Source organism: Methanococcoides sp. LMO-2, from assembly GCF_038432375.1.
Classification (GTDB): domain Archaea; phylum Halobacteriota; class Methanosarcinia; order Methanosarcinales; family Methanosarcinaceae; genus Methanococcoides; species Methanococcoides cohabitans.
This window is the reverse complement of sequence record NZ_JBCAUS010000002.1, coordinates 519043-634385: the sequence shown is the minus strand read 5'-3', so window position 1 is coordinate 634385 and position 115343 is coordinate 519043. Positions and strand designations below refer to the sequence as shown.

At 43.8% G+C, this 115343-nt stretch carries 94 protein-coding genes, 2 tRNA genes and 1 pseudogene (1 of these 97 running past the window's edge); 52 read left to right on the top strand and 45 right to left on the bottom strand.

The window, feature by feature from the left end; all coding sequences use genetic code 11:
• The first annotated feature begins 123 nt into the window (after positions 1-123).
• The 3 genes from WOA13_RS03170 to WOA13_RS03160 are packed head-to-tail and all read left to right on the top strand — an operon-like array spanning position 124 to position 4351.
• The gene (locus tag WOA13_RS03170) at positions 124-2088 is read left to right on the top strand and encodes a type II/IV secretion system ATPase subunit (RefSeq protein WP_342126542.1); all 1965 of its coding nucleotides are present in this window, start codon (positions 124-126) and stop codon (positions 2086-2088) included.
• Positions 2081-3004, top strand: a complete 924-nt coding sequence (locus WOA13_RS03165; protein ID WP_342126541.1) for a type II secretion system F family protein — start codon at positions 2081-2083, stop codon at positions 3002-3004. Before WOA13_RS03170 ends, WOA13_RS03165 begins: the two co-directional genes overlap by 8 nt.
• Before the next feature lie 3 nt (positions 3005-3007).
• Positions 3008-4351, top strand: coding sequence for a type II secretion system F family protein (locus tag WOA13_RS03160; protein ID WP_342126540.1), 1344 nt, complete (start codon positions 3008-3010; stop codon positions 4349-4351).
• 79 nt (positions 4352-4430) lie between these two features.
• Here WOA13_RS03160 and WOA13_RS03155 read toward each other — a convergent pair whose 3' ends face one another.
• The 3 genes from WOA13_RS03155 to WOA13_RS03145 all read right to left on the bottom strand — a co-directional run bounded on the left by WOA13_RS03155 (position 4431) and on the right by WOA13_RS03145 (position 5959).
• Positions 4431-5018 (bottom strand): FumA C-terminus/TtdB family hydratase beta subunit, encoded by a 588-nt coding sequence (locus WOA13_RS03155; RefSeq protein ID WP_342126539.1) that lies wholly within the window; start codon positions 5016-5018, stop codon positions 4431-4433.
• Positions 5018-5857, bottom strand: a complete 840-nt coding sequence (locus WOA13_RS03150) for a fumarate hydratase (protein WP_342126538.1) — start codon at positions 5855-5857, stop codon at positions 5018-5020. Before WOA13_RS03150 ends, WOA13_RS03155 begins: the two co-directional genes overlap by 1 nt.
• A gap of 16 nt (positions 5858-5873) precedes the next feature.
• Positions 5874-5959 (bottom strand) — tRNA-Leu (locus tag WOA13_RS03145).
• A 158-nt stretch (positions 5960-6117) separates the two neighbouring features.
• On the opposite strand from WOA13_RS03145, the gene WOA13_RS03140 reads away from it, so the two are divergent.
• The 7 genes from WOA13_RS03140 to WOA13_RS03110 all read left to right on the top strand — a co-directional run bounded on the left by WOA13_RS03140 (position 6118) and on the right by WOA13_RS03110 (position 12236).
• Positions 6118-6576, top strand: a complete 459-nt coding sequence (locus WOA13_RS03140) for an ester cyclase (protein ID WP_342126537.1) — start codon at positions 6118-6120, stop codon at positions 6574-6576.
• Positions 6577-6684: 108 nt separating this feature from the next.
• Positions 6685-8427 carry a site-2 protease family protein gene (locus tag WOA13_RS03135; RefSeq protein WP_342126536.1) on the top strand — a complete coding sequence of 581 codons (1743 nt, stop codon included), beginning with the start codon at positions 6685-6687 and terminating at the stop codon, positions 8425-8427.
• A 68-nt stretch (positions 8428-8495) separates the two neighbouring features.
• Positions 8496-9500 carry a potassium channel family protein gene (locus WOA13_RS03130; RefSeq protein ID WP_342126535.1) on the top strand — a complete coding sequence of 335 codons (1005 nt, stop codon included), beginning with the start codon at positions 8496-8498 and terminating at the stop codon, positions 9498-9500.
• Positions 9501-9512: 12 nt separating this feature from the next.
• The gene (locus WOA13_RS03125; RefSeq protein ID WP_342126534.1) at positions 9513-10199 is read left to right on the top strand and encodes a potassium channel family protein; all 687 of its coding nucleotides are present in this window, start codon (positions 9513-9515) and stop codon (positions 10197-10199) included.
• A gap of 72 nt (positions 10200-10271) precedes the next feature.
• Positions 10272-11048, top strand: a complete 777-nt coding sequence (locus WOA13_RS03120; protein ID WP_342126533.1) for a sulfite exporter TauE/SafE family protein — start codon at positions 10272-10274, stop codon at positions 11046-11048.
• A gap of 135 nt (positions 11049-11183) precedes the next feature.
• Positions 11184-11280, top strand: a tRNA-Arg gene (locus tag WOA13_RS03115).
• Positions 11281-11378: 98 nt separating this feature from the next.
• Positions 11379-12236 (top strand): rhomboid family intramembrane serine protease, encoded by an 858-nt coding sequence (locus WOA13_RS03110; RefSeq protein ID WP_342126532.1) that lies wholly within the window; start codon positions 11379-11381, stop codon positions 12234-12236.
• A gap of 58 nt (positions 12237-12294) precedes the next feature.
• On the opposite strand, the gene pheT is transcribed toward WOA13_RS03110, so the two are convergent.
• The gene (gene pheT, locus WOA13_RS03105; protein WP_342126531.1) at positions 12295-13917 is read right to left on the bottom strand and encodes a phenylalanine--tRNA ligase subunit beta; all 1623 of its coding nucleotides are present in this window, start codon (positions 13915-13917) and stop codon (positions 12295-12297) included.
• A 219-nt stretch (positions 13918-14136) separates the two neighbouring features.
• On the opposite strand from pheT, the gene WOA13_RS03100 reads away from it, so the two are divergent.
• Genes WOA13_RS03100 through rnhB form a run of 3 tightly spaced genes read left to right on the top strand, consistent with a single transcriptional unit; the run spans position 14137 to position 19303 of the window.
• On the top strand, positions 14137-16299 hold the full coding sequence (locus tag WOA13_RS03100; protein WP_342126530.1) for a type II/IV secretion system ATPase subunit: 2163 nt from the start codon (positions 14137-14139) through the stop codon (positions 16297-16299).
• A gap of 19 nt (positions 16300-16318) precedes the next feature.
• Positions 16319-18613: a type II secretion system F family protein gene (locus WOA13_RS03095; protein WP_342126528.1), complete on the top strand. Its 2295-nt coding sequence runs from the start codon at positions 16319-16321 to the stop codon at positions 18611-18613.
• Positions 18614-18658: 45 nt separating this feature from the next.
• Complete coding sequence (gene rnhB / locus WOA13_RS03090) at positions 18659-19303, top strand: ribonuclease HII (protein ID WP_342126527.1); 645 nt, start codon at positions 18659-18661, stop codon at positions 19301-19303.
• A gap of 116 nt (positions 19304-19419) precedes the next feature.
• On the opposite strand, the gene purQ is transcribed toward rnhB, so the two are convergent.
• The 5 genes from purQ to WOA13_RS03065 all read right to left on the bottom strand — a co-directional run bounded on the left by purQ (position 19420) and on the right by WOA13_RS03065 (position 24177).
• Positions 19420-20115 (bottom strand): phosphoribosylformylglycinamidine synthase subunit PurQ, encoded by a 696-nt coding sequence (gene purQ / locus WOA13_RS03085; RefSeq protein ID WP_342126526.1) that lies wholly within the window; start codon positions 20113-20115, stop codon positions 19420-19422.
• A complete protein-coding gene (gene purS / locus WOA13_RS03080; protein WP_342126525.1) occupies positions 20116-20364 on the bottom strand; it encodes a phosphoribosylformylglycinamidine synthase subunit PurS in 249 nt (82 codons plus the stop codon).
• 89 nt (positions 20365-20453) lie between these two features.
• Positions 20454-20999: a CDP-alcohol phosphatidyltransferase family protein gene (locus WOA13_RS03075; protein ID WP_342126524.1), complete on the bottom strand. Its 546-nt coding sequence runs from the start codon at positions 20997-20999 to the stop codon at positions 20454-20456.
• Positions 21000-21114: 115 nt separating this feature from the next.
• Complete coding sequence (locus WOA13_RS03070) at positions 21115-21753, bottom strand: tetratricopeptide repeat protein (protein WP_342126523.1); 639 nt, start codon at positions 21751-21753, stop codon at positions 21115-21117.
• A 132-nt stretch (positions 21754-21885) separates the two neighbouring features.
• Entirely contained in the window at positions 21886-24177 is a 2292-nt protein-coding gene (locus tag WOA13_RS03065; protein ID WP_419095405.1) for a hydrophobe/amphiphile efflux-3 (HAE3) family transporter, read from the bottom strand.
• 289 nt (positions 24178-24466) lie between these two features.
• On the opposite strand from WOA13_RS03065, the gene WOA13_RS03060 reads away from it, so the two are divergent.
• Positions 24467-25969: an asparagine synthetase B family protein gene (locus WOA13_RS03060; protein ID WP_342126520.1), complete on the top strand. Its 1503-nt coding sequence runs from the start codon at positions 24467-24469 to the stop codon at positions 25967-25969.
• A 4-nt stretch (positions 25970-25973) separates the two neighbouring features.
• Complete coding sequence (locus WOA13_RS03055; RefSeq protein WP_342126519.1) at positions 25974-26663, top strand: diphthine--ammonia ligase; 690 nt, start codon at positions 25974-25976, stop codon at positions 26661-26663.
• Positions 26664-26764: 101 nt separating this feature from the next.
• Here the strand turns inward: WOA13_RS03055 and WOA13_RS03050 are convergent, their stop codons facing one another.
• A complete protein-coding gene (locus WOA13_RS03050) occupies positions 26765-27466 on the bottom strand; it encodes an RAD55 family ATPase (RefSeq protein WP_342126518.1) in 702 nt (233 codons plus the stop codon).
• Positions 27467-27881: 415 nt separating this feature from the next.
• Here WOA13_RS03050 and WOA13_RS03045 point away from each other — a divergent pair, with 415 nt between their 5' ends.
• A complete protein-coding gene (locus WOA13_RS03045) occupies positions 27882-30005 on the top strand; it encodes an ATP-binding protein (protein WP_342126517.1) in 2124 nt (707 codons plus the stop codon).
• A 39-nt stretch (positions 30006-30044) separates the two neighbouring features.
• On the opposite strand, the gene WOA13_RS03040 is transcribed toward WOA13_RS03045, so the two are convergent.
• From WOA13_RS03040 to WOA13_RS03030, 3 genes are all read right to left on the bottom strand, one after another.
• Complete coding sequence (locus WOA13_RS03040; RefSeq protein WP_342126516.1) at positions 30045-30737, bottom strand: RAD55 family ATPase; 693 nt, start codon at positions 30735-30737, stop codon at positions 30045-30047.
• A gap of 80 nt (positions 30738-30817) precedes the next feature.
• Complete coding sequence (locus tag WOA13_RS03035) at positions 30818-31954, bottom strand: hypothetical protein (RefSeq protein WP_342126515.1); 1137 nt, start codon at positions 31952-31954, stop codon at positions 30818-30820.
• 21 nt (positions 31955-31975) lie between these two features.
• Positions 31976-33622 carry a DUF835 domain-containing protein gene (locus tag WOA13_RS03030; RefSeq protein WP_342126514.1) on the bottom strand — a complete coding sequence of 549 codons (1647 nt, stop codon included), beginning with the start codon at positions 33620-33622 and terminating at the stop codon, positions 31976-31978.
• Positions 33623-33912: 290 nt separating this feature from the next.
• Between WOA13_RS03030 and WOA13_RS03025 the strand changes: the two genes are divergently transcribed.
• On the top strand, positions 33913-34170 hold the full coding sequence (locus tag WOA13_RS03025; RefSeq protein ID WP_342126513.1) for a hypothetical protein: 258 nt from the start codon (positions 33913-33915) through the stop codon (positions 34168-34170).
• A gap of 97 nt (positions 34171-34267) precedes the next feature.
• Positions 34268-35692 carry a pyruvate kinase gene (pyk, locus tag WOA13_RS03020; protein WP_342126886.1) on the top strand — a complete coding sequence of 475 codons (1425 nt, stop codon included), beginning with the start codon at positions 34268-34270 and terminating at the stop codon, positions 35690-35692.
• A 122-nt stretch (positions 35693-35814) separates the two neighbouring features.
• On the opposite strand, the gene WOA13_RS03015 is transcribed toward pyk, so the two are convergent.
• Positions 35815-36900, bottom strand: a complete 1086-nt coding sequence (locus tag WOA13_RS03015) for a (Fe-S)-binding protein (RefSeq protein ID WP_342126512.1) — start codon at positions 36898-36900, stop codon at positions 35815-35817.
• A gap of 59 nt (positions 36901-36959) precedes the next feature.
• Here WOA13_RS03015 and WOA13_RS03010 point away from each other — a divergent pair, with 59 nt between their 5' ends.
• Together WOA13_RS03010 and WOA13_RS03005 are read left to right on the top strand one after the other, a co-directional pair.
• Positions 36960-38219 (top strand): GntP family permease, encoded by a 1260-nt coding sequence (locus WOA13_RS03010; RefSeq protein ID WP_342126511.1) that lies wholly within the window; start codon positions 36960-36962, stop codon positions 38217-38219.
• Positions 38220-38279: 60 nt separating this feature from the next.
• Positions 38280-38816 carry an O-acetyl-ADP-ribose deacetylase gene (locus tag WOA13_RS03005; protein WP_342126510.1) on the top strand — a complete coding sequence of 179 codons (537 nt, stop codon included), beginning with the start codon at positions 38280-38282 and terminating at the stop codon, positions 38814-38816.
• Between the two features lie 147 nt (positions 38817-38963).
• On the opposite strand, the gene WOA13_RS03000 is transcribed toward WOA13_RS03005, so the two are convergent.
• Positions 38964-39155, bottom strand: a complete 192-nt coding sequence (locus WOA13_RS03000; protein ID WP_342126509.1) for a hypothetical protein — start codon at positions 39153-39155, stop codon at positions 38964-38966.
• Positions 39156-39555: 400 nt separating this feature from the next.
• Here WOA13_RS03000 and WOA13_RS02995 point away from each other — a divergent pair, with 400 nt between their 5' ends.
• The 4 genes from WOA13_RS02995 to WOA13_RS02980 all read left to right on the top strand — a co-directional run bounded on the left by WOA13_RS02995 (position 39556) and on the right by WOA13_RS02980 (position 42788).
• Positions 39556-39675 carry a symporter small accessory protein gene (locus WOA13_RS02995; RefSeq protein ID WP_330217372.1) on the top strand — a complete coding sequence of 40 codons (120 nt, stop codon included), beginning with the start codon at positions 39556-39558 and terminating at the stop codon, positions 39673-39675.
• Position 39676: 1 nt separating this feature from the next.
• Positions 39677-41269 (top strand): sodium:solute symporter family protein, encoded by a 1593-nt coding sequence (locus WOA13_RS02990; RefSeq protein ID WP_342126508.1) that lies wholly within the window; start codon positions 39677-39679, stop codon positions 41267-41269.
• A 153-nt stretch (positions 41270-41422) separates the two neighbouring features.
• On the top strand, positions 41423-42220 hold the full coding sequence (locus WOA13_RS02985) for a DUF1638 domain-containing protein (RefSeq protein WP_342126507.1): 798 nt from the start codon (positions 41423-41425) through the stop codon (positions 42218-42220).
• A 136-nt stretch (positions 42221-42356) separates the two neighbouring features.
• Positions 42357-42788: an FAD synthase family protein gene (locus WOA13_RS02980; protein ID WP_342126506.1), complete on the top strand. Its 432-nt coding sequence runs from the start codon at positions 42357-42359 to the stop codon at positions 42786-42788.
• 61 nt (positions 42789-42849) lie between these two features.
• Here WOA13_RS02980 and WOA13_RS02975 read toward each other — a convergent pair whose 3' ends face one another.
• Positions 42850-43992, bottom strand: a complete 1143-nt coding sequence (locus WOA13_RS02975; protein WP_342126505.1) for a pyridoxal phosphate-dependent aminotransferase — start codon at positions 43990-43992, stop codon at positions 42850-42852.
• Between the two features lie 62 nt (positions 43993-44054).
• Positions 44055-44474, bottom strand: a complete 420-nt coding sequence (ribH, locus tag WOA13_RS02970) for a 6,7-dimethyl-8-ribityllumazine synthase (protein ID WP_342126504.1) — start codon at positions 44472-44474, stop codon at positions 44055-44057.
• Between the two features lie 159 nt (positions 44475-44633).
• On the opposite strand from ribH, the gene WOA13_RS02965 reads away from it, so the two are divergent.
• From WOA13_RS02965 to WOA13_RS02930, 8 genes are all read left to right on the top strand, one after another.
• On the top strand, positions 44634-45710 hold the full coding sequence (locus WOA13_RS02965) for a calcium/sodium antiporter (protein ID WP_342126503.1): 1077 nt from the start codon (positions 44634-44636) through the stop codon (positions 45708-45710).
• A 207-nt stretch (positions 45711-45917) separates the two neighbouring features.
• Positions 45918-47732, top strand: coding sequence for a glycosyltransferase family protein (locus WOA13_RS02960; RefSeq protein WP_342126502.1), 1815 nt, complete (start codon positions 45918-45920; stop codon positions 47730-47732).
• Positions 47733-47877: 145 nt separating this feature from the next.
• Positions 47878-48858: a galactose-1-phosphate uridylyltransferase gene (locus tag WOA13_RS02955; protein WP_342126501.1), complete on the top strand. Its 981-nt coding sequence runs from the start codon at positions 47878-47880 to the stop codon at positions 48856-48858.
• A gap of 127 nt (positions 48859-48985) precedes the next feature.
• Positions 48986-50155, top strand: coding sequence for a glycosyltransferase family 4 protein (locus WOA13_RS02950; RefSeq protein WP_342126500.1), 1170 nt, complete (start codon positions 48986-48988; stop codon positions 50153-50155).
• 73 nt (positions 50156-50228) lie between these two features.
• A complete protein-coding gene (locus tag WOA13_RS02945) occupies positions 50229-51359 on the top strand; it encodes a glycoside hydrolase family 57 protein (RefSeq protein ID WP_342126499.1) in 1131 nt (376 codons plus the stop codon).
• Positions 51356-52555, top strand: a complete 1200-nt coding sequence (locus tag WOA13_RS02940; RefSeq protein ID WP_342126498.1) for a glycoside hydrolase family 57 protein — start codon at positions 51356-51358, stop codon at positions 52553-52555. Before WOA13_RS02945 ends, WOA13_RS02940 begins: the two co-directional genes overlap by 4 nt.
• 157 nt (positions 52556-52712) lie before the next feature.
• Entirely contained in the window at positions 52713-54689 is a 1977-nt protein-coding gene (locus tag WOA13_RS02935) for a glycoside hydrolase family 15 protein (RefSeq protein ID WP_342126497.1), read from the top strand.
• A gap of 54 nt (positions 54690-54743) precedes the next feature.
• Positions 54744-56756, top strand: coding sequence for an amylo-alpha-1,6-glucosidase (locus WOA13_RS02930; protein WP_342126496.1), 2013 nt, complete (start codon positions 54744-54746; stop codon positions 56754-56756).
• A gap of 63 nt (positions 56757-56819) precedes the next feature.
• On the opposite strand, the gene ribC is transcribed toward WOA13_RS02930, so the two are convergent.
• Both ribC and WOA13_RS02920 read right to left on the bottom strand, forming a co-directional pair.
• Positions 56820-57284 carry a riboflavin synthase gene (gene ribC / locus WOA13_RS02925; protein WP_048205117.1) on the bottom strand — a complete coding sequence of 155 codons (465 nt, stop codon included), beginning with the start codon at positions 57282-57284 and terminating at the stop codon, positions 56820-56822.
• 5 nt (positions 57285-57289) lie between these two features.
• A complete protein-coding gene (locus WOA13_RS02920; protein WP_342126495.1) occupies positions 57290-58432 on the bottom strand; it encodes a pyridoxal-phosphate-dependent aminotransferase family protein in 1143 nt (380 codons plus the stop codon).
• Between the two features lie 387 nt (positions 58433-58819).
• On the opposite strand from WOA13_RS02920, the gene WOA13_RS02915 reads away from it, so the two are divergent.
• On the top strand, positions 58820-59371 hold the full coding sequence (locus WOA13_RS02915) for a hypothetical protein (RefSeq protein WP_342126494.1): 552 nt from the start codon (positions 58820-58822) through the stop codon (positions 59369-59371).
• A gap of 124 nt (positions 59372-59495) precedes the next feature.
• Here WOA13_RS02915 and WOA13_RS02910 read toward each other — a convergent pair whose 3' ends face one another.
• Positions 59496-60053 carry a CBS domain-containing protein gene (locus WOA13_RS02910; protein WP_342126493.1) on the bottom strand — a complete coding sequence of 186 codons (558 nt, stop codon included), beginning with the start codon at positions 60051-60053 and terminating at the stop codon, positions 59496-59498.
• Between the two features lie 199 nt (positions 60054-60252).
• Between WOA13_RS02910 and WOA13_RS02905 the strand changes: the two genes are divergently transcribed.
• The 5 genes from WOA13_RS02905 to WOA13_RS02885 all read left to right on the top strand — a co-directional run bounded on the left by WOA13_RS02905 (position 60253) and on the right by WOA13_RS02885 (position 65762).
• A complete protein-coding gene (locus tag WOA13_RS02905) occupies positions 60253-62184 on the top strand; it encodes an ATP-binding protein (RefSeq protein ID WP_342126492.1) in 1932 nt (643 codons plus the stop codon).
• A gap of 450 nt (positions 62185-62634) precedes the next feature.
• The gene (locus WOA13_RS02900; RefSeq protein ID WP_342126491.1) at positions 62635-62895 is read left to right on the top strand and encodes a hypothetical protein; all 261 of its coding nucleotides are present in this window, start codon (positions 62635-62637) and stop codon (positions 62893-62895) included.
• 205 nt (positions 62896-63100) lie between these two features.
• The gene (modA, locus tag WOA13_RS02895; protein ID WP_342126490.1) at positions 63101-63904 is read left to right on the top strand and encodes a molybdate ABC transporter substrate-binding protein; all 804 of its coding nucleotides are present in this window, start codon (positions 63101-63103) and stop codon (positions 63902-63904) included.
• A gap of 40 nt (positions 63905-63944) precedes the next feature.
• On the top strand, positions 63945-64613 hold the full coding sequence (gene modB, locus WOA13_RS02890; RefSeq protein ID WP_342126489.1) for a molybdate ABC transporter permease subunit: 669 nt from the start codon (positions 63945-63947) through the stop codon (positions 64611-64613).
• Between the two features lie 9 nt (positions 64614-64622).
• On the top strand, positions 64623-65762 hold the full coding sequence (locus WOA13_RS02885; RefSeq protein WP_342126488.1) for an ABC transporter ATP-binding protein: 1140 nt from the start codon (positions 64623-64625) through the stop codon (positions 65760-65762).
• Between the two features lie 589 nt (positions 65763-66351).
• Here WOA13_RS02885 and WOA13_RS02880 read toward each other — a convergent pair.
• Positions 66352-67467, bottom strand: a complete 1116-nt coding sequence (locus tag WOA13_RS02880; protein WP_342126487.1) for a DUF8173 domain-containing protein — start codon at positions 67465-67467, stop codon at positions 66352-66354.
• A gap of 649 nt (positions 67468-68116) precedes the next feature.
• Here WOA13_RS02880 and pscS point away from each other — a divergent pair.
• Genes pscS through metX form a run of 3 tightly spaced genes read left to right on the top strand, consistent with a single transcriptional unit; the run spans position 68117 to position 72267 of the window.
• Complete coding sequence (gene pscS, locus WOA13_RS02875; RefSeq protein WP_342126486.1) at positions 68117-69496, top strand: O-phospho-L-seryl-tRNA:Cys-tRNA synthase; 1380 nt, start codon at positions 68117-68119, stop codon at positions 69494-69496.
• 9 nt (positions 69497-69505) lie between these two features.
• Positions 69506-70804: an O-acetylhomoserine aminocarboxypropyltransferase/cysteine synthase family protein gene (locus tag WOA13_RS02870; RefSeq protein ID WP_342126485.1), complete on the top strand. Its 1299-nt coding sequence runs from the start codon at positions 69506-69508 to the stop codon at positions 70802-70804.
• A complete protein-coding gene (gene metX / locus WOA13_RS02865) occupies positions 70801-72267 on the top strand; it encodes a homoserine O-acetyltransferase MetX (protein WP_342126484.1) in 1467 nt (488 codons plus the stop codon). Before WOA13_RS02870 ends, metX begins: the two co-directional genes overlap by 4 nt.
• 115 nt (positions 72268-72382) lie before the next feature.
• Here the strand turns inward: metX and ppsA are convergent, their stop codons facing one another.
• From ppsA to WOA13_RS02820, 9 genes are all read right to left on the bottom strand, one after another.
• On the bottom strand, positions 72383-74788 hold the full coding sequence (gene ppsA, locus WOA13_RS02860; RefSeq protein ID WP_342126483.1) for a phosphoenolpyruvate synthase: 2406 nt from the start codon (positions 74786-74788) through the stop codon (positions 72383-72385).
• Positions 74789-74989: 201 nt separating this feature from the next.
• Positions 74990-75751, bottom strand: a complete 762-nt coding sequence (locus tag WOA13_RS02855; RefSeq protein WP_342126482.1) for a hypothetical protein — start codon at positions 75749-75751, stop codon at positions 74990-74992.
• A 128-nt stretch (positions 75752-75879) separates the two neighbouring features.
• Positions 75880-78324, bottom strand: a complete 2445-nt coding sequence (locus WOA13_RS02850; protein ID WP_342126481.1) for a vWA domain-containing protein — start codon at positions 78322-78324, stop codon at positions 75880-75882.
• Positions 78324-80195 carry a VWA domain-containing protein gene (locus WOA13_RS02845; RefSeq protein ID WP_342126479.1) on the bottom strand — a complete coding sequence of 624 codons (1872 nt, stop codon included), beginning with the start codon at positions 80193-80195 and terminating at the stop codon, positions 78324-78326. The genes WOA13_RS02850 and WOA13_RS02845 overlap by 1 nt, the downstream gene beginning before the upstream one ends.
• A complete protein-coding gene (locus tag WOA13_RS02840) occupies positions 80195-81076 on the bottom strand; it encodes a DUF58 domain-containing protein (protein WP_342126478.1) in 882 nt (293 codons plus the stop codon). Before WOA13_RS02840 ends, WOA13_RS02845 begins: the two co-directional genes overlap by 1 nt.
• Before the next feature lie 74 nt (positions 81077-81150).
• A complete protein-coding gene (locus WOA13_RS02835) occupies positions 81151-82125 on the bottom strand; it encodes an AAA family ATPase (RefSeq protein ID WP_342126477.1) in 975 nt (324 codons plus the stop codon).
• Positions 82126-82221: 96 nt separating this feature from the next.
• Positions 82222-83112 carry a DUF7502 family protein gene (locus WOA13_RS02830; protein ID WP_342126476.1) on the bottom strand — a complete coding sequence of 297 codons (891 nt, stop codon included), beginning with the start codon at positions 83110-83112 and terminating at the stop codon, positions 82222-82224.
• Between the two features lie 74 nt (positions 83113-83186).
• Positions 83187-84041: a prephenate dehydratase gene (gene pheA / locus WOA13_RS02825; RefSeq protein WP_342126475.1), complete on the bottom strand. Its 855-nt coding sequence runs from the start codon at positions 84039-84041 to the stop codon at positions 83187-83189.
• A gap of 48 nt (positions 84042-84089) precedes the next feature.
• Positions 84090-85553: a sulfatase-like hydrolase/transferase gene (locus WOA13_RS02820; RefSeq protein WP_342126474.1), complete on the bottom strand. Its 1464-nt coding sequence runs from the start codon at positions 85551-85553 to the stop codon at positions 84090-84092.
• Between the two features lie 577 nt (positions 85554-86130).
• Between WOA13_RS02820 and mtaA the strand changes: the two genes are divergently transcribed.
• From mtaA to WOA13_RS02770, 10 genes are all read left to right on the top strand, one after another.
• Entirely contained in the window at positions 86131-87150 is a 1020-nt protein-coding gene (gene mtaA / locus WOA13_RS02815) for a methylcobamide:CoM methyltransferase MtaA (RefSeq protein ID WP_342126473.1), read from the top strand.
• Between the two features lie 115 nt (positions 87151-87265).
• The gene (locus tag WOA13_RS02810) at positions 87266-88876 is read left to right on the top strand and encodes a methylamine methyltransferase corrinoid protein reductive activase (protein ID WP_342126472.1); all 1611 of its coding nucleotides are present in this window, start codon (positions 87266-87268) and stop codon (positions 88874-88876) included.
• 425 nt (positions 88877-89301) lie between these two features.
• Positions 89302-92880 (top strand): PAS domain S-box protein, encoded by a 3579-nt coding sequence (locus WOA13_RS02805; protein ID WP_342126471.1) that lies wholly within the window; start codon positions 89302-89304, stop codon positions 92878-92880.
• A 138-nt stretch (positions 92881-93018) separates the two neighbouring features.
• Positions 93019-93783: a methanol--corrinoid protein MtaC gene (gene mtaC, locus WOA13_RS02800; protein ID WP_342126470.1), complete on the top strand. Its 765-nt coding sequence runs from the start codon at positions 93019-93021 to the stop codon at positions 93781-93783.
• A gap of 13 nt (positions 93784-93796) precedes the next feature.
• On the top strand, positions 93797-95182 hold the full coding sequence (mtaB, locus tag WOA13_RS02795; RefSeq protein ID WP_342126469.1) for a methanol--corrinoid protein co-methyltransferase MtaB: 1386 nt from the start codon (positions 93797-93799) through the stop codon (positions 95180-95182).
• 802 nt (positions 95183-95984) lie between these two features.
• Entirely contained in the window at positions 95985-96755 is a 771-nt protein-coding gene (gene mtaC, locus WOA13_RS02790; protein ID WP_342126468.1) for a methanol--corrinoid protein MtaC, read from the top strand.
• Between the two features lie 14 nt (positions 96756-96769).
• A complete protein-coding gene (gene mtaB / locus WOA13_RS02785) occupies positions 96770-98155 on the top strand; it encodes a methanol--corrinoid protein co-methyltransferase MtaB (protein WP_342126467.1) in 1386 nt (461 codons plus the stop codon).
• 329 nt (positions 98156-98484) lie between these two features.
• Positions 98485-99102, top strand: coding sequence for an acetate uptake transporter (locus WOA13_RS02780; protein ID WP_342126466.1), 618 nt, complete (start codon positions 98485-98487; stop codon positions 99100-99102).
• An 87-nt stretch (positions 99103-99189) separates the two neighbouring features.
• Positions 99190-100035, top strand: a complete 846-nt coding sequence (locus tag WOA13_RS02775) for a cation diffusion facilitator family transporter (protein ID WP_342126465.1) — start codon at positions 99190-99192, stop codon at positions 100033-100035.
• Between the two features lie 83 nt (positions 100036-100118).
• Complete coding sequence (locus WOA13_RS02770) at positions 100119-102035, top strand: hydantoinase/oxoprolinase family protein (RefSeq protein ID WP_342126464.1); 1917 nt, start codon at positions 100119-100121, stop codon at positions 102033-102035.
• A 152-nt stretch (positions 102036-102187) separates the two neighbouring features.
• Here the strand turns inward: WOA13_RS02770 and WOA13_RS02765 are convergent, their stop codons facing one another.
• The 3 genes from WOA13_RS02765 to WOA13_RS02755 all read right to left on the bottom strand — a co-directional run bounded on the left by WOA13_RS02765 (position 102188) and on the right by WOA13_RS02755 (position 105007).
• A complete protein-coding gene (locus WOA13_RS02765; RefSeq protein ID WP_342126463.1) occupies positions 102188-103351 on the bottom strand; it encodes a GTP-binding protein in 1164 nt (387 codons plus the stop codon).
• A gap of 143 nt (positions 103352-103494) precedes the next feature.
• Positions 103495-104619, bottom strand: a complete 1125-nt coding sequence (locus tag WOA13_RS02760) for an MFS transporter (protein WP_342126462.1) — start codon at positions 104617-104619, stop codon at positions 103495-103497.
• A gap of 163 nt (positions 104620-104782) precedes the next feature.
• A complete protein-coding gene (locus WOA13_RS02755; RefSeq protein ID WP_342126461.1) occupies positions 104783-105007 on the bottom strand; it encodes a hypothetical protein in 225 nt (74 codons plus the stop codon).
• Between the two features lie 143 nt (positions 105008-105150).
• Between WOA13_RS02755 and WOA13_RS02750 the strand changes: the two genes are divergently transcribed.
• Positions 105151-105660, top strand: a complete 510-nt coding sequence (locus tag WOA13_RS02750; RefSeq protein ID WP_342126460.1) for a shikimate kinase — start codon at positions 105151-105153, stop codon at positions 105658-105660.
• An 88-nt stretch (positions 105661-105748) separates the two neighbouring features.
• On the opposite strand, the gene WOA13_RS02745 is transcribed toward WOA13_RS02750, so the two are convergent.
• The 12 genes and pseudogenes from WOA13_RS02745 to WOA13_RS02690 form a co-directional block, all read right to left on the bottom strand.
• Positions 105749-107110 carry a PFL family protein gene (locus WOA13_RS02745; protein WP_342126459.1) on the bottom strand — a complete coding sequence of 454 codons (1362 nt, stop codon included), beginning with the start codon at positions 107108-107110 and terminating at the stop codon, positions 105749-105751.
• Between the two features lie 13 nt (positions 107111-107123).
• Positions 107124-107402, bottom strand: coding sequence for an ACT domain-containing protein (locus tag WOA13_RS02740; protein WP_048205152.1), 279 nt, complete (start codon positions 107400-107402; stop codon positions 107124-107126).
• Positions 107403-107583: 181 nt separating this feature from the next.
• Positions 107584-108015: a hypothetical protein gene (locus WOA13_RS02735; protein ID WP_342126458.1), complete on the bottom strand. Its 432-nt coding sequence runs from the start codon at positions 108013-108015 to the stop codon at positions 107584-107586.
• Between the two features lie 120 nt (positions 108016-108135).
• Entirely contained in the window at positions 108136-109083 is a 948-nt protein-coding gene (locus WOA13_RS02730) for a calcium/sodium antiporter (RefSeq protein WP_342126457.1), read from the bottom strand.
• Between the two features lie 41 nt (positions 109084-109124).
• On the bottom strand, positions 109125-109565 hold the full coding sequence (locus tag WOA13_RS02725) for a universal stress protein (protein ID WP_342126456.1): 441 nt from the start codon (positions 109563-109565) through the stop codon (positions 109125-109127).
• Between the two features lie 53 nt (positions 109566-109618).
• Positions 109619-110143 carry a VIT1/CCC1 transporter family protein gene (locus WOA13_RS02720; protein ID WP_342126455.1) on the bottom strand — a complete coding sequence of 175 codons (525 nt, stop codon included), beginning with the start codon at positions 110141-110143 and terminating at the stop codon, positions 109619-109621.
• A 652-nt stretch (positions 110144-110795) separates the two neighbouring features.
• A complete protein-coding gene (locus WOA13_RS02715) occupies positions 110796-111209 on the bottom strand; it encodes a response regulator (protein WP_048205158.1) in 414 nt (137 codons plus the stop codon).
• 104 nt (positions 111210-111313) lie between these two features.
• The gene (locus tag WOA13_RS02710; RefSeq protein WP_342126454.1) at positions 111314-111787 is read right to left on the bottom strand and encodes a class II SORL domain-containing protein; all 474 of its coding nucleotides are present in this window, start codon (positions 111785-111787) and stop codon (positions 111314-111316) included.
• Positions 111788-111866: 79 nt separating this feature from the next.
• Positions 111867-112112 (bottom strand): efflux RND transporter permease subunit, encoded by a 246-nt coding sequence (locus WOA13_RS02705; protein WP_048205160.1) that lies wholly within the window; start codon positions 112110-112112, stop codon positions 111867-111869.
• A 12-nt stretch (positions 112113-112124) separates the two neighbouring features.
• The gene (locus WOA13_RS02700) at positions 112125-112388 is read right to left on the bottom strand and encodes a monomethylamine transporter (protein ID WP_342126453.1); all 264 of its coding nucleotides are present in this window, start codon (positions 112386-112388) and stop codon (positions 112125-112127) included.
• A 15-nt stretch (positions 112389-112403) separates the two neighbouring features.
• Positions 112404-113780 carry an APC family permease gene (locus tag WOA13_RS02695; RefSeq protein ID WP_048205162.1) on the bottom strand — a complete coding sequence of 459 codons (1377 nt, stop codon included), beginning with the start codon at positions 113778-113780 and terminating at the stop codon, positions 112404-112406.
• Positions 113781-114034: 254 nt separating this feature from the next.
• Positions 114035-115343: pseudogene (locus WOA13_RS02690) on the bottom strand (monomethylamine:corrinoid methyltransferase); it runs 68 nt beyond the window's last position.

The following is a 115343-nucleotide window of genomic DNA, read 5'->3' as shown; positions in this document are numbered from 1 at the left end:
GCGGTAACTATATAAGCCGTAGGAGCATACTCTTTTTGACAACAATAGAGGACAGGCATGGGGGCCTAATAGGTTCTTATTGTTGTTATCAGTAAGGAATGGCATTACCAAAGGCGTGGTATAATGGTTGAAAATTTGAATCCTCAAAGTGCCGAGAAGAAAGACGAACTAGAGTCTGTGGAAGAAGGCATAATTGACATAGTAGATATAGTTGAAGATGATCCGCTTTCGGAAGAACTTCTCGCAGATGATCCTGACGTTCTGGATGAGGTTCTGGAAGTCACATCCACCGATGAAAACAATGGTGAGACGGACAATGTTGGGGATCTTGAGGTTCCTTCACCTGAGGGAGATGATGAAAGTGAGGAAGAGGGTCAATTGCCAGAGGAGATCGAATCCCTGTGGGAAAAGACATTAAAAGAGATCTCAGAAGAAGTGGTGGAAGAGGATGAGGATATCGATGAGTATGAAGAGACTCCTATGTTCATCTTCAAGAAAGAACCTTTCCATAAAAGGGTAATTAATGCTTTTAAGCCAAATGAATATGAGGTGGAAGAATACGATCTGTCTATCCATGGTCCTCTTGTAGATACTACGCTTGACGAGGAGTCTGGCTATAATGAGATCGAGTTCTTTGAGCCCAATCCTCCTTATTGCTATGTCCGTGTTTCCTACAACCCTGATCTCCATGAGTATCAATACCAGGTAATTGAACCTGAGTTCGAAGAAGAAGAGCTCAAACTTTTCAGGATGATCAAGGAACGCATAGCTGAAGTTCTTCATGCGCACCTGAAAAGTATGACACGAGATGTGGCAGAAGAATACTTGCGTGAGAACGTCAACAAATTCCTCGTTGATTACAGGATAAGGCTCACTACGCTTACTCGTGAAAAGATCATGTACTTCATCGTTCGTGATTATCTCGGATATGGTCCGATCGATGCCATGATGCGTGATCCTCTGATCGAGGATATCTCATGTGATGGTCCTGATACGCCGGTTTACATATACCACAAGACATTCGAATCCATTCCTTCGAATGTGATATTCCCAACGGATGATGATCTGGACCCACTGTCCATCAGGCTCGCCCAGATATGTGGAAAACATATCTCCATAGCGAACCCATTGCTTGATGCGACATTGCCGGATGGTTCCCGTATCCAGCTGACGCTTGGAAGGGAGATCACTACAAGGGGTAGTACTTTTACCATACGAAGGTTCAACGAGGATCCGATTACACCTACGGACCTTATCAATTATCATACGTTCTCTACCGCAATGCTGGCATACATGTGGCTTGCAGTTGATTCCAGCAAGAGTGTTATTTTCTCAGGAGGTACTGCTTCAGGAAAGACCTCTGCTATGAACGCAATTTCTATATTCATCCAGCCGGAAATGAAGATCGTTTCCATTGAAGATACAAGGGAATTGAACCTTGATCACCCCAACTGGATCCCTGGTGTGACCCGTGAATCATTTAGCGGGGAGTCCAAAGGTTCCATTGAGATGTACGAATTGTTGAGGGCATCACTCAGGCAGCGTCCTGAATATATCCTTGTGGGTGAAGTAAGAGGTGCTGAAGCCTATGTACTTTTCCAGGCAATGTCAACAGGACACACAACGTTCTCCACATTGCATGCTGACTCCGTGCAGTCTCTTGTACACAGGCTTGAGAACCCACCTATCAATATTCCAAGGATCATGATACAGGCACTTGACATTGTATCCCTGCAGACCCAGGTAAAGATCGGGGAAGATAGGGTAAGGCGGTGCAAAGCGCTTACAGAGATCGTTGGTGTTGATCCAAGGACCGGTGAGTTGCTGACCAACGAGGTATTCTCGTGGAATGCTTCAAAGGACCTGTTCCAGTACTCTGGTCGTTCCTATGTCATTGAGGGCGTAATGGAAGCGAGAGGCTGGAGTGAAGCTCAGGTAAGAGAGGAGTTACAACAGCGCCAGGATGTCATTGAGTGGGCACGCTCAAAGAACATCACGAACTACAAGGACTTCTCCAAGATCGTGGTTGCGTACAAACGTGAACCGGAAACATTACTGAAAGTTATAAGGCAGGATCTGAATGGATAATTCATACTTTAGCATTGCATTTGCCATTTTTGGCAAATACTATGTGAACAAAAGGTCTAAGTATTTTTCACTCAGGCAGAACCTGATGAAGGCCAGGATCAACGTCGGATATGACATGTATCTCTCAGGTGTCCTTTTAACGGCTATCCTGACTACGTTACTATTGTCTATCCTGGTCAATGTCCTTCTGGCAATTATTCCGATCCCTGATATTTCTGGAATTGCACTTGGTTTCCCTGTGTGGACCGCAAAATATGCTGCTTACAAACTTCTTGCTATCCGCCTGATCGGTGGTATTGGATTTGCAGTTCTCTGTTTTAGCAGTGTATATTATTTTGGGATGTTCTATCCCAATATTGTGGCAGGTGACAGGAAACGTAAGATCGAACAGATCCTTCCATATGGTATCAACTACATGTCTGCCCTTTCAGGAGCAGGTGTCCTTCCGGTAGATCTGTTCCGTTCTCTTGCAGCCAATGAGATATATGGTGAGGTTGCTGTGGAGGCAAGATATCTAGTACGTGATCTTGAGGTATTGGGTGATAATCTCGTGACTGCAATGAAAAATCTTGCAACACATACACCTTCTCCAATGATGCAGGAATTCCTGCAGGGTGCGATCACTGTTGTAACATCCGGTGGTGACCTGGAACCTTATTTCAAGATCAAGGCCGATCAGTATCTTATCGATAACAGGCAGAAGCAAAAGGAATTCCTTGAAACACTTGGCCTGATGGGTGAGACCTATGTTACTGCATTTGTCGCAGGTCCTCTTTTCCTGATTGTTGTAATATCCATCGTAGCACTGATGGGTGGAGCAGATATGATGTTCCTTTATCTGATGGTATATGGTCTGATCCCAATTGGAACTCTTATGTTCCTGGTTCTTATCAGTTCAATGACGCCGGAGGAGTGAGATATGAAGGATAGAGAGAATACTGGAACTGATGAGGTTGATGAGAATATTGAGATGACCACATCAGATGAAGTTATTGAATCTGTTGGCACTGCTGATTCCGATGACATTGTTGAATCTGTTGATACTGCTGATTCCGATGACATTGTTGAATCTGTTGATACTGCTGATACTGCTGATACTGCTGATTCTGCTGATTCTGGTGACATTGTTGAATCTGTTGATACTGCTGATTCCGATGAATTTACTGAATCTAATGATATTGCTGATCCTGATAACCTTGAAGGCAGCATTGAAGTTTCTGAATCCAACGAGTTTGCTGAAGTCGGTGAAAGTCAAATTGCTGAGACCATTGCATTGGATGCGAACGGCGATCCGATTTTGATCCATGAGGCTGAGATACCTCGAATGAGTGAGGAGGAACTTGAGAAGATCGAGCAGTATGTCATCAATATTAGGCTTGGGGAATCGAGGAAGAATGTTCGTGTGAAGGAATTCCTGAGTGACCCCAAAGGTGCACTTTACAGGTATCCTTATTATGCTATGTTCTTCAGTGGCCCTCTTGCCCTGTTGTTCCTGGCACTGGGTCTGTCGATGACATGGGGAACACCTGCTATTGATCATGTAATCCTATTTTCCGTCTGGCTGTTTATCATACCGCCGGCAATAACCTATCATAGGAAGCACAAATTCATCGGCAAGGTCGAAGAGTACATGCCAAACTTCCTGCGTGATATTGCAGAGATGAGCAGGGCAGGTCTTACTCTCCCGGCAGCACTGGGTACTGTGGCAAAAGGTGAATATGGTGCAATGACGGGTGAGATCAAGAAAATGGATGGTTCGGTTTCCTGGGGTATCTCCTTTGAAGAGACCATCGAATACTTCGCAAAGAGAATGAACACTCCGCTCATATCACGTTCAGTAGCTCTTATTACACAGGCAAGCCGCGCAGGAGGTCGTGTGTCTTTCGTGCTCGAAGCCGCTGCAAGGGATGCAAGTGAACTAAAGGTACTTGAGAAGGAACGCCGTGGTAACATGGCAGTTTATGTAGTTATCAGCTACATTGCTTTCTTTGTGTTCATCTTTGTAATATTGATGCTATCCACACGGTTTGTTCCGGTAATGTTCGAAGCAAGTCAGGCAGTAGCAGGATCTTCTGCAGGAGGTAGCTTTATTGGCTCTTTCGATCCTGATAACTTTATTCGTGTACTTTACCATGCATCTGTAATACAGGGATTCATGAGTGGTCTTGTTGCAGGGCAATTGGGAGAGAGTCGAATATCTGCAGGTCTGAAACACTCGTTCATACTGACATTCATCGCCTGGGTAAGTTTCCTTATACTTTGATGGGAAGATGCCTCTGGCTGAGCGATCAATAACGAACGAAAAGAAAACAGATCAATTTAAAAAGTAGGATGAAGAGATGTCACTTCTTTGAGAAGGACTCTCTTGCTTTTTCTTTTATAGAAGTGAACAGGTCATTTGCCTTAGTATCAATGCCAACAATGAGCGGACCGAATTCATCGACCTCAAGTTCCCATACAGCTTCCGGCATTCCAAGGTCAAACCAGTGAACTTTTGGGACCCTTTTTATGGAACCTGCTGCAAGAGCTGCGCAACCGCCCGTATATGCAAGGTAAATGCATTTCCCTTTCAGGCTTTCAGCCACATTGTTCATTCCGCCTTTTCCGATAAGAGCGCGGACATTGTAGTGCTTGAGCAGCTCGGGCGTCATTTTTGACATCCTGTCACTTGTAGTGGGTCCGGCTGCAACGACGGTCCATTCTTCGCCTCCGTCCTCTGCTTCTTTCTTCTGCATCAGGGGTCCGCAGTGGTAGATGGCTGCTCCTTCAAGATCGAATGGCAGCTCATGGCCTTCCTCGTGCATTTCAAGTATACGTGCATGTGCTTCATCACGTGCTGTCAGGACAATGCCGCTGATGTAAACGATATCTCCGGCATTGAGCTGTTCGACGTCTTCTTCCTTAAGAGGTGTCTCCAGATGATATTCCATTATTCCTCACCTCCAAGGATCACTGAAGCATGCCGGTTTGCCCAGCATTGGATATTGATGGCCACAGGCAGGGATGCTGTATGGCAGTAGGATTTTCCAACGTGAACTGCAAGGGCAGTGGTATCTCCGCCAAGCCCCATTGGTCCGATGCCAAGCGAATTGATCCTGGCAAGGATCTTCTTCTCGTCATCGTTCATGTCATCCACATCTCGTAAAAGTGAGGATTTTGCAAGCCTTGCTGCTTTGTCGAAAGAACCTCCTATTCCAACACCTACGATAACAGGTGGGCATGGTCTTCCTCCGGCGTTGAGCACGGTCTCGACGATGAGATCTTCAATGCTCCCAAGTTCAGTCGGGTTCATCATTTTCAATGTGCTCATGTTCTCTGAACCTGCACCCTTTGGAGCCACAGTTATCTTCAGCTGGTTGCCTACCACGAAGTCGTATTTGATATCCGGAAGTCCCTCGCCTGTATTATCGCTGCTGTTGCTTCGGGTGATCGGGTCAACGGCATTTGGCCGCAAAGGCACCTGTTGGGTTGCTGTTCTTGTGGCTTCCAGTATAGCTCCCTTAATATCAAAGTCGATGTTAAGTTCCCTGCCGATCTCTACGTAGAATATGAGGATGCCTGTATCCTGACAAAGTGGTATGGTATTGTTCCCTGCGATCTCAATGTTCTTAAGGATCGCTTCTATCTGCGATCTTGCAACATCGCTCGATTCGTTCTCTTTTGCTGTTTCAAGAGCCTTTACTACATCTTCAGGAAGGATGGTCTCAGCTTCCTTTATTATGTTAAAAGTGGCTTCAACTACAGCATCATAAGTTATATTGCCGGTCAAAAAAGATCACCTTAAATGGTGCGGGAGAAGGGATTCGAACCCCCGAACGTCTACACGAGCAGATCTTGAGTCTGCCACCGTTGGCCACTTGGTTACTCCCGCATTCGAGAAATATGTTACCAAAAATAGCCGTATTTGTTATAAACTTATCTGTCGCTCGATTATTTTTTATCTTCTGAGTGGGTTTCAATAGTATATTTTACGCAAAATGATGCTTTTCTTTGAAATATATTTATTAAAGAGTAGGTAATTCTGTTTTAATGATGACGGCAACTATACCTGAGAACGATCCATCCTTCGATCCTCGCAGTATTGAAGAAAGGAACAAAGAACTGGTTTTGGGAATTTCAGATCAGGGTTGGCATCCAAAACAACTGACTGATAAATGCAGCCCGGACTACCAGATACATTTTGGTGGCGAAGACCTGGACCTTGATTCTCTTATGGAATTTATGGAATCAATTCATAAAGCGCTTCCTGATCTGCAGTTTATTATCAATGACGTAATTGCTGAAGGTGACCGGGTTGTGACCAGATGGACTGCCAGCGGTACACATCTTGCTGACTTCCAGGGGGTACCCCCCACACGCAAGCCGGTGCGGTTTACCGGTATTACCATTACGCGTATAGAGGATGGCCTGATCGCTGAGGACTGGGAAGAGGTGGACCAGTTGAACTTTGCCCAGCAATTCGGTGCTTTCTCATCTGATATGTTCTGACAATAACGCTTGAATTTTGCTGTTAATAGCATATCTTTTATACGAACAGATACCAGATTAGTTGAAAATGCATCGTCTTATACTTACATATAATTCCGGAGAATTCATTTGATAGAAACCAGAATTTTAATGGCATTCTTCCTTTTGTACTGGGTCATCGTATCGATCCTCGACAAAAAGGGCATACTTGAGCGATACAACATCTCTACCTATGGCCCTGTTCTTATGATAAGGACTGTCAGGGGGCAGAAACTCCTGGACTTCCTTGCAAAGCCTAAAAGTGCATGGAAATTATTTGCAAACGTCGGGATAGTGTTGATGTTCATTGGAATGTTTGCCATGTTCCTTGTCATAGTGGTATCGGATGTCGCCATGCTTTCATCCATAGGGGACAATACGCTACCTGAGCCCGGGAAGTTCAATGAGGCAAGGAACATTTTCCTGATCCCTGGTGTTAATGAGTTCATACCTCTTTCCTGGGGTGTGATAGCTCTTCTTGTCACGCTTGTGGTACATGAGTTCTCACACGCCATATTGTGTAAAGTAGAAGGCATCAGGGTAAAATCCATGGGTATCCTGCTGGCAATTGTTCCGATCGGCGGCTTCGCTGAACCGGATGAGGAAGAACTTTTCGGAGTAAAGGCGGATAACAAGGATCAGGAGGTAGGCTCCACTGAAGGACCTATTGAAAGGAAGATCCTTGGCCTGGAAAAGGAACCCGATAAAAGTAAGATGGCTACAAGGGAGCAGAGGGCAAGGATCCTGGCCGCAGGCGTCATGTCCAATTTCGTGGTCGCAGCCATTGCTTTAATACTGCTGTTCGGTCCTGTGCTTGGTGCGATAGCACCTCTTAGTGATGCCATGGTAGTCAATGTTACTTCTGACTCTCCGGCAGATTTCGCGGGAATTCAGGACAATATGGTCATTACGCAGATCGATGATACTCCAATTGAAAAAGCAAACGATATCCTGTTATACGTTAGTAGTGTTGAACCGGGTACTGTTGTACAGGTATATGCAGCCAAAGATAGTGTTGTATCGGTCTATGATGTTCAGGTCGGGGAAGATACTGTTGAAGACGTTAAAGGTATCTATGTGAATGATGTTGTTCCTGATTCACCTGCTGAAGCAGTGGGAATTGAACAGGGAATGATGATCATCAAAATTGATGGTACCCAAATAAATTCATCAGATGACTTTGTACTTTTCATGAACTCGACCAAAGTGGGTCAGACCATACTTGTGGAAACAGTTATGGTCGATGGTCCGAAAGGAAATGGATCGTCTGCTTTCTATGAAGTAGAACTGGTTTCCCATCCTGACGGTGCCACCGAAAAAGGTTTCCTTGGCGTTTATTATGGTTCCAACGGACTTAATATCACACCTCTTGGTATTACCGTAGGTGAGTTCCCCGCAAAGGCATACCTTGAAGCCCTGCGTTCAATACCTTCAATGATGACCGGTTTTGTCGGCTGGATTATTCTTCTGGGACTTCCGATCGTTGGATTTGCAGGAGAAGGTTTCCCTGGATTTAGTGGCACACTTGCGCAGTTCTACCATCCTGTAGGATGGGGTGAGCCACTTGGTATAGGTGTTTTCTGGATCGCAAATGCTCTGCTATGGATAGGTTGGCTCAACTTCTATGTAGGCCTGTTCAATTGTCTCCCGGCAGTACCACTTGACGGAGGACACGTATTCAAGGACTATCTGCGTTCGTTTGTCGGCAGGATCGTACCGGATGAGGAAAGGGCAGCAAATATCTCAGCAGCTATTGCAGCAACTTTCACATTTGTGATCCTTATATCCTTCCTGTTCATGATATTCGGTCCATACATTGTGCATGGCTTCTGATGGTCTACGGCATGGGACAAGGTTATGATACATTAAGAATGGCATAAAAAGATCAGAGGGGAAATGAGATGAGATATCCAAAATTCCTGACTTCATCAATTGCAGCTTATATTGGCATGTCAATTGCTGTTGTTGTGGTCTATATGCTGATCTTCATGCATCTTATGGTGTACGAGGGGCAGTATGAGTATGCCACTCTGATAAATGCGCTTTACTGGGTTATTGCTTCCGTAACTACGGTTGGTTATGGGGATATAGTCTTCATGTCAGAGATCGGGAAGATCTTTTCCATAATTGTTCAGGTATCAGGAATTCCATTGTTCTTTGGAATACTGATCACGCTGGTCATTACCCCATGGTTCGAGAAGACCATGAAGCTCCCTCTGGCTGTCAAGGTGCCAAAGAAGTTCTCGGATCATATCATTGTATGCGGTTATAATCCTCTTGTGGAGACCCTTGTGGAGGAGTTCAGAGAACAGAACACAAGCTTTGTCATTGTGTCGGAAGATGAAGAAGCTCTTCGAAAACTGACCAAAGAGAATATCTCCTGTATCTATGGTGACCCTGCTGATGAGATCACACTTGAAAATGCTAACGTAAATTCCGCACGTTTTCTCATTGCGAACCAGTCGGACAATGAGAATGCGAACATAGTCCTTACTGCAAGAAAAGTAAGTCAGGTCAGGATAATTGCCGTAGCAGAGGATGCTTCCAAGATAAAGTACCTGAAGTATGCGGGTGCTGATCGTGTAATTTCGCCTAAACTGGTCCTGGGCCGCTTTTTTGCAAAGAAGGCAGTTGATCCTTATCTTGGTGTGCTTTTCGGGACCACTGAGTTCTTTGACGGCTGCAGGATCATAGAGTTCCCTATTTACTCAAAAAGCGAATTGATCGGAAAGACGCTTGCACAGGCAAATGTGCAGGAAAAGACCGGAGCTACCATTGTAGGATTAAGAAAAGGCGGTCAGCTCACTTTTAACATCAACCCTGCTGATATCATTAAAGAGAACACTGTAATTATTGCAGTAGGTACCATGGAACAGCTTCAGAGACTGGGTAAACTGACCGATTAAAGGAGTAACATCATGATAACCAATGAACATTTGATCGTACTTGGCTATGGTGACGTTGGCAAACGTATAATTGAAGTATTTATTGAGAACGGTGTTCATTTCACAGTGGTAGACAAAACCGGGGCAGGATTTTCAAACGTCAATTTTGATTATGTAATTGGTGACGGGACTGATGAATCTGTTCTCAAAGAGGCAGGCATTGAAGAAGCATCAACAGTGATCATCACCTTGAATATCGATACTGAAGCCATCTTTGCAACTCTTATGGCACGTGGTCTCAAGCCTGATTGCATAATATTCTCCCGTGCGAATTCGGTGAATTCCATTGATAAGCTCTACAAGGCCGGTGCGGATTATGTCGGATCGCTTTCCATTGTAGCCGGTCAATTGCTTGCGAAGATCACATCCACCTGTACAAAACCGGAATGCTATCAGTTTTATGAGGATATTGTGCTCTACGAAGGCATTGAGATCCAGAAGTACCAGCTTAAAGAAGGCTCTTCCATGGTTGGTAATAGCATAGGCTATCTTGATATTGTAGGCAAGTTCGACTGCCGTATCATAGGTGTGGAAAGAAGTGGCTCTGTGACCACGTCTCTTCCTTCTTCCTTCGTTCTGGAGGTGGGGGATACCATCGCAGTTGTTGGAAACAGGGAGCAGATCGAAAAGTTCAGGAATGTCTTCATTAAACAGGATTAACTATGATTGGCGGGACTGATCAGGACTAACCGGAATTTAAATAATTGATATCTTTTTGGTGGAAATATATTCATGGACCCAATTTTCTACATTGCCATCGTTTTCTTCCTTTCTATCCTTTTCTCATTCCTGGGAATGGGTGGTGCCATAATCTATGTACCGCTTCTATACTGGCTTGGAATGGACCTTTTGACCGCGATCACCATCGCTTTGCTGTTGAATGTGGTTACAACATTTTCAGCATCCATAACCTATATCAAAAAAAAGATGGTGGATTTTCACACTGCAGCCCCCTTCATCGCAGCTTCGGCCATCGCTGCGCCATTCGGGGCTTTAATATCACAGTCTGTTCCTGAAAATACAACCCTGAATGTGTTTAGTCTTATAGTGGCACTTGCAGGTTTTACCATGATATTCTCGAAGAGGATCGGAAAATCTGAACGAGGTTTAAAAGCCAGTCAGAAGAAACGTTTGATCCTTGGCATATCTCTCGGGCTTTTCATTGGTATCCTTGCAGGTATGCTGGGGATCGGTGGTGGTACATTCCTGGTCCCTGCGCTTCTGCTTCTGGGATTTGGAATAAAGGAAGCACCAGCCACATCCGCTCTAGTGGTCCTTTTCTCATCCCTCTTTGGTTTTCTCTCCCATATTGGCAATTTGCAGATCGATCTTTTCTTGCTTGCCGGAATGGGCCTGACAGCACTGGTGGGCGGTCAGATAGGTTCGCGCCTGATGTATCTTCGCCATGAAAGGCTTCGTATATTCTTTGAGAGTTATTTCAGCAGAATATTGGGTGTTGTGTTAATTCTTATTTCGGTGGCGATCCGGTATTCCCTCATGGGGAAATAAAGTGTCAAGAAATGGGTTTATAGATGGGTAAAAATTAGCAAGCATCCCTCTGAACTATGTTTCATGGCACCATTTTTATGATAGAAAGATTTAATACAAAACATCGCAATGATACAACGCAATTCTAAGCTTAAAGGGCTCGTAGGGTAGCCAGGATATCCTCATGGGCTTCGAAGTGGAAAATATTCCCCGAAGAGACCCATTGACCCGTGTTCGAATCGCGGCGGGCCCGTATTTTTTGATATTTTTATATTCTGATCTTATCTCTGACTTTTTTGATTTGTCGGATTCTATCAAAAACTTATAATGTTTTGCAGACAATTATCATCTATGAAATCTGGAATCAAAGATGAGATCAGCAAATTCCATTTCCTTAACGTAGGGTGGAAGGATACTGACATCTTTCTTCTGTTCCTTTTTATCCCGTCTCTTCTTCTGATCCTGTTCATTCTGCCGGATTACCTGAAGTTTGACCACTTTATTCTCTTCCCGTTGGATCCAAAGATCGAGACACTATTTTTGTCCAACTATGTCCATTCCTCGTATTCCCACCTCATGGGAAATATGATATTTTATTTGGTCATTATGTTCCTTATTATCAATTTCGAGACCAACAGGAGATTTTTCATTACATCGTTCCTGTTGTTTTCTTTTGTCCTGCCATTCATTGTTTCATTTTCAATGGTGTATTTCATTGGTCTTCCATTTCCTGTTCAGGGATATTCAGGGATCGTAAGTGCTCTGGTAGCTTACCTGATGTTCGCTTTCTACAGGTATTGCAAGAAATATTATTATCCTAAGATCGGGCATGAGTTCATTTATTTCTTAATTTTTCTGAACCTATTCCTGGTTCTTTTTCATTTGAATGTACCCGTTTACATGTATCTGGCAATTTCCCTGCTTCTGCTGGTAACTGCTTACATCAACAGGCCTTTTTTTGATTATGTTTCTACGAAGCTCCATTCGTATTTCGGATCCGGCATTACACGGAGCTCATCAAATTTTATTGTGATCTATGCCCTGCTGGTTTATCTGCTCCTTTTATATTTCCTGATAGGTCTGCCTTTGCTGATACCTGAAGAGGTCGTAAATGAATCCGGTATCATCAATAGTCTGGGGCATTACACCGGCTATGTATTCGGGTTATTGTCCACTCTTATGCTTGAGCGTTTCAATGAGGTATTCTAAAAAAGAGATTTCCCGGAGATCTCCGGGAACACTGATGATCAGGTATCAATATCTGATGTTATTCTGAAAGGTCGATCTCAAAAGCAACGACCGGCTGGCCAAGGCCAAAGTTGACGATAACTCCGGGATAGAGTTCGCCCATTGCTCCGATCTTCCTGCCATCTACAATGATGTCAGCACGCCTGCCTTCGATAAATGCAGGGTCGGTTGATTCGGTAACTTCGTATGCGATGTCCCTTTCCCTCATCACAGCGTCCAGGACTTCCCTGATCTCTGTGAAGTTTGCCTGCGCATGAATTGAAGCGGCTGAAAGGTGGAGCCTGTTCTTTGCGTTCACAACTACCTCTCCTACCTCAAAGATGCGCTGTGGCAGCTCATGGTGCTGGTTCAGGGAGAAGATCTCCATGAGGTTTGGCAGGATGGTGGTTCTGACCATTGTCTGGTCCTCGCTTATGGGGTGGAGTACGAAAGTAACATCATCTGTCTCTTCACGGCACATCCACTCAAAGTGCACCTTCTGGCTGGTGAGTGTAAAAGGCATTACTTCTGAGTATCCCAGGCTTACCATTATCTCACGCATTGCACTGCTTGTAAGTGAGATCGGGTGAGCACTACCGACTGTGGCATTCTTCGGGAACTCGCTCTGGATCTTGTCAAAACCGTATCCTATGGCAATATCCTCGATCACATCGAAGTTGTGCAGTATGTCAGCCCTGTATGATGGGACCTGTATGTCGAAGTTCTCCCCATCGTCAGCAAGGCTTGCACCGAATCCCATTCTTTCAAGCTCGTTGATGATCTCCTCGTTGGTAAGTTCCACGCCGATCAGTTCATCGATCTCAGCCCTTGGGAGCTTGAGGTCTCGAGGTGTCATGTCAGGGGTTACTTTCTCAGTTCCATCAGGATATACGATATTCACAGATTCGACCTTGCCACCTCTCTCTGCAAGAGCGGTCACTACAATGTTGAGTGCGGTATAGACAGCGTCTCCCAGACCGGTCACATCAATGAACAGGTCTGTTGTGCTCTCTTCCACTCTTGTGAGTGTTCCGTTAATGATTGGTGGGAATGAAAGGACATCTCCCTTTGAATCAGTGATAAGCGGATACTTGTCCATTCCTTCAAGGATATCGGCAAAGCGGACTCCCTTTGGATGCTCGGCAAGGATCTGGTCCATTGTCATTGGCTCTGTGAAGTCAAGAGGCACGAACTTAAAATCAGGATCTACTGCCTGGTACTTGAATGGCGGTGTGATGTTTGCCATATCATGGACGCCAATGGATACCTTCTTCCTGTTCCTTCCAAGACCCCAGTGGAGGGATTCCTGCAGGTCCATCAGGGATTTGATGGAACTGGATGTGAACTTGATCCCCCTTACAACTGCGCAGCCAAGTACCGGACGTACGTTCCCGATCTGGTCATCAAGCTCAATCTTAATATCCGATGGTGTCACATCATACTGGCAAAGGCCGGTTTCGATGTTCATGAATCCACGCATGGCCCTTGCTACTCCTTCCACACTGTAGAGGTCAGGGCGGTCGGGGAAGAACTCAATATCTATGGATTCTTTTTCAATACGCTCGATGTCCGCACCTATCATTGGTACGCGGTCAATGATCGTATCCTTGTCTGAACGTGTGAGTGATTCCAGATCCTCATATTGTAAGGTAATTATTGGCATGTGGGATATCTCCGCGGTCATATTATATGACCATTAGCAATTTGAACCGATAATAGAACGAACATGTGTAGCTTTTGATTTAATATTTTTCATCAATTTTCTTTCCAATGTGCTCTTTTAAATGCAATAACTTTAATAACGTGTAATAATAATTATCATTATGATAATAGAGGACACATTTTGTGTCTGTTATGATCACAGACTCCTTGCGGTGTAACAATGGTGAATGAGGCAGAAAAAAACCTGAATGACAGCAGGACTGATGGCATTGAAGATGCAGACCAGAAGAATGCCGTTGAAAATAACCCTGATGCGACCATATCAGGGGATAGTGTTCAAGATATTGATGAAGAAGACATTGAAGCAGTTATATTGACACCAAGGAGCAGGTCTAGAACACATTCTGAACGTCCTCCTGAAATGAATGATCCTGGCAGTGATTCCGATGAGGAGTTCGGCATCCTTTTGCCACGCTCTGAGAACTTTGGTCGCCCTGAAAAAGAATCCAGGTCAAATGAAGGGGACTGGAAACCTAAGGGTGGTTATCCTCAGGGGTTTGAACCTGTTACTGTTGATCCCGAAGAATTTGAATTATCTGCAAACAGGCAGCAAAGTGTGACAGAATCTGTCCCGAAAATGCACATTGAGCTTACAGATGAGGGCAGTGGAGCTGATGAGCCGGCTCCGGAACTTTCAGATGCGTTCGGAGAAAGTGAGTCCAAAGGCATTGATGCCGAAAAAGGAGCTTCTGAAGAAGAGCTTCAGGAAGGAGCTGTACCTGCAGATGATGAGGAATCCGCTCCTGTAGAAAAGATCGGTATCAAGGACAAGATCAAGAACCTTTTCAGAAGGGAAAATGAAGAGGTAGAGCCTTATGATCCGGAAGTCCATGAACCACTCTCTGAGTTTACAGGCGTCGAAGGTTATGAGGAAATTGAACGGTACTGGATCTGGGAGCCTTATGTCTTTATTGTTATTCTTTATAATGAGGATCTAAATGATCACATATACTATATTGTCGAGCCTTCACTCTCTGATTTTGAAATTGTGTTCCTGACCGAAATAGAGGACCGCCTTCACAACGAGCTTCTTGTAGAGGACATTGATGAGACTGAGGACAGGGAAGTAGTTCTTGAAAAAGAGATCCGTGACATCATCAAGGATTATGCTATCGAGGTAACTCCTGCGATGCTCGAAAAGGTGTTCTACTATATTAAGCGTGATTTCATCAGGTTCGGCAAGATCGATGCTTTGATGAATGATAATTCAATAGAAGATATCTCCGGTAATGGGCACAGCAAGCCGATATTCCTTTATCACCGGACATACCAGAACATTGCTACCAACATCATCTTTGATGAAAAGGAGCTTAACTCTTTCATAATCCAGCTTGCCCAGAAGAGCGGAAAGCACATCTCTGTGGCAGATCCTATGGTTGATGCGACCATGCCGGACGGTTCGAGGATCCAGATGACACTGGGTACCAGTGTTACGACGCATGGAAGTACATTTACTATCAGGAAGTTCAGTGATGTCCCTATCACTCCGGTAGACCTGCTGAAGTGGGGAACATTCTCTTCGGAATGCATGGCATATCTATGGTTATGCATTGAGAACAACAAGAGCCTGATCTATGCCGGTGGTACTGCATCCGGTAAGACCTCTTCGTTGAATGCTGTGTCACTGTTCATACCTGAAAAGGCTAAGATAATTTCCCTTGAAGATACAAGGGAACTGAAATTACCTCATCCAAACTGGATCCCGGGTGTTACAAGGGATTCCTTCACGGCGGACGACCGTGGTTCTGTGGATATGTATGACCTTCTTAAAGCCGCACTTCGTCAGCGTCCGGAATACCTCCTTGTGGGAGAAGTTCGTGGTAAAGAAGCACTTACCTTGTTCCAGGCAATGTCCACAGGTCACACGACCTTCTCGACAATGCACGCCGATTCCGTACCATCGGCTATCCACAGGCTTGAGAACCCGCCTATAAGTGTTCCACGTAACATGATACAGGCACTGGATATCATGTGTATCCAGGCACAGACCTATTCCATGGGCAAGCGTGTGAGAAGGAACCTTAAGGTCGTGGAGATCATTGACATTGATCCGAATACACGTAATGTCAGGACAAATGATGTTTTCGTATGGGATTCTTCCACTGATACTTTCCACAGGACAGGAGATTCAAAAGCCCTGATGGATATACGTATGAGAAGAGGCTGGGGCGCAGCGGACGTTAACCGGGAACTGAGGAACAGACAGCGCATACTGGAATATATGGTAGATAATGATGTTGATGATTTCAAAGAGATCTCAGGTATTATCAATGCCTACCAGTCCACACCGGAAAAGGTGCTGAAGGAACTGAATATGTTATGAGACCCTCTGGAGTGGTTAGGTGACAGAAGACATATCCCGGGAAAAGGGCCGTGAAGACGAGATTCAGGAAGATATTCCTGATATGTTCGATGATGCTGAAGATCAGGAGAATTTTCAGGATTCTACTTCAGAATATGATTCCAATTCAGATTCGATTTCATATTCCGACCCTGAATTCTCAGATGAGGCTGAAAATCCCGATGTTACCAATGTTTCTTCAGTTAAGCGAAAGGTTTCTTTCTTGGACAATATAAAAAACAAGATCTCCGGAGGACCAAAAAAGGATTCCGGTACGTTTGATAAGTTCTTCGATCGCCTTACTATCTTCAAAAAGATACCTTTTGCATTACTTGGTGACAGGATACAGGCAAGGAAAGAGAAATATGAAAATTTACAGGTGCAGCTTTACCAGGCACGTGTGCCACTTTCATATGAGATGTATGTCTCGAATGCGATCTTCTATTCCGTGCTTTGCTGTATATTCGGAGTTATTCTTGGTTTGATCCTTTCATATATTGTTGTCAGTGTGGTCGGGCTTCCCGATACCCTCACAAATCTTCATTTCAGCCAGTCCACTTCCTGGATACTGCAATTTAAATCGTTGTTCGTTAGCTTTTTTATAACGGTTCTGTTTGCTGCAATGATCGGTGGTGCTACCTATGGCCTGTTCATGCTTTACCCCGGATTTAAAGCCGGAGAACGTAAAGGCGATATAGACAGGCATTTGCCCTATGCTGTGACTTTCATGTATGCCCTCTCTAAGGGTGGAATGAACATCATAGAGGTATTCAGGCTCCTTGCCCGCTCCGAGGATACTTACGGGGAAGTATCGAAGGAGATCGATGCCATCCTTCGTGAGATGGACTACTTCGGACACGACCTGAGAACAGCTATCTCGAATATTAGTGATATCACACCTTCGGAAAGGTTCCAGGACCTTATGCAGAACCTGCTGACCATCATAGACAGTGGTGGAAGTATTCCGCGTTATTTCCAGGACAAATCTGATCAGTATCTACAGAAATCCATTGTGGACCAGAAAGGTTTCCTTGAGACCCTGGCATTGCTGGCAGAATCCTATGTGACCGCATTCGTTGCAGGTCCTCTCTTTATTATCATACTTGGTGTCATGATGGCTGTAATGGGTTCCGGCTCAGAGACAATGGTATATGCCATAATCTATGCAGTGTTGCCTATCGGTTCGCTCATGTTCGTCGTGATGATAAGCATCATCACCCCAAGTGAGAGTGGTGAGCCTGATGAACTGCCTACTTCCCTGATCCTTGACCATGGCATCCCTCAGGTACCTGAATATCTTGAACCGGTCTATGATGGGGCAGGTGAGCTTATTGATGAGACCGAGGAAAAGGTACATGAAAGGGAATTGTATGAGGATCTCGCAAGTTCCAAGAAATCACTGGCAATGAGAAATTTCCTGATGAACCCTCTCGTTCCATTGGTTGACAAACCACTTTATACACTCGCTATCACTTTGCCAATTGCATTCCTTGCAATTCTTATCCCATTCTGGATAAACAAAGGAAACCTGTATACAACAACTGACATCGTTGCTTTTATTGATGATTATATCGTGCTTGGTCTCTTCATGGTGATAGTTCCTCTTGCTATTTTCCACGAGGTAAAATCCCACAGGAAGAAGAGTCTTGAGAAACAGTTCCCTGATTTCCTCAAAAAACTTGCCAGTACTAATGAGACCGGAATGACCCTGCGTGATTCCATAAAGCTCATGGCAAATTCAGGAAAAGGCAGCTTTGGAAGAGAAGTTCACAGGATATGGAGGGACATCTTCTGGGGAATGAACGTAAATGATTCCCTTATCAGGTTTGCCAACAGGCTGAGGACGCATGTGATCGCCCGTTCAATGACCCTTATCACAAAGGCCAACGAATCAAGCGGTGATGTGGGTGAAGTACTTCTGGTAGCCGCACGTGATGCTGCATCAGAACAGGCCATGAAGCGTGAGCGTTCAATGAACATGATGATTTATATCGTCATCATTTACATTGCGTTCTTCGTGTTCGTTGGTGTCATATATGTTATCTCCACAACCTTCCTGGCAGAGATGGCAAATGCCGGCGAAAAGATGGCTGAAGCCGGTACTCAGGCCGGAGGTTTCCTCGGGAACTTTGACCTTGATGCATACACTCGCCTTTTCATGCACGCTTCCCTTCTCCAGGGATTAAGCTCAGGTCTTATGGCAGGTGCAATGGGTGAAGGAAATGTACTTTCAGGACTTAAACACTCAATTGTCATGATCACAATCGGCTATCTTATATTCACCCTGTTCGTATGAGTAGTTGTTCTGTTGACGCAGTCAATTGCAATATGAGGGATTTTAATGAAGATAGTGGGAATCGATGAAGCCGGAAAAGGGCCTGTAATAGGTCCTATGTGCATTGGTGGCGTGAGGATAGATAAGAGTAAGAGCAACGCCTTTAAGAATCTCGGGGTTGCCGATTCAAAGAAACTTTCGCCCAAAAAGAGAGAGCATCTTGCAGGTCAGATTAAGAAGTATGCAGATGACTATTTTGTATTCGAGGTCTCACCCGGTCAGATCGATGAGCTCCGCAAACTGATGAGCATGAACGATATCATGGTGCTTGGCTTTGGGAATGTTATCGAGAAGCTCCGGGGTGATGAGATCTATGTGGATGCCGCGGATGTAAAGGAGGAACGGTTCGGAAAGCGCCTTCTTGATAATTATATGAAAGAACATCCCGATGCAGCTGCTCCAAAGATCGTCTCAAAGCACGGTGCAGATGACCTTTTCCCGGTTGTGTCCGCAGCTTCCATTGTGGCAAAGGTCAGGCGTGATGAGCTTATAGAGGATCTCAAAAAGGAGATCGGTATTGATTTTGGAAGTGGATATCCCTCTGATCCCAAGACCAAGAAGTTCCTTCAGGACTGGTATGGTGAGCATGGTTCCCTGCCGGATATCGTCAGGCATTCCTGGAAGACCGCACAGAACATTGTCGGGAAGTAAAATTGTTCGGTTCAAGAAATTACAAAATTCTTTGGTCAATGATAGAAGGTTGAATCGAATTAAAGAAAAGGAAATAAAAGAATAGAAATTAAAAAGTTGAGTATATTCAGGTGATCTCACCTGTTAGAAATATACTCTACCATGGACTTGAACATCCTGACACCGTCATCGGAACCAAGAACGGATTCTGATGCTCTTTCCGGGTGTGGCATGAGTCCCATTACGTTTCTCTTATGGTTCAGTATTCCTGCAATGTTCTCCTGTGAGCCGTTAGGGTTTGCCTCGTCGGTCACGTGACCTTCGCTGTCAACATACCTGAAGGCTACAAGCTTTTCATCTTCCATTGCTGAAAGGGTTGGTTCATCAGCATAGAAATTACCATCCATGTGAGCGATGGGTATGCGGATGATCTCTCCTTCCTTGAAAGCGGAAGTAAATGGTGAATCTGTGGTCTCAACTCTCAGGCTGGTCCACTCGCATCTGAACTTTGGATATTCGTTGGTTGTCAGGGCACCATCGAGGAGTCCGGATTCGGTCAGTATCTGGAATCCATTGCAGATACCCATGACAGGCTTGCCCTCATCTGCCATCTTTTTAACAGAATTCATGATGGGTGTACGGGATGCGATAGCACCTGAGCGCAGGTAGTCACCGTAGGAGAATCCGCCGGGGATCACTGCACCTTCGAACCTGTCAAGATCTGTTTCCTTGTACCAGACACGTTCTGCATCTGCACCGACAACATCTTCCAGTACGTGCAGAACATCAAGATTACAATTACTTCCACCAAACTCTATGATGGCGATTGTCATTTAAGCTTCCCTCATTTCGATAGTATAATTGTGGATGATCGGGTTTGCGATAAGCTTCTGGCACATCTCATCTACCTTTTGCTTTGCCATTTCAGCGGATTCTTCCTCAAGGTCAATGATATATCTCTTTGATGTCCTCAGTTCGTTTGTGTGATATCCAAGGTGCTCCAATGCCCTTCTGATGGTAGTACCTTCCGGGTCCAGCATTCCCGGTTTAAGCTCTATTGTTACTTCTGCACGATATTGCATTTTGATCCTCTGTTCTTGCTAATAATGTGATTAGGGGGTATAATGGATATCAAGCAATTAAAAATATCGCTTTAAAATCCTGTATTGTGTCATAATGTTTGTTTTGCATTTAATATTCTCTGTACAAGGGTGACATGTGCGAGAACTGCTATCACGGCTACTGCTATCAGAATATATCCTGTTAATGCTCCCAGTACAAGTATGATAAGTCTTTCAGACCTTTCTGCGACCCCTACGTTCATTGAGGTTGACCCTGCGGCCTCTGCCCTGGCGCGTGTATAGCTGACCATGTATGAACCGATCAGTGCGAGAACACACCAAAGCCACAGTGGTGCCTGTAGAAGTGCAGGCTGGTAGATACTCCCGTTGATGGATCCATAGATGATCCCTGCAAAGATGACAGCATCTGCATACCTGTCACAGACAGAGTCCAATACGCCTCCAAAAGGTGTTATGTTTCCTGAGGCCCTTGCAACCGCACCGTCAAGGACATCGAAAATACCGCTTAGCATTATGAATATTGCTCCCATGATAAGATCGCCGATGGCAAACTCAAAGGCTGCGATAACACTGATAAGCAGTCCGATGATCGTCAGTATATTTGGTGAGATCGGAATGTTCTTTGCAAGCGGCAAAACGGAGATTCTGATCGTATCTTTTAGTTCGTTGAAAATAATTGATCCCTCTTGATCTCAAGTTCTATTATAGGGCTTCTTTATTATAGAATTTATGGGGGCATATTCATTAAACTTATTTATCGCTTATTGCTCCCTGCTCCCCGATATCCTTTAGTTTGGCCATTGCATTTGAAAGGTTGTTCTTTGCATCTTCATATTCGGGATCTGCATTAAGGACCTTTGCAAAACACGTAATAGCTTCATCATACTTTCCAAGGTGGTAGTATGCAACTCCTTTCTTGTTCCATGCCAGAGTATACTTTGGATCGATATCCATTGCCACATGTATATTTTCGTAACATCTGATGGCTTCCTCATACTCTCCCAGTATGTCATGTATCATCCCCTTATTGATCCATGCATTATCGTATCTTTCATCGATATCCAGGGTATTTGTATATGATTCGATAGCCTCTCTGTAGTTACCAAGATATGAATGTGCAATACCTTTGTTGTACCATATATCGGAATTACGGGGATCAAGATCCAATGCCTGTTCAAAACAGTATACGGCTTTTTTGTATTCACTCAGGTCACAGTAAGCTATCCCGGTGTTCGTCCACACAAGTGCTACAGCTTCCTCATTCCATAAACGTGGATCTCTGAGATCAGATTCAAGCACTGCACTATAGTATTCTATTTTTTCTTCCGGATATTCTGCGTGGAAACCAAGATGGAACAGTTCTTCTATTGTTTTCCCTTTCTCTTCCATCAAAAGCGACTCCATTCTCATTTATGAGTAGAAAATTTAATTGCTACCTTTTTTAGGAATGCCAAACATCAATAGGCATGTTTTGAGTATCAGGTATCTTTCACAATTATAGAGTATTCTTTGAATATATATTCAATGGTCAATATACTTCAATTCAGGAACTTCAATTCCCATTCTGCGGTCCCTCCAGCTATCAAGATAGACAAGCACCGGTGGGAATACAATGAAAGTTGCAAGTAGTGCCAGTGCAACATCGATCACTGTGACCATACCGAAGTTGCTGTTCATTGAGAACGGTGATGCTATCAATGCTGAGAAACCAAAGAGTGTTGTAAGACCTGACGTTATGATCGCCTTTCCTATCTTCTTGCTTGCCTCACGCATGGCTTCCACAGGGCTATGCCCTTTCTCCTTCTCTTCGAAATAACGCTCCATCATCAGGACTGCATACTCGGATCCCACTCCAAGTATCAACGCCCCAAGTGTTGCTGTCATTGGCGTATATTCGATACCCATGATATACATGACTCCGCCTGCCCAGCCAATGACCATGAGCATTGTGATAACCGGTGTGAAGGCTTTGAGCCAGTCACGGTATATTACAACAAGTCCTCCGAAGACCATAATGAGTCCGAGCATTGTCATTGCTACACGTCCCGTTGTCAATGCTGAGATAACCTCTGTGAAGGTCACGGTATCTCCGGTGATGGTGACACTGACGTCAGGTGGCGGAGGCATCCACATCACATCTGTCCTGACGATCTTCACAAGCTCTTCCATGCCTTTGATGCCAAGTCCCTCCCATGCGTTACCGATATCGAGGTTCAACAGGAGCATACTGTTACTGTAGATGTACCGGTTGCGTACATCTTCCGGCAACTGGTCATAGATTGCCTGTACTTCATTCCTGTTGTCAGGGATAGTACCCCCGTTCATCTGCTTAACGATCGGGACAATGCTGTCAGCTCCATAGATATCACTCCTGGCATCGACCTCACGTTCGCTGAACTCGTCCATCCATTGCAGTACTTCGGGATCAGCTGCATCATCCACCTTGATGATCAGATTTAGGAATACTCCTCCTCCAAGGACGTCTGCCATGTGATTCCAATCCACAAGTGCAGGCATGTCGGTGGGAACAAATGTTTTCATGTCAGTCTGTATCGGAACCTGAGAATCAGCGTAGAAACCGGCCAAGCATAGGGAAATTGCCAGGAAGAGCACGATTCCGGGATGCTTTATCGTCGCCATGGTGGTCTTTTCGATAAGACGTTCAAGGGAATCTCCGTTAGGTTTACCTTCAATTTCATTCCCGGTTCTGATTTCTTTATCTTTTACTTTTCGAATACTGATCGAAGGCTTTATGGAAGCAAGTTTTCTGAATATGCGGTTCTTCTTCCCGAGGGTGTCAAGTCCGTAAATGACAGTAACACCAACAAAAAGGGATGCAAGGAAACACATGAATATTCCTATGAGGAGGAGTTTGCCAAAGTCCTGTATCATTGGGACTGAGGAAGTGAAAAGAGAAACGAAACCAAGGGAAGTAATGATAAGTGCAATGAACACTGCCGGTCCTGTGTGTTTGACTGTTTCTATAACAGCTTCTGATTCTGATTCGCCTTTATCCAGCTCTTCTTCGATACGATTGTGGAACTGGATAGCATAATCTATCCCCAGTCCTACAAGTATTGGGAAAGCGGACATCGAGACCATGCTCATGGGTATCCTGACGTATCCCATGACGCCGAAGGTATAGATTATTCCAAGAAAAACTATTGCGAGGGGAAGTAGTCGCCACCTGACATGCCGGAATACTAGGTAAAGCACAATTATCATGAGAATACCTGACAACATCAGGAGAGGTCCCATGCTGGCATTCATCTCGTCCTCCATTGCGACATTGAAAGCAGGGTCACCTGTTACTATTACTTTGTATTCTGGAGGGAAATCCGCAAATTCCGCTGCAAATTCGACCTCCCTGAGGATCTCTCTCAGGGCATTTTCATTTGTATCTCCTGCCGCTTTCACAAAGATGATCGTGTGGGTTTCATCCGGCATTAGCTGCTGGGGACCTGCGATCTCGAGCAGGTGGTCTATCTGGTTCGGATCATCCGGTATCCTGTATCTTCCCGATGTCTGGAAATTGGTTTCCTTGACCACGGATGCCATGCTGGAGGTTTCCACCACGCCTTCGATAGAGCTCGAAAGACGTTCGAGCCGGTCTACCGCTTTCAGCAGTTCGGGGTCGGTAACGTCGCCGTTCTCCACCAGTACCACCATGGATTGTGTGTAGAATATATTCAGGAAAAGGTGGTCATAGTCCTGGTAAAGCTGGGATGTTTTTTCAACAAAAGTGTCAGTACCCGATTCCATGGTTATCTGACTGGCACCACTGAAGGATAAGATTATGAAAAGGAATGCTATTGCAATAACCGGCAGGGCGTTATTCTCAATGAAGAAGCCCAGTTTTTCGAATAGTTTTTTCAGAAAGATCTCTCCTTAGTCCTCATCAGGTTTTTTTGATGGCAGTAAGACCGGAAAAGGTTTGTTGATTTAGATCGATGACTTAAATGGATGTCCATGGGCTATATATTTTATTGTATATACGTCTGCTAATTCTATCCGTTCCTTCATTTATCTTCTCATATCTTAATTATACATTTCTCAGCATCTCCGATACATAGATATATGGTTGACAGATACTTTCAAGTACATGAGCAGGATCGCAGGCTATTTTAATACAGGTAACATGGGTGTGGACACCGCTCCAATTTTCCGGGATATGGAAAATCGCGGAAAATATGATGCACTTATCTATACGAGGGATGAACTCATTAGTTTTTCATCCGGGTCACAGTTGTCTGAATTAACAGCCGATGATTCCATGATAAGTTTCTTTGATCCTTCTATGGCTCCTTCAACAACTCATCTTTCTGGATCCGGGGCCGACATTACCGTTGTTTGTGATGTTGATCTATACAATTGGGATGAATTGTGCAACACACAAGGTTCTATCTTTTCCGATACCATGGACAATGGCGTCGATTTCATGCAATTATTCCTCAGTGACATCTTTAAAAGAATGAATTTCGAAGTATCGGGTATATCCCAAACTCTTGCTTTTCTCGATTCATCCCTGCGTAAACTTCGGGGTGTCTATGCTTTTGCATGTAAAGCAAATGACAGGATATATCTTGCCAGGGACCTGATAGGCGTTAAACCTCTCTGGTATGATGTTTCCGAAGGCCTTGCTTTTGCTTCTGAGAAGAAGTTCCTTGAAAAATCAGGTTACACTGAGGTTAAGGAGCTTTCTCCAAGGCAAATATTGTGCTATGACCTTAAGGACGACACAGTTACGATGCATGAAAGGGAATTCCTTTCCCAACTTCCTGAAGTTAAGGGCTCGGAGGATGATGTAAGAGACAAATTGCTTGCACTGCTCAGGGAGGCCGTTTCAGTACGTGTGCCGGATGAGGATTTTGGAGTCATGTTCTCGGCAGGGATTGATTCAACTATCCTGGCATCCATTTGTAATGAGATCGCCAAAGAGAAGAGTGTTTCAGTGACCTGTTATACGGTCGGGCTTTCCGGTGAAGTTTCCTCTCCGGATATTGCATGTGCTAAAAGGATATCTGAAGAGCTTGGATTTGATCTGAAGATCCATGAGGTCGATCTTGAGGCAGTTGAAGAGTATCTGGGGTTGGTTGTGCCTCTGATAGAAGATGCCAGTGTCCCGAAGACCGGTGTTGCAATGACCATGTATGCTGCAAGTGTTGCAGCAAAGAAAGATGGCATCAATGTCCTATTTGCAGGTGCCGGAGCAGACGAGCTGTTTGCAGGTTACAATCGATACAAGAGATCCGATAACATAAACCGGGATTGCCTGAAGGACATTCTTGAGATGCATGAGGTAAACACATACCGGGATGACACTGTTGCAGCATTTACAGGAGTATCCCTGCGTCTCCCTTATCTTGATGAAAGGTTTGTGGAGTACTCGCTGGCAATTCCTGAGAAATTCAAGATGTCAGAGAGTATGAACAAAGTGGTACTGCGAAGGGTAGGCGAGAAGCTGGACTTGCCGAAAGTCATCACGAAGCGCAGCAAAAAGGCTGCCCAGTACGGAAGCCGCTTCGATAAAGCATTGACAAAACTGGCAAAGCGTGCTGGGTTTGGTAACAAGACAGAGTATATCAATAGTTTTTCAGGAGAATGATAAAGTGAAACTGGGTGTTCTTTTCAGTTCAGGTAAAGATTCCAATTATGCATTGCATATCATGCAGCAAGAAGGCAATTCCATTGAATGCCTGATAACCATCAAAAGCAGAAATCCTGATTCCTATATGTTCCACACTCCGAATATAGACCTGGCAAGACTGCAGGCAGATGCCATGGAACTGCCTTTACTGGAGACCTTTACAGAAGGTGAAAAGGAACTTGAGCTCGAGGACCTAAAAAAAGCCATCATGCAGGCTCAGGAGGAGTTTGGCATCGAGGGAATTGTGACCGGTGCACTGTATTCCAATTACCAGAAGGACCGGATAGAGAAGATCTGCAATGAACTGGGACTTGAGTCATTCTCCCCGCTCTGGCATATCGATCAGGAGCAGGAGATGCGGGAGCTTTTGGACAAAGGTTTTGAGTTCATCTTCAGCAGTATCGCAGCTTATGGCCTGAACAGTAGCTGGGTTGGCAAGACAATTCTCAGCATTGATGTCGATAAGCTTGTGAAGCTCAACGAGAAAATCGGATTGAACATTGCAGGTGAGGGTGGAGAGTTCGAAAGCTTTGTCACCGATGCCCCGATGTTCAAAAAGAAGATCAAGATCAACGACTTCAGGCTCGTGGAACGTGACGAGTACACTGCGAACGTTGTGATCGAGGATGCAGAACTGGTGGACAAGAAATAACCTTTATCCGATTCTTTTTTTATTTATCTGCTTCTTATGGTTCCGATTGTTCAGTCTTCTTTATTCTCTTCATTTTCTCTTAATTACTACTCCTGTTTTGATCAGAAGATCGTACTCTTGTATATTTGCAACCCCGTTTTTGAAACAGTGAGTGCGTGAGGTTCCATGCTATGGGCAGATGAACGCATTTTTTTAACTTTAAGATAACGTTTCGATGTTTCATCCTTTGTATGGAATCCCAGTTCTATTATTCCGTCTGCAAGGTATCCTTCGAAGTCGACTTCCGATCCTGTTGAACCTGCTGTTTCCAGGATCAGGAATGTGGTGAGGTTCTGTCTCCTTAATGGCTCAAGGATATGGTAAAGACGCTTTCTCATTAGTTTTGGATCATTGTCCATAAGCGAGTATAGTGCTCCAAGTGAATCCAGTGCCAGGCAGGAAAATCTATCGCCATGTTCAATTTTTTGCTGGATTATACTATTCTCTATGAGGCTCAGGATGTCTCTGGAGTATGCATCTGACTGAAGTCTGCAATCGGTGTAGTCAAATATGAACAATTGTTCTGAAAGTTCAATACCCATGCTTTTCATATTCTTGAGATGATTATCTTTATTTTGCTCAAGAGTTATATATGAACCAATTTCACCACAACCATTCAGATATCCCGCCATAATGGAGTATACAAGTCCTGATTTGAGGCTTCCGGGTTCTCCGGTAATAAGAACTACGCTTCCTTTTGGTATGTCTTTATTAAATACTTCGTTAAGACCTTCAATAGTATCAATGAATTTCAGTAAATGCATCCCCTATATAGTGATTTTAGACGGGACCAAAACTATCTTTGATTCCTTTATGAAGGCAGTTCAATCTCTTTTTGGAATGGATCTACAGATATGAGTAGCAATGCTCTTAGCTCCATTTGAAATATGTATCGAAACCACCACAAATGATTTGGTGTTCGTGTATAAATATTTTTGTACAGAATGAAATATTGAACATTTTTATATATGGTTCGTATATTTAATATGATTATTATTTTAGTAAAGCACAGTAATATTATTTCCAGAAGTTTCATCTTTTAACGAAAAAAGATATTCAATAATATAATATTATATGACCAATTATTCTTATACATCTTACAAACTATTGATTATACTGTCTTGACAATATACAGGATAGCCAAATATGGATATTTTTAAAAACGATGCTCAAAATTCTTTGATCAATGGATCTAATAACATAAATGCGGATACTGGAGTCGACGCGCATTTATTAAGATCAGTTCTTGAGAATGTTCCTTTTATTGCTATGATTGTGGATAGTGATGCGAGAGTTGAATACATAAATCGTGCTACTACTGATGCCCTGGGGAAAGATAAAGATGAAGCTTTCGGGCTTCTTGGGGGGGATCTTTTTGGTTGTGTCAACTCAATAAAAGGACAGGGTTGCGGCAAGAACAGGGAATGTTCTGATTGTGTCGTACGAAATTCTATAACTCATACTTTTGAGACAGGTGAGAACCTGTATAAAAAAGAAGCTGAAATGGAGATTAGGTCCGATGGCAGAACAAGAACACACTATTTGCTCGTATCAACAACGTTGCTTCCTCATCAGGAAGCTGCAAAAGTATCACTTGTTGTATCTGATGTCTCTGAGATCAAAAGAACAAACCTTTTAACCAAAAGAAAACTTGAGATCGAAAGAACGGTAGCCTCCATTTCCTCGATGTTCTCCTCAGGAAAGAATATCGATCAAAATATTGATTTTGCTCTGGAGGAGATCTGTAATCTTTTTGAAAGCAGTAGAAGCTATGTTTTTCTTTTCCGTGAAGACATGGCTTTTATGGACAACACTCATGAATACTGTTCAGATGAAGTTAGCTCACAAAGAGGATCTCTTCAGGGACTACCGACAGAAATGTTCCCCTGGTGGATGAAAAAACTTCACATGGGTGAAGATATCCATATCAGGGATGTCTCATGCCTGCCTTGTGAAGCGATTTCAGAAAAAGAGACACTTGAAATGCAGGATATCAAGTCTCTGCTAGTTGTTCCGATGTACGTTAGCAACGAACTTGCCGGTTTTGTCGGATTGGATAATGTTCTATATAATGAAGACTGGGGCGAAGAAGATATTGCTATTCTCCGAATGGCCTCTCATAGTATCGGATCGGCATTTGAAAGCAAAAAAGCTGAGGAAATACGTGCAAGAATGGAAAATGAGCTTAAGGAAAGTGAAAAGAAATACCGTGAACTCTTTGAGCATTCTATAAACGGATTTGCTTTTCACAAGGTCATTACCGATGAAAATGGTGAGGTTATTGATTATGTATTTCTTGATGCCAATAGAGCATTTGAGAATCTGACTGGCTTAAAGTGTGATGACATCCTCGGTAAATGTGTGACGGAAGTTCTTTCTGGTATCGAAAAAACACCTTTTATTAAGAAATACGGGGAGGTTGCCTTGACCGGTAAAGAAACACGTTTCCAACTATATTCGGAACCAATTGGAAGGTTCTTTGATATTTCTGCCTATTCACCAAATAAAGGTTATTTCGCTACCATCTTTACTGACATCACTGAAACAAAGAAGGCAGAGGAAGAGGCACACAATGCTAAGGTCGCTGCTGAAGATGCTAATCAGGCAAAAAGCAACTTTATTGCAAATGTCAGTCATGATCTTAGGACACCTCTTAATTCGATAATTGGATTTTCAGATCTGCTTAATCTTCAGGCCTATGATGTCCTGACTGAAACCCAGAAGAAGTATCTTTTTAATATCTCTACAAATAGTACACATCTTCTGGAACTTGTCAATGATCTTCTTGACCTTTCAAAGATAGAGGCAGGTAAGATGGAGATGTCTCCTGATAAGTTTGTTCTCAATGATATGATCGAAGGGGTAAAAATGACAATGCTCCCTCTCGCAATGGAGAAACAGATCGAGCTGAACTACAATATTAACATCGAGAAGCCAATTATTGTGGCAGATCCGTTGAAGTTCAAGCAAATTCTTCACAATCTCTTAAGCAATGCAATCAAGTTCACAGACAAAGGCGGATCTGTAACAATGGGACTTGAAACAACTGATAATTTGGTTTCTGCATTTGTGGAAGACACGGGACCGGGTATCTCACAGGATGACCTGGATAAACTGTTCAATCCTTTTAGTCAGCTGGAGTCTGCTACCTCAAAGAAGTATGCAGGCACAGGTCTTGGTCTTGCAATTGTCAAAAATTTTGTAGAAATGCATGGTGGAGATGTATGGGTTGAAAGTGAGCCTGGGAAAGGAAGTACTTTCGGATTCAATATTCCATTAAAACCCGAAAATTCATCCCGGTGAACTTTTCTGAATGATCTCCACTATCTGAAGGCTATTGTTTTAGAAAATGGTTCCTTTGTATATATGTAGCCCATCGTTTGAAACAGTGAGAATATATGGGTCCATATTGTGTGCTGTTGCACGCATTTTCCTGACCTTTAAGTAGCGGTTAGTGCTATTGTCTTTTGTGTGGACTCCAAGTTCAATTATACCATCTGCAAGGTAACCTTCAAAATCATGGTTGGGTCCGTTAGGATCAGCCATTTCAAGAATTATGAAAGTGGTAAGGTTCTCTCTTCTTAAAGGTTCTAACAGGTGATAGAGCCTCTTTCTAAGCAGGCGAGGTTCAACATCCATCAATGAATAAAGCGCACCCAGGGAATCCAGGGCCAGGCAGGTAAAATTGTCTCCTAGTTTATGCTTATACTGGATGATATTTGTCTCGATAAGGCTTAGCAGGTCTCCTGAGAATTCATCATATTGGAGTCTGTAGTCCGTGAAATCTGATATTGTAAGATTATCTGAAAGTTCCAATCCCATACTTCCCATGTTCTCAAGATGGCTTTTCTTGTTTTGCTCAAGGGTTACGTAGATCCCGTGTTCTTCACAGTTGTTCAGATAGTTTGAAAGTATAGAGAATACAAATCCGGATTTCAGGCTTCCGGGTGGCCCGGTTATCAGGACTACACTTCCTTTTGGAATATCGGTTTCAAATATATCATCAAGACCTTCAATAGTATCTATAAATCTCACGAATACCACCCTTTTGTTATTGCTACAATTATTGTTATTGTATTTTGTTTTTGATTTTCCTGACTCCAACAGTTATATTATTAGTATTGTAAAGACTGCTGAAATTGTTGTGCATCATCTTTTCTTTCAAAATTCAGGATATTTCTGATAGTTTCAAGACCGCTGGCTGAAAGTGTCTTATCACTTTCAATAAGTCTCTTCGTATGTAATTCATTTAGTTGTAGATTAAGTTTTTCAGGAGCATAATACAAAGTATTTGCAATATCATAATCTTTACTAATTCCCAGGTAAAGGCATGTCAGTAACCTTGTCTGAATATCTTCATTTGCATTGAATATTTTTTCCAATGCAAAGATGACCTGTGAGTTTTCAGACTCGATATTAATTGAGGCATCGGAACGGGTTTGAATATGAAGCGAAGGTTCGTTGATGTCCAGAACCTTTAAACTGATTTCCTTTACTTCCGGAACCACTATGTAATGCCATAGATCTTCTAAAAAGACAGAACCTGAAGTAAATGAATATTCATATTTCTTTGTGAACTGGACGATGGTATCTTTTGGGTTCAGTACTTCGATAACATCCTGGGTTTCTGTTTCCTCTGTGAATAGAAGGTTTTGTTCTGTTTTTGTATCGGAAACCCCCTTTGTTTGCTCAAGATAGTAATGACCCTGTTGTGTTATTCTTGCAGATTGATCTACAAGTCCTCTTCTTTTAAGTGTTTCAAAAGCGCGTTGGAGTACGTTCCTGTCTTCAGATATAAGCGGCAGGTAGGAGTTTATGTCCTTTGTTTCAGTTGACAGCAGGCTTAAGAGCTTTGTTTCTTCCTCTTTAAGACCTTCGAAATTGGTATTGGCCCGAAATCCTATACGCTCAGTCAAATGTGTTCTTATCAGTTCAAGGTCCCGGGAATTGCCTGCAAGGGCCATGGAATGCTTTACGTATGAAGAACCAAAAAGGGAACTTTTCTTGTAATTCAATATCAGTTCGTCGAAATAACCACTTTCTTTACGTATTTCATTTATGACTGCAGGTGGTATCTCAACTCCTACGGCTTCTATTGAATTAAAAGGTATTACTTTCCAGCTGGTTTCTGTAGGAAACCATATCTCATTGTCTGTAAAATTCACAACACCATGTTCCCAGGAAAAAATCTGGGCATTCATGATGCTTATTGGCTGGGGCAAATCGATGGCATATGAGATTTCGACTTCCATTTTCTTAACCTTTGTAGCGCTTTAGATCTCTTCTTCTAATGGTCTCATCCATCTTTTCAGGAGATGATATTCCTTTGGTTCGAAGATGCTCGAATCAACATTGAAGATCAATCTGGAATCCGATACCATTACACTGTCATTTGTTTGCTCGATAAGCTTGACAACGGATTTAAAATCATTTTCAAGTATAAGGTATTCAAGTCCATCTACAAGAATGATGCCATCATGTGCTTTTTTCATAAAGTTCTCGATGGTTGGGTGGATCTTGAATATTTCTGAAGGATCGATCGATGGGAAGTCTGGACTTTTGTTCTTTGTAAGCCAGACGATCGGTGTTTTTTGTATGCTATATTTCTCTCTGATCTTTCCGGGATTTTCCCTGGTTATACAAAGTCCCGCATACCCCTGTTTGACCATCTTTGAAAATATATCATAAGCACTCATGTTGTTGTCTTCGTGCTGGATATATGTGTATCCGGACTCAAGGTTTGGCAATTCGCCCACTTCAAAGTTCTCTTCTATAGAGGTTTTTTCCATTGAAGGGTCTATCAAAAGACCACGTAATTCGGATATGTCCTGAAGTGTTATGATCAATTCTTTTTCGTTATCATTCTTCTTGATAACTGAAGTCGAAGCATTGACTTCGATGTTTTCAGCATCTTTAAGCAAGAATTCAAGTTTAAAGTCTTTCTGATCTTTAAATTCGATTTCTTGACCTCCACGAACAATATCTGTTATAGGAGTTCCGATGATGTCTCTGGAATGTGGTCCCAATAACTTGAATGCACTTTCATTGACCTTAGTTATCCTGTTATCCTGGTTGACGAGAAGAGTTGCAATTGGTGACATTTTGAGAAGGAGGTCCAGGTGCTCATTTGCTTTTTGGAGATCATTCTCTATGCTCTTGCGCAGTGTTATGTCTTCACCGGAACAAAGGACGCCATGGGAAGTACCATTTTTATCTTCAAGTTTGATCGCATTCCATGAGAGTACTTTTTGCTTTCCCGTTCTCGTCATGATGACAATCTCAAAACCGCTTAAATCACAATTGATTTCATCTCCTAGAAGGGAGTTGCATCGTTCTTTCAGTTCGCTCCTGCTCTCTTCGGGAATAAAATTCTCAAACCAGTTAAGGCCAATAGCTTCTTCTTTAGAGCACTCTAGTATAGCTGCGCCCCTATTGTTGATCTCTACAATGTTCTGGTCATTATCAAGTACGATAATAAGTACGCCTGCTATGTTGAGATATTTCTGGGCTGTGTCCCTCTCTTCAAGTAAGAGATCATGCTGCTGCTTAAGTTTAAGAAGGGATCTTATTCGACTTTTAAGCTCAACTATATTGATAGGTTTTGTCAGAAACTCATCCGCACCCGCTTCAATACCTTTTATTCGGTCCTCTTTTCCGGAAAGTGCTGTGACGAGAATTATTGGGATGAATTTTGTTTCCTCACTTGTTTTGAGTATCTTGCAAGTCTGGAAACCATCCATTACCGGCATAAGGATATCAAGGAGTATTACATCAGGTTGAAATTGTGGAACCTTTTCAAGTGCTTCTTTACCGCTACTGGCCACAGCGATCTCATAATCATTTGAAAGATAGCCCTCCATTACTTCAAGATTTGCGATTTCATCATCAACGACCAGTATTTTGGGCAAATTATCTGTCACTTTATGATCACCTGCATTAATGGATATAGCATACAAAGATGCTTATACTCTCATTTTCTGCTGAAAAATGTACAACTATATTTGAATCATTTAGGATTTCTTTTAATAAATATCTTCCTATCATTATTATAATGATGATGAATACAATCCTGTTATGTTTTTTTGAAATCTTTTCTTTACTATTTTCAGGAACTTTGTTAACGAATAATAACCTTTATCCGTTAAGTTGTCATTAAAGGTACATCATATCTCTACTATCTATTATCATGATCTCTTAAGAGGTGCTATTTATGGAAAATGATCCATTCAAGGAAATTCAGAGACAGATCGAGGGACTTAAGCGTCAGTTACAGGAAAAAGATGAGCATATCCTGGAACTTGATGCTCAGATAACTGAATTGACAGCTTACATTAATATGCTTCAGGAAAGGTTCACAGGTCTTTCACTGGAGATGAATGACATGTTTGCTTCCAATCCTTCCAAAAAACGTGGAACCTATGCAAGGGACTCAATTGTATATCAGGCTGAGTCCAATGAAGTGAAATAATATCTTTTTTCTTTTTTCCTTCTTCTTCTTTATTTTCAAAACAATTCATACAGTTAATGCTTTAAGGCAGCCAGCGCATAGTTTAATCATGACTTCCATGAATCTGCCTGATCACAAGACCAAGATAGTATGCACCATTGGCCCTGCCTCTTCTTCTGAAGAGGTTTTGCGTGAACTTATACTGGCAGGTATGAACGTTGCAAGGATCAACTTTTCCCATGGAAGTTTTGAAAGCCACGGTAAGGTCATCCGTACGATCAAAAAGCTATGTAAGGAAATGGATGTAGTTGTCTCTATTATGGCAGATCTCCCTGGCCCGAAGATCCGTGTGGGAGAGCTTCAGGATGAGCCAATTACCCTGCAGAAAGGAGATAAGGTCAAACTGACCACGGATAAGGTAGTTGGCACAGGAAATCTGATTCCTGTGGATTTTGATAAACTTCCTTATTGTATTGCAAAGCCTTCTGATGTTTATTTCAATGATGGCTTTATCCAGATGCGATGCAACGGTGTTTGTAACAATGAGGCCGAATGTGAGGTTGTAGTAGGTGGTCAGTTATCCTCTCATAAAGGTGTCAACCTTCCCGGAACCAATCTCTTACTTGATCCTGTCACAGATAGGGACCTTGAGATAGTAGACTTTGCTTTGAATGAAGGTGTTAATTGTTTCAGTGTATCGTTCATTGAGCTTGGATCCGATATCGAGAAAGTGCGATATCATGCTGAGAAACAGGGACATTCTGTTTTCCTTGTGGCAAAAATAGAGAGAGGACAGGCACTGAAGAAAATTGATGGTATATTGGATATGACCGATGGTCTGATGGTTGCACGTGGTGACCTTGGTGTGGAGATCCCAATAGAAGAGGTCCCAATAGCACAGAAGCAGTTGATCCATAAGGCTAATCTTCGTGGTATACCGGTAATAACTGCAACACATATGCTTGAGTCAATGACCGAAAATATAAGGCCAACAAGAGCTGAAGCGACCGATGTGGCAAATGCTATCCTTGATGGTACTGATGCTGTAATGTTGTCCGGTGAGACAGCGGTTGGAAAATATCCTGTAGAGACCGTAAGGACAATGGTCAATATTGCAAAGAGGACCGAAGAATGGCGTGCAAGAACCGGTTTTGGTCTCGATCTTGTTAGAAAAGGAATCGATGAGACTTTCATGAACATCAGTGATGTCATTTCACTTCAGGTACAGGAAGCTATCAACAGACTTCCCATAGAGTACGTTGTAACACCTACGTATTCCGGTGGTACTCCAAGACGTATCTCCAGGTTCAAGCCGGATGAATGGGTTATTGCCATGAGTCACCTCGACATGACATGCGAACAGCTGGCATATTCCTATGGGGTATATCCAATTAAAGTGATGAATGATTCTGAAGATCTTGAAGAAAAGGTAAACAAAAACATGAGATCAAAGGGCATCGGGAAAGCCAAGGATATGATCGTTTTGACTCAGGGTCATGAAGGTGGAACGAATTTATTGAAGATCATACAATTAACTGAATGACCAGGTGACCGACAGGCAAACTGAATTACCTAGAGGGCAGCCAGATGGTCAACCTAATGCCTGAACTCACGAAAGGCCAATTTTTAATTGACCTTTAATTATACGGCATCACTTTTTCAAATTCAAAGTATGCTTTCCAGAAGCAGTATTGAAATATCCTGCATATCCAGTTCTTCACCTTTTTCTTTACAGACACCTTCCAGGTGATGATAGCAGAATGGACAGTAGGACACAGTTCCATTTGGAGTGTTCTTGAATTTTTCAATGGTAAGCATTGCAGTCTTTGATGAGATGTCCGGGAAGTTTGGTTTAACTCCGGCAGGGCCGCCACAGCAGCCGTTCTTCCTGTCGAACATTTCCTTTACTTCCACACCCATCGATGAGAGTATCTTCCTCGGTATGTCGGACATCTCCATGATCGCACAGGCATCCCTTATGGATACTGTTCTGTTCAGCTTTTTTGGAATGAGTTTTCCTTCATCAATGAGCTGTTCGAAAAGTGAAAGTGAATATATTACCTCAAATTCCGGCTTACGGAAAAGCTTTGCATATTCCTTACCAAGAACTTCGTAACATCCTGGGCATGAGGCAATGACCTTCTTTATGCCAAGGGATTCAAGGTATTCGACATACTCTTTTGCGTGCTCCTTAGCTTCTTCCAGGTGGCCGTTATCGATCAGGAAGAGTCCACAGCATTTTTCTTCCGGAATGATCCTCGGGACAATTCCTCCGGCATTGAGTATTTTGATGGTTGATTGTGCAATGTCCTGATGTGCGAATGCTATCCAGCAGCCGGCCATGTATGCAACTTCCGAGCTATCTGAAATTTCAAGTTCATCGGTGGCCCAGGAGTTTCTGATCGAAGCATCCATCCTTCCGGGACTTCCTGCTTCGAGGATGTTCCTGCATATTTGCGAGGTTCTGGCAGGTTCATTTCCCTGTTTTGCCAGTATCTCCCTTTCCCTCTGGATGATATCAGTGATGGGGATGTTCATGGGGCAGACATCATCACATGCACCGCAGCGAGTTGAGAGATAAACATCATTTATTTCCTCCTGTTCAAGCTCATCGCCATCAAGCAGCTTCTGGAGCAGCATTATCTTCGATTTCGGTGTGTATTTATTGTCTGTCACCTTTGCAATATGGCAGACATCATAGCATTTTCCGCAATCGATACAGTAATCTATAGCAAGCAGGTCTTCGTCCATTTAATTGCTCCTTCTCTCTTCCGATGCCATCATATATTTCCTGATACATCAAGACTTGTATGGAATCACTGCTCATCTTTATATTTATTATTATTTTTATCAGTGTACTCACCATAAAGTACCACTTCACTCCTTTCCTGACACTGATAGCAGCTGCGTTCATATTTGGTATACTAAGTGGAATGACCGAATGGCTGGTCCAGTATGTTACCGGTGGTGCCGGCCGCATTTTCTCCCTTCTGGGAATTCCGATCTATTGCGGAGCAGTGATAGCCCAGATACTGAGGCATGGTCACTTTATTGAGAGGATCGTTGACGATGTGAAGCGAACCATTAAAGCTCCCGATCTTGCTGCAGGGGTGGTGGCTTATCTCCTTTCTATCCCACTCATGTGCTGTCTTACTGCATACGTTGTGATGCTTCCGCTCATTGAGCAGATGGAGAAGGAACATTCCTCAAATGGAAGACTTTTTTATATGGCAGCATTCGGAAGCGTGCTATCGTTCGTACTGATCCTGCCACTGCCTGTTGTTTACAGCATGACCACAACTTTCGGGGTTCCGGATTCAGAGACCTTCAGCATCAATCTAATTACTGTTCCCCTTTCCCTGTTCCTGCTGGGCATCGGCTACATTGTCGCTAAAAGGCTAAGCAGGGACCAGCAGCATAAGCTTCCGGAACTTGAAGGACTTGTAGAGCCTGTTATGCTCTCCCTGCCTCGCTGGAAGGTATGGCTACCCATAGCACTGCCCGTTGTACTCATCACAAGTGGTTATCTTTTCTCCCCGCTATCAATGATCAGTGACGTGAACATTGCTCTTGTGATCTCAGTGTTCGTTTCACTTCTGCTGGTAAGTGAAGGGCCTCGCAGGCTTGCACTTGAGAAAGGTACCAAGAACGCTGGTATCATTCTTTTTGATCTCTGCGGTGCAGGTGCCCTTGGTTTCGTAATATCTGCAAGCAGTTTTCCGGATGAGATATTTACCCTGATATCAGGTGTACTTCCGGTAGTTGTGATACCTTTCGTCCTCGCTGTCCTCATTCAGACGGCACAGGGTTCCCGTGTGGTAACAGCAGTTATCACTGCGACCATTCTCGCAGGCACGGATATCGTTGCTTCCATACCGACTATCCCTCTCATACTGATGATCTCTGCCGGTACACTGGTTGTGTCATATGTCAGTGATCCTTATTTCTGGCTGGTCCAGCGCTCTACAGGAGATTCCATTCCAACGGTATTTCGCAGGTTTACCATGCCTCTTGCAGGTGCCGGGGTTCTGATATTCTGCTGTGCTATGGTACTCTTCATGCTTGGATGAAACCGGACACAACGTGAAGGCAGGACAATTCTAAAATCATATCATACCAAACTATAATTTATGCTGTCTGACAGGGTTGTTGTAGTCAAAGGTGATATTGTCGAACTGGATGTTGATGCCATCGTGAATGCTGCCAATAATTCCCTTCTGGGAGGTGGCGGGGTTGATGGTGCCATACATACAGCAGCGGGGCCTGAACTTCTTGAGGAATGCAGGAGTCTGAAAGGGTGTCCCACAGGAGAGGCAAAGATCACCTCCGGCTATCGTCTTCCTGCAAAGTATGTGATACATACTGTGGGTCCGATTTGGAGGGGTGGAACTTCCGGTGAAGATGAGATGCTTGCCCGCTGTTACCGTAACAGTCTGAAGCTTGCGGTAAGGAATGGTGTGAGCTCTATTGCCTTTCCTTCAATAAGTACAGGTGCTTATGGTTTCCCTGTGAACAGAGCTGCCGGGATCGCAGTAGATGAGATCCTGGATTTCCTTGAGAAGAACAGCTCTATTGAGAAGGTTTTGTTAGTGTGCTTTAATGAAAGAGCATTTGAGAGCTATTCCAGTGCTCTTGAGGAATGGACAACAGAAGGTAAACGTGACTAAAGTCCATGAGGATTGTAACATGATGGGAATTAGTGCAGTATATACTGCTATTTTGGATTGTATCATTAAATGAAATATTGATTAATCTAGCAACTATTGATAATGAAAAAAAGTAGTGGGTGCAAAATACTGCACTCCCCGTTCAAATCATGCTTTAACCGCGACCAGTGAAAGACCCAGTTTCTTTTCCAGAACCTTTACTTCTTTAGTATCGTCTTCGTTTAAGTCTGCATACTCTATCCCATCATCTGAGAATGCAATTAAGGTAATACCTAATTTGCTTTCCAGATCAGCGATCGCTTTTAAATTTTCAGCATCTATTTTTGAGAAACTCCACATTTTAAAACCCCAACAATATATACATTTGATTAAGTTATAGCTATTTTGCTACGACCACTAATATACATACGTTTATTAGATATATTAGTTAGAGAAATTATCTGGAAATAGTTCATGATGGTCGTATTTTCTGAAGTCTTGGCAATAGGCTGTATTCTTTGAATTAATTTCCAGTTTTGTATACTTTCATTTTCTTTTAGATCTGCTTACAATACAGCACCGTCTCTTCTAAAACATCTCTGCACTTTTAGCTCCATTGATGTCTATTTTCATTCAACCAATTGTATTATTCTTTGCGAATAACTTCGAAACATTAAAGTATGGTACATGTTAACAGATACCAGTATGAAATCTTGCTACATGTTAGCAAGCGTCAAACAAAAAATGGCAAGTGGTATTTATGTTAGGTATTGATGACCCTCAGATATGGTTGGCCTATGTCCTGTGCATTGTAAGTGCACTGGGCTGTATGGTCTATGGGCTTTTAAAGTGGAACGAAGAAGAGGACGAGGAGTGCTAATATGGCGGTCAGTACTTCAACCCTGGGAATATTTGTCCTGATCTATATGCTCGCAGTCTTCTATTGCGGCTGGCTTGCATACAGGAGGACCAAAGAGGTCGACGACTACATGCTCGCCGGAAGGAAGGTCAATCCTTACATTCTCGCACTTTCCTATGGTGCAGCTTTCATAAGTACAGCTGCTATCATTGGTTTTGGCGGAGTGACCGGTACGCTTGGTCTGGGAACCCTCTGGCTCGTGTTCATGAACATCTTTGTGGGTATATTCATTGCATTCGTTGTTTTCGGTGCAAGAACAAGAAGGATCGGTGTGAACCTTAATGCTGTTACATTCCCTGAACTTCTGGGAAGACGATTCCAGTCACGTTTCATCCAGGGATACTCCGGTGCTCTTATAGCTTTATTCATGCCGCTTTATGCAGGTATCGTCCTAATTGGTGGTGCAAGGTTCATGGAAACCGCACTTTCTATCGATTATGATATTGCCGTCCTTATACTGACAGTTATTGTCGCTGCTTATGTTATCACAGGCGGATTGCTTGCGGTCATGTACACCGATGCACTTCAGGGGACCCTTATGCTCGGTGGTATGGCAGTACTTCTGGCACTCACCTACGCAAAGCTTGGTGGTATCGTTGAAGCTCACCAGGCACTTACCAACCTCGCACCTATGGTTCCTGAATCCCTTGCAGCAGGCGGTCATCAGGGATGGACCGCAATGCCGGCATTTGGCTCCCCTATCTGGTGGACAATGGTATCAACCATCATCCTTGGTGTTGGTATCGGTGTGCTTGCACAGCCACAGCTTGCGGTCAGGTTCATGACCGTTGACAGTAAGAAATCCCTGAACAGGGCAGTCTTCGCTGGTGGTCCTTTCATCCTCATGATGGCAGGAGTCGCATACATCGTAGGCGGACTTTCCAACGTTTACTTCTTCAACACCAGGGGAATGCTTTCCATTGAGGTTGCAAAAGGAAACATGGACGTTATCATGCCTGAGTACATCAACAGTGCAATGCCTGAGATGTTCGTCATCGTTTTCATGATAACATTGCTCGCAGCTGCAATGTCAACCCTGAGCTCACAGTTCCACACAATGGGAACAGCTATCGGACATGACTTCTACCGTGAATTCCTGATGAAGGGCAATGCCGGAAAGACCGTTGACGTTACAAAGATCGGAATATCTGTTGCCATCCTTGTGAGTGTGATCCTTGCATACATCCTGCCTATCAGCATCATCGCAAGGGCAACTGCAATATTCTTCGGACTCTGTGCAGCAGCTTTCCTCCCAATGTACATGGGTGCATTGTTCTGGAAGAGAATGACAAAAGAAGGAGCAATTGCAAGCCTTGTTGTCGGTACTTTCAGCAGCCTTTTCTGGCTCACATTCGTCCATGCAAAGGAAGCAGTACCACTGGGAATCTCAAAGGCGCTTTTCGGCGTGGATACGATCCTGACAGGTACATGGACCGTCGTTGATCCTATACTTGTAGCAACCCCACTGGCAATGATAGTTGCAGTTGGTGTAAGTCTTGTTACGACCCCGCCAGCAGTGGATCACCTTGAGAAGTGCTATGGGAACAATCGTTGAGTTCGGTCATTAACAATATATGAGTTGCAGGCGCTCTCAAGTCCTGCATCGCTATTCTTTTTCTACAAACAGCTCGCATAGGTATCCTTATATAGTTCTGGTCAGCAACATTACACTACCTTTTGATTTATCTTTTGAATAAGGAGGAGAGCTATGCCGTTAATAAGCCTGATAGGATGCAGGATGTTCGAGGATGAGATCGTCCATCTTGTAGAGCATGACCCTTTGATAGACAATTTGATCGTGGTCGAGAACAAGGACTGCGGTGGTATTGTAAAGAAGCTTGATGCTGTTGGAGCTTCCTACAAGCTCGTACCTGAGGCCAGCATGACATCTGAATGCCATGATCGGTGTGGTGATTCTTATTGCTTTGTCATAAACATACTCGAATTTGCATTACATGCGGTACCTGCCAACCTCAAGTCTGAGGTCTACCAGAAGGTAGAGGAAATGGCATCCTATTCGGAAGGAATTCTCTTATTCTATGGTCTTTGTGGTAATGTTCTCGGTGATGTTGAAAAGGATCTTGGTGATCTTGAGTGTAAGATCTGCATCCTCAAAGAGGAGAATGGTGAGATAGTCGATGACTGTATTGGTGCAGTACTTGGCGGTAGGGATGCATACCTGCATCACCTTAAGAGCTTCAAGGGGATAGGTACCTTTTTCCTGACACCAATGTGGGCTGCGAACTGGGGAGATATGCTTGTTGCCGGTGGGTTTGGCAAGGATCCCAATGATATTGAGACCTCGAAGTTCGTTTTTGATGCGGTGGGCTACAAGAAGGTGGCAAAATTGGATACCGGTCTGCGTTATGAAAAGAAGTTCGATGATATTGTAAAGGAGTTCGCTGAGATCTTTGACTTTGATATCCTGAACATCGAGGGAGAACTTGGTCTCATTGAAGGCTGCTACAGGAAGTTCCGTAATGAGGTCTTGAAAAGGGAAAACTGATTCACTGTTCCATTGTTCCACTGGGTGGATCGTGATTCATTCTTTTAGCATAATATTATTAAGGTTGTTGTTCATTTCCTGAACTGCAAGACCCTTTGGTCTTTATTCCATAGCTTTACTTACAGGGTGATCTTTATTGATACGAGTACTTGCCACAGGAACGTTTGATCTTTTACATCCCGGACACATTTTTTTCTTAAGCAGTGCCCGTGCAATGGGTGACGAGCTTTACGTGCTGGTTGCAAGGGATTCCATGATCAGGCATAAGGCAAAACCTATCGTTCCTGAAATACAGCGACTTGAGATGATAAGTTCATTGAAGGCTGTTGATAAGGCAATGCTTGGAAGTGAAAAAGACATTTTCGAACCTCTTTACGAGATCGATCCTGATATCATCGTTCTCGGTCATGACCAGTTCTTTGACGTGGAAGAACTTGAAAATAGTCTCAGGGAACGAGGTTTTAAGGCAACTGTAATGAGGATAGACGAGTCCATGAAGTGTCCGCTATACAGCAGTGGAAGAATTATCAATAAAATACTCGAACGTTATTGTGAAAATAACGATTGATTTTAAAAACCGATATCGTCTATTACGGATATCTTGTTGAATTTAAGAAAAAAAGAAAGGTTTAGAGGAGTGTTTCCTCTATTCTCTGGAGTGCTTCCCTTATTCTTTCCTGTGATGTAGCATAGGATATCCTTATGAAATCCTTGCTGCTTGCTCCGAATCCTGAACCCGGAGTTACTGCTACGTGTGCTTCCTGTAACAGTTTGTCTGCAACTTCATCACCATTACCGAATTCGCTTACATCGGCAAATGCGTAGAAAGCACCGTCTGGTTTCTTGCACTTGAATCCGATCCTGTTCAGGCCATCGATAAGGATATCACGTCTTGCCTTGAACTCTGTGATCATGTTATTGACCGGTTCCTGTGGTCCTTCCAGAGCTGCCACACCGCCGAACTGTGCGAATGTTGTTGCACTGCTTACGGAGTGTGAATGGATCTTCTTGAATCCTTTCATCAGTTCCGGTATGGCTGCTACATAACCAAGTCTCCATCCGGTCATTGCATATGCCTTTGAGAATCCGTTGACTGTTATAGTACGCTCGTGCATGCCGTCCAGTGAACCCATGCTGATGTGCTTTTTGTCGTAGATGATCTTCTCGTAGATCTCATCAGAGATCACAAGCAGGTCGTGGTCGATAGCAAGGTCTGAAACTGTCTTGAGCATCTCCTTGTCGTACACTCCTCCGGTAGGATTGCAGGGGGAATTGACAATAATGAGCTTTGTCTTGTCAGTAATGAGCTCCTCAATTCCATATGGCATGAATCCGTTTTCCGGATCAGTAGGTGCCCAGACAGGGTTTGCACCTGCAAATTTGATGCATGGGCTGTAGGATACCCAGGAAGGGTCAGGAAGGATAGCCTCATCGTTGTCATCAAGTACGGACATGATGATCTCAAAGAGAGCCTGTTTTGCACCAGGTGTGACAAGTATATCATCCGGTGTAAAGTCAAGCTTGTTCTCGGTTACCAGCTTGTTGGCAATTGCATTCCTGAGCTCAGGAACGCCGTTGGACGGTGCGTAATGTGTCTCACCACGGTACATTGCGTCGGCTGCTGCCTTACAGATGTGTTCGGGTGTGTCAAAGTCCGGTTCTCCAAGACTGAAACTGATGATATCGATACCTTCACTTTTCAGCTTGTTGGCAGCGTTCGCGATCTTGATCGTTGCCGATTCTTCTACACGCTCAAGTCTTGATGATGGCATAGGAATTACCCTCTGTATTTCGTTTTTTTAGTTTGTTGTTTTTTAAAGATCGAATTAAGATCTTATTTCAGGCGTCTGACAAGCTTTACTGCAGCTTCGACTGCACGCTTTGCATAATCCACACGCTGGTGTGCTTCCATGCGTGTCATGCCAGGTCCTGCAATTCCGAGTGTCACAGGTTTGTCGTATTCCAGTGAAAGGTCGGTGATCTTTCTTGCAGCATGCTGAACAACGATCTCATCGTGCTTTGTAGCACCCTCGATCACGATACCAATTGTGATCACAGCATCGATGTCATCTCTCTCGCAGAGTTTCTTGATAGCAAGAGGCATGTCATAAACGCCAGGTACCAGAATTGTGTCAATGACCTCAGCGCCAAGGAACTTTGCATGCTCTGTTCCCAAAAGCTCCATCTGGTATGTAAGGTCCCTGTTGAACTCAGCTACGACAAATCCCAATCTAATAGGTTCAGTATCACTCAAAGCATCAAACTCCTTTATAATGTATGTAATGTCTAACTTCTCTTATTCATAAACATCAATCTGGCATATAAACGTACTTATAGGCAACCATATCATTAAAATCATATCAATGTGACACCATAAACAAAGATAAATAGAAATGAAATCAATTAATGCTTGATGCTTTCTAATGTAGCTATTCTGCTTATAGGGCTGATACTTCTGGTCAAAGGCTCTGACTTTTTTGTCAGTTCTGCATCTTCCATTGCAAAGAGGTTCGGTATCTCTGAGTTCATTATTGGACTGACCCTGGTAGCAATCGGTACTTCGATCCCTGAACTTGCTTCTTCCATAGCTGCTTCACTCTCAGGGTCAAGCGGAATTGTGATAGGAAACGTTGTGGGTTCGAACATTGCGAACATAGCACTTATAGTTGGATGTGCTGCCATCATCTCAGTAGTAAAGACCGAATCCGATATGCTGAAAAGAGATGGCTACATTATGGTCTTTGCATCCACACTTTTCCTGCTCTTTGCATTCGATCTTGAACTTTCAAGAGCTGAAGCAGTGATCCTTATTCTTTTCTATGTGGCTTATGTGTTCTTTCTGTTCGAAGACAAGTCAAAATATGAAGATAAATCCTATTTCCGGGAATTTCTCCACTATTTTGTCAAGTTCAAATATGTAGGGTCAATGAACCAGCGCATCAAAGCAGGTATCAATGACTATAATTCGGGTAAAGTAAAAGCTACAGAGAGTGGCGATCGGAAATCTAAAGAAAAGAAAAAAGAGCTCACAGGCATCTACAAGGATATTCTTATCCTCGTCGTTAGTGGAGTGGCTGTAATATTCGGTGCCAAATACTTTGTAGCGGAAGCAATATTCTTTGCAGAACTTTTACAGTTACCTGATACCCTGATCGGTGTCACACTTGTTGCAGTAGGTACTTCACTTCCTGAACTCATGGTGACAATATCCGCTGCACGCAAAGGTTATGGCAACATCGCGATAGGGAATGTCATCGGTTCCAACATCACCAACATCTTCCTGGTCCTGGGATTTTCTGCACTTGTGTTCCCGCTCGAAATAGCAGCAATGAGCATTATGTTCACGATACCTTTCATGATCATGATCAGCGTTGTCCTTTTGTGGTTCATTAACACACACTGGGAGATCAGGAGAATAGAAGGGATAGCATTGATCGTGCTCTATGTGATCTTCCTGATATTGCTGTTCACTTCCGGTATGGCACTGTGATCATTGGACAATCACTTCATTTTTTTCGATTGCCAATATGGGCCGGGTTTATAAAGATAGCTTTATTTGATCAGTTGTTTCTACAAATTTCTATTAATTTTTAGAGAACATGTGGTATAATTGTCAATACAATTGATATTTTTAAAAAAACTAATATACTACTCTTGACAATAGTGTAGTCAATTGATAAGTCCGGGGGGGTAACGGGTGTTCGAACGTAGGTGTATTATTATTGCCGGCGAAGAAGCTGGTCCAAAGTCCAATAAGATGGGCGGTATATGGAATGTCATTGATGCGGAAGTAAAGAATCTTGCTCAGATGCTTGAGGACGGGATCATTGAGGAGGAATCAATTCCAAGGATCTTTGTTGCATGTCCCTATTATGGATATAGTGGCTCGGACTGGAACAAGGGCCTCAACCGTATAACTGACATGAGCGAGTTCGATGAGCTTGTTCCCGATGAGAATCTTTCACTTATCATTGAAAAGCTCCAGGAAAAAGGCATCGAATTGATCGTCGGATCAAAAAAGGTGGAACAGGTCGAAATAATTTATCTGATGTTTAAGACCAATGATTTCTGCAGGACCATAGTTGAATTCAATGGGAAGCACACCTGTCTGGAGAATAAAGTAAAGGCAGAAGCCTACGATCTTATCGGACTAGACTCTCTTTCATATGAGGATATGGGTAACAGGACAGAATATACACATTACCTTAATCTTTCCTACGCCATTTCCGAATTCGTTCATACCCTTGTGGATCTCCGTAAAGAAAAAGCGATGGCCTATGAGGATGAATTGATATCTGAATTTGCCAGTTCCCTTATACCATCATGGCACGTTTCATTACATTGCCATGAGTTCGGTGTATTCTATGCAATTGCAAGGCTAAAGAAGATCGGAGTTCCAATCAATTCAGTAGCAACTTATCATGCGACAATCCCCGGAAGGGTTGCAGGCCACCTCTCCATCAGGAAGATACGTGACAATGATAAAGAATGGGGTGCAGGTGTTCCGAAGAATATGGCTACCCTTGAGTCGTTGTCCGAATATGCAGATGTTGTAACTGCAGTTGGGGATTCCACTAAAAAAGAGATCAAGTTGTTCTATGACATTGATTCCATTATCGTAAGGAACGGTATCGATCTTGAGACCGGAGACATTAATGAACTTCTGGATAAAAAGAACAAATGCCGTACCAAGATCCAGGAATTAACTGCCGAAAAGCTTTACAAAACCCACAATGGTTTGAAGCTTCTACCGGAGAAGATCATTCCTATCTTTTCAATATCAAGGATCGAAGTTGAAAATAAAGGCTATCCGGATCTGCTGGACTCGCTTGTTCTTCTCGACAGGATGGTTAAGATCGAAGTAGAGGCCGGTCGACTTGATGAGAACTACAGGGTAGTTTGTTTTATCGTAACAGCCCATGGCCCGAAGGCCAATCCACCTGAAAATTTCCCGATCATGCTCAATGAAGAGGTGCTTATCGGCGAGGAGATGCGTATCCAGAACATGATCGAGAGCAGAAAACTTGAATGTTCCAGGCTTTCCGGCGGTAGCAGGTATGTGTCCGCGATTCTTTATCCCCAGTGGTTATCTAAGAGCGATGGCGGTTTCAATATGAGCGTTGATGAGTTCATGGCGGGCTGTGTTGCCGGTATTTTCCCGTCACGATATGAGCCGTTCCTGCTCACCGGTCTTGAGGCCGGGAAGGAAGCCACTCCCAGTATTGTGAGCAAGGTCTGTGGTTTCAGTGATGCACTTAAAACGGTCAAGCGTTTGGTGATGGGAATGGGCGGGGTGCTGGTAGTTGACAATATCGATCAGGCCTATCTTGAAACGATAGCAGATTACGCGCTTACTCTGGACTATTTCATAGACACTTACACTGATGATAAGACCAAGTACAATTTCCTCTGCCAGGAAGCAAATCTCCTTGCACAGGACATGAACTGGCAGGAGCCTACCAGGCAATACTATGAGATGCTTACAGGTACAAAGCTAAAAAATGAAAACTAACTGCAAAATAAGAACTATCGTTCTTATGGTGTGAAAATATAAATAAAAATCAAAAAAATTAAAATTAATATTAAAATAAATATCAAAATTAAGAGTGAAGATTGATTGACGTATAATTGATTTACATTAGGGTTGATGGGGAAACATGTCAGAGATACGTAAGCACTACTTTCTGGAAGAATATTGCCTGATAGCACCGGGAAGAAGCAAAAGACCTTCGGTTTTCAAAGCAGAAAAGAATGAAGGTACATCTAACAGATGCGTCTTTTGCGCAGGGGAAGAGGACAAAACACCTCTTGCAACTGCAGTCTATAAAGACGGTAAAATACTGAAGGAAGAAGAGGGTTCAAGAATAAGTGGATGGGATATGCGCTGTATACCCAATCTTTATCCTGCTCTTTCTCCGGATGCAGGTGAGGTCAGTTCCGTATCTGACACACTTCCGGGATATGGGTATCACGAAGTGATAGTTGAAACCCCGTCTCATGAGAAGGTCATACCTGACTTTTCCGATGATGAGATGTCACTGCTCATGAAGGTCTACCGTGACCAGGTAGTTTACTATGAGTCTCTTGACAGGATAGAATATGTTTCACTCTTCAAGAACTGGGGAGAAAAAGCAGGTGCATCCCTGGCACACACTCATTCCCAGCTGATAGCCCTGCCGGTGATACCCCCGGTATTAGTTGAAGAGATGAATGCAATAGGATCCCTTTCAAAATGTCCTTATTGTGAGGTCATTGAAAAAGAAAGCAACAGTGAGAGATTGATCTATGAGAATAAGCATTTCATTGTCATAGCTCCTTATTGTTCGATGATCCCATACGAGATGTGGGTACTTCCTAAGATGCACATACATCATATCTCAGTTTTTGATAACGAACAGCTAGTTTCTCTTGGTAATGCAATACGTTCTGCCCTGTCAGGCCTGCTGGATAATATCGGTGAGATACCCTACAATTACATGTTCTATCAATTGAAGGATGAACCGGGATATCACTTCAACTTAAAGATTCAGCCGGTTACAACTAAGGCAGCTGGTTTTGAAAAGAATACCGGCATATACATTAACACAATGCCTCCGGAGACGGCTGCAAAATATCTTCAGGGGAAGTTTGAGGATTGATCTGAATGTTTCTTCAAATATTTGCAGGACCATTCTACGATTCGGAGATTTCTGAAAGTTAATATATTCAATTTATTTAATATTTGTACTTTATATATTCAAAATAAAAAAATGGGTTTGAAAGAAAATGGGGAAAAAATTAAACATCGGGATGTTTTCCTGGGAAAGTCTGCACTCGGTAAAAGTGGGTGGTATAGCTCCACACGTTTCCGAACTTGGTGAAGCTCTTGCTGAAATGGGGCATTCGGTCCACATATTTACAAGGAATTCAGGACTTGAAACTCACGAGATGGTCAATGGTGTCCATTACCACAGGGTGGATCATTCTCTTGACGGAGGCATCGTTCATCAAATGGATAGCATGTGTGATGCAATGTACTCGAGGTTCCTTGATGTTACCAAGGAATATGGTGATTTTGATGTATTGCATGTCCACGACTGGCACCCTTTCAATGTTGTCTCAAGGATCAAGTACGAGTTTGGCATTCCTTTTTTGATGACATACCACAGTACCGAATGGGGTCGCAACGGTAACGTGCATGGTAACTGGTGGGAGGCCGAAGAGATATCCCACAGGGAATGGAAGGCAGGCTATGAGTCCACCAGGGTCATATCCACTTCCCAGCAACTTACGGACGAGATCAAGTTCCTGTACCAGATCCCTCATGACAAGATTTCTATCATTCCAAACGGGATCTTCCATGGGAAAATGAAGAAGGATGTTGATCCAGGAGAAGTAAAAAAGAGATTAGGTATTCATCCTCTTGCACCTGTTGTCCTTTTCATAGGACGAATGAGCTACCAGAAAGGTCCTGATATGCTTGTTGAGGCTGTTCCTGAAGTAAAATCTCACCGCTGGGATACCCAGTTCGTCTTCATAGGTGAAGGCGAGATGCGTCCTCACTGTGAACATATTGCAAGTTCAGGTAAGTGTACCGAATGCTGCCATTTCCTTGGTTATGTGGATGATGAGAGGGCTAAGGACTGGTTAAATGCCTGTGATATCATGTGTATCCCGAGCAGGAACGAGCCTTTCGGAATAGTTGTCCTTGAGGGCTGGGATGCTGAAAGGACCATCGTCGCAACAGATGCTGTGCAGATAATAGACAATTTTGTCGATGGTATTCTTGTCTACAAGAACCCGGAATCGATCGCATGGGGCATAAAATATGCACTTGATGACCTTTCCAACGGCAGCATGAGGGAAGCAGGCAAAGAGCTTATCGATACCAAGTACAACTGGCACAAGATCGCGGAACAAACAAGTGAAGCGTACCTTGATGTTCTTGGAGAGTAAATCCGATAGCAATAGTAACTAATGTTATTGGAAATACATTACCTGTATTATAATTAAAACAAGAGGTTTGTAAATGCAGTCAGTTTGCATTTGTTCGGAAGTTCACCTTCCCTGTGTACTAAAATGGTACTGGCCATCCGAAGGTTATCGTTCTCCGCAGTTTGATACCTATTTTGATCAGCCCCAGATATTCTCTGCTCTGGAAAGAAGCCTGCCTCAGATGCTAAGCACGAATGAAGCTTTGCTGGATTCCATCGATAATGGTGCGAAATATACCTTTGACATATCCGGTATATTCCTGGACCAGTGCAAATGGAATCCCGCTATTATAGAATCATTCCAGGAACTAAAGGACAGGGGTGCAGGTTTTGCATCTTCCCCTTATTATCATTCCGTATCGTCCCTTTTCCCTGACAGTAAGGAATTCAGGGAACAGGTTTCAATGCATCGCAACAAGATCCGCGATATCTTTGATATTAATCCCAGTACTTTCATCAATTCGGAGCTGATACTGACAAAGGATCTTAGCAATCTCCTTAAAGAGATGAAATTCAAGTGCCTGATCTCAGAAGGCTCGGATAACCTGTTGTACGGCAATGATCCAAACCATGTCTACGATAATCATATTCCGACTCTGCTGCGCCACATCTCCCTGAGCGAGGATATTGAATTACGTTTTTCAGACCAGAAATGGATCAGCTATCCTCTGATAGCTGATAAATTCGCTTCATGGATAGCTAATATGGAAGGGGATGTGACCACATTGCATTTCAAATACAGCTCTATCCTTTCCCATCAGCAAAGCAGAAGCGATGTACTTCAGTTCCTGATGGACCTTCCTGAAAGTTTAGAGAGATATGGTATTTCAATGGTAACGCCTGAAGAAGCATTGAAGAGCTTCAAGACAAAAGAACTACCTTCCATTATGAACAAGTCAACCTCACGTTACGGGATGCACAACCTGGTGGGGAATCACCCCCAGCACCTGTACATGCATGAGCTGGTAGGTATCGGAAAGATGCTTGAGTCCATAAAGGATTCTCCTGAATACGATAAGATGAACTGCATTTACCGGTACCTGCAACAAAGTGAGATACTGCTGGAAATGGGTTCTGACAACAACAATCAGGGTTATGAAAAGGCGGTCAATACGTTCTCTGTTCTTTCGGACTTTAAGCGTGCATTACTGGAGGTGAAGGCATGAGATCCGTTTGTATGTACTTCCAGCTTCATCAGCCGTATCGTTTGAAGTGGTTCTGGCCTGATGACTCGAAAGGATTTGAAAGGTATTTCGATGTTGCAATAAACAGGAACATTTTTGAAAAGGTAGCCAGCAAGTGCTACGTTCCGGCAACAACCCTTCTGGCAGATCTCGTTGAACAGCATGAAGGCGACTTCAAGTTCAGTGTTTCAATAACCGGCACTCTCCTGAGCCAGTGTGAGAAATGGAATCCTGATGTCCTGGACATCTTCCAGCGGCTTGCTGACTCAAAATGTGTGGAATTCCTCGATGAGACCAATTACCATTCCCTTGCAGGTCTTTTTGATAGCAAGGACGAGTTCAGGGAAGAAGTAAAGACCCATCATGATATCACTTCAGAACTGCTTGGTGTAAAGCCACAGATCTTCAGGAACACGGAACTTCTTTACAATAATAGTGTAGCAGAGGCAGTTTCATCCATGGGCTACAAGGCTATACTTACAGAAGGTGTTGACCAGCTTCTGCAATCACGCTCACCAAATCATGTCTACAAGGCAAAGGATTGCGATATAGCCGTCCTTATGAGGAACTACAAGATGAGCGATGACATTGGCTATCGTTTCTCAGCCAGATGGTGGGAAGAGTATCCACTGACCGCTGACAAGTGGGCCTGCTGGGCTTCCAGAGAGCAAGGTGATTGCCTGAACATCTTCATGGATTACGAGACCTTCGGTGAACACCAGTGGGCGGATACAGGTATCTTTGATTTCATGAGGGCTCTGCCGGATGAGGTTCTTAGCAAGAACATTGAGTTCAACACTCCCTCCGAGGTAGTTGACAGATATGGGCCAGTAGGCGAGATCGATGTTGGTGACTTTAACACCATCTCCTGGGCAGATATGGAGAGGGATACAAGTGCATGGCTGGGCAACGATATGCAACGCAGGTGCTTCGAAGAAGCAAAGGGGCTTGGACCTTACGTGAAGCGAACAAAAGACCCGGAGCTTATCAACATATGGAAGCATCTCCTCACATCCGACCACTATTACTACATGAGTACCAAATGGCTGGGTGACGGTGATGTTCATTCATATTTCAGCATCCATAATTCCCCTTACGATGCAGCAATCAATTTCATGGCAGTTTTCCTGGATTTCAAGTCATGTGTTTTCAGGAAGCTGGCTGAAATGGATGAGTAACCAGTCTACTGATCGGCTACCATAGCAGGTGGATAGGTAGCCGATGAATTAATGCTTGTGGGCGGATTGATTGATGGGTTTGTGCTGATGAATGGCAGACAAACAGCTGAATAATTGATTAACTATATAATTAATCAAATATAGTTCTTAATGTGGGGTGAGATTTCTGATCCGGCATCCAAATGCTATACTCGGAAACGACAGATTGCTTGTATCAATGGGTGAGAAGGGGAACATCCTGGGGTTTTTCTATCCCAGAAGGGATGGAGCGCAGCATGTCGTCGATTCAGGTGCCTGTCTTTACACCGGTGGCAGGCTTATATGGCTCGATTCTCACGAATGGAATTCAAAACAGACGGTTGAGGACGGAACTAACATCATCAATACTCATCTCTCCCATTCTTCCGGTATAGAAGTATCTATTCAGGATCTTGTTCATAATGAAATGCCGGTTCTTGTTCGAAAGTATGAGATCACTTCTAAGGAACATCTCAACGGTAAGTTCTATTACTATTCCAATTTCCAGGTCGGTGGAACTTCCCGGATGAATTCTGCTTATTATGATGTGAATCGGGATATGCTTGTCCATTACATGCATGACTTTTACATTGGTGTAGCAACTGATCTGGTATTTGATGAATGGCAGGTAGGCAAGACCAGCGATAAAGGTTGGGCTAAAAGTGCCAGGACAGATATGGAAGATGGAAAGCTCCAGAACAATATGGAGGAGATCGGTGATATAGACGGTACCATAGGCCTGGAATTTGATCTTATGCCGGGGGAATCGTTAACTATCACAATTCTTATTGGAATTGCTTCGGGAAGACAGGATGTATGCGATATGACGAAAGATGTTCTGTCATATCCCCTGTCTGAAATTATCCGGGGGTCCGAGAGCACCACTGTAGAATGGCTCTCAGAAATGCGACCTCTGGAACTATCTGTACTTGATCATGATCCTGTTTTCAGGAATGAGGTCATAACGCTTTATGATCGCTCTTTGCTTTCCCTTAACTTAATGACGGATCCAGATAACGGTGCGATTTTGGCTGCCCCGGAATTCGATCCTGCATTTGAGATGTGTGGTGGGTATGGTTTTTGTTGGAACAGGGATGCTGTGGAAGCTGTTCTTGCCCTGATGAAAGCAGGTTATCCTGAATATGCTGAGAAGTTCTTTACATGGTGTAAAAGAACGCAGATGCCTGATGGGTCCTGGTTCCAGAGATACTGGCTTGACGGGACAGAGGCTCCCTCATGGGGTAATTTTGACGACTCTACCCAGATCGATGAGACCGGTTCCACGCTTTATGCAATTGAACGTTACTACCGGGAACTGGAAGACCCCGACAGGGGCGAGTTCCTGGATTCCATTCGGGAAACGGTATGGAAAAGTGCAGAATACCTGATGGGAAGGACCGAACAGGGACTTCACGATCCTTGCAGGTGCCTCTGGGAATCAGAAAAAGGAATATTCCCCTATACGAATGCTGCTATATATGCCGGTCTGAAGGGAGCTGCCCATATGGCCAGAGAGAGCAATGGCAGTAATGACAGCAACCGTGCTGAAATGTGGTCCGAGAGAGCTGATCGGATACGGGGGGTGACCATTGATAAGCTATGGCTTAAGGAAGGCTATTTCTCCCGTGGTATTATTGACAATGATGTCCGGAAGACCGTGGATTCGAGTATGATCGGTACGTTTGTTCCGTTTGGTCTTCTTTCAGTGGATGATCCTGATGAAAGGTCCATGATCCTATCAATGATAGAACACATTGAAAGGTCTCTCAGGGTTCCTGTCAATGGTTACTACGGGATCAAACGATATGAAAATGACAACTACATTGGTGGCAATCCATGGGTCGTGACAACACTGTGGCTTTCCAGATCCCTGCTGACCCTTGCTGCTTCGATGGAAGAAAGGGATGATGAATATGACCGGCTTGTGAACAGGGCGCTTGAATATATCAAATGGGTAATGAGGAGTGCAACCAGCTCCGGTATACTGGCCGAACAGGCGGATAAGAATACCGGCAAAGCCGCATGGGCAAGGCCTTTGAGCTGGAGTTGTGCCCTGTTCATCGAAAATATCCTGCTTCTGGACAGATTGAAAGACAGTAGTTCAAAAGATGACTGAAAGAAGCCTGACAGGCCTTGAGCTCCGGCTGAATAACAATAAGAAGGGATCAGTATGTTACCATCTCCACCATATAATGACGAATTTGACCATGAAGCTGCTATCTCGAGAGAATGGCTGATCACAAATGGCACAGGTGGCTATGCATCATCCACAGTTATTGGCGAGAATTCCCGAAAGTACCATGGCCTTCTAGTAGCTTCTGCAAATCCTCCGGTCGACCGGAGAGTGCTGCTTTCATCTCTGGATGAAGAGCTCATTATTGAAGGTGAGGTCTTCCGGCTTGCAGTGCACAGCTATCCCGATACTCTGTATCCTTCGGGCTTTCAATACCTTGAACGTTTTTCTGCTTTCCCTCTGCCAACCTTTGAGTATCGGGTCGGGAATGTAAAGCTGATCAAGACCGTCTTCATGGTCCATGGAACGAATACTACTGTTGTGAGGTACAGGATCTTCAATACCGCCAGGCAGGACATCGTTCTTCGAATATTGCCTCTTGTTGCTAACCGTGGTTTTCATGAGCTCAGGAAAGCTGAAGATGCCAGTTTCACCGAAGTTAGCATTGATACAGGCGCTGATGTCGGATCTAATCTAGTAGACGATGATGTTCTTCTGCAACTGCGTTCAAATATGAAATTTAAGCGGGACTCACATTGGTACTACAATTTCCAATATGAGATGGAACGCGAACGCGGGGAAGCCTATCAGGAAGACCTGTATAACCCGGGTTATTTTGAAGAGCATATAGTTGACAATGTTTGTGAATTCTATGTTGTGGCTTCGGATGATCTTCCTGATGAAATGGAATCTGAGCATATTTTAGATCCTGCTTTAGCTCTTGAATTGGTTAATTTTGAGTATGAAAAGGAACTTTCACGACAGAAAGATCTTCTGGATAAATACAGCTTCAATGATGATCTCGCAAAGAAGCTTTCTGTTGCTGCCGATTCTTTCATTGTACAACGCCGCTCCACAGATTCGCATTCCATTATTGCAGGCTACCACTGGTTTGCTGACTGGGGAAGGGATGCAATGATCTCGTTACCGGGACTGACCCTTGTTACGGGAAGGTTCAGTGATGCAAAAGAGATTCTCAGGACCTTTTCGGAGAACTGTTCAGATGGCCTTATACCCAATCGCTTCTCAGACGATGGCATCTCTGCTCCCGATTATAATACAGTTGACGCTTCATTGTGGTTCATTCATTCTGTTGGGAGATATTATTCCTATACGAAGGATCTCAGAACTGTCCGGGAAATGTGGAAAACTGTCGTATCGATCATCCATAACTACAAAAATGGTACTTCATATGGTATCCGAATGGATGATGATGGATTGATAGAGCATGAGGGGCAGCTTACCTGGATGGATGTGAAGATCGGTGATCAGGAGATCACTCCCCGGGCAGGTAAAGCATGTGAGATCAATGCTTTGTGGTACAATGCTCTCTGTACTGCCATCCGGCTGGGGGAGTTGATCGGTGAAGAAACAGCAGAATATCTTGAGATCGCTGAATTGGTAAAGAGCAATTTCATTGGGGTTTTCTGGAATCCGGAAGACAGATGCCTTTATGACTGTGTTTCCGTGAACGAGGACGGAACTGTCACAAACGATGCATCGGTCAGGCCGAATCAGATATTTGCAGTTTCACTTCCTTATACTATGCTTGATACTGATAAGGAAAGGTTGGTCGTTGAAAAGGTGAAAGTGGATCTGCTGACTCCTTATGGCCTGAGGTCATTATCTCCTAACGACAACCGGTATGTCGGAATGTATGGTGGAGATCATAATTCCAGAGATCGTGCTTATCATAATGGAATGGTCTGGGCATGGTTGATGGGTCCGTTCATTACTGCATACGTAAAGGTCAATGGGAATTCGTTATTGAGCCTTGAATATTGCAGGCAATTGCTGTCCGATCTTGAGTGCCATCTTGATGAGGCTGGAATCGGCTCCATCTCCGAGATATTCGATGGTGATTCCCCGCACAGGCCGCGAGGTTGTATCGCACAGGCATGGAGCGTTGCTGAGATACTGCGAGCATATATCGAGGATATCAACTCTTAAGGCCGGAATAAAATGTCTTCAAAAAAGCTAAGGTCCTGTTAAGGTCCTTTAAATGAAAATGTGTTAGTGCCTTACAGCACCAACATCCTCGAATCCCTGTCTCTGGCCAGTACCGGCCTGTTTGACAAGTTTTTCGGGGTGGAACAACATGTTAACGACATTCAAGGCATGTTCCCGGGAACGCATTTCCATAAGGAATGCCAGTTCCTTTTCATCCTTTGCCTCGTCTTCATGAACGAACACCTCGATGATGTGGGTGTTCGTCATAAGTTGTGCCTGTATTATTCCGGTTGAAGCTTCATGTGCGCAGATCTTATCCTGTTCCTTCGCTCCGGGCATGCCTAAAGCTATGACGATGTCGCATCCTTCTTCCTCGATGAGTTTCTTGGATGCCACCGGCAAATCCTTTACGCCGGGAACCGTGATCCGCTTTATCTTAGCGGACACGTTCTGCTGGATCTCATCGACCGCAGCACGCCCCATGTTGAAACGTGCAAAGGTCGTGTCTACTACGCCTATGGTCTTCATGTAATTCACAGTGTGTCAAGTACGCCAGCAGCTGCCTCTGTACCTGCACCGATCTCGTTTACAACGCCGAGCTTCTTGAGTACAAGTTCGAGTTCCTGAATGGTCAGCATGATGTCCTTTGGTGCGACATTGCCCATGCTACCGATCCTGAAGATCTGGCCGCTGAGTCTGTTCTGACCGCCGGCAATGATGATTCCTTTTTCCATCATAGCGCTCTTGATATCGTTGCCGCTGACACCTTCAGGGGCTTTCATTGCAGAAACGGTGTTGGAGTAAGCGCTTGCTTCATTGAGCTGTGGGAACATCTCGACTCCCATTACGTCCATAGCAGCACGGACAGCAGCAGCACCGGTTGCCTGGCGCCTTTTCCTTGCATCCATTCCCTCTTCCATCACGATCTTCAGTGCTTCCTGAAGTCCGAAGAACAGTGGTACTGCAGGGGTGTATGGTGTCTGGGATTTGTCTGCGCTCTTTTTGTATGCCTTAAGGTCAAGGTAGTATGGTAGGTTTTCCTTGGTCATTGCATCAAATGCACGCTCGCTCACGGAGAGCATGGAAAGTCCTGGTGGTGCAGCAACACATTTCTGGGAACCTGTAACAGCGATGTCAACTCCCCATTCATCGACCTTTACGTCATCTCCGCCAATGGAAGTAACACCGTCCATGATAAAGAGTGCATCATATTTCTTTGCAAGCTTGCCGACCTCTGGTGCAGGGTTCCTGATACCTGCGGAGGTTTCATTGTGGACCATTGTAACAGCTTTTGCACCTTCGGAGAGTTTCTCTTCCACAAGTTCGAGGTCTACGGACTGTCCCCATTCGAACTCGAGAGGAACTACCTGGCCGTATCTTGCTGCGATGTCCTTGAACCTTTCACCGAACTTACCGTTCTCGATAGCAACTACTTTGTCTTCCTTATCGATGGTACATCCAAGTGCTGCTTCCATGGAAGCTGTTCCTGAACCGCTGACTATCATGAGATCGTTCTGTGTCTGGAAGATCTCCTTGAGCATTGCAGTACAGTCATCAAACATTGCAGAAAATTCCTTGCCCCTGTGGTTAATCATGGGTTTTGACATTGCCCTGAGCACTTTTGGTGCAACAGGAACAGGGCCAGGCATCATTAATAATGTGTCTTCAAGATCCATATAATTCTCCTGGTATATTAATTAATAATTGAATGTCGTATCTAATGTAAACCTAGTATATAACTGGTTTCATGGAATTGAAATTATTTGGACACTTAGTTTGTCCATGTTGATGATTAGAAAAGCATTCTGTTCAAAATCGAGTGATCAAGTTGTTTAATGCATGAAGTTTTATGATTGCTTGCCTCTATCTCTTTCATATTGCTTTTGAACTGTCGATTGTTATGCATTTTGAAATTAATCTTAAAATTCTCATCATTATGAGTATACGCATCTGTTTTAATTTTTGCGGAGAGTTTATATATTAATACAAACATAACTTTAATTGAAATTAGATGATTCGGTTAAGATCATCTGATTAAATAATCAGTAAGGTGGTGGAGAGGTATGAAAATAGTAAAATTAGCTGTGGCTATGGTTGCCATGATGGCTTTACTTGCTGTTATGCCGGCGGCAATGGGTCATAACTACATCGATGTAAAACCGGGTTCATGTCCAAATGCAGTCAACTTGAATAGCAATGGACTACTACCAATAGCTATTCTGGGTAGTCCCCAGCTTGATGTAACGGAAATTGATCCAGATACGATAGAAGTTGGTTTTAACGATACGAACGGTGCTGGAGTGATGACATATGTTCCGATCGTAAGATACAGCTATGAAGATGTGTCAGGTCCAATTGAAGATCCAGACCCATGCTGTAACAGGACCGGACCAGATGGATTGCTAGATTTAACCGTAAAAGTTAGTATTAAGGAGCTTGTTGATGCTGGTCTTGATGTGGATGATTATCCTAAGCTCGAAGTCCGCTTTGACATGAAGGATGGTCCCACTGATGTTCGTTCACTTTGGGATTGTCTCAAAATGATTGATAATAGTGACAAGGGCGGAGGGCCAGACTCAACTCCAGCACAAGCAAACAATAAGAAAATGAAGTGACCGTAAATGCTATTGGTGTGGAATCAATCCATACCTCTTTTATGTTTTTGTTTTATCCAAACTTTGCAGACTAGTTTTAATATATTCACTTTCTATTTAAATATCAGGTGCCCGTTTTTTAAGTTCACCCATGCAACAACTTGATCACATCATGCTTCGTAACAAAACCTGTGGTAACTCCCTTCTCAAGTACCAGAACAGCGGGATTCCTCTCAAGCATGTGTGATATAACATCAAGTTCTGTGGTAGGTGAGACTGTGGGAAACGCATCCCCCATCATATCTCTTATCTTCATCTGAGATATTGCAGAGGCTTTCCTGTCAGCCATATACTTTATGATAGTGTCCTCTGAAATACTTCCAACAGGAACTCCGTCATCGATTACCGGCACCTGTGAAAAACCATGCTTTTCCATAAGCTTGACCGCGTATTCCACTGAATCATGAGAAGAGACAAAGATAACGAGACTGTGCATTATATCCTTTGCAAGGATCTTTTCTTTTTCAACTTCCTCAAAAGCATTGAAGATCTTCCTGAGCGTGGAAAGCCTGGGATCAACATCTCCTGACTCTATGCGAGCGATCAAAGGCTGGCTGACACCTGCTCTTTTTGCAAGATCACTCTGTGTAAGACTCAGTTCGATCCTTTTCTGCTTTAACCTCTCAGGAGTTGGAAGTTGCATAATATTACTGATAGTAATGATGATATTTAAAGAGTTTGATAATATGGCACAGAAACCATGTTGATATCTGCAAGATGCATACATTTATACATTCATAATCCAAATATTATCTTAGGGGACTGAGGTTAGTGCATCTGTTCTATAACGGAACTTCGCTCTTTCCTTTTAGATTCCTGCTTTCGATGGTCATGTTCCGTCGATGGAATTGACCTACAATCAGCGTGATTTCAGCAGGGTGTCCGACATGAAAATGGATGATGTGCCTCTAAAAGTGAAACTGATCCTGTATATCGGATTCACTGTCCTTATAGTAATGGCTGCTACCACAGCTATCATTATCTCTACAACCACATCCCAGCATGAAGATCTTGCATATAAGAAATCCATAGAGAAGGCCAGTAATTATGCGAACCAGTTCAATTCGGATATGCAATCCAACATGGCCATTGCAAGAACGATTGCAAGCACACTTACAGTTTACAATTCCTCTGACAGGGAGGAGGTCAACGCTTTCCTGAGGGAGATACTCATTGATAATCCCAACCTGATCGGAACCTATACAGCATTTGAGCCTAATAAGTTCGACGGCAGGGATGCGGAATTTGTTAATGTCCCGCCTGATCAAGATTCCACAGGCCGGTTTGTACCCTACTGGAACAAGATCGGCGGTACCATGTTCGTGGAACCTCTTCTTGAATATGAGACCCTGGATTATTACCAGTTGCCAAAAGAGCTTGAAGAGGAAGTGCTTACAGAGCCTTACCTTTATCAGGGTGAACTTATTGCGAGCTATGTGGTCCCAATAATGAGGGATGGCGAATTTGTAGGTATCGGCGGCGTAGATGTCTCGCTGAACTACATCGATGAGATCGTGTCAAATGTCACTGCATTCGAGACCGGCTATGCTTTTACCACAAGTAACACCGGAATTCTGTTGTCTCATCCTGTTCACAAGGAGTGGATCGGCTCAAAGACACTTGATGATTTCGATGATCCTGAGATCGCGAGAATGGCCGATGATATTCTTGTTGGAAAAGGGGGTCATATAGAAACCATCGACCCGAGCACGGGGGAAGACGCAATCATATTCTATGAACCTGTACGTACAGGAAATTATTCCTTTATCCTTGTGATACCGAAAGAAGATATGCTTGCAGATGTTACGGCCCTGCGTAACGAACTGATCCTCATTTCATCTCTTGCACTTATATTCATGGCAGGAGCAGCTTATCTGGTAGCCATGTCCATAACGCGTCCGATAAATGAGATCGTGTCCAATTTTGCATATATCTCAAATTCTGCTTTGAAAGGCGACCTGAAAAGGAGAGCTGAGACGGATGTTGAGGTGGACTTCAGGAAGATTCCTTCCGGTTTGAATGACATCCTTGATTCGCTCCAGACCTATTCGGATGAACTTGAAGAAGCAAATGAGGAGCTCAAATCACTGGATCAGATGAAAGATGCCTTCCTGTCAAATGTCAGCCATGAGTTAAGAACACCGCTTACCAGCATCAAAGGCTATACACAGAATGTATATGATGGGACCCTTGGTGATATTAATGACCAGCAGAAGATCTCACTTGGAACGGTATTGCGTAATTCCGACAGGCTCAGGCGCCTTGTGGATTCCCTTCTATATGTAAGCCAGGCGCAGGCAGAGATCATTGAATACAACTTCAGGGAATGCCAGCTAACAGAAATAATGAACAATACTGTGATGGATACCGTTATGCTTATCGAAGCGAACGATCTCCATCTCGAAAAGAAGATCCCTTCGGAATTTCCGTCGATCGTTGCTGATAAGATTCGTCTGACCGATATGCTGAACAATCTAATAGATAATGCGATCAAGTTCACTCCGGCGGGTGGTGTTATCACTCTTGGGGCATACGAGGAAGAAAAGCATTTGCATATTACTGTAAGCGATAATGGCATCGGCATTCCTGAAGATCTCATCCCTAACCTTTTCAGCAAGTTCTATCAGATAGATTCATCCATCAGGAGAAAATACGGTGGGACTGGTCTTGGTCTTTACATCTGCAAAGAGATCGTTGATGCCCATTCAGGTGAGATCTGGATCGAGAGTCAGCCTCATCACGGGACCACGGTCCATGTAAGGCTTCCAAAATAATACTTGATAATTTTCTTTATCCTAGTAATCCCGCTTATATCTTAACATACTATTTTGAGCAAATCGATATTATTCATTCACAAACATATATATGTAATAATGCTAAATTTCTAAGTAGGTTAGAAATCCTTACATGGATTTCATCTGTCTAAATAAGCCGTAAGTGGGGGCTTCGGTTGTATCGAGTCAAAGGAATTAAGGGGAGTGTTAAAACAAATGTTGTTTACAGGTAGATTCAAACGTTATCCGGAAAAGGCTTTAATATTCTCAGTGGAGCACATGAAGTGATCTTTCAGCAATGTGAATGATGCCAATGATCCAATAAACGATGTTGTGGCCTATTTTTGAGCCAATGAATATTTCCTGCAGGAAGAATCCTTATTTTGCAGATTGTGTTGTTGTTTGGATCTTGTTATTTGCATGAACAATAATCAAACCTGGGGAGTTTATATGAGATATTATGTCTGGATGGAGGATGATCAGAGTTCCCCTGAATATGGGAAACCTTATGCGTTATTCAGGGTCGAGGTGGGTACCAAAAGGATCATTGCCGATTGGTGGAACCCGGAAGTCGATGGCTGGGAACATCATCCCGGTCTAATAACAATAATTGATAATTATGGGGCTGTCAATTATCACGAAGTCGATGGGGAAACTGTAGGATCGATCAAAAGAACTATTTCGAAAGGGTGGGATTTTGAATTGAACTGACATCCTCTAAAGTTGCTATATTTTTCATTTAATGTTTACATTGATGGCTGTTTCCATCATCTTTTTTTGTCTTCAAATAGTGCTTTCGGCTGTTTTCAGCATGTAATTCCCTGTGTGTTCAATATATTTTTATATAATCAACCTAATTCCATACCGTTATGTTCATCAAAACATAACGGTATGTCTTATCGATATGAGGAATATTATGGAGAAGAATCATCTGGTAATAGTTATTGCTGCAGTGGTCATTGTGGGAGCTGCTGCTTTGGTGTTAATGCCGTCTTCACAGGCGGATGAAAGTACGGAGATCACGGTGTCAGCTGCAGCAAGCCTGACCGAGAGCTTCACGGAGATCGAACAGGAATTTGAAGCACAGAACCCGGATGTTGATGTTAATATCAATTTTGCAGGTTCCGGTTCGCTCCGCATGCAGATCGAAGCCGGTGCACCAATAGATGTGTTTGCATCTGCTTCCCAGAAACACATGAATCTCCTTGAAGAAGAACAATTGATAGATACTGATACCAGAATGGACTTTGCTGAAAATTCACTGGTGATGATCGTTCCGGCATCTGGTGAAGATGACGAGAACCTTATCACAAAACTTGAGGATCTCAGTGATGGGTCTGTAAAAAAGATCGCGATCGGGGATCCTGAGGTCGCACCGGTTGGAAAGTATGCAAAGGGTTCACTTGAGGAAGCTGGTCTCTGGGATGATGTAAGTGGCAAACTGATCTATGCGGAAAGCGTAAAGCAGGTGCTTGTCTATGTTGAGAACGGAGAAGTAGATGCGGGTTTTGTCTATATGACAGATGCAATGACCTCCGATATGGATGAGATCGCGATTGTGGCGGAAATTCCAACAACTACAAGCATTAGCTATCCTATTGCAGTCGTATCTTCATCTACCGAAAAAGAAGCTTCACAGGACTTCGTCGATTTCGTAGTTTCGGATGAAGGAAAAGCTATATTCGAAAAGTATGGTTTTACAGTAACGTATACAAACTAACTGATATGGATTAACGTATAGAAATAATGGATGATGACTGATGCTTGAAGATGCCTGGATACCTCTGTTGATCACTCTCAAAGTGGCAATTCTGTCCACTGCCTTTGTAGCTGTGCTTGGCATCTTTATATCCTACGCACTTGCAAGAAGGGAGTTTCGGGGGAAATGGCTGGCAGACATCTTTGTAACCCTGCCGCTTGTGCTACCTCCAACTGTCACAGGTTACCTGCTTGTTGTCCTGCTGGGAAAGAACGGACCGATCGGGAACATCATCTTTGAACTTACCGGGTGGTCGCTGCTTTTCACATGGCATGCTGCTGTGATAGCGGCCTTTGTGGTGTCACTTCCTTTGATGGTAAAAACGACGGCTTCCGCCATCAGTGCAGTGGATCGCGAACTTGAGTATGCGGCCTATACATTGGGACACAGTGAGCTGGAGACTATATTCTTTGTAACCCTGCCACTTGCAAAAAAAGGCATACTTGCAGGCATTGTCTTAAGCTTTGCAAGGGCCGTCGGGGAGTTCGGAGCTACCCTCATGGTGGCGGGCAACATTCCCGGAAAGACGAACACGATGTCGCTTTCCATCTATACGGCATTCCAGTCAGGCAATGATACACTTGCGAACATTCTTGTAATTACTCTTGTTGTTGTTTCTCTGGTCTCCATGGCACTTACTGCAAGGTTCGTGGATCGCTGGAGCGTGTGAGGTGGTCAGATGGGTGTAAAGGTCAATGTCTCAAAGCAATACAGGTCTGACAGCAAAAAGGGCAATATAAGGAAAGGCCAAAAAGGCAGAGCTAAAGAGGGCGGTGACAGGGATCGATTCTCACTTGATGCTTCTTTTGAAACGGGGGATGAGCTTATTGTCCTCTTTGGCCGCTCCGGTTCCGGGAAGACCACGACACTTAGGTGTATCGCAGGGCTGGAAACCCCTGATAGTGGTAGTATCGTTGTCAATGACCAGACATATTTTGACAGCAGTTCAGGAATTAACCTGCAGCCACAGTATAGGAAGCCGGGTTATGTTTTCCAGAACTATGCCCTTTTCCCGCACATGAATGTGAAGAAGAACATCACCTACGGTCTTAAGGGATGGGATAAGGAAAAGAAAGAGGAGCGCATGTTCGAGATGCTTCGCCTTCTGCACATCGAGGGTCTGGAAGACAGGTATCCCTCACAGTTGTCAGGGGGGCAGAAGCAGAGGGTCGCCCTTGCCCGTGCACTTGCACCTAATCCTCAGATCCTGCTTCTGGACGAACCTTTCTCAGCTCTTGATATGGTTGTCAGGATGCGCCTGAGGGAACGGATAAAAGCGATCCAGAAGGGGCTAGGTATTCCTGTGCTGTTCATCACGCATAGCCCCGAGGAGGCTTTTTCCCTTGCAGACAGGGTCGTGGTCCTTCATGATGGCAAGGTTCACCAGGCCGGCACGCCCAGGGAAGTATTCTATTCACCGGTTGACAGGAACGTGGCCGAGCTCGTGGGAGTAAGCAACATCTTTGACGATGCAAAGGTGATCGAAAATCTGTCATCAGGGACTATTGTTGAAAGCAAGGGTCTCAACTTTATCACACATTGTCAAGTGTGTACTTCTGAAACGATATCTCTTGGAGTACGACCCGAGAACGTACATCTGAAAAGCTATGATGATGGCCTGTTCCTCGGTGAAGGAAACGTTTTTGCAGGCAACGTAATTGATATTACTGATAAAGGTAGCAGCAAATTGATGGCTGTGGAACTTGATGGAAGTGAGTTTATTTTGCTTTGTGAGGTACCTACACGCTTATCGGGTGATATCGGGCTTTCACGGGTGGTCGTGGAGATCTCGCCGGATGATGTGCTTGTCTTTGAGTGAATTATTTGAAGAAAGAGTTTTTGTGATCATTCTTATGGGTTTAAAAGGAATAGTGTTCACAAAAAGCAGGCAAAAAAAGATTTTTAGAATTATTTAAGTGATTATGGGCAAATGGAAAGGCCATCAGCCCAATAATATCAATGATCAGAGTTTAGAATAAACTCCCTCTTATTCATCATGTATAGCACTGGTATACTTTGGGAATACAACATTAAACGTCTTTTCACATTTGTTTGTCTCTGGATCGAAGGTGACCTTTATTTCAACTGATGGTGTATTTTGTGTTTTATATTTTTTCAACATCTACATTCAACTCCTTTCTAAATATATCTCCTTATATTTTGTGAAATGAGATCAACATTTACAACCTGCTGCAAACAACTATATTCTTTATTTTTTGGTGATTTGATGGACAGCAAATGATCTCATTCTCGGTTTAGAAAAACGTTAAAGCATATATTCTTTTCTAATTAGATTGTATATGTTATTATTTAAGATAACTTAATTATTTTAAAATAGGACATTATAAAAAACACTGCATACTAAAAAATTAAAAAGAAAGTCAAAAAAGAAAAGTAGGTACCTTGCATCAGTACTTCAATGCAAAGTACATGCTTCCCATGGCCACCAATGTAACCAGAAGACCGGTGAGTCCTCCCACATATGGCAGTTCTGTAAGTACCAGTATCAGGAAGAGACCAAGGGCCAGTACACCCCATTGGTTATATTCGAATCCGATCTTTCTGAACGCTACCTCTCCCAGCCATATTGCAGTGTATATCTTTGCGATCATCACGACGATGAACAGCAGGAGTAGCAGGAAAAGGGCTATGGGTATACCAATGATGGTTATCATCAGGACTAGTGATCCTATGATAGTGGCTACTAATATCAGGAGCCCGACGGCGACATTCTTGAATGGCTGTTCCTGAATATCTCTTACGATCTCTTCGGTCTTGGAAGGGAATACAAGGATGGATATTACTCCCAGTACGAAGAGGAACATGTAATACGCGATCTTGCCGATGAATGTTATCACATTGAGCACGCCTTCGCCATCGAAGCTGTCTTCGCGTGGGGCTGGCTTCTCCGGTCTTATCTCTTCACCTACAACTCCTGCCGGGATAGAGATATCTTTTGAGGTGCTGTATTCGAGATTGCCCTTTATGCTGGAGTTTGGCTGGATCGTCAGGTCAGAGGCATCCAGTATTGCGTTTCCCTCAACATTAGCGTCGAATATCAGGGCACCGGCTGAGACATCCAGCAGTCCCCCGAAGTTTCCTCCAATGTCTGCATCACCACTTCTGATGGTGGTATCGCCGCCTACGCTTGCGGTGTCGGTTGTTGAGACCGAACCGGCAGCTATCAGTAGATCGTCACCTACCTGTCCATCAAGTTCAAAATTACCACATGCTACCCTGACATCATCCCCGATATCGCCGGTAATGATCACATCACCTGCAGCAATGATGAGGTCGCCGGAAACGTTCCCGTGGATCTCGACAGTGCCTCCTGTGGCAACGACATCGCCAAGAACAGTACCGCTCACGATCAGTGTATCACCTGCAAGGTAGACATCATCCTCAACGAGATCGTCGATGATCACTGTGTTTCCTGCGTCAAACATCAGAGCTGCATTTGCATTGCCTGCAAAAAGCAGTATTAAGAGAATAGGTAATAACCATAACTTTCGTTCGATCTTCATAGTAACCCCCGCCTGGATATCCAACAAATATAATTGAATATGTAATATTGGTCTGTCCTTACTATTAAGATTTACTTAAGAAGCTTTAATAATTTAACTTATGGAGATCAGGCTATCTATCTTATACATAGTTCAAAAAAGAGTGTCCGCTCATAGTAAATTATGCAGTGGCATATCACGGTCCGACGGGATAGAAGACCGTGATATGACAATTCACTTGCCCCCACTTTGAAGTTTTGAAAGTCTCTTAGGACTTTTCAGATCATCTCTAAGGTCAAGAGAAACGGCAAACTCTTGACCTCGTATCATGTATATTATAAATTCGCCCTATAAAAGTCTATGCCTAATATGAGTACTTCAATGCTATACATTACATATTAGTGTACATAATGATACATTGCCTTTATCCTCTTCTTTATATATCAGTAACTACCACCATAGTATGGCGTGGGTTTACTTCTGCAATTAATAAGTCCTGTATTCGGGTACTTTTATATAGCAGTTGAGTAAATCTGCACAATGTTAACGCTGTTAACATATCAAAGAGGGCCGAAAGAAGACCGGTCCACGTATAGCAGACCGATCGCCTGGGGAGTCGAAATAGTAATTCGCTTTTTCATATGTCCCTAAACGAGCAGGTGGTAACAGAATGGATGAACAAATCAATAAAAGATATCTCGCCAACAAAATATTTGAAACCCAGTTTGCACTGGAGGATCTCAGGCAGATCGTAAGAGAGGCTCTACCTACGGGTATGAGCGACGAGCAGTCTGCACGTTTTTCTGAGATCGTGTCGGGTCTTGGCGGCCTTGTCGAGGAGATAGGCGCAAAAGACGGCCAAACACAACCTGTCAGTATTGTGGGCGATCTTATGTGCCGTACAAGGGAAGAGGAGTTCATAAATATACAGCCCATTCAGGCCGGTGGCCGACTGACCCCGGAAGCCCGCAAAGCTGTCATAGCTTATGGGGACGGTTACTCAACATGTGACAGTTGCCGAAAGCCTTTCAGGCTTGATAAGATCGAAAAGCCTTCGATCGCAGGATTCCACACAGATCTCGCTGAGTTCGTCGGAATGGACCAGGCACGAGTTGTTCCCGGTGCCAGGAGAGGTTTCCAGGCCGTTGCATCAACCCTTGTTGAAAAGGGTGATGATGTGGTCGTATCTGCATTTGCACATTATACTGAGTTCCTCGCTGTAGAGGGTGCTGGTGGATCTATCAGAGAGGCTCCTGTTAACGAAGATAATATACTCACTGCCGAATCTGTGGCACACAAGATAGATGAAGTGAAGAAAGAGACCGGAAAGTTACCGTCCCTTATCATGATCGACCATTTCGACTATCTGCTATGTAATGAACACGATATCTACGGTATCGGTAAAGTGGCACAGGAGTATGGAATTCCGTTCCTGTACAATGGGGCATATACAGTGGGTATCATGCCTGTAAATGGAAAGAAGCTCGGTGCGGACTTTATAGTAGGTTCCGGCCACAAGAGCATGGCCTCAGTGGCTCCGTCAGGAGTGCTGGCAACCACGGAAGAATGGGCTGACAAGATATTCAGGACCACACAGATGGTGGGTGATGTCACTGGCAGGAAGTTTGGTATCAAGGAGGTCGAGTTCCTTGGGTGCACACTGATGGGAGCTCCATTGCTGTCTATGATGGCATCGTTCCCGTATGTAAAAGAAAGGACAAAGCACTGGGATGAGGAAGTCAAGAAATCCAACTATTTCCTCAACGAGTTCCTGAGGATCGAAGGAAATGAAGTGCTGAGCGAATTCCCGAGAAAGCATGCCCTTACCAAGGTGGACACAACCAACAGCTTCGACAAGGTTGCAAAGACACACAAGCGCAGGGGCTACTTCTTCAGTGACGAACTGAAGAAACGTGGCATCGTAGGCGAGTTCCCGGGTGCTACAAGAAGCTGGAAGCTGAGCACATACGGACTTTCATGGGACCAGATACACTATCTCTCGGATGCATTCCTTGAGATCGCTGAAAAATACGAACTTAACATCAACTGAGGTACAATTATGACTGACAAGAATTACGGATTAGATACATTAGCATTGCATGCAGGACATGTGCCGGACCCCACGGGATCCCGCGCTGTTCCTATTTACCAGACCGCTGCCTATCTCTTTAAGGATGCAGACCATGCAGCGAACCTTTTCGCGCTGAAGGAATTCGGCAACATCTACACACGCCTGATGAACCCGACCACCGGTGTGCTGGAAGAAAGAGTGGCTGCTATCGAAGGCGGTACAGGTGCACTTGGCGTAGCTTCAGGAATGGCTGCCATTTCCTTAACAGTGTTGGCTGTCACACAGCTTGGTGATGAGATAGTCTCTGCGAATAATCTCTATGGTGGCACATACCAGCTCTTCAATCACACCCTTCCGAAATTCGGAAGGAAGGTTCACTTTGTGGACTCCACGAAACCGGAAGAGTTCGAGAAGGCTATCACCGATAAGACCCGAGCTATCTATGTAGAGATCATCGGAAATCCAAAGCTTGACGTGCCGGATCTGGATAAGATCGCAAAGATCGCCCATGACGCAGGTGTCCCACTTATTGTAGACAACACTGTAGGTGTAGGTATCGCAAAGCCGATAGACCATGGTGCAGACATTGTTGTATTATCCGCAACAAAGTTCCTTGGAGGTCACGGTACTTCCATAGGTGGTATCATAGTGGATTCCGGAAACTTCAACTGGGACAATGGAAAATTCCCTGAGTTCACAGAACCCGACCCCAGTTACCATGGCCTGAAGTTCTGGGAATCCTTCGGGGATATTCCGGGAATGGGAAACCTTGCTTTCATACTCAGGGTACGCACACAACATCTGCGTGACCTTGGACCTGCAATGAGCCCTTTCAATGCATTCCAGTTCATACAGGGTGTGGAAACACTTTCCTTAAGGGTACAGAGGCACGGTGAGAATGCACTGAAGGTCGCAAAGCACCTTGCATCCCATCCTCTGGTGGAATGGGTTAACTACCCCGGCCTTGAGGATCATCCATCCCATGAACTTGCAGGCAAATACCTGGAAGGAAGCTATGGCGCTATCCTTGGATTCGGTGTCAAGGGCGGACTGGAAGCAGGCAGGAAGTTCATCGAGAGCGTGGAATTACTTTCACACCTGGCAAACATCGGTGATGCAAAGACACTTGTTGTCCACCCTGCATCCACAACACACCAGCAGCTCACAAAGGAAGAACGTGAGCAGACAGGTGTGACCGATGATTTCATAAGGATGTCCGTAGGTCTTGAAAATGCAGAAGATATAATTGCTGACATTGATCAGGCTTTAGAGAGGTCCCAGAAGTGAGTGAAAGGTCCGTAGGTATTGTTGGAACCAATTTTCATACGATAAAAGGTGATTTCCTTTTAGAAGGAGGGCAGACCCTGAAGGATATCAGAGTCGCCTATGAGACCTATGGTAATCTGAACAAGGACAAAAGTAACGCAATCCTTGTCTGCCACGCCCTCACTGGCGATGCACATGCTGCAGGCAGACACAGTCCCGATGACCGCAAACCCGGCTGGTGGGAGGATCTCATCGGACCGGGGAAAGCCCTGGATACTGACAGGTATTTCGTAATATGTTCAAATGTACTGGGTGGCTGTATGGGGACCACAGGTCCTGCATCACTGAACCCGGACACAGGTAAACCGTATGGAATTACTTTTCCGGTGATAACTATAGGCGATATGGTCAATGTTCAGAAGAAGCTGATAGAACATCTCGGGATCAAAGCCCTTTTTGCCGTAGTAGGCGGTTCCATGGGTGGTATGCAGACCCTCCAGTGGACGGTCGCTTATCCGGACATCGTGAGGAAAGCAGTTGTGATCGCTTCCACAGCGGTCTCGTCACCTCAGCAGATAGCCTTCAACGAGGTTGGAAGGAATGCCATTGTCTCAGATCCCGACTGGAACGAAGGAGATTACTATTCCGGCAAGGCTCCTGTGCATGGGTTAGCCACAGCTAGAATGATCGCTCATATCACATATCTCAGTGATGATTCCATGCACGAGAAGTTCGGCAGGGAGTTGCAGCAGGGTGAGAACTTCAAATTCGATATGTCAAACGATTTCCAGGTCGAGAGCTACCTGAAATACCAGGGAGAAACATTTACCGAAAGGTTTGATGCCAATTCCTATCTCTATGTGACAAAAGCTGTGGATTATTTCGACCTTTCAAAGAATGGTTCCCTTGCAGAGGGTCTGAAGGATATCAGATCAAAGATACTGATTATTTCCATAACATCGGACTGGCTGTATCCTCCATACCAGTCAAAGAAAATTGTTGAGGCTCTCCTGTTCAACGACCATGATGTGAGCTACAGGGAGATCGATTCCAGTTACGGTCATGATGCTTTCCTCCTAGAGAGCGGTCATATCAATTACGTGGTTCACAATTTCCTTTCATACACATCCATTGCTGATGTGATGACCGAAGATGTCGCCACCATCAGGGAAGGTGTGAGCATCGACACCGCTGCAAAGGTCATGTTCGAGGAAGGATTGACACATTTGCCGGTGGTAAATGAGAAAGGCTGTCTTGCAGGCATCGTAACATCCTGGGATATCTCAAAGGCTGTTGCACTCAAATGCAACGATCTGGACGATATCATGACAAAGGAAGTTCTTGTTGCAACGCCCGAAGAGCCGATCGTTGCAGGTGCAAAGCGCATGGAAAGACACAGTATTTCCGCTTTGCCTGTAGTGGATGAGAAGAAGAGGCTTGTTGGAATTATCGATAGTGAGGATATCAACCGGCTGATCGGTTGATTGCTTTTTACTTTTTCTGTTTTTGCCTTCTATCAATACTCAATATTTGTTACTCATTTTCGTTCTATTAGAAGAATTCATAAAAAAAATTAATGGAGGCAAACGTTCCTCCACTTCATCCCATTTCTTTCTCGGTCTCCAGTACCTTTAATGAGATCTTCATCACAGAATCCGGATTCAACGAGATCGAATCAATACCTTCCTTCACAAGGAACTCAGCAAATTCCGGGAAATCACTTGGCGCCTGACCACAGATGCCACTGTGCTTGCCATTCCTTTTTGCTCCCTGCACTGCCATGGAAACTATCTTCTTCACAGCCTCATCCCTCTCATCGAATGACGATGCCAGTATCTCCGAATCCCTGTCCACACCAAGGGTCAGCTGGGTGAGATCATTGGAGCCTATGGAGAAGCCATCAAAGTATTTGCTGAACTCATCTATCAGCAGGACATTGCTTGGGATCTCGCACATTACATAGACCTGCAGGCCGTTCTGTCCTCTTACCAGACCGTTCTTTTCCATCTCTGCGATCACTTTTTCCGCTTCTTCCACACGCCTGCAGAAAGGTATCATGAGGATGAGGTTTTTCAGTCCCATCTCGTCCCTGACCTTCTTCATGGCCTTGCACTCAAGTGCAAACCCTTCCCTGTAGCGTTCATCATAATAACGAGATGCTCCCCTGAAACCGATCATCGGGTTGCTCTCCTCGAACTCGAAGTACTCACCGCCGATTAGGCTGGCATATTCGTTGGATTTGAAGTCACTCATGCGTACGACAACGGGTTTCGGGTAGAACGAAGCTACAATTGTGGCTACTCCCTGGGAAAGTTTCTCCACGAAATAGTCTTCCTTGTTTTCATATCCGGCAGTGAGCTTCTCTATCTCTCTGAGGGCATTTTCATCTTCCACCTTTTCAGGATGCACCAGTGCCATTGGATGGACCTTGATGTAGCTGGTGATGATGAACTCAAGTCTTGCCAGTCCGATGCCGTCGTTTGGTATCATTGAAAGTCCAAAGGCCTCTTCCGGATTTCCAAGGTTCATCATCATCTCTGTCTTCGTATCTCCAAGGTCCTTGAGGTCAACGGTTTCCACATGGAAAGGCAGTATTCCTTCATAGATCCTGCCGATATCGCCTTCAGCACAGCTCAATGTTACATCCATTCCGTTCTTCAGATTTTCAGTTGCATCCTCTGCACCCACAACGGCCGGAACTCCCAGCTCACGGCTGACTATGGCTGCATGGCATGTTCTTCCGCCTTTGTTAGTAATGATGGCAGTGGCACGTTTCATGACAGGTTCCCAGTCAGGTGTTGTGGTATCAGCTACCAGTATCTCTCCCTGTTTGAAAGATGGCAGTTTGGATACATCATCGATCACATGCACCTTTCCGGCTGCGATCTTGTCACCCACACTCCTGCCCTTTACAAGAACGTTCGAGCGATCGTCAAGGAAGTAGGTCTCAAGGACATCCTTCCTCTTCCTCGATTGCACGGTCTCGGGTCTTGCTTGTACAATGAACAACTCGCCGGTGTTACCGTCCTTCGCCCACTCGATATCCATAGGCACAGCTTTCCCTTTCTTTTTAGAATAATGATCCTCGATGGTAGCAGCGTACTTCGCAAGCTGGAGGATCTCGACATCGTTGATACAGAACTTCCTCCTCTCTGCAAGGGGAACCTCAACGTTACGGGTAAGCACACGCGAATCCCCGCGTCCGTAGATCATCATTATAGCTTTGCTGCCCCTTTTTTTCTTGATTATTGGCTTGTAGCCTTCTTTCAGGGTGGGCTTGAAGACGTAGAACTCATCCGGATTGACAGCTCCCTGCACGACATTCTCACCGAGACCGTAGGCCCCTGTAATGAAAACAACATCCTCGAACCCGGATTCGGTGTCGATTGTGAAGATCACGCCGCTGGATGCGAGGTCTGATCTCACCATCTTCATGACGCCTATTGAAAGGCCGACCTTGAAGTGGTCGAAGTTGTGATGCACACGATAGGAGATCGCCCTGTCCGTGAAAAGGGAAGCAAAGCATCGGTTACATGCATCTTTCAGTGAGTGGTAGCCGTGTATATTCAGGTAGGTTTCCTGCTGTCCTGCAAAAGAGGCATCAGGAAGATCCTCTGCTGTTGCAGAACTGCGAACCGCAACATCGGTCTCTGAACCGTATTCCTCGCTCAATTTGTCGTAGGCTTCCTTTATCTCTTCCCATAGGTCATCCGGTATCCCTGCATCGAGGACGATACTCCTTGCCTTTTTCCCTCTCTCGGCAAGATCACTGACATCGGATGTATCCAGTCCTTCAAGTGTATCTTTAAGATCCTGGAGGACGCCTGCAGATTCCAGGACATGCCAGTATGCTTCTGCTGTGACCGCGAAACCATTGGGTATACTGATATCCTTCTCTGTGAGCTCCCGGTACATCTCACCGAGCGAGGCATTCTTACCTCCTACCAGAGGAATGTCTTCTATACTGATCTCTTCGAACCATCGAATGTATTTGCTATCTCCCATGATTGACCCCCGTTATTAGAATGAATTATTCTTTTAACTGTAAGTAAGATTGAAATTTAAGAGTATTAGACTTTTGGGAGAAAGGGGGATAGTTGGTGGAGTTGATGATGGATGGTCAGAAATTTAGAATTGTCAGAAAAAAGAGGGGGTCATGGTACAAAAACTGATTATCTTTTGTAGCCATGCAATAGTTTTCTTATTTCATTCTTCCAGAACCACGATCTTCAGAGTCCCACTTTGTGGTGGCAGGCTTGCAGTTACCATTGGTCCGTAGTAAGCCTCTACCCTTGTTCCTTCGGTAAGGTCTTCAATGGTAAGCTCGTTCCCGTCGTTGTCCATGATGACCGTTTCCTCAGCAGTTACCAGAAAGATGTCACATGGATATCCTTCTCCGATATCGCTTTCATCCTGGTCCAAAAGCAGGACTGTGTTCTCACTCCATACTTCTGTTCCGAGTATAGTTCCGGTAGTCTTGACAGGCTGTGGACCGGTCGGAACATTTTCATCAAGCACGACAATGCTCACAGCACTGCTCTGTGGTGGCAGGCTTCTTGTTGTCATTGGTCCGTAGTGTGCTTCGATCCTTGTTCCCTCGGAAAGGTCCTCGAAAACAAGCTCGTTACCGTTGCTGTCTGTGATTGTTGTTTCCTCTCCGATCATCAGATACAGGTCGCATGGGTATCCTTCTCCGATTACGCTCTCATCCTGATCAAGAAGCAGGACCTTAGTTCCGTCCCATGAGTCGATACCTACAATTGTTGCGATTGTCTCTATTGGCTGTAGTACGTTGCTATCATCAGCATTGTTATTGTCATCCGGTGCATTCTCTGCATCCAGACCACCGTTGTCGATCAAAATCTCTTCATTGGTGTTGTCGCCAGAACTCAGGATGATAGCACCTAAGGCTATCGTGGAAAGTATGATCAGTATTATTAATGGAAGTGAAACATTTTTTGTGTTCATAATATCACCTGATGACTTTGTTGTTTGTCATCAGGTCACAGTACGAATGAATCTTATATATTCATTACTTTAACTACGAATAAATCCGTAGTCTTCTGCATGCGTTTTTGAAAAAAAAGAAGGCAGAATTATTGCTCTGCCCTTTCCCTGTTGGCTGCCCTTATTTCCCTTATTCTTCTTACTGCTATCTCTGTGAGGAAGAGCAGTAATGCTGCAATAAGGAAGAGCAGTTTCTGGCTGACAGGTTGCTGAACGCTCTTAAGTGAGTTAGCTTTGGCATCTGTAAGCAGCAATGCAAGTGCTTCGTTCTCGCTGTAGGTCTTACCACCGTTTGCCTTGATGAGCACAGGAAGGTCCTCGTTCAGGCCGACATCACGGTATTCGATGGCGTAGTTCACAGCGATCGGATAGCCTGAGACATCATGCATACCGATGTTCTTAGGTTCGATGGTGGTCTCATAGGTGTTCTTACCTGTAACCGCAAGCTCAAGGGTCTCGCCCTTGTACTTCAGTTTCGGGACACCTTCATCGTAGCGGGTGATGTAGAGTGTTGCAGAGCTTCCAAACCATGTGTCATCTCCTTCGACAACAGTCCCTTCCTCGACCTGCGGGTTACCTATCGCCCAGTTCATGGTAGAGGATATCAGCTTTGAATTATTGCCGAAGTACATCTGTGAGCTCCATGTTGCCTGCCCGCCTTTACCGTTATCAGTGGTAATGGCTGCAACCCTGCCAAGTCCGTATCTCCATGTGGTGATTACCGGCTTGCCTGTGGCGGTCACAATGATCCTGTCAGCACCTGCTTTTGGTGTGACATCATTGTAACCGGTGATGTTGCCGTCAACTTCCAGGTTACGTGTGATGAAGTGGTTCGGGTTGTATTCGATAAGCGGGAATGATGTCATGAACGGTTCATCGTCCTCAGGTTCGTCAGAGATGTCAAGGTCCTCGAACTCAAGGTTTGCACGTTCGCCTTTCTGAACCGGGAAGTAGATTCCATCCACACTTTCCATGAGGTCTTCTGCATAGATATTGCCGAACTGGTCTCTCTGAGATGGTGCTGATGACTTTACATGGACATAGTAGAACTGTATCTCGCCATCGCTGATCTCATCTGCGACAACAAGAGAATCTTCATAGGACTGCTCTATACCACCATCTGAGATGATGATTATATCGAGCTCTCCTACCTCGTTCTCAAGCCAGTCCTGTGCAATGAGAAGTCCCTGGTCAAGAGATGTTTCGCTGGTGGATCCGGGTGTAAGTGCGGATATGTCCTCTTCCAGTTTCAGGACATTGGCCTGGTTACCAAGGTAAACAAGGCCTCCTGAGACATCGATACCTTCGCTACCAAAGGCGATGACACCTGCGTAGGCATCCCTGAGGTTCTCATCCTCAAGCACGAAGATCGCATTTCCGAGGATGTCGGAAAGTGACTCGTGGTGGAACGTACTCTGGGATACATCCAGTACAAGGACAATGCTTCGTCCACCTTTCCAGTCGGTTGGTTTTGATAGCACCGGCAGCAGATCCTCGAATGAGGAGTTCAGGTAATTGCCCTGGTCAAAGGATGTCTCTCCTCCCACAACAACAAGACCGTTACCATTAGCTACGAATTCCTTGAGGAGCTCTACATCAGTTTCTGAAAGTGTCCTGATGTTCTGGTTGTCGAGTACAATTGCTTTTTTACCATCAATGTTTGTAAAATCGTCTGTGTTTGATACTGAGTATAGGTTGTACAATACATTTCCAAGAGGTGCCGAACTATCGCTGGTCAGCACTTTGATATTTGGCTTGGGTACGACATACACAGCTTTGTAGAACTTGTTATTAATGCTGTCCTTATCGGATGTAAGTGGTGTAAGTGTGACACTCAGCTCCTGTGCGCCGAGCTTTTTGAAGGTATAAGGCACACGTATGGTCCTTGTGCGTGCGCTCTGTGTGAATGTACCACTCCTGACAAGAGTATCGCCAGCATAAACCTCGAAACTGTATCGTATCTCTTCCTCTCCTGCCTGTGAGACAAGTACATCGAACTGGTTCTCGTTTCCAATGACAACCGTCTTATCGCCAAGAATCTGCACACTGATGTCGTTCTCTTCGAGTTCAGGTTCAACTGAATAAACAGTGGTTCCGACTTCCTCAGCGAACTGGAGAGCTTCTTCAAGGTCTTTTCCAAAATTGCTGTTACCGTCTGTTACCAGCACGATCTGATTATCGCCGCTGGAATATTGCTCAACGGCATCCCCCAGGGAAGTGCTTTCCCCTGTGAGCCTTATCATTGTTGTCGGGGTATTTGCTGTAAGTGACTCATAGACATTATCACCTACTCCTTCCTTGAACAGCTGCATACTGCTGGTCTCATCGGAGATGATCACTATCTGGGGCGTATCGTCACTGGTGACCTCGCTGACAAGTGAGAATGGGGATGCCAGTGCCACTACGAGCAGTGAAAGGACTATGATGCGTGAAAGTATCAGTGTCTTTCTTGCACCTTTTTTGATGAGATATAGCCCGCCGACGATGATCGGCAGGATAAGTAGCAGTACCAGTGGTTCTTCGAAAGTATACATTATAGCTCACCCCGGCTTCTGATTATAAGTATCTCAATTATCACCAGCAGCATGGCAAGTATGATGAGATAGATGTCAATGTAATTCTTGGCAGTGTAGGTGCTTTCCCTGACGATCTGGGAACCATCCTGTGCTGTGGCACGTTCCAGAACGCCGGATGAATCGATGGTCGTGTCTGATTCCATATCATCATAGAGATTTACAGCGATATCCTTTCCTGAGACCTCGTAGATGCCTGCTTCATCATAGAGCAACCTGCTTGTTGTTACGGTTCCGGAAGGTGTGGAAACATCCATTTCGTTCGGAAGTGCGGAAATAGCACCGGTCTGGAGGTTGTAGTCACCTATATCTCCCGCTCCGCCAAGCCATGCGATCAGCTTTGCCCAGAGGACTGGATACTCAGGCAGGTTGTGGAAATTGTTCCATGCATCTTCACCTAGCTCATCGCTCAGGCCAAGATACATCACTGTTCCGCCACCCACGCTCCAGTAGGCAAGCATCGGGATATCTGAATCGGTGTTCACAAGTGAGACCGCATCTGCCCTGAGGGTGGCATTAAGATAAGTGTAGACCGCGATATCCTCGAATTTCACATCATCTGTAAGTCTTGTTTCCTGTGCAACCTTCAGCGTTTCACCGTTGTTGCTTTCCATGGTGGCAATTGGTTTTACAGGAAGGATCTTGAGCAGATCAAAGTTCGCAGCTGCCGGGTCAAGGGCTGAGGATGCGAGGAATAAAGCTTCTCCGCCATTATTTATGAATGTGTCAAGTGTGGCAACCTCTTCGGTTGTCAGTGCCCTTTGATGTGTATCGATCACGATGACCTTGTAGTCACTGAGGTCTGCAGGTACATTATTGGACTGGGTTGCCCTTATGTTCGGAAGTAATGAAAGTGAGACTGCAGCCGGTGAGTTCTTCACATCGGTCACAAGGAGCAGTTCGTTCTGAATGTTCGAAGGGATGGATATGTAAGCCGTATTGTCGGTCATAAGACTGTCATCCCTGGTTATCCTGAGCTCTGTAACTCCTGGTCCTAGATTTTCCACCTTGAACTGACTTGTCGAGAACGGACCTACGTCAAGTGTGAGGCGTTTCTTTGTTTCACTTCCGGACGTCTCGATCTCAATGTTCACTTTCTGTGTGGTCTCCATGTAGTTCTTCACAACACAGTTGTAAGTGTAGCTGTTCTCCTCAGCCTCGAGCCAGCCCTGGATTATTCCCACATTATCAGTGGTTGTTCCTACCCTGACGAAACTAACCTTCATTCCGTAGGATTCAGCAAGCCTCTTTGCAGCTACAGGGTCTTCTCCTTCCCAGTTGGTGAAATCCGAAATCACAATGATTCTGCCACCTTCGTTGGACAGCATTCTCATGGCGTTCGTTATGGAAGTCGAAAGGTCTGCTACGGTACCCTTTCCTGACATTCCGTCAAGCGCATCTTTTGTGGCCGATGATCCGGCAGCTTCAAGGACGGTTACCGGAATGTTCTGAGCAAGGATAATGCTGTTCTTCTTGCTGACATATGTCTTTGCGATCTCTGTGGCACTGTCAAACCTTCCGTCGGTGTTCATGCTCGCAGAAGCATCGATCACAAAGACAGTATGCTCACCGCTCAGGCTTTCCTCGGATGTGTAGAACGGGCCTGCCACTGCAACGGACAATAGTATAAGCACCAGTAATTGTGCAAGGAATATAGGGTCTCTGATAAGTCTTCTAAGCGTAGCGAATCGCTTTTTCTTCTGTTCTGCCCGCATCAGGAACATCAGTGAAGGAATTTTGATCTGAAGGGGCTTTGGGCGTAACAGGTACAGTATAATGAGAGGGATCACGCTCGCAAGGGCTGCAAGTCCCATGGTATTGTCAAAAGGCATCAGACCTTCCTCCCGTTAATTGTGTGGAAGAATGCATCAAATACCGGAGTATCGGTTGTGAACGTAAAGAAATCGGCGCCGACATGGTCGCAGATGTTTCGGATGCCATCGATGTGTGCCTGAAGTTCTTCCTGGTATTTGTCCTTGAAATTATTGCTCAGGTAGGTCTTCAGTTCATCATCCGTCTCAAGGTCAAAGAGCTTCACATGACCGTGCATGGAAAGATCGCTCTCGGATGGGTCCAACACCTGTATGAGCATTAGGTCGTGATGTGATAATCGGTAAATGGCGGATTCAATGGAGCTGATGTCTTCCATGAAATCTGAGATAATGACGACAAGGGAACGTGAATGGATTACTTTCTCGTACTGCTCCACACATTTGTTCAGTGCGGTCTTACCTTCAAGCTCGACCTCTGCCATCCTGTCGATATCCCTGAGAAGGTAGCGCCTGCCCCTGTGTGTCTGCGATATTTCGATGTCCTCGGCGTAAGTTGATATGCCGAACTTGTCGTTGTCCTTGGTGACAAGATATGCAAAACCGGCTGCAAGCATGGCTCCATACTCGTATTTTGTGAACTCTCCGGTAGTATAGTCCATGCTGTTACTGGCGTCCAGCAGTATGTGTGTGGTTACGGATTTGTCCTCTTCGAACTCCCTCACATAGAGTTTCTCGGACCTTGCATATACGTTCCAGTCAATGGATTTGATATCGTCTCCCGGATGATATTCAACATATCCGAGGGTATCAAGACCGCGACCGCTATGGGTTGAACGTCTGCTTCCGGCATAGGCACTGGATACCCGCTTTCTTACCATGAAGGTAAAGCGGTCCAGCTGGCGGAAGAAATCCACCTCGATCCTGTGTTTCCTGTCACTCATGGTTTAATATCTGTTATCGTTATTTTCGGCTTAACCTGGCTGAATTTATTACATTGCTTACATTTGTCAGGAGATCACTTGACCTTTCCAAGGATTTCCTTGATGACCTGATCCTGTGTGATGCCACGCCTTTCTGACTCAAAGGTTAGCATGATCCTGTGTCTCAGGATCGGGTATGCCATGGCTTCGATGTCCTCGTTGCTGACAAAGTTCCTGCTGTTGACAAGTGCACGTGCCTTTGCTGCAAGTATAAGTCCGATGGATGCCCTTGGGGATGCACCGTATTCGATGAAGTCGGTCCACTTACGTGTTGCCATTACGATCCTGATGGCCCTGTCCTTGATGTCATCAGCAATTGGCATGTCTCTTGTAAGGCGCTGCAACTGTAATACCATTCTCTTGTCAAGCACCTTCCTGACCTGTGGTTCCTCGTACTGTGTGTAGCGTCTTACGATCTCTTTTTCCTCTTCAAGGGATGGGTAGTCCAGCAGGATCTTCAAAAGGAACCTGTCAAGCTGTGCTTCCGGTAGCGGGAAAGTTCCCTCCATCTCGATAGGGTTCTGGGTTGCAAGTAAGAAGAACGGTTTGTCAAGCAGGAAAGTATCATTACCAACGGTGACCTGCTTTTCCTGCATGGCTTCGAGCAATGCAGATTGGGTCTTTGGTGAAGCACGGTTGATCTCATCTGCAAGGACGATGTTGGAGAATACCGGTCCCGGCTCGAACTTGAATTCCTTGCTTCCGCCTCTCTCCTCGATGATGTGCGTACCTGTGATATCTGCAGGCATCAGGTCCGGGGTACACTGTATCCTGCTGAAATCGAGGTCCATTGTTCTGGATATGGTGGATACCGTAAGCGTCTTTCCAAGTCCGGGATTACTTTCCATCAGTGCATGGCCGTTACACAGGATCGCAATAACGATCTGTTCTACCGTGTCCTTCTGTCCGACTATGACCTTTGATATCTCATTGAAAAGTGCTGCAAAGGCATCTCCAGCACCCCTGTAGACCCGTTCAAGTTCACCGGATCCGGCGTCATTGGAATTCATTTAATGTTCTCCTTGTATTGCGATAGATCGAATTTGTTAATTTAATATTGATTTGATAGTGATGTGACATTATGTGTGATAGTCAATGTGATGACCTTAGTTCTTAGTCATCTCCTCGAAGTATTCCTTTATGAGATTCTCATAACCTTCAGGGAGTTGTTCATAATAGGCAGGGGATGAGATCAGTCCTACCTCGTAGGCTGAAGAGCTCTCAAATTCAGGCGGCTGTTCCTCACCTTCCTCTCCTGCGGAAAATCCGGTTCCTGCTCCTGGTGGTAGCGACAGGTCTACTTCCTCTCCCTCGACCACTATTATAGCCGGTTCACCCATGAGATCTTCCTCCCCGCCGTTCCCCGTGTCACTGTCAAGTGTAAATGACTCATCAGGAGATGTAGCATTCTCTTTATCGGGTATGAATGGAAGATCCCCTATAATCTCTGCAAGATCATCTGGGTCAACATCCGAACGATAGTCGCTAACGTTCACGAAAGCGAAGATCACAAGGGATGCAACAAGCAGGGCCATGCTGGCCTTGAATCTCTTTTTCTCGAGAAGCTCTGATGTGTTGACCTTTGAGGCAATGTCAAGGACGTTGCCCATGAGTTCATCAACAATGATGTTGTGAATGTTCTTGTTGTCTTTCGCTGTACGAAGCCTCTCGTTCAGAGGCGGGAACTTTTTCTCGATAAGTGATACTATCTGTACTTTTTTATCCCTGATATGTATGGCAATGGTCAGAACGAGGGCAACGATGATGGATATTGCTGCAAGTAAAAGGCTTCCTGCAGGGATGGCATCACCGGGGCCATATGTTGAATCCGCATAGAGTTCAAAGGTCCTGTATGTGAAAAGCAAAAGGTCGATGTTCAGTATCTTCAGCAGGCTAAAAGATATCAATGCGATAATGGAAAAGTCCAGTATCTTGTAGATACGGTGATATTTATTGACCGCAGATTCCTGTTTTTTAATAAATCCATCAATATCCATGACCACAGATCCCTATCTTATAAATTACCAAGATTGCTAGAACACTATTCATCCCTTATTATAAAAATGTGTTTTTAGCTATCCAGCTGGTAGCCATTATATGAACCAAGGACCTTCAGCATGGACACTCTGGATTCAATATGATATAGAGCATCTTTTATAATTGCATCGGATGTGCTGCCTTCCAGGTCGATGTAGAAAAGATAGTCACCTAGCGACCTCTTGGATGGCCTGGATTCGATCCTTGTAAGATTGATGTCCCTTTTTGCAAATTCCCCGAGAAGCTCATACAGTGAACCTGCTTTGTCATTCCCTATGTATGCTATTATGGATGTCTTGTGGGTACAGGCATCTTCAGTGTTTGTCTCGCCGGTCTCACTGTCTGTCCTTCGGATCGCGATAAAACGGGTGTGGTTCTGTTTCCGGTCCTGGATGTTCGGCATCAGTATATTAAGACCGTATGCTTCTGCTGATTCCTTCGATGCAATGGCTGCCATTTCCTCGAACTCGTTGGCAAGCTTGGCAGCATGCGACGTACTTCCTGTTGTGCGTATCTCAACATTCCTGAAATGTGTCCTTATGAACTGCCTGCACTGTGCAAGTGCCTGCGGATGTGAAAGTATGACTCGGATGTCGTCCATCTTCCCTTTGGATAACAGACAGTGTTCAATGGGTACCACGACCTCTCCTATAATAGTAACATCACTATCGAGCAAAAGGTCAAGTGTTATACCGACTGAGCCTTCAATGGAGTTTTCGATGGGGATGATTCCGATCTCCGTTTTTCCTTCGATGACCGCGGAAAAAGTGTCGCTGATATCATCATAGTACAAAAGGGATGAACTATCTGATATCCCCTGTTTTTCCATCCAGCCTTTTGCAGCTTTATCCGAGTAGGATCCTGCCGGTCCGAGTACGCCAACGATCATCGGTAAGAATGGGGTTGCTTTATAAAAATAGTTTGTGTTAGCGGGATCTCATTTCTTTATGATCCTGAAGATGATGCCAAGTCCTGCCAGGTTTATGAGTACTATGAGAACAGACCCGAAAGTGCGTAGTGTGTTTTTTTGCTCAGGGCTATCGACGGGTTTTGAAATATCCGGTGACGGGCTGAATCTGATGACCTGATCTGTGTCGGAGAACACATTCCTCTCAATAATGTTTCCGGTCTCTCCTGTTGTTTCAACGACGATAATATAGTGCTCATTCCGGTTGAGCCCGTAGAACACGTATGAATCATCTCCGCTTGCTCTGGAGACCGTTTCGTTTGCTCTGTATATTGTGACAGCACCTGCTTCAGGCAGTATGACCTTAAAATTAACGTAGTCCTTCGAGGCGAGCGACCTGCCGTTGCTAAAGCGCATCTCATCAGGAACGTCAAGCACGTTGAGTATGGTGGGTGCAATGTCCTGTTGGTTGAATTCGCCTTCGAGAATTTCACTCTTCAGGTTCTTCGACGCTACAATAAAAGGTATCCTGAGAACTTCCGGCTGGCTGGCATATTTATCCGATTTGCTTCCTCCCCTCCCGTCTGCGGACTGGAATGCCATGCCATGGTCCGATGTTATTATCAATGCCAGGCCATTCTCTTCTGCTACTTCATAAAGTTCACCAATCATTATGTCAAGGTCTTCGATGGTATCTGCATAACCTTCACTCCTGCGATAGAGTCCTGCCGTATCTACTGCACCGACGTTGATGGTCAGGATAAATTTCTGCTCAGGGTAATTCTCGTGCATGAGACCAAGGATCTCAATAGCAGTGTCCATGGCCCAGCGGTTGTATGCATAATAGCGTTCAATGCTTCCTTCCTTGTATTGATCTATGTAACTTGGTGCCAGATCTGCATTTGTTTCCATCATCTCTGTCAGGGATGTTTGCAGGTTCTCGTATTCGCTCTTATACAGGGAATGTGTTAGTACTTCCATTTGAGGGTCATTGATGGATGTAGTGATATCATGCACTACTATGTCCTGTTCTGTAAGTAATTCCGGAATGTCTCCTTTTTGAAGTATTCCAATTGCAAGATAATTATTCCTGTGTGCTATATCATAGATTGTAGCATCTGTTTGGGAGATCATTGCAGGGGTTGCACCTGAATTTCCTGTTACTATTACCAGATGGCCTGTCTCACCTTCTGAAGAGGGTGTTAGCATATTTAGTGCTCTGAGACCATTGTCAGATACAATGTTTATGTTATTAACAAGTGGTTTTTCAGTAGTTTTCCCGTCTATAGCATAAGGCGTTATTTCAGGATATACGTAGGATGAACCAAGTCCGTCAATTATGAGAATGACTGCACCGCCTGGCGTATTTGTAGGATTTACATCTATGTGGGTGAGTGCGCTGGCCGGGGGCGCAGTAAGGAAAATAATGTTACAAATAAATAGAAATATAAGGGTCCTTACTAAAATATTGATTGATGTAGGTCCGTTTTTCATCCTTTGGGAAATTATTGTTCTAAATAAAATAGGTAATGTTTTTTAATTTCTTTTTTCCTTTTTTTAATTAGTATAGGTTATTTCTCCTTTTTACAACAAAATCAAATTGTTTTTTTAATACCTATTATTTATAGTAATTTGTTATTAATTATATACTTTTAATAGATTATTTACATCTAAGATATTAACACGTTTATTGATACTTATTTTTGTATTAGTTTCATCTTTTGTTATTAATATACTCATTAAAATGAAGATTTCTTTTTATATTATAATATCTACTAACTTGTTTGTTTATTATATATAAGTATATTTGTTTAATAAAATCTATTTTTTTTAACAAAACGAATTATTCTAAAAAAAACATTATCAATATACATATTTTATTTTCAACATTACATATTTAATTTTCTTTACTAAATCGCTTTGTTTATATATTTGTTTTTAGCAAAACAAATGTTTAAATATTATAATTCTAGACTTCATTTTGGGTAAAACCACCCATATTGTGAGCGTAAAAACTAATATGTGCTGTATCAGGCACGATCCTATCCTAAAATAAATGGAGTGAGAAAAAATGACCGATCTAACACCAAAAGAAAGATTGATGAAAGCATTAAATCAAGAGGAAGTTGACAAAACCCCTGTAGTGTCCGTAACCCAGACTGCTACTGTAGATCTTATGGAACAGACCGGTGCTGCATGGCCGGAAGCACACAGTGATCCAGAGAAAATGGCAGCACTTTCCATCGCATCACATGAGATTGCTGGTCTGGAAGCTGTCAGGTATCCATATTGTCTTACCGTCCTTGCAGAAGCAATGGGCTGTGAGGTTAACATGGGAACACAGGACAGGCAACCATCCGTAACAGATCACCCATATCCAAAAGGTGTTGACAACCTTGAGATGCCTGCAGATCTGCTTAGCCAGGGAAGGATCCCTGCTGTACTAGAAGCCTCAAAGATGATAAGGGAAAAGGTCGGAGACGACATCCCTCTGATAGCCGGAATGGAAGGCCCTGTAACTCTTGCATCCGATCTTGCAAGTGTCAAGAAGTTCATGAAATGGTCAATCAAGAAACCAGATGACTTTGAGACAATCCTAGACTTTGCAACAGAAGCATGTATCGAATACGCAAATGCACTGGCAGATGCAGGCGCAGATGTGATCTGTGTACCTGACCCTGTAGCATCCCCCGACCTAATGAACCCATCCACATTCGATACTATGCTCAAACCAAGACTAATAAGGTTTGCAGAGGGCGTCAAATGTCCAATGGTACTCCACGTATGTGGTAATGTAACCCCTATCCTTGACATGATGGCAGACTGCAAGTTCGAGGGACTTAGCATTGAAGAGAAGGTCGAAGACCTTAAAGGTGCTATCTCAAAAGCAGGTGACCGAGCGGTTATCGTGGGTAATGTCTCCAGTCCTTTCACATTGCTTGCAGGCGATGTTGCAAAGGTCAAGGAAGACTCAAAGAAAGCTCTCGATGATGGCGTTGCTGTACTGGCTCCAGGCTGTGGTATTGCACCAAAGACACCTGTGGAGAACATTAAGGCAATGGTCGAGACAAGAGACGAATACTTTGCCTGAGCAAATTGCATAAGCTAAGGGTCCTGTAGATCAGGACCTTAATTTATTTTATTTTTATAGATTTTTATTTCAAACCACATTATCTGGTTTGGCCAGCGAGTAAGGAGTCAGGATCATGCGAACAGGAATTGCAATAGACCTTGGAACAAGCGGTTTCAGGGCGCAAAAAGTGGATTTGGATAGTGGTGAGATCAAGAGGACCGTCATTACAATGAGGAATCCTCTTCCGGGTGCTAATGTAATGGACCATTTGGATTTTGCGATGACATATGGACAGGATAAGGCACATGGGCTTGTAATCAATGCGTTCAGGCACATTGTTGATGAACTTGAACCTGAGGGTGGCAAAGTTGAAAGGATAGCCATTTGCGGGAACCCGATACAACTGTCACTTTTCCAGGGAATTCCTATTGATGATCTTGCATATGCAGGTGAAAGAAAGAAGCAACTGATGAATATTCAGGAGCAGGAGCGTGATGCTGCAATTGTTGACAGCACTGATATAAAAGGTCTCGAGGATCTTGACTGCAAGGTTGTTATCCCTCCTGCTATCAAACATGAGGTCGGTGCTGATGCTCTCGCACTGATCGTAAAATCTGGCATGCTTGACTCCGATGATATTTCTATAGCAACCGATTACGGAACCAATGCGGAGATGGCCCTTAAGGTTGGAAACGTGATCTATACAGGATCTGCAGCTGCAGGTCCTGCACTTGAAGGGCAGGAGATCGGAGATGGCAGTATTGCCCGTCCTTTCGTTATCTCAGATATCGAGTTTAATGATGGAAACCTGCGAAACTTTGTCCTCGATGAGGAGATGAACACTGTATCAGGATCTCTTGTGAGCTACAAGAACGGTGCTGTGGTGGAGGAAGGTGCCATTAAAGCAACCGGGATTACAGGTACAGGAGTTATTGCACTCATCGATGAGGCTATGAACAACGGCATCATCCAGCTTCCTAGCGTTAAAACAAGCGATAAGATGCTATATCTTCAGGATGGAGTCAAATTCACGGAAAAAGACCTTGTAGAAGCAGGAAGGGCTATTGGTGCCATACGTGCAGGTCATGTGACTCTCTGTAATGCTGCAGGTATATCCATGGAAGATGTGCAGGTAGCTTACATGTCCGGTGCAGCGGGCACATATATGGATGCATTGAAAGCGCATCGTATCGGCATGATTCCATACAACGTTGCAAATGTGTGCCAGATCGGTAACACTTCCCTTATCGTTGCAAAGGAGATCCTGATGTCGGAAGACAGATTATGGGAACTCCAGAATATAGCAAGGGAGATCGTTGGTACTCATGTGATGTTCGCAACAGATGAGGCATTTAAAGAAGCTTACATCCTTGAGCTTTCTTACTGGAACGAAGGAATGCCTTTCAAGGCCCTGAAAAAGTTCCTGAAGAAAAAGGGACTCCCTACACTTGATGTTGTAAAGGCTGCTCCTGAGGTCGAAAAGCGTGTTGTGAAAGATATTCCTGACCTTGGTGATGAGGGTCTGCATGTTCTTGAACAGGTTGGCACCTATCTCAGGATGGAAGTAGAGGGATGTATCGATTGTCACAAGTGTATGGAAGTCTGTCCAAACGATGCCCTTGAAGAAGAGGATTGCAATGTCAGCATACGAACTGATCTTTGTGATGGAGCACATTGCCAGAAATGTATCCATGCATGTCCTGAGGATGTTCTTGACTGGAACAAGCTCAATGTGATAGGCTAAACCTAAGTAAAACTAATAGATTTGATTATAAGCTCACACCTATAAGGTACTCTGTACTGGATATTGATCTAAAAGTAAAGGATTGGATCGAAGGAAGCTACTATAGATCATTAGATGTGAGCAATTTAATTTATTCGTTAATTTAAGATAATACTTTCGTTTAGATAACCTTTTCGTTCATTCCTCGTATATAAATGAAAAGAAGGCACATCAGATTGGAGTTATTTTAAAATTGCTATTCAGGATATATTGAAAAATCCAAAGCAATAAATACGTTAGTCTTCTCATTAACAACTAAAAGTCTGTGAAGCAGGAAAACATCACAAAAACGTGCAAAACGGGAGATGTATACTATATACAATTCCAGAGTTAATGCGGGCTTTAAGCCTGCTGAAAAGGAGTCAATCTTAGCAGCGTTGGGCAGTATGCCCGAATTCAATAGCGAAGGCTCTGTCTTTTTCTTATGGGATCTTGAGAATGGCTGGAAGATCCTGGATGTTTCTGAAAATGTATCACTTTTCGGCTATAGTGCTGAAGAATGTGTGGCGGAGGATATTTCGTATTCAGATCTTGTTCACCCTCATGACCTGAAGCGTATAGTTTCCGAAATAGATGGTTATCGGGAAACTGAAGGAATCTCATCGTTTGTCCAGAGTTACAGGATACTGGCAAAGGATGGCTCTATAGTGCAGGTAAGGGTTCTTACCAGTCTTGTAGTTGATGCTGATGGTTCTATCGGATCTGCCTGTGGTTTTATGATCGAAATGCTTGATCTGTCTGGTTTCGGTCATGCAAACTGTCGTTTTGAGCCGATCGTAAGTTCTCTAAAGGAGTCTCTTTTGGTAGTGAACAATGATCTTGAAGCGACCTATGCGAATGATTCATTCTATGAAATGTTCAAAGTCAGGTCGGAAGACATAATTGGTAAAGAGGCGGAAAAACTTGCTGAGTTCTGGGAGAATTCTCCTGATTTAGTTTTCAGATTCAAAGAAGTTTGTTCGCAAGGCAAAGTTCTCAGAGATTTTGAATTCACATATACATTCGGCAGTGTTGGTACACGTTCCATTTCGCTGAATGCAAGTCGTATATCTTTAATGGGAGATGATGAATGTCTGGTGCTTTTAGCATTTGAAGACATCACTGAACTTAAAAAAGCAGAGGAATTGCTATCATCTGAAGAGAAATATTCTACCCTCGTTGAAAAAGGAATTGAAGGTATCATTGTTGTTCAGGATGATCTTATTAAATATACTAATTCAAAGTTCTGTGAACTCAGAGGCCTGTCAAGGGAAGATGTCATAGGTTCGGACCTGCTATCACACCTTCCTAATGAATATCAACGTATGGTCTCAAGAAGGGTCAAAAAATGGCTTTCCGGTAAGAAGGACACTAAAAGTTATGAAGTGAGCCTTTTTTCAAAAGATAATGAGATCATCCCTGTGGAAATAACCGGGTCAGTTGATGACTATGAGGGGAAACCTGGTCTTATTCTTAGTATTAATGATATTCGGGAAAAAAGGAAGGCAAAAGAAGCTCTTGTGGACACTGAGAAGAACTTCAGGCTTCTCTTTGAGAAATCGCCTATGGGGATTGTACGTTTTGATCAGCAAGGTATCATCATCAACTCAAACGAAGCATTTGGTGAATTATTTGAAGTCTCTTATGAAAATGCTATTGGAAAGAGCCTTTTTGATTTCCTTAAAGATCACGAGGTCAGTGAAGGCATTAATAAGATCCTTAAAGGAAGATCAAACACATTTGAAGCTGAGACCCAGCTTCCAAAAAGAAATGGCTCTCTGTTGCTTCGTTTAAATGTAAGTTCATTGATAGTAGATGGTTTTCCTCATGGTGGTATGGCTCTCTTTGACGATATAACCCTGCATAAGGTGGGTGAGGAATCTCTTCAGCAGAACGAGTCCCGTCTGAAAAAGCTTCTTGAACTAAGCAAGATGGGAGGTCAGGATGTATCCAGTATTTCCCGATTTGCTCTTCGTTCGGCTCTGGATCTCACAAAGAGTAATAGTGGTTATCTTGTGAGAGTAGGGGATAATGAAATACCCAGTAAGATCCTCTGCCTTTCAAAAGACGAGCAAGGTCAGTATTCATTTACTGAAGATCTCCATGATTGTTCTTCTGAGCTGAAAAAGGACTTTTTGAAGCGCATTTCTAAAAATGTGCCTTTGTATTCTAACGTTATGGAAGAATACGATTACCCCGATGGTCTGGGGAAAGATGTCAAACTGCTGGAAATGCCATTCTATGAGGGTGGTTCCATCAGGTTTGTTCTTGGTGTTGGTAACAACAATAAAGCATACAATTATTTTGACACGTATAATATTAAGCTGCTTCTTCAGGCCATGTGGGAACTTGTTGTTAACAAGGAAGCGGATGAAGCGCTCAGGGCATCCGAGGAGAAATATTCCACGCTCATCGAAAAAGGAAATGATGGTGTGGCTATAGTTCAGGGAGGTATGCTCCAATTTGTAAATACAATGTTCTCTGAGATCGTGGGGATATCCCGCGATAAGGTGGAAGGTACAAAATTTTCAGATTACCTGGCACCTGAATACAGAAGAATGATCGAAAAGCTATTCTCAAAGGTACTTGAAAGGAAAAAGAGTATCAATCGCAGGTCTGAAGTTCTCCTTCTGGGAAAAGGTGGAAAGTCTGTTCCTGTTGAGATTACGATCTCCCACATTGAACACAAAGGGATACCTTCGGTAATGGCCATTATTCATGATATTACCGAGCAGAAAGAAAAAGAACAGAAACTGCTGGAATCACTGGAGGTCCAAAAGGTCCTTCAGGAAGTAATAAAAACAAGTCCTGCTGTTGTTTTCTTCTGGGGTTCTGATTCGGAATGGCCTGTAGAGTTTGTTTCTGAAAACATCGAAAAGTTTGGTTATTCTCCAGATGATTTCCTTTCAGGAGAGTTGAACTACAGTGACATAATTCACCCTTCTGATTCTGAAAGGGTGCATGCATACTTTGCCCGGAAGAATGCTGAAGGCGCTTCTGAGTATCGTGTAGAGTACCGTATAATTACAAAGTCCGGAGATATTCGTTGGGTGGAAGAAAGAACGACTCCAAAATATAATGAGGAAGGTGAACTTACAAATTTGCAGGGTATAATCCTTGACATAACCGAACGTAAAAGGATCAACCAGTTCCTTAATATTGAGTCCGAGGTGGGTAATTTCTTTACTCCATCTGGTGATCTTCAGGAAACTTTTGACCAGCTTCTGGAGTTCTCTTTACATACAGAAGGTCTTGATTGTGGTGCTCTTTATATCGTAGACAAGAACAGTGGCGATCTGAATCTTGTATCACATAATGGTTTGTCTGACGATTTTGTTAAGGCTAACTCCCACTTTGGTTCCGATTCCATACAAAGCAGGTTCTTCCTGGCGGGCTATCCGGTCTATAAGCTTTATTATGAAATTTTCCCATTGACCCGTCATGATGATCGTGTGGATGAAGGGCTTCTTGCTACTGCAATTGTCCCTGTGAAGTACAGGGAAGAGACCGTGGCAGTTCTATTTCTTGGATCCCATCTTGAGTATGATATGCCCTATGATGTTCATACATCAGTGGAGACAATTGCCGGACAGATCGGATCCATAATAGGCCGTGTTGAGACTGAAGTTGATCTGCAGAAGAACCAGAACGACCTGAAATTGCTTCTTGACAGCATCGAAGACCTGATATTTGTTCTTGATAATGAGGGCTGTGTCCTATATACAAATGAAAGCGTGACAAAAAGACTTGGTTATTCGAAAGAGGAGATTACCGGTATGAATTTCATAAAAATGCATCCCCATAATAAAGTGCTGGATGTTGCAAACCATTTTAGTGATGCTGTTTCAGGTAAGGGAGCACTTTTCTCACTTCCTTTGCTAACCAGTAACGGGATGGTGGTTTCTGTTGAGACACGGTTGGCAAAAGGTAGCTGGAACAAACAGGATGCATTGGTCGCTACCTGCCGTGAGTTGAACAGAACCTGATATTCATATTCCGGAAGTTATCACTTTAAATAGTTCAATAAAGTATTTATTGTATCTGACATCATGATTTATTAATCTGAATTCATTAATTATTATTGGATGGATCATAGGCCATTGATATTTATGGAGGAGTAATTTTTGATTGACATAAATCCTCAACGTACCCTGGTACGGTACAATGTAAGGATAGAGCAGGAAATGACGCCTGAAGAGGTTGCAGAGGGTCTGTTCCCTGTAGATGAAGCTATACGTGAGGTTGCAAGGGCGGTTTTTGATGGCGATGAAGATGAAGTTGTGGAGAGTCTTAAGAATGCCATTGAAAAAGGTAAGGACCCTCTGTCCCTGATAAATAATGCACTTATGGTAGGGATGGAGGTCGTTTCAACACTTTATGATGATAATATGCTTTACCTTCCTGATGTTATTATCTCAGCCCAGGCGATGATCGAAGGAATTGAGTTCTGTAAGGAGCAGTCAGGAGAGGAACACGAATACAAGGGTAAGGTAATTTCATATGTTGTGGAGGGTGACATTCATGACATCGGCAAGAAGATCGTAACAGTGCTTCTCAGGGCAAAAGGGTATGAGGTTATTGATCTTGGAAAGGATGTTCCTGTCGAAGAGGTCATATCTGCTGTGAAAAGAGAGAAACCTCTAATGGTTACCGGAACAGCTCTTATGACAACTACGATGTCTGCATTCAGTGATGTAAATTCACGTCTTCTTGATAGTGATATTAATGTTCCTGTGGTATGTGGCGGGGGCGCAGTTAACCAGGATTTCATTTCCCAGTACGCTCTTGGTCTCTATTGTGAAGAAGCAGCAGATGTTCCGAAGATCGCAGATGCTATTCTGAAAGGATTTGATATTGAAAGCCTCAGGAAGGAGTTCCACAAACATTGATGGTGGTTTATTTATGGATATAAAACGCTACACAAAAATGGCATATGATGATTTTGAGGACATGGTTTTTGGACATTGTCCTAATCCTCTCACTACTGGTTTTGATCTGGAGATCGGAGCTGGTTACACTTCTGCAGAGGTAAATTATGCACCCAGACCTTCATCAGGAAAGTCTAAAGAAACGCTTGTTGCAGAATATGAGAAGATAACAACTGATGTCCTTCAAAGGATGGTTCAGGTGGGTTTTCCTTCTGTGGTGCTTGAGACCGAACATGTTCTTCCAATGACAATGAATCCTGAGTGGGGAGCCGATATATCACATGCACAGAAGACGATCATGGAAGAATATTATGATGAATACGGTATCAAATGTGCATTACGTACCACTCTTGCTGACATCCGTGGAGGTCGTGAGACCCTTGATCTGCGTGGTGATCATTATGATATTCTTATGGAATCGTTTGAGCAGGTAGCATCCAGCGGTTCCGATATGCTTTCCATTGAATCGCTTGGTGGGAAGGGTGTTTTTGATAATGCAATTCTCCATAATGACATTCCGGGAATTATGTTCTCTATAGGAATTCTTGGAACTCTTGATGTTGAATATATCTGGTCTGAGATCAGCAGTATTGCAAAGAAGCACAATGTGATCGCCGCAGGAGATACTGATTGTTCCCAGGCCAATACTGCAATGTTCATCGCAGGAGGTCTCCTTGACAGGAAACTCGCACATACGATGGCTATAGTGGCAAGGGCAATCTCTGCACCAAGATCACTTGCAGCATACGAGGCAGGAGCTGTTGGCCCGGGTAAGGATTGCGGATATGAGAACACGATCATAAAAGCAATTGCTGGTGTACCTATTTCGCAGGAGGGAAAAGCTTCAACATGTGCACACTCTGATGTCATGGGTAACCTTGTCATGCAGTGCTGTGATCTCTGGTCCAATGAGTCCGTGGAGTATCACGGCGAATTTGGTGGAACGAGTGTCCAGTGCTGGGGTGAAACATTATCCTATGATTGCTCTATGCTGAACACGGCTATTGAAGCCGGTTATACAAAGGTCTTCAGGGATGTGCTAATGGCCTCGGACAGATATCGTGATCCTCAGTCCTTCATACTTGCATTTGATAATGCGTACAGAATCGGAGAGGCCATTGTAGAGGATGGTGACGACATCTACCTCCGTTCAAAGAACGCTGCAATTAAAGCCTGCGAGCTTGTTGAGAGAGGTTCAAGGGACCAGCTGGAGCTTTCCCGGTTCGAGAAAGCATCTCTGACAAAAGCTATCAAGGCGCTTTACTCTATGACCGATGAAAAGGATGTTTTCATTGATGAGCAGATGGAAAAATTCAAGGTCTCAATGCCTGAATTCAGGCCCGAAAATTATGGTTACTGAGAAGGTCTCTTCTCATTTTTTTTCATTTTTTCATTTTTTATCTTCATTCCAGACATTATTTTTCTTCTTTCAGGTGTGGCACACTGTTATCAGCTCTGATATGATGGTTATTTTTTTGTTAAGACAAGCTTGCGCAAAAAAGATCTATTTAAGTGTTTTGTAAAAAAAGAATGCTGATCATAATATTAAATTATTATACTACTGTCTCAATAAATCACATGATCTTCATATTTGTACTATTTTATTCAAAATGAAATCTCTAATTTTTTTATGCTTTTTGATCATTGTACCTGTAGATTCTGTTTTCTTTGTCTTCTAAGAAAAAATAGTGCAGTTACGTAATATATAAGGATATTGACTATTACGCATATACTTCGCTTTAGTTATTAAAGAATTATTTGATTATTCAGTGTCTATCGGCATTTTTATCTTATTTATAATCGTTTTATTTATTCTTACTTCATTCAATATCTTTATATATTATATTAAATCAACAGATTATTTTTAATTATATATAAGTATACTTGCTATATATTATATGTTATTTCGATTTTATCTCTCTGGTCCCTTATAATTTCAATATCAATAGGCGTCTTTTTATTTTAAAAATTACTCTTAAAAATATATTATTTTTACCAGTTAGTTTATATAGTAAAACTATTAAATGCAAAAGTTTATATACTAGCATACTAGACGTCTTATCAGGGTTTCAGAATGAAATCCTATGGATTGGATCGATGACGATCTTCTAGTTTTAGAATGGTCGTCTCAAACATCAGTAAAAAAATAAAGGAAGTAAAACATGACCAGTCTTGACATAGACCCCAGTGAGATTCTGGTAAGGTACAATGTACAAATGGAAAAGGCAATGTCTCCTGAAGATGCAGCGGCTGAACTTTATCCAACCGATGAGTTATACAGGCCAATTGCAGAAGCTATCTTTGAAGGTGAGGAAGACGACGTTATTGAAGGGCTTGAAGCTGCAATCGATGCAGGTAAGAACCCAATTGCATTGATCGACGATGCACTTATGGTAGGTATGAAGGTTGTTACAGATCTGTACGACCAGGGTGTAATTTTCCTGCCAAACGTCATGATGTCTGCAGATGCAATGCTTGATGGTATTGAGTTCTGTAAGGATCAGTCCGATGAAGCACCTGTTTCAAAGGGTAAAGTTGTCTGCCACGTAGCAGAAGGAGATGTACACGACATTGGTAAGACCATTGTAGCAGCACTTCTCAGAGCAAACGGATATGAGGTAGTTGACCTTGGCCGTGATGTTCCTGTAGATGAAGTTATTGAAGCTGTCAAAGCTGAGAACCCAATCATGCTTACAGGTACTGCACTGATGACAACAACAATGTATGCTTTCAAGGCTGTCAACGACAGGCTTCTTGAAGCAGGTATTAAGGTCCCATTCGCATGTGGCGGTGGAGCAGTTAACCAGGACTTCGTAACTACCTACGAGCTTGGTGTCTATGGTGAGGAAGCAGCTGACGCACCAAAGATCGCAGATCAGATCGTTGCTGGTGCAGCTCTTGATGCACTGAAAGAGGAATTCCACAAACACTGAATGGGGTGAGAAATATGGCAATAAACAGATACACAAAGATGGCATATGGCAGTGCAGATGAAATGGTCTTCGGTAAATCCAAGTTCCCTGTAAAAGCAGGACTCGGTCTTGAGATCGGTGCCGGTTACGCTACTCCTGAAGTAAACTATGCTCCAAGACCTGAAGCAGGTGCATCAAAGGAGAAGCTGGTCAAGGAATACCAGAGGATCACCACAGATATCATGAACCGTATGGTTCAGGTAGGTTTCCCATCTGTAGTACTTGAGACAGAACACGTTGAACAGATGACCAACAACCCAACCTGGGGAGGAGCGGTCGCACATGCACAGAAAGAGATCATGGAAGAATTCCACGATGAATACGGTATCAAATGTGCATTAAGACACACCCCTGGTGACATTCGTGAAGACCGTGATTTCCTTGAGCTCAGAGGCGACAAGTTCAACACCCTTATGGAGTCCTTTGAGGAAGTAGCATCAAACGGTGCTGACCTGCTTTCCATTGAGACAATGGGTGGTAAGGAAGTATTCGACTATGCTATCCTGAGGAACGATGTACCAGGTATGCTCTACGCAATTGGATGCCTTGGTACCATTGACATGGACTTCATCTGGCAGGAGATCGCCAGCGTTGCTAAGAAGAACAACGTTCTTGCAGCCGGTGACACTGACTGTTCCGAAGCAAACACTGCAATGTTCATTGCAGGTGGTCTTCTTGACAAGAACCTTGCTCACACACTTGCAATCATTGCAAGGGCAATCTCAGCACCAAGATCACTCGCAGCATACGAGGCAGGAGCTGTAGGTCCAGGTAAGGACTGTGGATATGAGAACACCATCGTAAAATCAATTGCTGGTGTCCCAATTGCACAGGAAGGTAAGAGCTCAACCTGCGCACACTCTGATGTCATGGGTAACCTTGTCATGCAGTGCTGTGATCTCTGGTCCAACGAGTCTGTTGAATACCACGCAGAGTTTGGTGGTACTTCTGTACAGTGCTGGTCAGAATCACTTGCATATGACTGTGCTCTTATGAACACAGCAACTGCAACAGGTCAGGAGAAGACCCTCAGGGATCTTATGGTACTTTCCGACAAGTACAGGGACCCACAGGGCTATGTGCTTGCATATGACAACGCATACCGCGTTGGTGAGGCAATTGTCAAAGACGGTAATGACATCTACCTCCGTGCAAAGAACGCTGCACTCAAATCCATCGAGATCATGGAAGAAGGAGTAGCTGGCAAGCTCGAGCTCACAAGATTCGAGAAGGGTGCACTCGCAGATGCAAAGGAAGCACTGTCCGGACTTACAGATGACAAGGACACCTTCATGAGCGACTGCATGGCCAAGTACAAGGAAGAAGTCAAGGTATTCCTGCCTGAGAACTACGGTCTCTAAGCAGTTTGACGAAGAGTTTTTCCAAACGTGGACAGTAGCCCCATTCCCCTTGGGGCTACTATCATCACCTAGAAAATTACCCTTGTGTTACAGACATTTTCATGAACCTTTTCACTAACTAAGAAAACTCTTACTAAAACAAACGAATATATAGGAGGCGATATCCAGGAATTTACAAACTCCTTTATCTCCTTTGAATAATCAGTTTTTATTTTCACTGAGTATGTGTTTACTCTATTATATATTACAATTTATAATCTTTTGAATATTTATGATTAATTCGTAGTTTACAACATCCATTATTACAATAAAACAGGAAGTGATTATATTTGACAAACAATGAAGAGGCTCCAGAAAACTGTGTTTTATGTAAGCCTGAGAATGAATTTCATATAATTGATAAAACATCAGATCATGCACCACTCGGATTCATGGGACTTGGTCTTGCTGCTACAATGCTTGGCCTGATGGGGTCAGGATTCTTTGCAGATGCTACAATGGTAGTATCAATGTCCATTTTCCTTGGTGGATTTGCACAGGTATTTGCAGGAATTGAAGGTTGGAAGAAAGGAGATGTGTTCGGAGCAACAGCATTCTCAGCTTTTGGCCTGTTCTGGTTCTCCTTTGCGTTTATACTGATGTCTACAGGACTTGCAAGTGGAGTTCTCGGTGCAGCCAGTGCAGCATCCGTTGGATTCTACCTTTTGATATGGGGCATCGTTTCCCTTGTGTTGTTGCTTGTTACATTTAAGATCGGCATCAAGGCAATAATTGTGGTGTTTATTGCACTTACACTGACATTCTTCCTGAATGCAGCAGCAAACCTTGGAATAGGTGTTGGATCACTTGCAGGTTACGTAACTTTGATACTTGGAATTTCTGCATTGTACACTTCACTTGCACTTGTGGCAAATTCCGTCTTTGGTAAGACCATTGCACCTCTGTGAAATTAAGGTATAAGGTACGTATTTCCAGGTTTTAGGCCGGTCTTCTGGCCGGCTGAAACCTGATGACTGAAAAATGAAGGGATCAATATGTGGACAATATATTCAGTAAAGGGAATATCATTTGCGATCTTCTTAGTTTATCTGGCAATTTCAGTACTGGAGCTAACGATAGGAATCTTTGCTGGACTTTCTGCAATTGAATCAATTGGATATTATTCACTTTTTGTCTGTATAATCGTATTTGCCAGAATATTTGTTCCACATCTAGTTTCGCAGTTTACTGACAAAGATCATCCATATGGATACAAAAAATATGGTTCATTGATGTCTCTTTCTGTTGCTTTGATGTTTGTTCTGTTTGGCATATACATTCTAAAAACGATGATCTTAGCTATATCAGTAGATAATTATTATAAATTCTATTCATTTGTGATTGCAATATTAGTTATTTCAATAATTCTGGATATTTTAATACTGAGAACCAAAAAAGAGGATCCAACCTTAGGAATAAAAGACATTTTTATCCCCTCTCTGATAGAAACAAATCTTTTATTGTCAATTGTAGTTGTAGGGGTTCTGTTATCTGGTACTATTTATCCATTGGCAGAAATTCTGGTCGTATTTCTGATCGTTGCATTTCTTTTCAAGGAATGTGCATCCATTATTGTGGAATCCAGTAATACATTATGTGATGCACGCATACTTGATGAATCCGCAGTATGCAGTATAGTGAATTCTATAGATGGCGTGGAGGAGTGCTATATGGTGCGTGCACATGGAGCTTCGCAAAGTCTCTTTGTTGATCTTCGTGTAAAGGTATTGTCTGATATGCATATCAGGGATACACAACGTTTGATTGCACGCATTGAAAATGATCTAAAAAGAACGTATAGGGGAGTATCGGACGTATTTGTCCACATTGAACCCCTATAATGTTCCTATTTGGCATGAATAATCGATTCCGATCGGACCTGGTACTATCCGATCGTTACCGATAGAAAGAACGGTGATTAATAATGCAATATAGTTTAGGTATAGATGCAGGTGGAACGTATACGGATGCAATCCTTGTGAGGGATTCGGACAGGTCGGTTGTAACTTCCAATAAGGCCTTGACCACATATCCTGATCTGATCGAGGGAATTAAAAATGCCATAGATGGTATCGATGAGAGTTATCTGGAAAAAGTAAAACTTGTATCGCTTTCTACAACACTTGCTACAAATACTGTTCTGGAAGATACTGGTTATCCCGTAGGTCTTATTCTTGCAGGTGATCATAATGTTGAAAAGGATTTTCCCACAAATGACATCATTTTCGTTTCAGGTGGCCATGACCATATGGGCGAAGAGATGGCTCCCCTGGACATAGAAGCGGTGAAACATTTTGTGAAAGGAGTACATGATAATGTATCCGCATTTGCCGTTTCTTCACATTTTAGCATACGCAATCCTGAGCATGAACTGCGCGTAAAAGAACTTATCACGAAACTTACAGGTAAGCCGGTGGTATGCGGCCATGAACTTTCCCAGGACATTGGTGCCTATGAGAGATCAGTGACGGCTTACCTGAATGCACAGTTGCTTCCTGTAGGGAAACATTTCATAAACGCGATCATAGCCGAAATGAAAAGAAGGCGAATGCATGCCCGGCTTATCATGCTCAAATGTGATGGTTCGGTTGTTGGTATCGGGGATGCACTTGAAAGACCCATTGAGACGATCTTCTCCGGACCGGCTGCAAGCCTGATAGGGGCGTCCTATCTTGCTGAAATAGGCACCTGTGCTGTGGTAGACGTTGGTGGAACAAGTACTGATGTTTCCATGCTTTACGAAAATGTCCCGGACCTTAGTGAGGCAGGAGCAGTTGTCGGTGGATGGCAGACAAAGGTCAAGGCTATTCACATGGAAACCTCTGCAATGGGTGGAGACAGCCATATCTGGACAAAGGATAAAAAAGTCTACATAGGGCCGAGAAGGGTAGAGCCATTATGTCTTGCTGCTGTTAAATACAAAGGATTTCTTGAAAAGCTAAAGAGGACAGTTGTTCCTTCACGCAGGCTTTTTGATGAGAACATCCAGCCTACAAAGTTTTTTGTGAGGACAGAACATGAGATCGTTGATCTGACGGAGAATGAGGAGATGGTCTTGTCCGTAATAGGTTCAGATCCCGTTTCCTTCGATGAGATGTCCACAGTATTGAAAAAACCTCCATCATCCTTTGTGTTGAGTTCCCTGATAAAGAAAAGGCTTATCCAGGCGATCGGATTTACCCCAACAGATGTATTGCATGTTTTGGGCGAGTACGACGAGTGGAACTCCGAGGCCTCCAAGCTGGGTGCGGATGTCATTGCAAAGCTCAATAACACAGGTAAATATGAGCTTTCAGCTTCCCTGAAAAAAAGGTTTGCCAGGAATATGGCTTTTGGACTGATGTCCTATCTCCTGCCAGGGGTGGATGGATCAGGTATTGAAATGATAGTGGATGGGAAATTCAGGGCAAAGTTCGATGTGGAAGTTCCGGTGGTTCTCTTGGGTGGTCCTGTAATTGCTTACAAGGACGATGTCAGGTCCTTCATAAATGCTGAGGTAATTGTTCCGGATCATGCTGAGGTTGGCAATGCAGCAGGAGCACTATTCGGAAAAGGCATCAAGAGGATAGAGATAATGATAAAGCCAGAATCTGTGAATAATCCTGACAGGGACTTCTTTGTCTTCTCTCCCGATGGAAGGCTTAAATTTGATACATATGTACAGGCATTATCGTTTGCCAATGACCATGGCAGATCGCTTACCTATAGTTACATGAGTGAATGTGGTATCAGGGAAAGTAACGTTAACGTGACGGTGACAGAAAAGCATGTTTCACCTGAAGGCTGGAGGCATCCTCCGATGGAATCGAAACTAACCTTTGTTGGTGTAGGTATAATCTGAAAGCGAATGTTGTATTTTAAAATTGGATTTATTCTCCGTACCTTTCATTTTAGTTCACAGAATTAGTTTAATCCCGTATTGAAATAAAATAAAATAAAATAACTCCTGATATTCATTTTTTAGGAGCTCCGAATAAATGAAGGTAATCATCTTTAATGATGGTGTGTATGTCCGTGTTCATGATGGTGATGTGGGTCAAGCTTCTCAATGGCAATTCCATAGCTGTTGAATACATCTGTTGCGAAGTTGTCCACTATCTTCACAAGATCATCTTTATCCATGTTTGAGATCGCTGAAAGTATCTTCAACTTGAATGTCTCATTCTCGCCTGTCTCTATCAGTTCTAATTGTGGTTCTTCAAAGTATGCGGTAACGTTCATTTTAACTGTATCCGCATCAGAATCAAGGAACATCTTGATGTGGCCTATGAACTCAGGACTATGCTTCATAACCTCTGCCTTTATTTTGGTCATGATATCCCTGGCTATCATCTTTGATCTTTCGATATCTGTGCCATCTTTGATCTTATATTCGGCAGCATAGGTTGCAACACCAGATGCATCGATGGAACTCTCTGTTTCCTGTTCGTCCTGTATGATCTCCATATGTTCCTTGCTGACAAGTGAGATGCCATTTGCAGGAGCAATAGATAATTTAGCCGCTTCAGTAGCTTTAGTTTGTTGAAGTTCGGCGCCCGGGGAACCATCCCGTATTTCTTCCGGAAATACCATATCCATAAAATCATAGAATTTCTCATCTCTGTCATTTCCGGAGATGCGTATCACTTTTGCTTTCCTGTTGAGCTGTTGAACGGATTCTTCTATGATAGGTATTTGCAGATTATCCATAAGGTCGACCTTGTTGATGGCAAGGATCTCTGCATCTTCGATCTGACGTGTTGAGAAATGCTTCATCTCTTTTAGAAGGTGTTTGAACCTGCTTCCATCGATCAGTGTCACAAGTGGTGCGATCTCCGCTCCCTCTCCCAGGTCCATCAGTTCGATCTCTCTTTTGATAACGTTGGGGAATGCAATTCCGGTAGGTTCAATTATGAGGACGTCCGGATTGTAGGAATTGAAAAGCGTTATTACTGTCGATCGAAGCCCCATCTTGAGTGAACAACAGATACATCCGTTTGTGATCTCTTTTGTATCGAAACCGAATTTATTGATGATATCACCATCGATCCCGATCTCTCCTATCTCGTTAACAATAATGGCAACCTTGTGCCCTTTGTCGACGAGATACTTCCCAGTATTGATTATCGTGGTGGTCTTTCCGCTTCCGAGAAAACCGCCAACTACAAGTGTTAGCATTTTAGTAGCTCCTCTTTTCTTTTTCAGGAACGTGTCATCCGATCCAAAAATGATACGTTCTCCCTTTATATGTTCGATATTACTTGTTATTATAGCTTTTGATATTAATTTCAGCTAAAGGAGCTGTTATACGAAAGGCGTTGTTAATTCGCATTTTGTCCCGGGAAACGATCGAAGAACAGAGTTGTACCAAACAGCAGCCCGGTAGCTATGAATATCGTTACGGTATCAAAAACCCCTGTAAATACTCCTGCTATAAGCGGCATCAATGCCAGGCCGGCGTAGATGCAGGTGTTATAGATCCCCATTGCTATCCCATGTTCTATCTTCATGTCAGTAATCGCCAGTGGAAGTCCAAGGAGCATTATCCCTGACCCAAGACCGATCACAGTGAATCCCGCCATCGGGTAATAGATGGTTAAGAGTATCCCGATCGTCGCTATAATTATCCCTTTTTTGATCAGCTCATCATAGCCATAGTTAAAGCGTGCTATTGTGAGCGATGAGAACATCGTTGAAATATATAATAGCGATATAGCTATCCCCAGTTCTGTTTTTGTAAGGGTTCCAATGCTATACTCCGGATAGAGGGAGACCAGGACACCGCTTGATCCCGCAAGCAGGAAAGAGATGATCCATATACTGAGGGAACTTCTGCTGGTAATGAATGAAAGATAGGCTCTTGCTGATAACATCTCTTTTCCGGGTATGTCTTCCTGATCCTGTTTTCTGGTAGGGCAGATCATGTAGTAGAATGCGAAAGCAAGAGTGAAAGCCGTCAGTATAACGAATAGATAGATCCCGTATTTGATACCTGTCTCTGCAAGATACCCTGTGATCGCGACACCTGCAGCAAGTCCCCCGTTGAGAAGGAAATTAAACTCTCCTATATATCGCATCTTTTTTGTGAACAGTGCCAGCCTTGAAAATGCAGCAGGGAAGAACGCACCGCATGATGCACCTTCAATAAAGCGTGCCAGCACAAGTATAGTGAAATTATCCGTGAATGAAATAAAGATGCCTGAGATGAATGACAGTATCAGTCCAAATATAACAAATTTCATGCTGCAGAACCTGTCACTGAGGATCCCGAAAGGTAGCATGGTGAAAAGTGCGCCCAGGAAGAAAGCTGAATACAAAAGGCTGGTTGAGGTAACAGCTGTTGTCTGGCCGGTAGCTGCGAGCTCAGGCAGTACGGGTATAACTGCATTTGAAAGCCCCATTATGACAAAAACGGAAGAATAGAGTAAGAACCTTTCATGATCCATGATATTGCCTGTTATTTGCATGGAAGCTAGATAAGTTTTTACATCTTTTTGCAAATTGTAAAAAAGCTGTAGCTATTTTTAGAATCAGGCTCTTTCCAGTATAAAGTATACACTAAGGGTGTATAGCATTTCATCTTTTAATGGAGTGCCATTTGAATTCTTTTTAGCGTAATATCTCGTATTTCTTGTTGAATACATATGATTCGATTATGGAAACCATGCCGCTCTTGTGTTTAATTATATAATCGCCGGCCTTTCCTTTTAAAATTCCCACTGGAGTCCTTACGCTAAAATCAGTTTCCATGCGTAGTGCATGGCCAATAGGTGCCTTTAATTTCTGCCTGGCGGCAGAGAGGTTACCCTCCAGACTTTCCTTGAACTGATCCATCTGAATCCTCCTATATATAATGAGAAGTTTCCAAATATAAAGGTACCCATATTCTATAAATATATTTATTAATATATTCTATGTTTGTGAAATTATTTATCCTATCCAGATAATCTTTCAGGAAATCACGTACGAGTTGAAACATGAACATCACGCTTATCGGAATGTCAGGTGCAGGCAAGACAACGATTGGGAAGTTGCTCTCAAAGAAACTGGGTTATGGCTTAGTTGATGTAGATGACCTGATCAAAGCAAGGATCGATACCGATCTCCAGTCATTCATTGACTCTGCCGGAGAGGAGGCATTTCTCGATATGGAGAAGAAGGCTGTCCTTGATCTTACTCCCTCGGGAAGTTGCATCATTGCAACTGGTGGAAGTGTGGTCTACTCGGAAGATGCTATGGATCACTTGGGTTCCATTTCAACAATAGTGTATTTGGATGCTCCTTTTGGACGTATAGCTCGCAGGATCGATCCATCTAAGAGAGGAGTTGTGGGCTTTAAGGAGAAGACACTGGAAGAGCTGTATCGGGAACGCAGGATGCTTTATGAAAAGTATATGGATGTTCATATCAAAATAAAGAAAAATGAAGGAAAAGCTGCTATTGTAAACAGGATCATTGATCTGTGTTTTAAGAAAAATGATAGTTGAGCTTCCCCTTTTTCCTGTAGTTGTTCTGCTTCTTCCTGCTTTTTGATTTGTATAGTTCCTTTCGAAACCGATCCTTTGGTTCTCAATATCAGTTTGTGAGTGCCTGTATAGGCGCAGGTATCCTTCCGCCTCTTCCGATGAACTCATCTGAACTGAATTTGGAAACGGACATTACAGGTGCACGTCCCAGAAGTCCGCCGTATTCAACATTGTCACCAACTTTCTTTCCGGGTGCAGGTATAAGACGCACAGCGGTTGTCTTTTTGTTGATCATACCGATTGCCATCTCGTCGGCAATTATCGCTGATATCGTGGATGCGCTTGTATCTCCGGGAATTGCTATCATGTCAAGTCCCACAGAGCAGACACTTGTCATAGCTTCCAGTTTTTCAAGACTTAATGCACCGATCTCCACAGCATGTATCATGCCTGCGTCCTCACTTACCGGTATGAATGCACCACTCAGGCCACCCACGTACGATGATGCCATAGATCCGCCCTTTTTCACGGCGTCGTTGAGAAGAGCAAGAGCTGCTGTTGTCCCGTGGGTCCCGCAGTTCTGGAGTCCCATTGCTTCAAGGATCGCGGCTACACTGTCACCTATCTCCGGTGTAGGTGCCAGGGACAGGTCCACAACTCCAAATTCCACATTTAGACGACGGGAAACTTCCCTTCCAACCATCTCTCCCATCCTTGTGATCTTAAAGGCTGTCTTCTTGATGGCTTCTGATATTTCCCCCAGATCAGGATCTTTGAGTTCCCTTATGGTGGAGTTAACTACTCCAGGACCGCTTACTCCGACATTGATCACACAGTCCGGTTCACCCACTCCGTGGAATGCACCAGCCATGAACGGATTATCCTCCGGCGCATTTGCGAATACCACAAGTTTGGCACAGCCGATACCATCATCATTTTTTGTTGCATCAGCGGTCTTTTTGATAATCTCTCCCATCATTGCCACAGCATCCATGTTGATGCCTGCCTTTGTTGTAGCCACGTTGATAGATGAGCAGACCTTATTTGTGGTTGCAAGTGCCTGAGGAAGGGAATTGATAAGCTTTATGTCCCCGGGTGTTGCTCCCTTATGCACAAGGGCGCTGAACCCTCCAATAAAATCGATACCCAGATCTTCTGCTGCACGGTCAAGTGTCTTTGCGATGGATACATAGTCATCCGTATCACAGCTTTCTGCAACAATGGCTATGGGGGTGACAGCTATGCGCTTATTTATAATGGGTATTCCGTAAAGGTTCTGGATCTCCTCTGTGGTCTTTACAAGATCCTTAGCATAGCCGGTGATCTTCTCATAGATCCTCTCGTTGAGCACATCAATTTCATTGTGGGAGCAACCAAGGAGATTGATCCCCATTGTAACGGTCCTGATATCGAGGTTCTCCGCTTTGATCATATGGATGGTCTCAAGTATCTCTTCCGGATGGACAAGCATGTCTCAACCTCCCTTAGATCCTGTGCATGAAGCGGAATGCATCCTCATGCTGCACACGTACTTCCACTCCAAGTTTTTCTCCCTCTTCTGACATAGCCTTCTGGAACGCAGTGAGGTCGAAGTTCTCATCCTTTGCGCCTGCCAGCATTATCATGGTGAACAGGTCTTCCATAAGGGTCTGGCTGATATCAACGATGTTCACATTGAAATCTGCCATTACCTTTGTGATATTAGCAACAATGCCTATCTTGTCTATACCGATAACAGTGATTATGAAGCGGGTTGAGGTCATTTCTCTATCCTTCTCGTAAAATGGTTGAATGTGATTCTGAGGACTATACTATGTGATTGATTATAGTTCTTTACCTTTTGCGAAGAATATGTCGAGGTAATATCTTTTTTATTCAATGGATAAAATTAAATGGAAATTAAAAAAGATGAATATTGCGGAAAGACCGCATATTCATAAAATATTATTCTTCCGGCATTCCAAAAGTCATAACTTGTCCTGTCTCATCGGTAACAGTCATAACTCCATCAATCATTGTCATTTTTGATACAACATCACCTGCATCATTGTAGCTAGTCCAGATCATCATCTCAGCTTCTTCTGACCACAGGTATTCTACTTTTGCAATGTCTTCATCAGAATTATCGATCTCGACGATTGCTTTGCATAGTGTTACTCCATTAACAACCTCAGTTCCTACAACTTCCATTTCCATGGTTTGACCTTCTGGGTCTTGCATGGTCACCACCGTTCCTACAGGACACCACTCATTTTCAGCATCTGTAGGTGTTGTTACAGTTACTTCATATTCATCGTCTGTATAGGTAGTTGTCTCTGAGTCATCTCCTGAACATCCGGCGGCTATCATGGTGATAGCTATCAATAATATCAACAATATTTTCCTCATAATAATTCCTCACAAAAAAATGGTGCTTGTTATGATTTAAGCATTATGGGGTTTCAAATGTAGATTCTCAATGTATGAAAATATAGGGTAATATGTACATTCTATTTTTTAGTTATAGAACATGAAAAGGCCTGCAATATAGGCAAAATATGTGATCATGATGACCCCGCCTTCCCATCTTTCAAGCTTCTTCCCTGTAATTCCGAATATTACGAGCATCAGCATGATAAGGATCATGACCGGGAAGTCATAGCTAAGGGACTGGTCCAGAATAGGGAGTGTGCGTATCTGTGAAGAAAATCCAAGTATCATTGCAATATCCATTGTGTTTGCTCCCAGGATATTGCCGATCGAAAGGTCCTGATGTCCTTTCAATGTTGCAGAAATGGCAGTAATCAACTCTGGAAGGGATGTTCCAAGGGCTACCAGTGTCAGGCCGATGATCATTTCAGGGATTCCCAGCCAGTATGCGATCTCTGTTCCGCTATCCACAAGTAAGCGACTGCCGATAACCACACAGGCTGAACCGATCACAAAATAGAATATGTCGGTCTTCATTTCTTTCAGGGATAGCTTTTCCCTTTTCTTTTCCGATCCGTTGAATATTGCGGACTGGAGGCGGTAGTTGTAGTAAAGGAAACCGAGGAAGATCAGAAGCAGGAACAGGCCATCGATTGCTGTGAGGCTGCCATCCAGTGTTAAGGCTATGAGCGCAAATCCTGAAAAGAGCATAATGGCACCTTTATGCAGGAAGGATTCTTCTTCGATACGAATTGCCTTGATAGATATGACGACCCCAAGTGCCAGGCCGATGTTACAGATAGCTGAACCTACTGCATTTCCAATGGTCAGGTCGGTGTGGCCTATGTATGCGGCAATCGCAGAAACGGTGAATTCGGGAGCTGTTGTGGCAAAGCTCACGATAGTGGCGCCGATGATGATCTTTGGGAGTCCGCTCTTGGTTGAGATCGATACTGCGGACTCGATGAACCAGTCTGCTCCTTTGGTAATGAGAATAAGGCCTAAAAGGAAAAGCAATAAAGTCGAGATCACCATGGTCTCCTCTATAGCTTTCCATCACATTTAAATTGAATGTCTTAATCCTCGCTGGTGATAACAAGAACGGGACCTACATCCGCTGCAATTATCCAGCGTGTGAGGCTGCCAAGAGGATCTCTCCTGAGGGATTCGGAACCCATTACTGTAAGGTCAACATTTTTTTCTTCTGCGACCCTTATCAGGTCACCACCTATGTCATTGCTGTTGAGAATTATCTTTTCAGCTGTAATACCTGCTTTTTCAGCTTCATCCATTGCATATCCCATATTAGCTTCGATGTTCTCCCTGACAACCGCCAGCATTTTCTCAGAGAGCTCTTTTGGATAGATGGATCCAATTCCCTTCTTTTCTTCCACATAGACCACTATCAGGTTGCCACCTTCGATTTCTGCAACATGAAGTGCATGTTCAACAACCCTTTTCGACATTTGTCTTTCATCTATCGGAACGAGGATGTTCCTGTATGATATATCCCCCATAGTAATTTCTCCATTAGCTAATTCGTTTTCTACCTATTTACAGGATTCGCCGTTTATTCAAGTCCGAGCAGTGTAACAGCAGCAACGATCAGTATACCAAGTCCTACCATTCGCACAGCATGTTTGATCGCACTTTGCTTAGCAATCTTCCCTGAGTAGACCCCAAGTACTGCAAGTACTGAAATGCTCAATACGACCGATGCCTCAAGGGCCATTTCATCGAGGAGTATGAATGGTGAGATCGGGACAAGGGACCCGATGAAGCTTGATCCTCCATGAGCTATGGAATCGTTCCATATCTTCTTCTTTGTCTGAGCTTCCAGTTTTGTAGATTCCAGACTTCTTAGCAATGGTTTTTCAAGCTCAGCGAGATGACCGTATTCGACCGCGCTTTCTGCAAGGTACGATCCGATGCCGTTGGTCATGGCCAGTGCAATAGCACCTCCAAGAGCAGCATTAATGATAATTGATGGATCATCAACAACATGGGATGTTGCGATCACTACACCAAGCACGGCCAGAAGACCATCTATACTACCGAGAATAATGTACCTGCCCTGTTCCTTATTGAATTTCATACTCAAAGTTCCTTTAGTGTCTTTGAACTTTCATAAGCGATCAGAAGAGAAAGGCATCTACACCCTCACCCGATATTCATATTGTATTTATAAGTACATAGACTTTACCAGAGAGCTATCCGGATATCTGTGTAGGAATTAAAAGATCTAAAGGGGGGTGTGGGGTGGGAGAAGATGGGGAGTCAATTGGGGGGTAACATAAGGTGGTTCTTCTGGGGAGAAAAGATTTGGTGACTCTGGGTCACCGTGGAAGTTCCACGGATTTCTCCCACCCGGGAATATAGCCCTCCCTCTACTCAATATTATATAAAACTTTCGAGTAAAATAATTTAACCTGAAATTTTAATGAATTTCTCTTAAGATATTGTAGATCTAATTAGTTGAAAATGGTGTATTTAAGTTTGGTAGGATCAATTCAAACTCTTTGTGGCATGTCGCAACATCCTGGTTGTTATTATCCCAGGTATGTAATGACATTTGGATGTATTATTCTGAAAAATAGAGGTTGTTGTGGAGCTGAGGTCATTGATGCAGAGATCGTTTCGAGTAGCAAGGTCAATGAATTATTCCTTACAAACCTCTGCTCGTGACCTAAGCTCCACGTATTACACGATAAGCAGTATTTTATATCTTATAATCAACAGGAATGATGTTAAGCAGATATATCCTGGGCCATCTGCTTAAACGCCGGACTTTTGGCTTTGCAGAAGGCTGACTCAATAACATATTCCAGTTCCTCATCCATGAATGGCTTTTGCAGGTACCCGACAGGATTCGCAATGGATGCTTTTGTTCTTGTCTCTTTTGATGAGTCGCCTGTAAGAAAGATAATCGGAACAACATATGATTTGAGTATTTCACTTGCAGCATCTATACCATCCATCTTCCCTTTAAGGAATATGTCCATGATAATGAGGTCTGGCTTAACTTCTTTTACCATTTTGATCGCATCTTCCCCGGTTGTGGCATGCCCTGCAAATCCGTATCCCATATCCAGAAGTTTAAGTTTGATCATCATTGCAACGATCATCTCATCTTCTACTATGAGGATATTCATTTCTTTCATAGCTCCCTCTCTTGAAATTGAATACCACTTTTCAAAATTAGAAATGCCGGGAGGCCCCGGCACTCAAGATGTATACCCCATACATCAATTCAAAAATTGTTCAATCATGCATGCCAGCGGCATTCTTTACCTTCGCCAACTTTCTTTGACATGATCTCGACTTGTTTTGAAGATTCCCAAAGGCCATGTACATTGCAGCTTGCCAGTGCTTTAAGCTTCATGATAACAGCTTTTGTTCCGCAGTCCCCGCAAACATTAACACCGCGGATGTGGCATATCTCATATGCACGGATTCCAACGATCTCTTCCGTAGGTTCTACAGTAAATATTGCTTCTGCCTTCTCATCTGAGGGTGAAAGCTCCACTCTTCCGATCTTAATGTTTCCCAGATGCAGTTCGATCCACTCTATGTAGTGGTCATCCTGCATAACATGCGGAACTTCTCCCAATGTCACAGTGACTTTAAATTTACCTTCTGCTGTCATGACATCATCAGATTCAATTACAGGAACGTGCTTTTGTTCTGTTTCTGTGATATTCTCCGGATCTTTCAGACGGTTAATTACCTGTTCGGTCATATGATCACTCCTTAATTTAGTATTTTATTTACGATTTAAAATATAGTTGCCAGCAGTTTGCTGACAACTTTTCACATGTTCAGAACTTGTAATTCTTCACCGAGTGATACAGGATTACAGTGAAGAACACAATTATTACAGCCAGGAGGCCGAAATATGAAACCGGATCCCATACAAACTGCATTCCGCCTGTTCCTTCCCATCCCACAAGGACTGTTCCCTGAAGGATTACCGGAGTTACAACGCAAACACCTGCTAATATGAAAATGAACAGGATATCCACGATCTGTCCCAACATGCCTCTTTCTTTTACTTCTTCAGCCATGTTATTTCCTCCTCAGTCATAATATTCAAAGTCGAACATGTGTTCCTTGATGGAGTTGTAGACCCTTACACATCCGATCGTTTCTATACCCAGCAACAGCAGGTAGAATACGATGTATATTGGCCAGATCATACCAAGTTCAGGAACTTCACCCCAGAGTGTTGACAGGATATTGTAGACAATGTACGTCTCAGAGAAATACAGCAGTCCCAATACAACCAGGATAATTCCTGCATCCTGTTTCAATTTGTTATGATATAATGCTTCATCTGCCATTTTATCTCCTCCTGTTCATCTCCTGTGTGCAGGTTCAGGCCATCCAAGGTCTTCTCCCCAGTCGTGCTTTGATTCTATACTTCTGTATCTCCAGCTGAAGTAGAAGTATGCTACTACATAGAATACCAGTCCGAAGACGAGGTTGTAGCTGTAACCCCAGTTCAGTGTTGACATGATCACGATCGCAAGGAAGATTGTGAAGTATGCAAGGTAAGGCTGTAGTGGTCCGACAAATGGACGTACCTTTTGTGTGTGTTCCGGGAACATCTTCCTGAAGCGTATCAGGGAGAATGGGATCATCACATAACATACCAGTCCTGATGTGATCGAGAACGTAATGACCTGGTCAAGGAAACCACTGAATGCAAATGCAATTGCAATTGGCATTGTAAAGATAACTGCCCTGTATGGGGTGCTGTACCTTGGGTGTACTGCTGAGAACCATGGTGTAAGGAAGTGGTCCCTTGAAAGGGCGAACCATGATCTTGATGAGTCACAGACAGTACCATTAGCACTTGCCAGACAGGTAAAGAGTGTACCTACTGCAAGGAATGCTATAAGGAACTTTACTCCGCTTTGTGTTGCTGCTTCATAGAGTGGGTAAGCAGAAACACCAAGCATCTCTGTTGGAATAAATCCTGCACAGGTGTAAAGTGTCATACCTGCTGCAAGCAACAGTGTGATCATACCGGCCTGCTGTCCCAGTGGGATAGCTCTGGTAGGGTGCTTACATTCTTCTGCACACATTGCTGCTCCTTCGATACCAAGGTAGAACCAAGGACCGAACTGCAATGCTGCGAATATTCCTACAAATCCGTTTGGCATAGCACCTGATATCAGGTTTGCAGGGTTCCATGCTCCACCAGCTGCTCCTGCAATGTTCATAAAGAAGAACACAATAATTGCCAATAATGCTGTAAATGTTAAAGCAAAGTTAAGATTTAATGCCGCTACAACTCCGCGGTAGTTCATAAATGTCAATGCTGCGATAACAAGCAATGTGACCGGGAACGTTTGTATCTCCGGGAATATCGATTGCGCTATCCATGCTACGACAATAGCATCAGCAGCTTCCAGAGCAATATACTCCATATATACGGCAAGACCTACAATAGCAGCCGCACCCGGCCCTACGAATAATCTCGCCCAATCATAAGGTCCTCCTGCAAGTTTAGTGGATGAACCCAGTTCACTAGCACACAATGAAACCATTACATACATGGTACCGGCAACCAGGAGTGCAAAGAGTGATCCCATAATACCACCTTTTGCAACTGTAAAGTTCCAACCCATGTATTCACCGACCAACACGATACCGACACCAAGTGCCCACACATGGTATGGACGTAGCGTCTTTACCAGTTCGATCGGTTCATTCGAATTTTCAGACATTGATCCTCCTCCATCTTATCAATTTATTTACTGGATACTCTACTAGCGTCTAGCAACATCCAACCTATCAAGGCAAAGCATATCAGGTAAATAACCCCGTTTATTATAGTCCACATATCCATATCTAAAGCCCCCTTTGGCATTGTTTTATGCTGATGGACACCGATTTGTCCTTTAAAATAGTGACAAATGCTGAATAAAAAAAATGTCAGCGATCTCTCGCTGACAAAACCATCGGTGTACGTAAATTAGTCTTAGAATGTAAGACCGAACTCTTCGAGTTTCTTCCTTGCACCCTCGTATACCTTGACGTACTCATCGGTTGGTGTGACGGTTGCAACGTCGTAGCATTCCTGGAATGTCTTACCCTGTGGTGCATTTGCGTAGTCGCCCTCGTATGATGCGACAAGCTTGTCGAGTACAGCGTTTACGGAGTCGATGTCCATACCTGCTGTTGCACGTGCGACTTCTCCCATCATCCTTGCTTCCATACCGGTTGTCTTGTCAGTGATGACACCCTTTGCAGATGCGACACCTGAGAGGATCTCACGGCCTGATGCTGTGTCAGTTACTGACTGTGCTGCTGCTTCGAGGAGGCACATCTCTGTGCATGGTCCTGCACATGGGTAGTACTGGTTACCGGTCATAAGGTCTGTGAACTCACTGATTGTTGCACATGCCCATCCTGCGATCTGGAGGGTTTCCCTGGTGTTGGTGGATCCCCATCTGATGTGGACAGGACCATCAAGGTGCCAGCTTGCACTGCTCATGATCATGGAGTTAATGCTAGTTGCAACATCTACGATTGTTGTTTCTTCAACACCACCAGCGTATCCACCGAAGATTGGCATCTGCTCGTCCATGATTATGTCACTGTTGCCCTTGTAGTGAGCCATGACTGCAATTGCATCGAGGTCGATCTTAAGCTCGTTGAGCTGTGATACTTCGTGGCTGTCACTTGTGACCTGGCCGCCGACACAGTCGGAAGCGATGTTACCCTGAGCGGACAGGGAGGTCTCTGGTCCCTAAACAGCCATACCTGGCCTACCAGCCATTGCTGCTGCGTTCTTGATTATCCTTGTTTCGGACTTTGATGCGAGAACTTCGTATGGGCTGCCTGGTATAGGTGGCCTACCACGAACCGTCATCATGACACCATTTACAATTGTGTCAACTTCTTTCTCGAGTGCATAGCTCATGTGAACTGCAGAGAACACCTCTTCTGAGATTGGGGAACCGGTTGGACCACCCTGTACTATAGGCTTTCTCTTGTCGCCTATTTCTCTCTTCTTCATCTGTACTGCATCTCTGCCGGTACCGAGCTGGAATGCTGGCATTGGGTTGTTGATTGCATCCCAGAGTTCTTCTTCTGTGTATTTGACGATCCTCTTTGTGTCGGTACAGTAGATACCACACTCAAGGAGCATGTCGAAACCTGCTTTGAAGAGTCTCTCCATCTGGTCCTTGTCGGTTGGAACGAACTCGTTACCAAAGTCAAGGTTGTATTTCTGCTTGAGTTCCATCGCCTTCATTGGGATGGTCATCAAGTCCCAGTCATCCTGA

Coding starts and splice junctions, on each gene's coding strand:
- WOA13_RS03170 (WP_342126542.1), top strand. CDS start 124: ATGGTTGAAAATTTGAATCCTCAAAGTGCCGAGAAGAAAGACGAACTA.
- WOA13_RS03165 (WP_342126541.1), top strand. CDS start 2,081: ATGGATAATTCATACTTTAGCATTGCATTTGCCATTTTTGGCAAATAC.
- WOA13_RS03160 (WP_342126540.1), top strand. CDS start 3,008: ATGAAGGATAGAGAGAATACTGGAACTGATGAGGTTGATGAGAATATT.
- WOA13_RS03155 (WP_342126539.1), bottom strand. CDS start 5,018: ATGGAATATCATCTGGAGACACCTCTTAAGGAAGAAGACGTCGAACAG.
- WOA13_RS03140 (WP_342126537.1), top strand. CDS start 6,118: ATGATGACGGCAACTATACCTGAGAACGATCCATCCTTCGATCCTCGC.
- WOA13_RS03130 (WP_342126535.1), top strand. CDS start 8,496: ATGAGATATCCAAAATTCCTGACTTCATCAATTGCAGCTTATATTGGC.
- WOA13_RS03125 (WP_342126534.1), top strand. CDS start 9,513: ATGATAACCAATGAACATTTGATCGTACTTGGCTATGGTGACGTTGGC.
- WOA13_RS03120 (WP_342126533.1), top strand. CDS start 10,272: ATGGACCCAATTTTCTACATTGCCATCGTTTTCTTCCTTTCTATCCTT.
- WOA13_RS03110 (WP_342126532.1), top strand. CDS start 11,379: ATGAAATCTGGAATCAAAGATGAGATCAGCAAATTCCATTTCCTTAAC.
- pheT (WP_342126531.1), bottom strand. CDS start 13,917: ATGCCAATAATTACCTTACAATATGAGGATCTGGAATCACTCACACGT.
- WOA13_RS03100 (WP_342126530.1), top strand. CDS start 14,137: ATGGTGAATGAGGCAGAAAAAAACCTGAATGACAGCAGGACTGATGGC.
- rnhB (WP_342126527.1), top strand. CDS start 18,659: ATGAAGATAGTGGGAATCGATGAAGCCGGAAAAGGGCCTGTAATAGGT.
- purQ (WP_342126526.1), bottom strand. CDS start 20,115: ATGACAATCGCCATCATAGAGTTTGGTGGAAGTAATTGTAATCTTGAT.
- purS (WP_342126525.1), bottom strand. CDS start 20,364: ATGCAATATCGTGCAGAAGTAACAATAGAGCTTAAACCGGGAATGCTG.
- WOA13_RS03070 (WP_342126523.1), bottom strand. CDS start 21,753: ATGGAAGAGAAAGGGAAAACAATAGAAGAACTGTTCCATCTTGGTTTC.
- WOA13_RS03060 (WP_342126520.1), top strand. CDS start 24,467: ATGAGCAGGATCGCAGGCTATTTTAATACAGGTAACATGGGTGTGGAC.
- WOA13_RS03050 (WP_342126518.1), bottom strand. CDS start 27,466: ATGCATTTACTGAAATTCATTGATACTATTGAAGGTCTTAACGAAGTA.
- WOA13_RS03035 (WP_342126515.1), bottom strand. CDS start 31,954: ATGGAAGTCGAAATCTCATATGCCATCGATTTGCCCCAGCCAATAAGC.
- WOA13_RS03025 (WP_342126513.1), top strand. CDS start 33,913: ATGGAAAATGATCCATTCAAGGAAATTCAGAGACAGATCGAGGGACTT.
- pyk (WP_342126886.1), top strand. CDS start 34,268: ATGAATCTGCCTGATCACAAGACCAAGATAGTATGCACCATTGGCCCT.
- WOA13_RS03015 (WP_342126512.1), bottom strand. CDS start 36,900: ATGGACGAAGACCTGCTTGCTATAGATTACTGTATCGATTGCGGAAAA.
- WOA13_RS03010 (WP_342126511.1), top strand. CDS start 36,960: ATGGAATCACTGCTCATCTTTATATTTATTATTATTTTTATCAGTGTA.
- WOA13_RS03005 (WP_342126510.1), top strand. CDS start 38,280: ATGCTGTCTGACAGGGTTGTTGTAGTCAAAGGTGATATTGTCGAACTG.
- WOA13_RS03000 (WP_342126509.1), bottom strand. CDS start 39,155: ATGTGGAGTTTCTCAAAAATAGATGCTGAAAATTTAAAAGCGATCGCT.
- WOA13_RS02995 (WP_330217372.1), top strand. CDS start 39,556: ATGTTAGGTATTGATGACCCTCAGATATGGTTGGCCTATGTCCTGTGC.
- WOA13_RS02990 (WP_342126508.1), top strand. CDS start 39,677: ATGGCGGTCAGTACTTCAACCCTGGGAATATTTGTCCTGATCTATATG.
- WOA13_RS02985 (WP_342126507.1), top strand. CDS start 41,423: ATGCCGTTAATAAGCCTGATAGGATGCAGGATGTTCGAGGATGAGATC.
- WOA13_RS02975 (WP_342126505.1), bottom strand. CDS start 43,992: ATGCCATCATCAAGACTTGAGCGTGTAGAAGAATCGGCAACGATCAAG.
- WOA13_RS02965 (WP_342126503.1), top strand. CDS start 44,634: ATGCTTTCTAATGTAGCTATTCTGCTTATAGGGCTGATACTTCTGGTC.
- WOA13_RS02955 (WP_342126501.1), top strand. CDS start 47,878: ATGTCAGAGATACGTAAGCACTACTTTCTGGAAGAATATTGCCTGATA.
- WOA13_RS02950 (WP_342126500.1), top strand. CDS start 48,986: ATGGGGAAAAAATTAAACATCGGGATGTTTTCCTGGGAAAGTCTGCAC.
- WOA13_RS02945 (WP_342126499.1), top strand. CDS start 50,229: ATGCAGTCAGTTTGCATTTGTTCGGAAGTTCACCTTCCCTGTGTACTA.
- WOA13_RS02940 (WP_342126498.1), top strand. CDS start 51,356: ATGAGATCCGTTTGTATGTACTTCCAGCTTCATCAGCCGTATCGTTTG.
- WOA13_RS02930 (WP_342126496.1), top strand. CDS start 54,744: ATGTTACCATCTCCACCATATAATGACGAATTTGACCATGAAGCTGCT.
- ribC (WP_048205117.1), bottom strand. CDS start 57,284: ATGAAGACCATAGGCGTAGTAGACACGACCTTTGCACGTTTCAACATG.
- WOA13_RS02920 (WP_342126495.1), bottom strand. CDS start 58,432: ATGGATCTTGAAGACACATTATTAATGATGCCTGGCCCTGTTCCTGTT.
- WOA13_RS02915 (WP_342126494.1), top strand. CDS start 58,820: ATGAAAATAGTAAAATTAGCTGTGGCTATGGTTGCCATGATGGCTTTA.
- WOA13_RS02910 (WP_342126493.1), bottom strand. CDS start 60,053: ATGCAACTTCCAACTCCTGAGAGGTTAAAGCAGAAAAGGATCGAACTG.
- WOA13_RS02905 (WP_342126492.1), top strand. CDS start 60,253: ATGGAATTGACCTACAATCAGCGTGATTTCAGCAGGGTGTCCGACATG.
- WOA13_RS02900 (WP_342126491.1), top strand. CDS start 62,635: ATGAGATATTATGTCTGGATGGAGGATGATCAGAGTTCCCCTGAATAT.
- modA (WP_342126490.1), top strand. CDS start 63,101: ATGGAGAAGAATCATCTGGTAATAGTTATTGCTGCAGTGGTCATTGTG.
- modB (WP_342126489.1), top strand. CDS start 63,945: ATGCTTGAAGATGCCTGGATACCTCTGTTGATCACTCTCAAAGTGGCA.
- WOA13_RS02885 (WP_342126488.1), top strand. CDS start 64,623: ATGGGTGTAAAGGTCAATGTCTCAAAGCAATACAGGTCTGACAGCAAA.
- WOA13_RS02880 (WP_342126487.1), bottom strand. CDS start 67,467: ATGAAGATCGAACGAAAGTTATGGTTATTACCTATTCTCTTAATACTG.
- pscS (WP_342126486.1), top strand. CDS start 68,117: ATGGATGAACAAATCAATAAAAGATATCTCGCCAACAAAATATTTGAA.
- WOA13_RS02870 (WP_342126485.1), top strand. CDS start 69,506: ATGACTGACAAGAATTACGGATTAGATACATTAGCATTGCATGCAGGA.
- ppsA (WP_342126483.1), bottom strand. CDS start 74,788: ATGGGAGATAGCAAATACATTCGATGGTTCGAAGAGATCAGTATAGAA.
- WOA13_RS02855 (WP_342126482.1), bottom strand. CDS start 75,751: ATGAACACAAAAAATGTTTCACTTCCATTAATAATACTGATCATACTT.
- WOA13_RS02850 (WP_342126481.1), bottom strand. CDS start 78,324: ATGTATACTTTCGAAGAACCACTGGTACTGCTACTTATCCTGCCGATC.
- WOA13_RS02845 (WP_342126479.1), bottom strand. CDS start 80,195: ATGCCTTTTGACAATACCATGGGACTTGCAGCCCTTGCGAGCGTGATC.
- WOA13_RS02840 (WP_342126478.1), bottom strand. CDS start 81,076: ATGAGTGACAGGAAACACAGGATCGAGGTGGATTTCTTCCGCCAGCTG.
- WOA13_RS02835 (WP_342126477.1), bottom strand. CDS start 82,125: ATGAATTCCAATGACGCCGGATCCGGTGAACTTGAACGGGTCTACAGG.
- WOA13_RS02830 (WP_342126476.1), bottom strand. CDS start 83,112: ATGGATATTGATGGATTTATTAAAAAACAGGAATCTGCGGTCAATAAA.
- pheA (WP_342126475.1), bottom strand. CDS start 84,041: ATGATCGTTGGCGTACTCGGACCGGCAGGATCCTACTCGGATAAAGCT.
- WOA13_RS02820 (WP_342126474.1), bottom strand. CDS start 85,553: ATGAAAAACGGACCTACATCAATCAATATTTTAGTAAGGACCCTTATA.
- mtaA (WP_342126473.1), top strand. CDS start 86,131: ATGACCGATCTAACACCAAAAGAAAGATTGATGAAAGCATTAAATCAA.
- WOA13_RS02810 (WP_342126472.1), top strand. CDS start 87,266: ATGCGAACAGGAATTGCAATAGACCTTGGAACAAGCGGTTTCAGGGCG.
- WOA13_RS02805 (WP_342126471.1), top strand. CDS start 89,302: ATGCCCGAATTCAATAGCGAAGGCTCTGTCTTTTTCTTATGGGATCTT.
- mtaB (WP_342126469.1), top strand. CDS start 93,797: ATGGATATAAAACGCTACACAAAAATGGCATATGATGATTTTGAGGAC.
- mtaC (WP_342126468.1), top strand. CDS start 95,985: ATGACCAGTCTTGACATAGACCCCAGTGAGATTCTGGTAAGGTACAAT.
- mtaB (WP_342126467.1), top strand. CDS start 96,770: ATGGCAATAAACAGATACACAAAGATGGCATATGGCAGTGCAGATGAA.
- WOA13_RS02775 (WP_342126465.1), top strand. CDS start 99,190: ATGTGGACAATATATTCAGTAAAGGGAATATCATTTGCGATCTTCTTA.
- WOA13_RS02770 (WP_342126464.1), top strand. CDS start 100,119: ATGCAATATAGTTTAGGTATAGATGCAGGTGGAACGTATACGGATGCA.
- WOA13_RS02765 (WP_342126463.1), bottom strand. CDS start 103,351: ATGCTAACACTTGTAGTTGGCGGTTTTCTCGGAAGCGGAAAGACCACC.
- WOA13_RS02760 (WP_342126462.1), bottom strand. CDS start 104,619: ATGGATCATGAAAGGTTCTTACTCTATTCTTCCGTTTTTGTCATAATG.
- WOA13_RS02755 (WP_342126461.1), bottom strand. CDS start 105,007: ATGGATCAGTTCAAGGAAAGTCTGGAGGGTAACCTCTCTGCCGCCAGG.
- WOA13_RS02750 (WP_342126460.1), top strand. CDS start 105,151: ATGAACATCACGCTTATCGGAATGTCAGGTGCAGGCAAGACAACGATT.
- WOA13_RS02745 (WP_342126459.1), bottom strand. CDS start 107,110: ATGCTTGTCCATCCGGAAGAGATACTTGAGACCATCCATATGATCAAA.
- WOA13_RS02740 (WP_048205152.1), bottom strand. CDS start 107,402: ATGACCTCAACCCGCTTCATAATCACTGTTATCGGTATAGACAAGATA.
- WOA13_RS02730 (WP_342126457.1), bottom strand. CDS start 109,083: ATGGTGATCTCGACTTTATTGCTTTTCCTTTTAGGCCTTATTCTCATT.
- WOA13_RS02725 (WP_342126456.1), bottom strand. CDS start 109,565: ATGGGGGATATATCATACAGGAACATCCTCGTTCCGATAGATGAAAGA.
- WOA13_RS02720 (WP_342126455.1), bottom strand. CDS start 110,143: ATGAAATTCAATAAGGAACAGGGCAGGTACATTATTCTCGGTAGTATA.
- WOA13_RS02715 (WP_048205158.1), bottom strand. CDS start 111,209: ATGAAAGAAATGAATATCCTCATAGTAGAAGATGAGATGATCGTTGCA.
- WOA13_RS02710 (WP_342126454.1), bottom strand. CDS start 111,787: ATGACCGAACAGGTAATTAACCGTCTGAAAGATCCGGAGAATATCACA.
- WOA13_RS02705 (WP_048205160.1), bottom strand. CDS start 112,112: ATGGCTGAAGAAGTAAAAGAAAGAGGCATGTTGGGACAGATCGTGGAT.
- WOA13_RS02700 (WP_342126453.1), bottom strand. CDS start 112,388: ATGGCAGATGAAGCATTATATCATAACAAATTGAAACAGGATGCAGGA.
- WOA13_RS02695 (WP_048205162.1), bottom strand. CDS start 113,780: ATGTCTGAAAATTCGAATGAACCGATCGAACTGGTAAAGACGCTACGT.